This is a genomic window from Microbacterium sp. NPDC064978 (assembly GCF_044543605.1).
In the GTDB taxonomy this organism is placed as follows: Bacteria; Actinomycetota; Actinomycetes; order Actinomycetales; family Microbacteriaceae; genus Microbacterium; species Microbacterium meiriae.
This window is the reverse complement of sequence record NZ_JBITWF010000004.1, coordinates 333,640-442,630: the sequence shown is the minus strand read 5'-3', so window position 1 is coordinate 442,630 and position 108,991 is coordinate 333,640. Positions and strand designations below refer to the sequence as shown.

Here is a 108,991-nt window from a genome sequence, read left to right as displayed (position 1 = left end):
AGACGTACGCGGTGTACTCGCCGCCGTAGGGACCCTCTAGCGGCTCCTCCTCCGGCGCGACGCTCATCGCGTCGGCCAGCGCATCGATGACGAGCTCCCTCTCGTCGAACGGAACGAGGGGACCGCCGTTGACGGCGATCCCGTCCACCGAGATCACCACGGTCTGATCCGCGGGCTCCGGTGCGACGGACGTCTCCGGCGTCGAGGACGCTCCGGCCGGTACCGTCGGGGCCGGATCGACGGGGGAGTTCTCCTGGACGCAGGCGGTCAGGGCCATGGCGAGGAGAAGGACGGTGCCCGCGGTGGCGGCGCTGCGGAGGGACCGGTGCATGGTGCGAGCTTAGAGGCCGGGAGTGGGGGGAGACGGCACGGGCGCCGCCGGGAGTGCCGGCGGCGCCCGTGGAGGGAGGAGGGGGTTACTCGGCGTCCGTCGTCTCGATCATTGCGTGCGCACGGCGGCGACGCAGGGCGAACAGACCGAGGCCCGCCGCGAGCAGCACGACGGCCCCGACGACGAACGGCGTGCTGTCGGCACCGGTCGTCGCGAGGTCGCCGTCGGTCGCGCCACCCGAGTCGCTCTCACCGGGGACGATCGCTCCGCCACCGGCCGCCGCGGTCACGGTCAGGGAGGCCGTCACCTCCGAGCCGTCGGGGAGGATCACGGCGAGGGTGTGCGCACCCGCCGGGGTGCCCGCCGGGATGGTGACGGTGCGCGCGAACGTGCCGTCCGCCGCGGCCGTGACCGTACCGAGCGAGACCGGGTCGGACCGCAGCTCGAGCGCGAGCTCGGCGCCCTCCGCGAAGCCGCTGCCCGACACGGCGAGCGTGCCGCCGGCGGTGACCGAGGACGCGCCCAGCTCGACGGTCGCGGGCTTCTCGGGCTCCGGCTCCTCCGTGACCGGTGGGGTGACGCCGGCCTCGGTCACCCACTTCTCGCCCGCGTCGGACTTGGTCACGGTGAACGTGTCGTAGACCGCGCCGACGGGGAGGTCGGTCGTGGCGTCCGGTTGCTTCTCGGCGAGGTACGACCGGTAGACGAGCTGGTTCTTCGAGACATCGATCACCTGGTAGGTCGTCACGCCCTGACCGCGCAGCACCTGGGTGGCGCCGTTGTTGGTCCAGACGTTCTTCTCCGGGGTCTCCAGGTCGTAATGCTTGGCGCCCGAGTTCGACACGACGTACACCGGCCCCGTGGTGAGTCCGGCGGTGTCTGTGGCGTCCGTGTTCACGTAGCCGCGGGCGTACGTGTGATCGTGACCCATGAGCACGAGATCGATGTCGTTGCGCTGGAAGACGGGCAGCCACTCGGCGCGGAGCACCGGCTCGTCACGACCGGCCGACGCCGAGAACACCGGCTGGTGGAACGTGACGACGTTCCACTTCGACGGGCTGTTCTGCAGCAGCAGGTCGAGCCACGCCGCCTGGAAGCGGGTCCACAGCGTGCCGATCTGCGACGACGGGCATTCCGCGCCCGTGCAGGACGGGAGCCCGGCCGGCGTGAGGAAGGTCGTGTCGCGGGTCGCGTTCAGGGTGATGAAACGGACGCCCTGGTAGTCGGTGTAGTACGCGGTCTCTGCGGCGAACGAGCTCCAGTGGTCGAAGAACGCGCGGTACTGCTGCGCCACCTCTGAGTCGCCCTTCGCCAGGTTCGCGAGTTCCCCGATCGAGCTCGTGGACGGGTTGTTGTGCGGGTACTCGAACGCGGCCTTCCAGGCGGTGAGGAGCTTGTCCCCCGAGTACTCGTGGTTGCCGGGGGCGGCCATGACGTTGGTGCGCACGGCGGAATCCTCCATGCCCTTGAACCAGTTCAGCCACTCGTTCTCGTTGCTGGACGTGTTGATGAGGTCTCCGGCGTGCACGGAGCCGATCGATCGCGGGGCGTGGGCCTCTGCCTGCTTCACGACGCTCGGCCAGGTGGTGTCGAGACCGATCTGGGCGTCGCCGTAGTAGATGAACTGGAAGTCGCTCGCCTTCGGGTCCGCGGTGCGGAACTCGTGCCAGTCGCTCCAGCTGCCGGGGAGGCCGACACGGTAACGGTACGCGGTGGCCGGGGTGAGGTCGGTGACCGTGGCCGAGAAGTGCTTGTTCGGGTTGCCGTTCACCACTCCGGCGTCATAGGCGTCGACCGTCCGGGTGGCCCCACCTGCTGCGGGGCCGATCTCGACCTGACCTGCCGTGTGCGACGCGTCGCCCGCGAGCCAGGAGAACGACTGCGACACCTCCGGCTTCTCGGTCGGGGTGAGGATGACGCGGGTCGGCGGGGCGACGACGGGAGTGCCGGGGTCGGAGGCCTTCACGAGGGTCAGCGACGACATGTCGAAGTAGATGTCGGAGCTCGACGCGCGGTCCTGGAACAGCGACACGGCGATGGTGTTCGTGCCGTCGCGGAGCAGGTCGCCCTCGGCGCTGAACGTGCTGGTCAGGGGGTCGCCGTTGGAGTCTCCGGCGTACTCGACGTTGGCGGTGTCGGTGATGCGGCCGTCGACGTAGCGGGCGACCTCCTCGCCGTTGATCCACACGACGATCGCGTCGTCGAAGGTGACGGTGCTCTGCAGGGCGGCGACCTGCTCGGCGACGCCGGCCTCCAGCTCGAAGGTCGTGCGGAAGAAGTACGTCGGCACCGTCGGTGCCTTCACCCCGTCGAGGTAGTGGTTGAGGAGTGTCTTCGGGGTCTGCGGTCCCACCGGCGCGAGGGCGCCGTTCTTGGCACCGAAGCTGCCCGGTGCGGTCTTCCAGGCGCTGTCGTCGTACGCGGGCAGGGTCCAGTCGCGCAGCGCGGCCGGGGCGGGCGACGGGTCGGAGCCGTCGTCGAGGTAGTGCCAGGGGGTGTCGCCGGTGAGGAGCGAGCCGGTCGGCACTTCCGGGTCGGGCGCGGCGAGGGCCGCGGGGGCGACGACGGCGCCGCCGAGCACGGCGAGCAGCGCGACGGACGTCAGTCCGCGACGCCGCCACCGCAGCGCAGGGGTGGGGGAGGTCATGTCTGTCCTTCGTGGGTGGGTGTCCGTGCTCAGCCGCACGGGGCGCCCCCAGCCCAGCGGAGCCGGATGACCGGGGTCTGACATCAAGACGACGGGGAGGTGAACGCGGGCGCGTCAGGGGGCGGCCGGTACGCTGGAACCCATGCTCAACATGGCCGACGGCCTCGCGCGTCTCGGCGCGCTCGCCGAGAATCCCGTCGTCCGTACCCTCGCGGAGGCCTTCGACGAAGCCGGTTTCGAGCTCGCCGTCGTGGGCGGTCCGGTGCGCGATGCGCTGCTCGGGCGGCAGACGCACGACCTCGACTTCACGACGAGTGCGTCGCCGGATCAGATCCTCGCGATCGTGAAGCCGGTGGCATCCGCGCACTGGGACATCGGTCGGGCCTTCGGGACCATCGGTGCCCGGGTCCGGGGCGAGCAGGTCGAGATCACGACCTATCGGGCGGACAGCTACGACGGCGTGACGCGCAAGCCGACGGTGGAGTTCGGCGACTCGATCGACGGCGACCTCGCCCGCCGCGACTTCACGGTCAACGCGATGGCCCTCCAGGTGCCCGCGGTGAAGCTCGTCGATCCGACCGGCGGGGTCGAGGACCTCGTGGCGGGGGTACTGCGGACGCCGACGGATCCTCGGGTGTCGTTCGGCGACGACCCGCTCCGGATGCTGCGGGCCGCCCGGTTCAGCGCGCAGCTCGGCTTCACGGTGGAGGAGGACACGGAGCGGGCGATCACCGAGCTCCGCGAGACGCTGAAGATCGTGAGCCCCGAGCGCGTGCAGTCCGAGCTCGTGCGCCTCATGCAGACCGACGACCCCGTCCGCGGCATCCGGGTGCTGGTGGAGACCGGGCTCATCGACGAGTTCCTCCCCGAGGTGAGCGCCCTCAAGCTCGAGGTCGACGAGCACCACCATCACAAGGACGTCTACGAGCACTCCCTCACGGTGCTCAGCCAGGCCATCGCGCTCGAGCATGCCCGGAACCCCGGGGCGGCGCCGGACGTGCCGCTGCGGATCGCGGCTCTGCTCCACGACATCGGTAAACCCCGCACGCGCAAGCTCGAGCCGGGCGGTGCGGTGACCTTCCACCACCACGACGTGGTCGGCGCGCGCATGGCCCGCAAGCGGCTGCAGGCGCTGCGCTTCGACACCGCGACCACCGATGCCGTCGCGACCCTGATCGAGCTGCATCTGCGGTTCTTCGGCTATGCGGAGGGGGCGTGGACGGATGCCGCCGTGCGCCGCTACGTCCGCGATGCCGGGGACCTGCTGGAGCGCCTGCACATCCTCACGCGCGCCGACGTCACCACGCGGAACAAGCGCAAGGCCGCCCGGCTCGCCGCCGCCTACGACGACATCGAGTCACGGATCGCGGCGCTCCGGGAGCAGGAGGAGCTCGACGCGATCCGTCCGGAGCTCGACGGCAACCGCATCCAGGAGGTCCTCGGCATCAAGCCGGGCCGGGAGGTCGGCGAGGCGTACCGGTTCCTCCTCGATCTGCGCCTCGACGAGGGTGTGCTGGGCGAGGCCGTCGCGGAGCAGCGACTCCGGGAGTGGTGGGCGTCGCGCGGTTGACTCCTGCCGGCCCACCCCGTTCCGTGCGTCCCGGCCCCTTACGGCCGCACGCAGGGGGCCGGGAGGACCGGAGAGGGGTGGGTCGACCTCAGTTAACGATGGCGGCAGCGTCCGGAGGGAGTGTCAGGGACGTGGAGGAGCGCGTCAGGGCGGCGGTGGCGAGGAGGAGGTCGGCCGTAGCGGGGACACTGAACGTCGCGGGGGCGGGGGAGAGGTTCACGAGCACCGACACTCCACCGCGATCGATGCGGTAGACGCGGTGCTCGGGGCGGCCGTCCGTCTCCCGGACCTCGACCGTCGTGTGCGCGGAGTCCGGGTCGGTGAGCTCCGGTCGCGCTCGCCGCAGTCGTGCCAGGTCGCGGTACAGCGACAGGAGCCGGGAGTGCTCCGGGGCCTCGGCCTCGGCCCAGTCGAGGTGCGAGCGGTGGAAGGTCTCGGGGTCCTGCGGGTCGGGCACCGCATCCGGATCCCATCCCATGCGGGCGAACTCCGCCGTGCGGCCCTCGGCCACGGCGCGTCCGAGCTCGGGTTCGGGGTGGGAGGTGAAGAACTGCCACGGGGTCGTCGCCCCCCACTCCTCGCCCATGAAGAGCATCGGGGTACCCGGCGCCGTCAAGGTGAGCACGGCGGCCACCGCGAGCCGGTCGGGGGAGAGCGTGGCAGAGAGCCGATCCCCGGCGGCGCGGTTGCCGATCTGATCGTGGTCCTGCGCGAAGGTCACCAGCCGCCAGCTCGGCACCTCGGCCGGGATCGAGGCGCCGTGCGGACGGTCGCGGAAGGACGAGAAGGTGCCGTCGTGGAAGAAGCCGCCCTCCGTCACCTTGGCCACCGCGTCGTCTGCGGCGAAGTCGGCGTAGTACCCGGCGGTCTCTCCGGTGAGCGCGACGTGCACGGCGTGGTGCCAGTCGTCGGACCACTGCGCCGTGAGCCCGTAGCCCCCGGCCTCCCGCGGCAGGATGAGCGTCGGGTCGTTGAGATCGGACTCGGCGATGAGCGTCAGCGGTCGGTTCTGCTGCGCGGACAGCGCATCCACCCGTTCGGAGAGCTCCCGCAGCAGGTGGACCGGCCGCCGGTCGTGGAGGGCGTGCACGGCATCGAGCCGGAGTCCGTCGACGTGGAAGTCGCGCAGCCACATCAGGGCGTTGTCGAGGATGTACTCCCGCACGGCGTCCTCGTCGAGGTTCACCGAGTCGCCCCACGTGGTGCTCTCGCCCTCGCGCAGGTACGGGCCGAAGAGGGGGAGGTAGTTGCCGCTCGGGCCGAGGTGATTGTAGACGACGTCCTGCACAACCGCGAGCCCGTGCGCGTGGGCGGCGTCGACGAAGCGCTGATAGGCCGCGGGGCCGCCGTACTCCTCCTGCACCGCGTACCAGAGCACGCCGTCGTATCCCCAGTTCCAGGCGCCGTTGAAGGCGTTGACGGGCAGCAGCTCGACATGGGTGACGCCGAGGTCGACGAGATGCGCCAGGCGGCCGACCGCCGCGTCGAGCGTGCCCTCCGGTGTGAAGGTGCCGAGGTGCAGCTCGTAGATCAGCCCGCCCGCGAGCTGCCGTCCGGTCCAGGAGGCGTCGGTCCACGCGAAGGCGGCGGGGTCGAAGGCCGCCGAGGCCCCGTGCACGCCGTCCGGCTGCCGCCGCGAGCGAGGGTCCGGGCGGAGGTCGTCGCCGTCGTCGAGGACGAAGCCGTAGCGCTCACCGTCCGCGAGGACGAGGTCGGTGGTCCAGCGCCCCTCTGCCCCCGCCGTGAGTGCGCGCTCCTCCACGGTGGTGCCCGCGTCGTCGAGGCGTCGTACCCGCACACGGGTCGCCCGCGGCGCCCACACCTCGATCATCGAGCCAGCTCGATCAGCGCGACCGGGTAGGTGTCGAGGAGTTCCGCCAGTCGCACGGGCCCGGGCGGGATCCGCCGGCCGGTGAGGAGGTCGGTCCCCGGCAGCTCGGGGCGCATCATGACTGTGTCGCCCCAGCCGCCGCGGCGCGCCAGCCCGACCGGCAGGCGCGTGGCCACGGCGGTCGCGCCGCCGCGGTGCACGGCGACCGCGTGTTCCGCGGCCCCGCCCTCGACGACGGCCGGCCGGTAGAAGCGGAACAGCTCCGGGTTGTCCCGCCGCAGCCGCAGTGCCCGCGAGGTCACCAGCAGCTTCGCGGCACCGGAGTCGTCGATCGGGGGGACTACACCGCGGGCGTGGTCCGCGTCGAGCTCCCGCAGCATCCGGGCGCGCAGAGCGAAGTCGACGGGTCGACGATTGTCGGGGTCGACGAGCGAGAGGTCCCACAGCTCGGTGCCCTGGTAGACGTCAGGAACGCCGGGGCCGGTGAGCTGCAGCAGCTTGGCGGAGAGGGAGTTGGAGCGCCCCGCATCGACGATCTCGGCCACGAAACGGTCGAGGATCGGGGCGGCCTCCGCCTCGACGGATCGGGCGATCGCGGCCAGGCCCTCTTCGAACTCCGCATCCGGATGCTGCCAGGTCGTCCCCTCCGCGGCCTCACGCGCGGCCTTGGTGGCGTAGGCGAGCAGCCGGTCGGAGGGCAGCGGCCAGGCGCCGACCGCGGCCTGCCAGATCAGCGCGTCGAGCGGGCCGTGCCCGGTGGTCGCCACGGCGCGCAGCTCGGCCAGCACCTCGGCCCAGCGCTCCGGGATCTCCGAGAGCACCGACAGGCGCGCGCGCACGTCCTCCGAGCGCTTCGTGTCGTGCGTGGAGAGCGTCGTCATCGAGTGCGGCCACGCCGCCAGCCGTGCCCGCTGCGCGTCGTGGAACTCCTCGACCGACAGGGCGGGGATCGACGGGTCGGCGCCGACCTCGGTCAGTGTTCCGAGGCGGGTGAACCGGTAGAACGCGGTGTCCTCCACACCCTTCGCCATCACGGCGCCGCTCACCTGCGGGAATCGCTGCGCGACCTCGAGGCGCGGATCGTTCAGCAGCGGCTCCAGCGCTGTGAATGCGGTCGCGAGGTCGGGGCGTCGGCGACGGGCCTCCGCGAAGGCGGCGCGCAGGTGTTCGCGGCCCTCCGGGAGATAGGAGCGATACACGGGGAAGCAGGCGAGGAGCTCGGCCAGCGCGTCGTCGGCGTGCACGATCCCGTGGGGGAGCGTACGCACCAGTCGGCGCACCTCGGCGGCCAGGAGAGTGTCCGCGATCATCCGCTTCGTGTCGTGGATGAGGTCGTGCCAGGGGAGCGCGTCCGGGAGACCGGTCTCCGCGCGGAGCCTGGCATCCAGCCGGTCCAGCGCCGCGACGCCCTCCGCGTCGACGAACAGGCGGTCGAGCTCGGCCAGCGCGTCGTATCCGGTGGTGCCGTCGGTCCGCCACCAGGCCGGCAGGGCCTCGCCCGGCTCCAGGATCTTCTCGACGAGCGTGTACGCGCGTCCGGTCGCGTCGGCGAGCTGCTCCAGGTAGGCGCCGGGGTCGACGAGGCCGTCCGGGTGATCCACCCGCAGACCGTCCGCGAGGCCCTCCCGGATCCAGCGCAGGATCTCCCGGTGCGACTCGGCGAACACCTCGGGCCGTTCGACCCGGATGCCAGCGAGTTCGGAGACGGCGAAGAACCGGCGGTAGGTGAGGTCGGTGTTCTGGTCCTGCCAGAACCGCAGCTCGTAGTTCTGGGCGCCCAGGAGCGCCGGGAGATCGTCCGCCAGTGCCGCGGTGCCGGGGGCGAGGGGCAGCTCATGCTCGAAGTAGCGCAGAACGCCGTCCGGCGCGTCGGCGGCCGGCGTGGTGTCGACCACGAGCTCGCTGTTCGCGACGACCTCGTCCGGGCTCGCGCCCAGCAGCGGCAGCAGGAGACGCCCGCCGCCCGCTGCCCAGTCGATGTCGAACGCCGCCGCATGACGGGTCTTCCGGCCCAGCCGCAGCACCTCCCACCACCACGGGTTCTGCCGCGGCACGGCCACCCCCACGTGGTTGGGCACGATGTCGACGAGGATGCCGAGGCCTGCCGCCCGTGAGGCCGCCGCGAAGCGGACGAGCCCCTCCGCGCCGCCGCGGTCTGGATCGATGCGGCCGTGGTCCACGACGTCGTAGCCGTGGTTCGAGCCGCGGGTCGCCGCCAGCAACGGTGACAGGTAGGCCCACGAGGCGCCGAGCTCGGCGACGTATCCGGTCACCCCCGCGGCCGCGTCCAGGGGGAAGGCCTCGCTGATCTGCAGGCGATACGTCGAGACCGGTCTGTCGGTCACGAGGCGGCCTGCTCGCTCTGCGCGCGGAGCGAGGCGTCGACGGAGTCGTCGGTGTCGACGGGCTCGCCGTCGATCTCCTGCAGCACGAGCATGGCCTTGCCCTCGAGCGGCACGGTGTCCCGGGCTCGGAGCTTCCGGTCACCGAGTTCGCCGGCGGTGTCCACCGCGACGAGCCATTCCGTGCCGTGGCGGTCGTCCGGAAGCGCCAGATCGACGGGCTCGTCGCCGCTGTTGAAGTAGACGAGGAAGTTCACGTCCTCCACGGGGCGTCCTCGGCGGTCGTTCTCGCGGATGCCGCGGCCGTTCAGGAACATGCCCACGGAGCGCCCGAAGCCCGAGTCCCAGTCCTCCGGCGTCATGCGCGCTCCGTCCGGTCGCAGCCACACGACGTCGGGGATGCGCTCGCCGTCCTCGTCGGCGACCGGGCGTCCGTCGAAGAAGCGGCTGCGACGGAAGGTCGGATGCTCGTGCCGGAGCCGCGCCACCGCCGAGGTGAACTCCACGAGCGGCAGGTCGGCCGCCTCCCAGTCGATCCAGGTGAGCTCGTTGTCCTGCGCGTAGCCGTTGTTGTTGCCGTGCTGCGTGCGGCCGAGCTCGTCGCCGTGGGAGATCATCGGCACGCCCTGCGAGAGCAGCAGCGTCGCGAGGAAGTTCCGCTGCTGACGCGCGCGCCGCCGGTTGATGTCGATGTCGTCGGTCGGCCCCTCCGCGCCCATGTTGTCGGAGCGGTTGTGGGATTCGCCGTCGTTGTTGTCCTCGCCGTTGTCCTCGTTGTGCTTCTCCTTGTAGGAGACGAGGTCGCGCAGGGTGAAGCCGTCGTGCGCGGTGACGAAGTTGATGGAGGCGACAGGGCGCCGGCCGGAGTGCTCGTACAGGTCGGCGGAGCCGGTGAGGCGGGAGGCGAACTCGCCGAGCGCCTGCGGCTCACCGCGCCAGAAGTCGCGCACGGTGTCGCGGTACTTGCCGTTCCACTCCGTCCACTGCGGCGGGAAGTTGCCGACCTGATAGCCGCCGGGTCCGATGTCCCACGGCTCGGCGATGAGCTTCACCTGCGAGACGATCGGGTCCTGCTGCACGAGCTCGAAGAACGCCGCGAGGCGGTCGACGTCGTAGAACTCGCGGGCGAGGGTCGCCGCGAGGTCGAAGCGGAAGCCGTCGACGTGCATCTCGGTCACCCAGTACCGCAGCGAGTCCATGAGCAGCTGCAGGGCGTGCGGGTTGCCCGCGTTCAGGCTGTTGCCCGTGCCGGTGTAGTCCGTGTAGTAGCGCTTGTCCTCTTCGAGCCGGTAGTACGCCTCGTTGTCGATCCCGCGCATGGAGAGCGTCGGCCCGAGGTGGTTGCCCTCAGCGGTGTGGTTGTAGACGACGTCGAGGATGACTTCGATGCCGGCCTCGTGGAGCGCGCGCACCATGGCGCGGAACTCCTGCACCTGCTGGCCGTCCTGGCCGCCGGCGGCATAGGCGTTGTGCGGGGCGAAGAATCCGAGGGTGTTGTAGCCCCAGTAGTTCGACAGGCCCTTGTCCTGCAGCACCGAGTCGTTGACGAATTGATGCACCGGCATCAGCTCCAGGGCCGTGACGCCGAGGCGCTGGAGATGCTCGATGACTGCCGGATGCGCGATGCCGGCGTAGGTGCCGCGCAGCTCCTCCGGGACCTCGGGGTGCCGCTGGGTGAGCCCCTTGACGTGGGCCTCGTAGATGACCGTCTCCGCGTACGGGGTCTTCAGCGGACGGTCGCCGCCCCACTCGAAGAACGGGCTGACGACCACGCCCTTCGCCATCGCGGTCGCGGAGTCGTCGTCGTTGCGGGAGTCGGGGTCGCCGAAGTCGTAGCCGAAGAGGGACTGGCCCCAGTCGATCTCACCGGCCACGGCCTTCGCGTAGGGGTCGAGGAGCAGCTTGTTCGGGTTGAAGCGCTGTCCCTGCGCGGGATCGTACGGACCGTGCACACGGTAGCCATAGCGTTGCCCCGGCTGCACCGTGGGCAGGTAGCCGTGCCAGACGAACGCGTCGACCTCGGTGAGCGGCACTCGTGTCTCCGTGCCGTCCGCGTCGAAGAGGCAGAGTTCCACGCGCTCCGCGCCCTCGCTGAAGAGCGCGAAGTTGGTGCCCTGACCGTCGAAGGTGGCCCCCAGCGGGTACGCGGACCCGGGCCAGACCTCGCCGCTCATCCGGCGAGGGCGTGGTCGCGCGAACCCGCGGCCATGGCACTGACGATGCTGACGGCATGGTCGTAGTCGTACACCTGAGCGATCTCCACAGCCCGAGGATACGGGTGTCCGAGGTAGCAGACATAGAGCGGCGGCACGACCTCGATGTATCCGACGGGAGCGTCGTGCGCGACGACGTACCGGTCGAAGTCGATCCGCTCGCAGGCCGGCTCGGTCGCGGCGGGGTGGGCCGCGTCGGCGCGCTGCGAGGAGCCAGTGCTGGTGGGGGTGTGGACGTTCATGGCGCCTCCTGACTCGTGATGGGACCACGATAGGAACCGGGAACGGATTCGAGAACGGTATTGCCATCCGGGCCTCGACCGGCTACGCACCCGATGACGGCGGGATCACTCCCTGTTGCCCTGACCACTGCCGCGGCCGCTGTTCCGCCCGGTCGATCCTGCTCGTACACTGAGGGCACGCTCTCGACTCCAGAAACGGAGAACGCGTGTCTGCGACGTGGCACGATCCGCGGGAGGCGTCGCCGACGGCGTCTCGCCTCCTCGTCGAGCGTGCGCACGAGGAGCTCATCGCCGGCAATCTCGACGACCACCGCCTCCGCGAGGTGCGGCCACTCGTGCGGGAGTCGTGGGAGCGGTCCTGGCGCCGCCGTGTCGGTCCGGAAGCGCTGCCACCGCTCGACCTGTTCGAGGACGAGCTCGACGCCTATCGTCTGACTCACCCGCTCGCCTCCGCGATGGAGATGATCCGCGCGCTGCTGCTTCCCGGCGACTCCGAGGACTCGGGGGTCGTGATCGCCGTCGGAGATCAGGCAGGGCGCCTGCTGTGGATCGAGGGCGATGCGCAGCTCCGGTCCCTCACCGAGGGCATGGGGTTCGTGGCCGGCGCGAACTGGGCGGAGGACGCCGTCGGCACGAGCGCCCCGGGCACGGCGCTCGCCCTGGAGCGGTCGGTGCAGATCCGTGGGGCCGAGCACTACAACCGCCTGGTGCACCCGTGGTCGTGCAGTGCGGCGCCCGTGCGCGACCCGGAGACGCAGCGGGTCCTCGGCGTGATCGACATCACCGGCGGACCCGAAGTGGTGACCCCGCAGGCGCGACTGCTCGTCGACGCGACGGCGCGGGCGGTCGAGTCGGAGCTCCTCGTGGCGCGGCTGCAGCGACGAGCGGAGCCTCCAGCTCGTCGACTGCCGGGCAGGACCCCGCCGGAACCCCTCGCTCGCGCGCGACTGCAGGTGCTCGGACGCGACCGTGCCCGGTTGGAGACCGCATCGGCACACGAGGAGGCCGTCACCGAACTCAGCGCGCGGCATGCGGCCATCCTCCTGATGCTGGCCGTGCACCGCCAGGGCCTCTCCGCCGACCGGCTCGCGGAGCTCGTCTACGGTCCCGGGGTCTCGCCGGACACGCTGCGGCCGGAGATGGTGCGCCTGCGCAAGGTCCTGGAGCGGGCGGCCCCGGATCTCGTGCCGGAGTCCCGCCCGTATCGCCTTCCGGTGCCGCTGGAGACCGATGCTCAGGACGTGCTGTCCCTCCTGGATCGCGGCGCGCACCGGGTCGCGCTGACGGCCTACCGGGGGCCGGTGCTGCCGGATTCGACCTCGCCCGGCGTCGAGGAGTTCCGCGATTCGGTCCGTGCGGCGCTGCGGGAGGTGATGCTGTCGGGGGCGAGTCTGGACGTGCTGCTCGCCTATGCGGACACCCCCGAGGGGAGCGAGGACGCGGAGGTGCTGCGGCTCGCGCTGGAGATGCTCCCGGCGCGCTCGCCGCGTCGTGCCGGTCTCGTGACGCGGATCGAGCGCCTCGGCTGATTCGAATCGCCCGATTGGTGCCATTTCGGCCGCGGATGCAGCCAGGTGAGCGATTCGAACGGGGCGCAACCGGCTGCAACGTTGCGCACCGGGAGTGCAACGGGGAGCGGCCTAGCGTCGAGGGAACACCGCGGCATCGACTCCGCGGCGCCCCCGTCGAAGGAGACCCCATGACCATCGTCGAAGAAGACGTGTCCCTCGCCTACGCCGCCCCCGGACAGCTCGGAGCGGTCGCGAACTACCGGCCCCGCTACGGTCACTACATCGGCGGCGAGTTCGTCGAGCCCGCCAAGGGCCAGTACTTCGAGAACATCAGTCCCGTCAACGGCAAGCCCTTCACCGAGGTCGGCCGCGGCACCGTCGAGGACATCGACCGCGCCGTCGACGTCGCCTGGAAGGCCTTCGGCGCCTGGGGCAAGACCAGCCCCGCGGAGCGCTCCGTGATCCTGAACCGCATCGCCGACCGGATGGAGCAGCGCCTCGAGGAGATCGCGGTCGCGGAGACGTGGGAGAACGGCAAGCCCGTGCGGGAGACCCTCGCCGCCGACATCCCGCTCGCGATCGACCACTTCCGCTACTTCGCCGGGGTGCTCCGCGCGCAGGAGGGCGGCATCAGCCAGCTCGACGAGAACACCGTCGCGTACCACTTCCATGAGCCGCTCGGCGTGGTCGGGCAGATCATCCCCTGGAACTTCCCGATCCTCATGGCCGTGTGGAAGCTGGCGCCGGCGCTCGCCGCGGGCAACTGCATCGTCATCAAGCCTGCGGAGCAGACCCCCGCGTCGATCCTGTTCCTGTTCGACATCATCGGCGACCTGCTGCCGGCCGGGGTCGTGAACATCGTGAACGGCTTCGGGATCGAGGCCGGCGCGCCGCTCGCGCAGCACAAGCGCATCCGCAAGGTCGCCTTCACCGGCGAGACCACGACCGGCCGCCTCATCATGCAGTACGCCTCGCAGAACCTCATCCCGGTCACCCTGGAGCTCGGCGGCAAGAGCCCGAACGTCTTCTTCGAGGATGTCGCCCGCTCCACGAGCGACCCGTTCTACGACAAGGCGCTCGAAGGTTTCACGATGTTCGCGCTCAACCAGGGCGAGGTCTGCACCTGCCCGTCACGCGCCCTCATCCAGCGCTCGATCTACGACGGCTTCCTCGCCGACGGCCTCGAGCGTGTGGAGAAGGTCGTGCAGGGCAATCCGCTCGACCCTGCGACGATGATCGGCGCGCAGGCCTCGAACGATCAGCTGGAGAAGATCCTCAGCTACATCGACATCGGCAAGCAGGGCGGGGCCCGGCTGCTCACGGGAGGCGAGCGCGCCGACCTCGGCGGCGACCTCAGCGAGGGCTTCTACGTGCAGCCGACCGTGTTCGAGGGGACGAACGACATGCGGATCTTCCAGGAGGAGATCTTCGGTCCGGTGCTCTCGGTCACCTCGTTCGACGACTTCGACGACGCGATCTCGATCGCGAACGACACCCTGTACGGGTTGGGGGCCGGTGTGTGGAGTCGCAGCGGCGACACCGCGTACCGCGCGGGCCGGGCGATCGAGGCTGGTCGCGTGTGGACGAACACCTACCACCAGTACCCGGCGCATGCCGCGTTCGGCGGGTACAAGCAGTCGGGGGTGGGCCGCGAGAACCACAAGATGATGCTCGACCACTACCAGCAGACGAAGAACCTCCTCGTCTCGTACGCGGAGGGCCCGATGGGCTTCTTCTGATCCGCCCGAGCCCGGGTGTCGGGCGGCGCTCGCCGCGCCGTCCGGCACTCGGCATTCCGGAAGGAGTCCCATGGCCAGTCAGACCACGCCCGCCCGCGTCGCGGTGACCGACCCCGCCGCCGCGCTCGTCCGCGAACTCACCGCGAAGCACGGGCCGCTCATGTTCCACCAGTCCGGCGGCTGCTGCGACGGCTCCGCCCCCATGTGCTACCCCGTGGGGATGTTCCTCACCGGTCCCGGCGACGTGCTCCTCGGCACCCTCGACGTCGGGCTCGACGATCCGGTCGAGGTCTACATGTCGGCCTCGCAGTTCGAGTACTGGAAGTTCACGCACCTCACCATCGATGTCGTGCCGGGACGCGGCGCCGGGTTCAGCGTCGAGGGCCCGACGGGGATGCGGTTCCTCATCCGGTCGCGAATGCTCGACCCTGCCGAGCTGGCGGGCCTCGGCCTGGCCTGAGGGCCTTCGAATCGCCCGATGGGTCCCATTTCGGCCGGAGATGCAGCCAATCAAGCGACTCGAACGGGATACGCTGGCCCCATCGTGAACGCACCGCACCGACCCTCCGTCCTCTTCGTCTGCGTCCACAACGCGGGGCGCTCGCAGATGGCCGCCGGCTTCCTCCGGCACCTCGCCGGCGACCGCATCGAGGTGCGCTCCGCCGGGTCGATGCCCGCTGCCGAGATCAACCCCGTCGCAGTGGCGGCGATGGGGGAGCTCGGCATCGAAATCACGGCCGAGCAGCCGAAGGTGCTCACGACCGAGGCCGTGCAGGCGTCGGACGTCGTGATCACGATGGGCTGCGGTGACGCGTGCCCATTCTTCCCCGGCACGCGCTATGAGGACTGGGTGCTCGATGACCCCGCCGGCCAGGGGATCGATGCCGTCCGGCCGATCCGCGACGACATCCGCCGCCGCATCGAGACTCTCGTGGCCGAGCTGCTCTGACCCGCGCTCAGCCCGCCCCGTCGAGCACCTTCAGGGGGAGAGCTTCGGCCTGGAGCTCTCTGGCAGCGACGGCACCCGAGTGCCCTGGACCCGGACTGCGGAGTTCAGGTAGAGAGCTGCCACTGCGAGCGCCACCAGGCCACCGAGCACGGCCAGCACCGGACTCGGTGAAGCGAATGCTCCGAAGGAGGCCATGATCCCTTGGATCAAGAACATTGCGCTGAGGAGGATTCCGCTCCCTCGTGTGCTGGTCATCTTCCACCAGGGGCGTGGGGCGTCCGACTCTCCGGGGCTACGGAACGTTCGTGCCGCCACCACGACGGCCGCCACGATAACCACGGTGGCCCACACGAATCCGAGTTCGAACCTGAGGACCGTGAGCGGTACGACGGTGAGCACGATCCCGACGATGACGACGAGCAGATACCCGACCTTGGCGGTCGGTGTCTTGATGCGCATGAGTAGCACGTTACGCGTTGGTTGACGAATCGGTCAACGAATGTCCTCGCCGACCTCGTCGTCACGCCGACGGAGAGGCCGCGGCGAGCACAGCACTCCGCAGCCAGGAGCGGTAGCGGTCCGGCGACCAGCCGGACTGCACGACGAGCTGCTGGTGGCTCTCCGGCGAGAGCAGGAACGACAGCACGTCGGCGAGGGTGTCGCCGTCGCCGTCCGAGGCGACGATGCCCCGGCGCTGCAGTTCCGCCGCGAACCCCCGGTAGTCCGCCGCCCGGTTCGCGAGGATGCGCTGCAGGGCGGCATCGACGACCGGGTCGGAGAGCGCCGCGCCCAGGAGGACCGTCCAGAGGGCATGCCCGCGCTCGTTCGCGGCGCCGATCTGCGTGATGACGGCGTCCAGGAAGACGTCGTCGGGCAGGGCCGTCAGTCCCGAACCGGCCTCGGTGTCGGCGAGGGTCTCGGCGGCTTCCGAGCCGGAGAAGGTGACCTCGAAGGCGGCGATGAGCAGTTCCGCCTTCGCCGCCGTGGTCTTCACCGTCTCCGCGGACACCCCGGCCTCCTTGGCGATCGCGGAGATCGTCGTCGCCTGGTATCCCTGCGCGGCGAACAGGCGGGCGGCCGCCGCGACGATGCGCGCACGGGTCTCCTCGGCCTGTCGGGTCCGCAGGGCGGAGCGGTAGGGGCGTGCACTCGACGTCATTGACTTTCCTCAAGGGGTGATGAATACTTCAACGGTACAACCAACCCTATCGAGAGAGCCGCCATGTCCCGTTACCTCCTCACCTGCACTCCCGCTCACGGGCACGTGCTCCCGCTGCTGCAGGTCGCCAGGCACCTGGTCGCGGGCGGGCACGAGGTCCTCTTCCTCACGAGCAGCCGCTACGAGGAGCGGGTGACAGCGGCCGGTGCGCTGTTCCGCCCGCTGCCCGCGGAGGCCGACGTCGATCTCGACGACGCGAACGGCGCGTTCCCCGAGCGCGAAGGTCTCACCGGGGCGGCCGCGCTCCGTTTTGATATGAGCACCCTCTTCATCCGCCCGGGTCGGGCTCAGCTCGAGGCCGTGCGCGTCGAGCTGGCGCGGAACCGCATCGACGCGGTCCTCACCGAACCGCTGTTCGTCGGTGCGGCGCTGCTGCAGCGGTTGCCGAAGGCCGAGCGGCCCCCGGTCGTGGTCCTCGGGATCTTCCCGCTCGGCGCTCGCAGCGTCGACACGGCCCCGTTCGGGCTCGGAGTCACGCCGATGTCCGGGCCGTTCGGACGCGTGCGCAACGCCTTCCTGCGTCTGGTGGCGGAGCGCGTGATCTTCGGGGGCGTGCAGAAGGAGGCCGATGCCATGGCGCGCGAGGCCGTCGGCCGCGATCTCGGCGGATTCGTGCTGGACTGGGCGGGCCGCGCCGACGCGTACGTGCAGTTCTCCGTGTCCGCGTTCGAGTACCCGCGCTCTGACCTCCCGGCGTCCGTGCATCTCGCCGGCCCCCTTCCGGCCGCGCCGTCGACCGTGCCACTGCCCGACTGGTGGTCCGACCTGGACGGCCGGCGGCCCGTGATCCATGTCAGTCAGGGCACCATCGCCAACGCCGACTTCGGTCAGCTCGTGCTCCCCACGATCGCCGGGCTCGCGGCAACGGACGCCCTCGTGGTGGTCTCCACCGGCGGTCGTCCTGTCGACGCGCTCCCGGCGGAGCTGCCGGCGAACGTCCGGGTCGCCGAGTACTTGCCCTACGACCGGCTGCTGCCGGAGATCGACGTGTTCGTCACCAACGGCGGCTTCGGCGGGGTGCAGCAGGCCCTGGCCCAGGGCGTCCCGCTGGTGGTCGCGGGTCAGACGGAGGACAAGGTCGAGGTCTCCGCCCGAGTCGGGTGGACCGGCGTGGGCATCAACCTGCGGACGAATGCGCCGAAGCCGGGACAGGTCGCCGCGGCCGTGCACCGGGTGCTGGCCGAGCCGGCGTTCCGCGACCGTGCACGGCAGGTCGGAGAGGCGATGCGCGCTGCGGACGCCTGGCAGACGCTCGACGCGGTCCTGGCGGGGGAGGCCACCCGGGCCGCACCAGACAGCGCGATGCACCGCTGACTGCCGCGCGGGAAAGTGCATTCCCGCGCATGAACGCAACCGGGTGCAACGTCCGCCGGTATACCATCCGGGTATCGCCACGCAGCGTCAGTCCCCAGCTGACCACGGGCGGGACGGTCGAACCGTCAATGCGGAGGGAACGTCGAATTCCTTTCGATCCCGAGGGGGGATGGGGTGGGCGTCGGTTCCCCAGAACGACACCCACCCCCACATCGGACTCGTCGTCAGTTCCAGCGGCTGAGCATCCAGAAGACCGCGAAGCCGATCACCACGAGGATCGGCACCCACGTGCCCGTGCGCTTGAGGCGCCGACCCTGCGGCGCGACCCCCGGCGGTGGGGTGATCATCCCCGCCGGCGGAGCGAACGGGAGAGCGTGGCCCCCGGGCGCCGCCGCGGCAGCGAGGCGGTCGTCGCGCCACCGCGCCCACTGGTCGAGCTTGGTCAGCAACGCGCCCACCGTTCCGAACAGCCAGGCCCACGTCGCCGGATCGAGTGTGGAGGCCCGGCGGGGCGTGTAGAGGAACAGCCAGTCGTCGACGATCTCGACGTCGAGCTGCGCGGCGTTGTCGATGAAGCGCGCCATGATGTCGGGCGTGAAGAGGTAGAGCGCGTCCTGCTCGTAGCCGTCGGGGCAGTAGAGGGTGAAGTGCTGATCGAAGTCGCCCTCGAGCGACAGACGCTGCGCCCGCTGGAACGATGCCGGCAGGTTGGAGCCGAAGCCGTTGTTGCCCTTCGCGTCGAGCACGATGTTCGGCAGGGGCACATCCAGCTTCACGGCGACGTAGCCCCAGCGATACGTCGTCGAGTTCTTCCCGGACTGCACCGTGTACTGGTAGTTGCCGAACTCCACGAACCGCGGGTGGGTTCCGCGGACGAGGTCGGTGGCCAGGCGCGAACGGCCGAGGTGGAAGATCATTCCGGGGAGCGGCGGATCGTCCACGCGGGGCTCGTACGTCATGCCGTTGGCTTGGGCGAACCGGTGCAGGCGGTACCGAGCGGTGCGCGCGTTGCGGACGCCCATCCAGACGAGCACACCCACTCCCGCCGCCACCAGGAGCAGGAGGACGAGCGGGATCGCCGCGGAGGCGGGGGACCCACTGCCCGCTGCCAGCGTCACCACCACGGAGCCGAGGATCGGGAGCAGCACGACTCCGGCGATCGCCACGGCTACGACGGCGATGATCGACGACACCGCCATGCAGGTCGTCCGCCGGGACCGGAGCTCCGCCGTGAAGGCGCGGACGGCGGCCGGGTCGACCGGATCGGTGAGGGGACGCGCGTCGAACGACGCCGACGCCTGCGGAGACGTCATCGGTTGACCTCGTCGGCGTCCCAGGTGAGGTCGGCGCCCTCGCGAAGCGCCTTCGCCTCCAGACGTTCGTCCGTGCAGATCGCGCGGACGAGGTCGGGCGAGCCCGCGACGATCGTGGAGTCGTAGTCGATCTCCGAGACCATCACCCACGTGCGATCCTTCGGCCACAGGATGTTCGGGCTCTGCGCGGAGGGCGGGAAGCCGTGCTCCTCGCCCACCCGGTCGCGCCACGGCACGCCGAGCACCCAGGCCGGATCGATGAAGTCCCTGGCGCCGCCGGAGAACAGCACGTAGTCGCGCCCGGGGAGCTGCAGCCGCGGCCCTTCGGAGATCTCCCGCGAGAGGATGCCGTCCTGCCAGGTGGGCTTCCGGAAGACGTTGTTGAACGGGTCGTGGATGCTCCGGTCGAGCATCGCCTGATGGTTCGGGTCGTCGCTGAACGTGAGGAACGCGCGGGACGGGCCGTCGCCGAAGAACCCGACGAGGGCGCCGAACCCGTCCCAGAGCGCGACGACCCCGTCGTCCGGGGTCGCGGTGTGGGCGGCGAGGTGCCCGGCCAGGATCGACACGAGGTCGTTGTCGAGCGCACCCTCCAGCGGCGCCGTGAACTCGCGGCCGTCCGGAGCGATGCGGGTCCGCCAATCGGCGTCGACGGGAGTCCGCACGATCCGGTGCCACTGCGCCTCTGCGTGCATCGTCGTGCCGAAGGCGGCGGCGGTCTGCGCCCAGCTGACGCGTACCTCGGAATCCGCTGCCGTGGGACTCTCCCGCACGGTGGCGGGATGGAAGACCCGGGCGTACGCGGGGAAGCCGCGGGGGACGACCGCGTGCATGCTGCCCAGACCGTCGTCGAGGGTCTCGCGCAGCCACGCGCCGACGCCGGGGTCTGCGATCCACTCCATGCGACCACGGTACCGGCCGTGTCCGACGACGCGAGCCGCGGCCGTGGATCCCTCATAATCGAGGGGTGACTGCCACCGCGACCCTCCCTTCCCTCGACGGCCGACGCTTCCGCATGGTCTCGTCCACGACCTCCGCCGTCGATCCCGACGCCCCCAGCGTCTTCGAGTACTTCGAACGCGACGGCGCGATCTGGGGCGGCTACGAGGGCGACACGGTCACCTTCGGGAAGTTCGTGGGCACGCGTACCGGCGACACGATCTGGGTCTCGTTCGTCCACGTGCTCAAGGCCGACGGCACCGTCGTCACCGGGGACGGCGAGAGCGAGCTGGAGCTCACCGACGACGGCCGCATCCGTCTGGTCGAGCACTACGAGATGCACGGCCTTCCGCAGCTGAGCGTCGTCGAGGAGATCCCCGCCGCCTGACCTCAGCGCGGCGGGAGTGCATCCCGACCGGGGGAGGCCGGCGTCCACCGGGTCATCCCCAGCGGGACCTCGGTCTGCCGCTCCGGCAGGTCGCCGGGCAGCAGGTAGGGCCGCCGGATCACCTCGTCGAGCACGACGACGCTGACCACGGTCCGCACCTCCGGAAGCTGCGCGATGACCCCCGTCGAGAACTCGTGCACGCCGCTCACGTCGACGGCGCGGATGAGCAGCATCGCGTCGTGCTCCCCGGTCGTGATCGCGCACCATTCCACGTCCGGCATCTCGATGATGCGCTCCCGGAACGAGGCCCAGGCCTGCGGCATCACCGTGACGAAGACGAGCGCTCCGATCGACAGCCCGGCCTTCGCCTGATCCACGCGCGCGCTGAATCCGGTGATGACGCCGTCGTGCACGAGCGACTCGACACGTGTGTAGGCGCTGGCCCGCGAGATGCCGACCTTCTCGGCCAGCGCGGCGATCGAGACGCGACCGTTATCGCGCAGCACATCGAGGATTCTGTACGCCGTCTCATCCAAAGGGGCGGCACTTCGTCCAGATTGCTTCGACGGATCCGCGTCCTTGCTGGACATATTGCTCCTCACATCCGAGGTTCTCGACAATGCGTGCCTGTGTGACGCGCACTTGCTGGACACATCGTCGCATATGATGCGAATCTGATCCCCGGTCGTCCACATCGGTGGCGACCGGACCCGAATGTACTCCTCGCCCTTGGAGGCCCTGATGTCGTCACGCCGTATCACGCCGGTCATCGCGCTCGGAGCCGTCGCGCTCCTGGCGCTCGCAGGTTGCTCGGGAGGGAACTCGGCGAACAACTCCGAGTCGTCCCAGGGCTCCGACTCCCTCGTCATCGACACCGCGTTCTCGATCGAGACGACCGACCCCGGTCACACCTACGACCCGACCGGCAACATGATCGCGAAGGCGCTGTACGAGACCCTCGTCGACTTCGAGGGCTCCGACGTCTCCACTCCGGTCCCTGGCCTGGCGTCGTGGGAGCAGAACGACGAGGCGACCGAGTTCACCTTCACGCTCGACGGCGATCGCGTGTTCTCCGACGGCTCGCCCATCGAGGCGAAGGACGTCGTGTTCTCGCTGCAGCGCATCCAGGGCATGGCAGACGCCAAGCCCAACTTCCTGCTCGGCGGCCTGACGATCGAGGAGGTCGACGACAAGACCATCCGGTTCACCTCGGAGACCCCGCTGCTGCAGCTCCCCGCGATCCTCGCGAACCCGGCGCTCGGCATCGTCAACGCCGACGTCGTCATGGAGAACGGCGGGACCACCGACGGCTCCGACAGCGCCCAGGGCTTCCTCGACGGCGAGTCCGCCGGATCCGGCCCCTTCGTGCTGGACACGCTCGACCTCAGCTCGCAGGTCGTCCTCACCCGCAACGACGAGTACAACGGCGACGAGGAGTCGGCCTACAGCCGCGTCGTCGTGCGCAACGTCTCGGAGAGCGCGACCCAGCTCGCCAACCTCAAGGGCGGCGACTCGATGGTCGCGATGGACCTCAACGGCGACCAGGTCGCGGGCCTCGGCGACGACATCAGCGTCGACTCGGTCCCTTCCGGTCAGACCATCTTCCTGCTGCTCAACCAGGGCGAGGCCGGCGGTGACCTCGCGAACGTGAAGATCGCGGAGGCCATCCGCTACGCGCTCGACTACGACGCGCTGCTCGAGCTCGCGGGCGCGGGTGCCGTGCAGGCGACCGGCGTCATCCCGCCCGGGTTCGAGGGTACCCTCGACAGCGGCGTGGAGCAGGACCTCGACAAGGCGAAGGCCGCTCTGGAGGAGGCCGGCTACACCGGTCAGACCCTCAAGCTCCAGTTCCCGAACGACTACCCGGTCGGCGGCGTGGAGTTCACCCCGCTCGCGGAGCGCATCCAGGCGCAGCTCGAGGACGCCGGCATCGCCGTCGACCTCGCTCCTGCACCGTTCGCGACCGAGCTCGACGCGTACGTCAACGGGACCGAGGGCTTCGGCCTCTGGTTCTGGGGTCCGGACTACGCCGACTCCGCGAACTTCCTGCCCTTCGCGCCCGGTCTGAAGGTCGGCCTCCGCGCCGGCTGGGCGGCCGAGGCGAACCCGGAGATCGCGGGCATCGCCGCCGGTGCGGCCGCGGCGACCGACGCCGAGCAGCGCACCGAGGCCTTCACGGAGTTCGCCGAGGCCATGCAGGCCGAGGGCCCGTTCGTGCCGCTGATCGTCCCCGGTCGCAACATCTCCTCCGCCTCCAGCGTGTCCGGCGCCGTCTACAACTCCGTGTGGGAGATGGACATCGCCGAGATCGCGCCCGCCGGCTGATCGGACGACTCATGACGACAGTGGCCGTGCAGAGGCAGGCGCAGCGGCGCCGCTCGCCTCTCGTCGGATACCTGCTGCGGCGGGCCGGGACCTCCCTGCTCCTGTTGGTGGGCGTGACCATCGTCACGTTCGCGCTCACCAACCTGGTGCCGGGAGACCCGGTCTCGGCCGCGCTCGGCGAGGGCGCGTCGCAGAACCCCGCGACGCGCGAGGCGTTCATCACGGCGAACGGTCTCGACCAGCCACTGTTCGTGCAGTACTTCATCTATATGGGGAACCTGCTCCGCGGGGACCTCGGCACGTCGCTGGTGACCGGACGCCCGGTCACCAGCGACCTCGCCACCGCCGTGCCCGCGACGATCGAGATCGCGATCAGCGCGATCATCGTCAGCCTCGCGGTCAGCATCGTGCTCGGCACGCTCGCGGCCTACCGTCGCGGACTCGTCACCGACCAGGTCATCCGCGTCGTCACGCTCGTCGGGCTCAGCGTCCCGACCTTCTGGCTCGCGCTGGTCAGCTTCTACGTGTTCTTCCTGGAGCTGCGCATCGCGCCGGGCTCCGGACGCATCTCGCCGTCGATCACCCCGCCGCCCCGTGTGACCGGGCTCTACACGGTCGACTACCTCCTCAACGGCGACGCGGTGGGCTTCTTCGACGCCCTCGCGCACCTCGCGCTGCCGGTCATGGTGCTCTCGCTCGTGACCATCGGACTGCTCACCCGCTTCATCCGCACCTCGGTGCTCGAGGTCCTCGGCAGCGACTACGTGCGCGCGGCCCGTGCCAAGGGCCTGCCGGCCATGCGCGTCATCCTCGACTACGTGCTCCGGGGTGCCTCGCTGCCGATCCTGACGGTGGTCGGCGTGGCCTTCGGAGCCCTGCTCTCCGGAACGGTGCTCGTCGAGTCGGTGTTCGCCTGGCCGGGGCTGGGCACGTACGCCTACAACTCCGCCGCCAATCTCGACCTGCCCGGCATCATGGGTGTCGGTCTCGTGGTCGGTGTCATCTACCTCCTCATCAACTTCATCGTGGACCTGCTCTACGGCGTGCTCGACCCGAGAGTGAGGATCGCATGAGCCGCATCGCCGCAGCGACCCCCGCCGGACGCTTCCGCTTCCGCTGGCCGCGCGCCTGGCGCACCCCGCTCGGCATCATCGGCACCGTCATCGCCGGTGCGTGGATCATCGTCGCCTTCACCGCGCAGTGGTGGGTGCCCTACCCGCCGAACGCGCAGGTGCTGCCCCGTCTGCAGGCGCCGGGAATCGACACGATCCTCGGTACCGACGGCAACGGCCGCGACATCTTCTCCCGGTTGATGACCGGCGCGACGGTGAGTCTGCCGCTCGCGCTCATGCTCGTGATCGCCGCCCTCATCATCGGCACCCTCGTCGGCGCGGTCGCCGGGTACTTCGGGCGCGCCGTCGACGAGACGCTCATGCGCATCACGGACCTGTTCATGGCGTTCCCGACCGTGATCCTCGCGATGGTGGTCGCGGCCTCGCTCGGCCCCTCGCTGTTCAACGCCGTCATCGCCGCGATCGTGGTCTCGTGGCCGCAGTACGCCCGCGTCACCCGCAGCATCGTGCTCGGTCTCCGCGGACAGAACTACGTGATCGCGGGCCGCCTGCTCGGACACTCGCCGGTGCGCACCCTGTTCGTCGACATCCTCCCGAACATCGCCGGCCCGGTCCTGGTGCTCGCGACACTCGACATCGGCGCGGCGATCCTGCTGCTCTCCGGCCTCTCCTTCCTCGGCCTGGGGGCGCAGCCGCCGACGGCCGAGTGGGGGTCGATGATCTCCGGTGCGATGCAGAACTTCGACGCCTGGTGGCTCGGAGTCTTCCCCGGTCTCGCGATCCTCACGGTGGTGCTCGCGTTCAACTTCCTCGGAGACGCGATGCGCGACGTGCTCGACCCGACCGCCGAGATCGCCCACGAGAAGCAGGCGGAGCACACGGCTTCCGCGACGGGGGTGCCCGCATGACCGCGCACAGCACGGCGACGCTGAGCATCCGCGACCTCACGATCGACATCGGCCGTCCGCTGGTCAAGGGCGTGTCCCTGGAACTCGAACCGGGGCGCATCCACGGCCTCGCGGGGGAGTCCGGCTCCGGCAAGACGCTCACCTCCCTCGCCGTGCTCGGCCTGCTGCCGCGACAGGCGAAGACCGGCGGCTCGATCCTGCTCGCGGGGGAGGAGCTCGTCGGTCGCAACCGCCGGGGGCTCAACCGCATCCGCGGGAAGCGGATCGCGATGGTCTTCCAGGATCCGTCGGCCTCGCTGCACCCGCAGCTTCCGGTCGGTCGGCAGCTCACCGATCACATGCGCGTGCATCTCGGGCTCAAGGGCGCCGCTGCGCGCGAGCGGGCGGTGGAGCTGCTCCAGACCGTGCAGGTGCCGAATCCGGCCGAGGCGTTGAAGCGGTATCCGCACCAGTTCTCCGGCGGGCAGCGGCAGCGCATCGCGATCGCGTGCGCCCTCGCGTGCGATCCGGAGGTGCTGCTCGCGGACGAGCCGACGACCGCCCTCGACGTGACGGTGCAGGCCGGCATCCTGAAGCTGCTGCGCGACCTCGCGATCGAGCGGAACCTCGCCGTCCTGCTCGTGACCCACGACCTGGGCGTGATGAGCGCGATCGCCGACACGGTCGCCGTCATGAAGGACGGTCGCATCGTGGAGCTCGCCGACCGGGAGACGCTGTTCCGCGCTCCGCAGCACGAGTACACCCGCATGCTGCTCGCGGCCCTGCCGGGATCGCGCATCGATGAGAGCCCGGAGGAGGCCGCGGATGAGTGAGGTCAGCGTCCTCGACGCGCGCGACGTGGTGGTGCGGTATCCGGGCACCCCGCCCGTGATCGCAGTGAACGGCGTCTCGCTGAGTGTCGCGGCGGGAGAGACGGTCGCCCTCGTGGGCGAGTCCGGCAGCGGCAAGTCGAGCCTGGCCCGCGCTGTCGTCGGCATCGAGAAGACCGCCGGCGGGACGGTGTCGTTCCGCGGAGCCCCCGTCGCGCCGCTGGGGATCCGTCGTCGTGACACGGCGCTCACGGGCATCCAGATGGTCTTCCAGGACCCGGCGACCTCGCTGAACCCGCGCCGGCGGATCGGCGACCAGATCTCCGACGGCATCGCGACCGCCCGCGCGCGCGGTGTCGCCGGTTCCACCGTGGAGGAGTGGCTGGAGCGGGTCGGACTGCCCGCTGAGGTGCGCACCCGCTTCCCGCATCAGTTCTCCGGCGGCCAGAAGCAGCGCATCGCGATCGCCCGAGCGCTCGCCGCGCGGCCCTCGCTGCTCGTCGCCGATGAGCCGATCTCCGCGCTCGACGCGTCCACCCAGACGAGTGTCGCGGGGCTCATGCGCGACCTCGTGGCCGAGTCCGGCGCCGGGATGCTCTTCATCTCCCACGACCTCGCCGTCGTGCGCCGCATCGCCGACCGCACGTTCGTGATGTTCGGCGGGAGGGTGCTCGAATCAGGGCCGACCGCTGAACTCTGGGCGGCGCCGCGGCACCCCTACACGCAGGCGCTGCTCGCCGCGATCCCGGAGCCCGACGGCACCGGCCGCATCCCCGATGCCCCCTCCGCCGACGACCGCGCGGTCTGGGCCGAGGTGCCTCCCGTCGCCTACTGACGCCGGATACGGCGAGCTGCCGTCATGCTCCGTCAGGAGACTCGTTCGAGATGCGTCGGGCCCGATCGAGGTCTTCGGCCCGGAGGAGCTTCGACGCCTGAAGGATCTCGACGCCGAGAAGGTGCCCGTCGGCGTCGAAATCGAGGATGATCTCCCCGGCGCCGTGCGGGTTGCGTATCTCCGGTACCTGCGCGGCGGATTCGCCCGCGTGGAGCTCACGTCCGACCGGGAGGTACGCAGCATCCGCTTCGGGGTCATATCTGAGGTGCATCAACGGCCTCCGCTCGTTCCTCCGCCACCGGTCCTGGTGACGGCGAAGGGCCGGAGCATGCACCCCGGCCCTTCGCGTGTCTCGTGCGATCAGAGCGGCGCGACGATGTCCTGCTTCACGTCCCACTCGGTGATCTCGAGCGCGACGTCGACCGACTGCCCCTGGACGGTCGCGGAGCTGGTCGAGGCGAGGTTGACGTAGTCCTCGGTGACCTCGAACACGACCTCGACGGGCGTGCCCGCCTGCTCGACGGTGCCGCTGACGAGGTAGACCTTCTGGCCGAGGCGCTCGCCGGTGCCGGTCACGGTGAAGTCACCCGTGATGGCCTTCGCCGTCTCGGCGGGGTCCATCGCGGTGACGTCCTTCGCGGTGGTGCTGAGGCCCGCGATGATCGGGTCGCTCGACGACGGGTCGGCGGTCTGCCAGTCGCTCGACGGCGACTTCACCCAGACGTCGTCGCCGATCGCGACGATCGAGCCCATCGGGGAGAGCGACTCCAGCGCCTTCTCGGACGGGTTGAAGCGCGTGGTGGACTCCATGCCCATCACGACGGTCTTGGCGGCGTAGCCGGCAGTGTCGGTCATGGCCTCGGCGATGCAGGCGCCGAGGGCAGAGCCGTCGACGGTGGCGCCGTCGGTGAGCTCGGGGCAGTCGGTGGACGGCGCTTCGGCCTCCTGCGACGCGGCCCCGCTCGGCTTCGACTCGGCCGGCTTGTCCGACGCTCCCGCCGAGCATCCGGTGAGCATGACGGCGGCGGCGAGCACGACGCCGACCCCCCACTTGTTGACGCGCATGGCGCCCCCCTCCAGGTCACGTGCCGATGACCGTCACCAGGCACGCCCTCCAGCATGCCAAGGACCGAGCGGATGTGCGGGAGGCGGTTCCGAGGAAACTCCGCTAGACTGTCGAGGTTGTCTGCCTTGCGGCGTCCATTCGGGATTCCACGGGCGGGCACGTGCACACACCCTCCTGCTCCCGGGAAAGCCCCGAGAGCCGTTCTAGTCCGAAGGAGGTGGGTAAGTGACGCACCAGTACGAACTCATGGTCATTCTGACCCCCGAGATCGACGAGCGCCAGGTCGCCCCGACGCTCGACAAGTTCCTGAAGGTCATCACCAACGATGGTGGCTCTATCGAGAACGTCGACATCTGGGGCAAGCGCCGTCTCGCCTACGAGATCCAGAAGAAGACCGAGGGCATCTACGCCGTCGTCAACTTCACCGCGACCAGCGCCGCCACGCAGGAGCTCGACCGTCAGCTCAAGCTGAACGAGCAGATCATGCGCACCAAGGTGCTCCGCGCTGAAGAGGCTCAGGCGATGATCGCTTCCGAGGCCAAGCGCTCCGAAGAGAAGGCTGCCCGCAAGGCCGCCAAGGCTGCGAAGGCCTAAGTCTCATGGCCGGCGAAACCGTCATCACCGTGGTGGGCAACCTCACCGCCGACCCCGAGCTGCGCTACACGCAGAACGGGCTGCCGGTGGCGAACTTCACCATCGCATCGACGCCTCGCAACTTCGACCGTGCCGCGAACGAGTGGAAGGACGGCGAAGCGCTGTTCCTCCGCGCCTCGGTGTGGCGTGAGTTCGCCGAGCACGTGGCGGGCTCGCTCACCAAGGGCATGCGCGTGATCGCGCAGGGTCGTCTGCGCCAGCGTTCCTACCAGGACCGCGAGGGCAACCAGCGCACCGCGATCGAGCTGGAGGTCGACGAGATCGGCCCCTCGCTGCGGTACGCGACCGCGCAGGTCACCCGTGCGGCCTCGGGCGGTGGCGGCGGGGGACAGTCCCGTCCCGCGCAGCAGCAGCAGGTGTCGGAGGAGCCGTGGTCCACACCCGGCTCGTCGACCAGCGCCGACGCCTGGAGCACTCCGGGCAGCTTCGGCGACGACACCCCCTTCTGAAAACACTTCTTCACGGGTGGGTCCCTGAGCTTGTCGAAGGGCCGCACCCCGCTCATCACTAAGGAAAAACTATGGCTGGAAAGTCGAGCGGCGACCGCCGCAAGCCGCGGAAGGGTGGCAAGCCCACCGCTCCCGCGAAGTCCATCCGGGTCGGTGTCATCGATTACAAGGATGTCGCCACCCTTCGCAAGTTCGTCTCGGAGCGCGGCAAGATCCGCGCCCGTCGTATCACCGGTGTCTCGGTGCAGGAGCAGCGTCTGATCGCCACGGCGATCAAGAACGCGCGCGAAATGGCGCTCCTGCCCTACGCTGGCGCCGGCCGGTAAGGGGTATCGAGATGGCAAAGCTGATTCTCACGAACGAGGTCGCCGGGCTCGGTAGCGCCGGTGACGTGGTCGAGGTCAAGAACGGGTACGCCCGCAACTTCCTCATCCCGCAGGGCTTCGCTACGGCGTGGACCCGCGGTGGCGAAAAGCAGGTCGCATCGATCCAGGCCGCGCGTCAGGCACGCGCGATCCACGACCGCGACGAGGCTGTGGCCCTGAAGAACACCCTCGAGGGCACCAAGGTGCGCCTCGCGGTGAAGGCCGGCAAGGAAGGCCGTCTGTTCGGCTCGGTGAAGACCGCCGACGTCGCAGAGGCCGTCACGGCTGCGGGCCTCGGCTCGATCGACAAGCGCAAGGTGCACATCACCTCGCCCATCAAGGCGACCGGTGAGCACGAGGCGACCGTGCGTCTGCACGAGGACGTCACTGCCGTCATCACGCTGCAGGTCGTCGCCGCCAAGTAAGGCACCCGACGGGCCCTGCCTGTCGAACAGAACGCCCCCTGTCCTCCGGGACAGGGGGCGTTTCTGCGTCTGGACGCGGGTCAGGCGGCAGGGGTGCTGCCTGATTCCATCGTCTGGTCGATGAGGTGATGCCTCCGTCGACGCTGCGCGACGAGCGCCCACGCCAACGCCACGATGCCGAGGCCGAACACCGCACCGCCGACGAGGAGCGGGACGTTCAGCGGCTCCTCGCCACGGGCAGCGGCGGCGAGGGTGCACCCGGGAGCGTCCGCGTCGAACACCGAACCGGCCGCGATGCAGTCGTTCAGCACGGTGACCTGACGGGCATAGGCCTGATCGGTGTGGACGCTGATCTTCCCGTCCGCCCCCACCTCGCACGGGTTGTCCTCCGTGCACTTCTCCCCGTCGGTGTTGCTCGAACTGTTCACCCCGACGATGGTCTTCCCGTCGGCGGCGACGAGGGCTGCCCCGGAGGTGCCGTGGTAGGTCTCGCAGTCCTCGCCCTTCGCCAGTCGCAGCGAGTCGTAGAGCTCATACTCGCCTTCGCGCAGGGTGGGGACGACCGTCTCGACGGTGCAGGTGAGGCCCTCATCCGCCTGCAGGGTGACCACGTCTCCGATCTTCGGCGGCGCGGCGGCGATGTCCAGGACGGTGACGCCCTGCGATTCGAGGTCGGCGTAGGAGGCGTCGAGCCGATAGAGCGCGAGATCGGTGCCGGTCATGGTGGCGAACAGCAGCCGCTCGGTCCTCGACGTGGTCAGGAGGTACCCCTTCTCGTCCTTGAACGGGACCGAGGAGTCCGATGATCGGTCGAGCTCGAATGCTCCAGGCTGCGGGATGTCTCGAGACGGATCCACGGCCGGGGTGCAGTGCCCGTTGGTGAGGAGGAGGGCATGGTCCTCGACCGTCGACGCCGCGGCTCTGACGATGGAGGACGCGCAGGGCCCGACGCCCGGGTAGCCGGCGAGGGGGTCATGGGGCACGACGTCATCGGGAATCGACTCGTACGTCGACATGACGGTCCGGATCCAGTCGGCGTGCGCGGTCACGTCGGTGAAGAGGCCGCTGACCTCCGGGTTCTGGTCTTCGCTGCCGGTGAGTATGCCGGCGAGGGCCCACCCTCCGTTCACGCGGACGAGCAGCGGCCCCCCGGAGTCTGCGTTTCCGGTCTTGCCGTCGCCGGCGCACATCTCGCTGGCTCGTTCGATGGTGGGGCAGTCGGCGTTGTCGAGGACTCGCGCGTCGAACTCCTTCAGCATCGTCGGGTAGTGGGATTGTTCGCCCGGACTCGCGTCATTACCCCAACCGAGAAAACGCACCGCCGTGCCTACCTTCGGCCGCGCCGACGCGAGAGGGATCGGCGTCTGCGACACCGGCTCGTCGAAGCGCAACAGCATGAGGTCTTCACCGAACACGGGCTCGGTACCCCCGGGGAGGCGGAAGAACCGGCTCACCGTGGCGACCTCACCGCCTTCCGTCACGTCGGCGGAACCGAACTGGACCGTCCATCCCTTCGGCCTTCCCGTGCTGACGAGGTTGTTCTTGCGGCAGTGCGCGGCGGTGAGGCCCCAGTTCGCGTCGATCAGGGTGACGCCGCAGCCGTTGCCTCCCGGCCCCGGCGTCTTCGGGTAGCCGGGCTTGTAGGCGCCCATGAAGGGGTAGGGCTCCGTCGCGTCGCTGCCGTCGCTGATCGCGAGCGCGGGCGTCGTGCCCGCGAGGACCAGGAGCGAGGCGAGCACGGCGGCGACGAGGTATCTGATGCGTGTCATGCGAAGGACCGTACGGACGGGGATGTTGCAGGACTGTCGCCGGATTCGCATACGCTCTCGCAACATCCGGTGGGGTGGACTGGTGCCATGACCGCAGCGACGACATCGCGCGCGCCCTGGGGCGATGCCGCGAAGGGGCTGCTGATCGTCCTCGTGGTGTTCTGGCACGTCGTGCTGAAGACCTACCTGCAGGTCGACTGGCGGCTCGGCATCCCCCTTCCCGGAGCCTGGGGTCTCGCGAGCGACCTCATCTGGCCGTTCCTCATGCCGCTGTTCCTGTTCCTGTCCGGATACTTCGCCTCCGCAGCGTTGGCTCGACCGTGGGCGGCCGTGCTCCGTCCGCGCGTGGGCCGCTTCCTCTACCTCTATCTCCTCTGGAGCCTCATCCATGCCGCCGCGATGTGGGCGTTCCCCGACTTCCCGACGTTCGTACCGAGGAGTGTCTCCGCGTTCGTGGAGGGGGTGACGATCAGCCCGCCGAACACCTGGTACCTCTACGCCCTCGCGCTGTACTTCGTCGTCGCGAAGGGATTGCAGCGACTGCCGCGCGGCGTCCTGCTGGCGGGTTCCGGAGTCCTCTCGGTGGCGGTGGCCGCCGGGCTGGTCGATGTGGTGAGCAACCGCGGATCGCTCCTCTACAACCTCTTCTTCTTCCTCGGAGGTGCGTACCTCGCACCGCGCATCCGTCGCTTCACCGCTCGTCCGCGACCAGCACTCGCCGGGGCCCTGATCCTCGGGTACCTCGCCGCCTACGCCGTCATGCGCGTGACGGGTACGGAGACCGTTCCCGGGGTGTGGCCGGCGGTGTCCGTCCTCGGGGTGGCGATGGGACTCGCGGTCGCCCCGATCCTCGCGGGCCTCCCTCTGGTCGGGCGGGGCCTGCAGGCGCTCGGCGTCCGGACCCTGCCGATCTACCTCCTGCACATGCCGCTGCTCGCGCTCGCCGACGCCGCGCTCGGGGGAGTGCTGTCCGAGGCGGGGCAGGCGGTGCAGCTGATCGCGGCCGTCCTGCTCCCGGTCGTGCTCACGGCGGCTCTCGTCGCCGCGTGCATCGGCCTCGATCGCCTCACCGCTCGCGATGGACTCGCCTGGCTGTGGGATCTGCCTCGTCGGCGGGCCGCGGTCGACGGCGCGCCTCGCAGAGTCCCCTGGCGGACCCCGGTCGCGATGCTGGCACTGCTGGGGGTCGGCCTCGCCGTCAGCGCGGCAGCGGCGATTCCCGCCCGGCCGGCCGCGACCGCCGACCGCGCCGCCACCAACGAGGGCGAGGTCAGCATCGGCGCCGTCGGCGACATCCTGCTGTACGACGCGTCGCGCGGGATCCCGGTGGATCGCGGACGATCGACCTTCGACGCCGTGCGCCCGTGGTTCACCGAAGACATCGTCACCGGCAACCTCGAGCAGGTGATCGCGGCCGACACCGGCGTCGACAAGTGCGGCGGGAGCGACCACTGCCTCGCGTTCCGCAGCGAGCCGGATGCCGCTGCGGCGCTGCGCGGCTTCGACGTGCTCAATCAGGCGAACAACCACAGTCACGACTTCGGCCGGGAGGGCGTCGACGAGACGAGGGCCGTTCTGCGCGCGGAGGGCATGGACGCCGTCGGGGACCGGAACGAGGTCGTCGTGACGAGGGTGGGGGAGACCACCGTGGCCCTGGTCGGCTTCGCGCCGTACGGGGGATTCAACCGGGTCACCGACCTCCGTCACGTCGGTCAGGTGGTGCGCGCGGCGGCGGAGCAGGCCGATCTCGTCGTCGTCCACGCGCACATGGGCGCCGAGGGACCGGAGGCGGACGCGGTCACCGGGGGGACCGAGCTCAGCTTCGGGGAGAACCGGGGCGATCCGCAGGCGTTCGCGCACGCGGCCGTCGACGCCGGGGCCGATCTGGTGGTCGGGCACGGTCCGCACGTCGTCCGGGGTGCGGAGTTCTACCGTGGCCGGCTCATCGCGTACAGCCTGGGCAACTTCGCGGGAGGGGGCGTCTTCGGGGCCGAGGAGGAGACGCGCTTCGGCGCCTACCTGTCGGTCCGTCTCCGCGCAGACGGAACGTATCTCGGCGGACAGGTCCGCTCGATCGTCTTGGAGGCCGACGGCGGCGCCCCGGCGCCCGATCCGACCGGTCGGGCCGGCGCCCTGATGGACGAGCGCGGCCGACGGGACTTCCCGGGCAGTGCCGCCGTCGTCGACGCCGACGGGTTGATCGCCCCGCCGTGAGGATAGGCTGCTGGCCATGACGGACGACGTTCGCAATGTGCACGAGGCCCTGTCCACCATCCACGAGCACTGGCAGCCGCACCGGCTGACGAGCGTCAACGACTACGACGTCAAGGTCGTGAAGCTGCAGGGCGAGTTCGTCTGGCACACGCATCCCGAGACCGACGAGCTGTTCTTCGTGGTGAGCGGGCGCCTGACGATCCAGCTCCGCGACCGCGACGTCGTCCTGAACCCGAACGACGTGTTCGTCGTTCCTCGGGGGGTCGAGCATTGCCCGAAAGCCGAGGAAGAGGTGCAGGCGATCCTCTTCGAGCCGAAGGGCACGGTCAATACCGGAGACGCAGGCGGCGACATGACGGCGGAGCTCCAGGAGCTCGGCTAACCACCACATCCCGCGCGCTTCGCCGAACGGGCGCACGGATGCCCCGCGGTGGGGGGACCACGGGGCATCCGCCGTTTGCGCGACGGTCACGCTCGGCAGAGGAAGCGCAGCGAGGGCTGCACCGCACGGGCGGACGCTGCCGCGCACCGGCGGGGGCGAGTCTCCTCCCCCGAGGACATCGCCACCGCCGGGGCTCAGCGCCTACGCCGTGCGACGGCGCAGCAGGCCCGCACCTCCCAGCAGCAGGAGAGCGGCGAGGGCCCACAGCCACGGGGCCGAGGCGCCACCGGTCATCGCGAGACCGGTGGCCTCACCCGTCGCGGCGGCACCCGCAGCCCACGGCATGCTGGTCATGTCGGCTCCGGTGCTCGGCGTCGTTCCCGGGTTCGCTCCGGGGTCGGTTCCGGGGTTGGTGCCGGGGTCCGTTCCGGGGTCGGTGCCCGGGTCGGTGCCCGGGTCCGTTCCGGGATCAGTGCCCGGGTCCGTGCCCGGATCGGTGCCCGGGTTCGTGCCGGGATCGGTCACCGTGCTCTCGCCGACGACGGAGATCGCGTTCCCGCCGATCGTGATGGGAAGCGTCACCGGGAGCTCCAGCTGAGTCCCGCCGAGGACGCTGTCGTCGCCGCCGGTGGTGCTCCCTCCGGTCGCGGGTGCGGTCGGGGACGTGGCGCCGCCAGCGGTGCCGGTGACGGTGGCGTCGTCGGTGACGGAGATGGCGTTGCCGGTGACGCCGATGGGGGCGGTCACGGGCGCGACCACCTGGGTGCCGCCGAGGATGCTGTCGTCACCGCCGGTGGTGCTGCCTCCGGTCGCGGGTGCGGTCGGGGCCGTGGCGCCGCCGGTGGTGCCGGTGGCCTCGCTGTCGCCGAGGAGCGAGATGGCGTTGCCGCCGACGGTGACGGGGGCCGTCACCGGGGCGACGACCTGGGTGCCGCTCGCCGTGCCGTCCTCGCCCGAGGTGCTCGACCCGGCCGCGGGCGCAGCCGGTGCCGGGCTGGTGCCGCCGGAGGTGCCGGTGGCCTCGCTGTCACCGAGGAGCGAGATGGCGTTGCCGCCGACGGTGACAGGCGCCGTCACGGGTGCCACGGCCTGCGTGCCCCCGAGGATGCTGTCGTCACCGCCGGTGGTGCTCCCGCCGGCCGCGGGTGCGGTCGGGGCCGCGGTGCCGCCGGAGGTGCCGGTGGCCTCGCTGTCGCCGAGGAGCGAGATGGCGTTGCCGCTCACCGTGACGGGGGCCGTCACCGGGGCGACGACCTGGGTGCCGCTCGCGGTGCCGTCCTCGCCCGAGGTGCTCGACCCGGTCGCCGGGGCCGGCGCCGGTGCTGCGGCGCTCTCTCCCTCAGCGGCCGACTCGGAGTCACCGAGCAGCGAGATGGCGTTGTCGGACACGGTCACCGGGGCGTTGACCGCCACCAGAGCCTGCGTGCCCGAGAGCACGCCATCCAGGCCGTCCGTGTCGAGGGAAAGCACCCCGGCCGCGTCAGGGGCCTGGGGAGCCGCGCTCTGGGGAGGAGCGGCGGCCGGGGTGCTGGTCGTGGAGTCTTCGGTGAGGCTGATCGCGTTGTCCGTCACCGTGACGGGGAGGTTCACGGTCACCACGGCTTGGGTGCCGGATGCGGTGCCCTCCTCGCCGCTCGTCTGCGGAGCGGGGGCGGGCGCCGGTGCGGGAGCCGGAGCAGGGGCGGGAGCCGCGGCCGGAGCCGGCGCGGTGGATGCCGCGTCGCCGAGCACGGAGATCGCGTTGTCGACGACCGTGATTGGGGCGGTGATGGGCGCTACCGCCTGGGTGCCGGAGAGCAAGCCGTCGTCTCCGGATGTCTCGGCCGCATTGGCGGCCGTCGCGCCGAGCAGGGTGATCCCGCCGGCGATGAGCGTGCCCCAGAGGACTCGCTTCGCGTAGGTACGCATGATTGTTCTCCTGACGTGACTGGTCTGTCTGATGGGATGCGCGCGAGGAAGTGCGCGCGCAGCACGGCATCTGTCATCCCGGTGGGATGACGCGACAGTCCGTCAGTCAGGCGAGACGTCGGTGTCGGCGACGGGTGCGCCCGGAAGGGCGTCGTCCCGTGCGCCGGCGGCCCGCTCCCAGGCACGGAGCGGGGTCGCGCCGATCTCGCTGAGGCGAGCGGGGGCGCTGGTGGAACCTCCGGCCGAGGCGGCGGAGGAAGAGGCGGGGGCGGCCGGGGCGCCCGCGGGGGCACCGAACGGCACCGGAGCGGTGTCACCGGCACCGGCGTCCGAGGAGTCGGGCGCGGAGACCGGGCCTGCGAAGGAAGCCACGGTACGGAGCGCAGAGTCCTGGCCCGTGCTCGGCGAGGCCGACGGTGCGGGCGCAGCCTCGGGAAGCGCGGGGATGTCGTCGCGCACAGGGGGGACGCCCGCGGGGACGGAGCCCTCCGGGGTCTGCGGTGAAGCCGGCTCTTGTGGCGTGAGCACCTCGACGACCGGCGGAACGGTCTCGTCGACGACGCCGCCGATCAGACCGGTCGTGCCGTCGACGACACCGACGACGTTCTCGACCAGGTCGATGGCGCCGGAGTCGACGACGATGCTGCCGACCAGCGGAAGGCCGCCGACGAGGTCGAGCACGGGCGCGGTGATCTGCGAGACCGGTGCAGAGCCGAGCACGTCGGTGACGGGCTCGACGACCGTCTCGGTGGTCTCGGCGACCGCCGCCAGCACGGGAGCCGCAGTGTCTCCGACGACCGGGACCTGCGTCACCGTCTCGGTCACCGTCTCGACGACGGCGGGAGCGGTCTCCTGCACGGGAGCGACGGTGTGAGTCACGACCGGAGCGACGACCTCGTGCACCACGGGCGCGACGACCTCCTGGACCACAGGCGTCGCCACCTGGTTCACCACCGGAGCCACGACGTTGTTCACGACCGGCTTCGTCACGGCGGTGACCGTCTCCGACACGACGGAGGTGAGGCCGTCGAGCGGACCCTTCGGCTCCTCGGCCGCATGCGCGGAGCCCCCACTGGTGAGGACGGTCAGGGCCGCCCAGGCGAGCACGCCGACGCCACCCCAGAGGACGGCGTGGGGTACGCCGCGTCGGGTGGTCCGAGCGTCCACGTGGTCCTCCCCCTCCGAAGGTCTACGGGTGTGTCGATGGGAGGCACAATACTCGCGGACCCCCTCTCTGTCCAGGGGCGTTTACATCCGATTCGTCTCGTGTCAGATCGTGACGCGCCCGGCGGATTTCCGGCTTGACTTTCCCCAGGTTCTACACATGCCCCCTCCGGAGGGGAAACCTTCAACGCGCAATTTAAACTCGTTTTCATCCACAGGCTGGGGAAACGATTTATGCCTGGTCGGCTGGCAGAAAAAACTTCGCTTTTCACACCGTCCACCGGGTTATCCACACCCGTTCTGCACAGACACTCCGAGATTGTCCGCACGCTGTCCACATAGTTATCCACAGGCCGTGTTGCACCGTGTGGAGACCGCTCATAGCGTGGTCGAGCGACCGAATGTCGGGGGCACCTGCTTGTCTGGGGATGGCCGCCGCGCGGCCGCGGTCCCCCGCACCGGCATCCGCGGATGCGAGCGCGGGGCCCGCCTCAGAACCGTCGCATCGAAGGGAACACAGTGTCGATCGCCGACATCTCCGCGGAGCGCCTGGGAGGGCAGCGTCCGCCCGAGCGCACCCCTCCGCACGACCTCCTCGCCGAGCAGAGCGCCCTGGGCGGCATGCTCCTGTCGAAGGACGCCGTCGCCGATGTGATCGAGACGCTCAAGGGCGCCGACTTCTACATCCCGAAGCACGAGCTCATCTTCGAGGCCATCCTCTCCCTCTACTCCCACGGTGAGCCGACCGACGTCGTCGCCGTCACCGACGAGCTCATCAAGACCGGTGAGCTGAACAAGGCGGGCGGCGCGGACTACCTGCACACCCTTACGTCGATCGTCCCGACCGCGGCCAACGCCGGCTACTACGCGGGCATCGTCTCCGAGCGAGCGATCCTCCGCCGCCTCGTCGACGCCGGGACGCGCATCGTCCAGCTCGGCTACGACGGCCAGGGCGACGCGACCGACATCGTCAACAACGCGCAGGCGGAGATCTACTCGGTCACCGGCTCGGAGACGGCCGAGGACTACGTACCGCTCACCGTCGCGGTCGATGCCGCCGTCGAGGAGATCGAGGCGGCCAACGGCCGCGATGGTTCCATGACCGGCATCCCCACCGGCTTCCGCGAGCTCGACGAGCTCACCAACGGCCTGCACGGCGGCCAGATGATCGTCGTCGCCGCGCGACCCGCGATGGGTAAGTCCACGCTCGCCCTCGACTTCGCCCGTGCGGCCTCGATCGGGCACGACTTCCCCTCGATCTTCTTCTCGCTCGAGATGGGCAAGAGCGAGATCGCGATGCGTCTGCTCAGCGCCGAGGGGGCGATCCCGCTGCAGAACATGCGCAAGGGAACGCTCGACCCGCGGGACTGGACGACGGTCGCCGCCACCCGCGGCCGCATCAACGACGCCCCGCTCTACATCGACGACAGCCCGAACATGACGCTCGTCGAGATCCGGGCGAAGTGCCGGCGGCTGAAGCAGCGGGCCGGTCTGCGGATGGTCATCATCGACTATCTCCAGCTCATGACATCCGGCAAGCGCGTCGAGTCCCGTCAGCAGGAGGTCTCGGAGTTCTCCCGAAGCCTCAAGCTCATCGCCAAGGAGCTGCAGGTGCCGGTCATCGCGCTGTCGCAGCTGAACCGTGGTCCCGAGCAGCGACAGGACAAGAAGCCCGCCATCAGCGACCTGCGAGAGTCCGGATCGATCGAGCAGGACGCCGACATGGTCATCCTCTTGCACCGCGACTCGGTCTACGACAAGGACGTCCGTCCCGGCGAGGCCGACCTCATCGTGGCCAAGCACCGTAACGGTCCGACCGCGACCATCACGGTCGCCTTCCAGGGGCACTACTCTCGGTTCGCCGACATGGCGCCGGGCGGCGACTTCACCTGAGCCGCGGCATCAGCGTCCCACGTCGGACGCCGACTCCTCACGGAGGCTGAGCCGGACGTGGCAGGAGTGGGACGTCGTGAACGGGATCACGCGTTCGATCTCCACGGGGCCGCCCGCTCTCGCCAGCACCGACTTCATGAGTTCCTCGTGCACCCGGCAGACCACGGTCTGGTCATCGGTCAGCAGCGTGTGGAAGCGGCAGGGGGAGAGGTCGACGGTCATCGCCTTCTCGTCGATGTCCGGCTGTAGGCCCACGTCGTCGAGGTGGTGGAACAGCGCATCGAGCTGATGCGTCGCGGCCTCCGGGAGCCCGGATCGCGTCGCCGGGAGCACCGCGCGCATGAGGTCGCCGTGACGGATCGCCTCCTGGACCCGCCGCTCCTCGATCTCATTCGGCTCGCTCGGCAACACGGGGGAGAAGCGCAGCCTCGGCCGTCCGCGTCGACCGGTGTGCTCGACCTCGGACCGGGCGAGGCCCTCGCCCTCGAGCACGCGAAGGTGGTCGCGCAGGGTGTTCACGTGGAGGCCCATCCGGAGGGAGAGCTCGGCGAGCCCGATTCCGGGAGAGTCCATCACAGCGGCGAGAACCCGCAGCCGACTGCTCTGCATGAGCCCGCGGTAGGCGTCGGTAGGACGTGGCATGTTACCCATTATCCCCCGGATGCCGGATGAGGGGTCGATTTCCACGGCCAGGCCTGGCGACGGCGGCGACCGGTCCGGTTACCCTGAGGCCATGACGGGTGGACGCACGGTGACCGCGCTGCGCCTGCTCCTGCCCGCATTCCTGCTCGGGGCGATCGTCGCGATCTCATTCCTGGAGGCGCCGTTGAAGTTCCTGGCTCCCGGAATCACGATCCCGCTGGGGCTCGGCATCGGTCGCCTCGTCTTCACCGCCCTCAATGTCCTCGCGGGAGCGGTGCTCCTCGTGCTGACCGCGGTCAGCATCCGCGCCAGGGCCGGACGTCCCTCGGCGCTGCTGCTCGGCGGGCTGTGGCTGGTGTTCCTCGTCGAGGTGATCGTCATCCGCCCGATCCTCAACCGGCGCAGCGATCTCGTCATCGCGGGGCAGGAGGCTCCGGGAACCGACGGCGCGCACTACGCCTACATCGTCGCGGACGTGACGATGGTGGTGCTGCTCGTTGCCCTTCTCGTGGTCACGGTGCGCGCTGTGCTGCCGCCGCGAGCGTCCTTCCCGACGACCGACGTCTAGGACGCGTCGGACGGTGTGGACTCCAGGATCCGCCGCGCGCTGTCGCGAGCGGTGACGAACGGTTCGGCGAAGGTCCCCATGCCGACGGTGACGATGGCCCCTTCATAGAGGAGCATGAGCGTCTCCGCGAGACGTTCCGGATCGCGGAAGCCCGCCTCATCGCAGAGCTCTGCGAACACCGCGAGCAGCCACTCCTTCTCGCGACGGGCCTCGGCGAGCACCAGCGGGGCATCCCCGGGGCCGTCGATCTCGGCACGCGCGTTGATGGCGCTGCATCCCTTGGTGCTGTTGTCGGGCACCCAGGCTAGGGCTGCGTCGAAGATCGCGAGCACACGGGCAGGCCCCGGCTCCGGCACCCGCGCGAGGTGGGCCGCGACGTGATCGCGCCAGCGGGCGTCCCGGTGCTGCAGGTACGACACGACGAGCGCTTCCTTCGATCCGAAGCGGTCGTACAGCGTCTTCTTCGTGACGCCGGCGGCCGCGGCGATGGTGTCGACTCCGATGGCGTGGATGCCGCGCTCGTAGAAGAGGTCGGAGGCGGCGTCGAGCACGCGGCGCGCCCCGGGGGTCAGCGGCGGGAGCTCCGGCACGGTTGTCGACATGCGGCGAGTATACCAACCTGTATAGTGACGGGATGAGTAAACAGATCGGTATACTCTCCCGGGTCGTGACCGTGGGTGCGGCGGTGGCCTTCGTCCTCACGTGGAGCTCGGGATTCCTCATCCCCGCGGTCGCCACCGCGGACGTCGACCCGCTGACGCTCCTGGTCTGGCGGTTCACGCCGCTCGCCGTCGTGCTGGTGATCCTCGTCGCGGTGTCCGGTGCGGCGAGGGGGATGACCGGTCGCGAACTCGGCGTCCAGGCGCTCATCGGATCGCTCGCCCAGTTCGGATACTGCGCCGCTGTATACGCCGCCGTCGCCGCAGGCATCGCCACCGGCACCGTCGCGCTGATCGATGCCGTCCAGCCGCTGCTCGTCGCCGTGCTGGTCGGTCCGGTGCTGGGCCTCCGCGTACGCGGCGCTCAGGTCGCGGGGCTGGTGATCGGGGCGGTGGGGGTGCTGCTCGTCGTCCAGTCGCAGTTCGGCGCCGGCCGCGCGCCGCTCGTCGCCTACCTGCTTCCGGCGACGGCGATGGTCTGCCTCGTGATCGGCACGCTGGTGCAGCGGCGGACGGCCGTGCGCACGGGGGTGCTGCTGACCCTGACCATCCACGTGAGCGTGACCGCCGTGCTGCTCCTCGTCATCGGCGCGCTCGCCGGGGCACTCGTGCCGCCGGCTCGACCGTCGTTCTGGATCGCCGTGGTCCTGACCGCGGTCTTCCCTACGCTCGGCGCCTACGGACTGTACTGGTGGCTGCTGCGCCGGGTCGGCATCACCGCGCTGCAGGCCCTGCTCTTCCTCGTCGCCCCGGCGACCGCGATCGGCGGGGCGCTGCTGCTCGGCGAGCCCCTCACCGCGATCACGCTCGGCGGGTTCGCGCTGTGCGGGGCCGGGGTGACCGCCGTGCTCGTGAGCGAGGCGCGGAACCGGGGCGCGGAGGTGGAGGGAGGCTCCGCGATGCAGGGTCAGGGCCGGACGCGGACCGCCCGGCCCTCGAAGGTCACCACATCGCCGTCGCGGAGCTGACGCCCGCGGCGCCGGTCCACCTCGCCGTTCACGGTGACGTAGCCGTCGATGATGACCTCTTTCGCGTCGCCGCCCGAGTCCAGCAGTCCCGCGAACTTGAGGAACTGGCCGAGGCGGATGACCTCGCCGCCGATGGAGACCTCGTCGATCGGATCGGAGTTCGTCATCCTTGCATGCTAGCCGTCAGGGCCGCGGTCACTCGTCGACGTCGGTGCCGACGACCGCGAACGAGGCGTCGAAGGAGATGTCGATCGAGCGGTTGTCCGTCGTGAGGACGGAGGCGTCGTAGGGGCTCACGTCGTCGGATTCCACATCGAGGTCGGTGATCATCCCCTCGGCCTCGGCGAGGGCGGCGTCGACGAGCGTGCGGATGGTCTCCTCGTCCAGCGTGAGAGTCGGTCCCTTGTCGTCGTCGTCTGCGGCGTCGGTCGACACCACGGTCGCGGTGAGGTCGTCGTCCACGCGCACCTCGGTCTCGTCCCCGGCGGACGTGGTCAGCTGCACTTCCCACGTTCCGTCGCGCTTCGCGTCGATCGAGGTGACCTCGCCCTCGGCGGCGTCCTGGGCGGCGGCGGCGATCGCGAGGAGCTCGTCGACGTCGTCGGTGCCGATGCCGGTGACAGGGCCGCGGTCGCCCCGGTCTCCGCTCGGGCGGGCATCCTCGTCGCCGCGGTGGTCTCCGCGCGGGCCGTGGTCGTGCCGGGGTCCCTCCACGGCGGGGCGGTCGTCGTCGTCACCGAACTCGTCGCCGATCGCGGCACCTACCGCGACGCCTCCGCCGGCGAGCAGTACCGCGGCCGCGATCCCGCCACCGATCAGGAGCGCGCGCTTGCGTCCGGGCGTGGCGGGGGTTGCGGCGGCCGGTGCCTCCGGGGCAGCGGCAGGGCCGGAGGTCGGTGCGACCGGGACCGTCGGGGCGTCGGCGGTGGTGCCGGGGCCGGCGGGGGAGTCCTGTCCGGCGTGCTGGTTCTGGCCCGCGCTCGGGACCGCGGGTGCCGCGTTCTGACCCGCGGTGTCGTTCTCGTCCGGCGTGGGGTTCTGGTCGAAAGCAGGAGTCTTGTCGTTCATGTCTCGATGGTCTCCCGACGCCGCTGAAGCCACCCTGAAGCCTCCTGAAGCCCCGTTCAGGAACCGATATCCCGGGCACGATTTCGGAGCTCGGCGACGACACGCCGTCCGGGGGGAGGTCATGGCCGGGGTGTCGTGGGCGATCTCCGCAGCTGTGCCCGGGGGCGGGGTCAGGAGAGAGGGCCGGCCGAGGGGAGGGTGACGGTGAAGCGGGCGCCGCCCCACCGGGAGGCGTCCACCGCGATCGCGCCGTGGGCGGCGGTGGCGATGCCCCGGGCGATCGCGAGACCGAGCCCGCTGCCTCCCGCGTCGCGACTGCGGGCCTCGTCGAGCCGGACGAAGCGCTCGAAGATGCGGTCCCGCTCCTCCGGCGGGATTCCGGAGCCGTCGTCTTCGACCGTGAGGACGACGTGCTGCGGCCGTGGCTCCACCCCGATCGCCACGCGGCCGTTGCTGTGCCGGGCGGCGTTGTCCGCGAGGTTCCGCAGCAGCTGGCCGAGCAGGCGGGGATCGCCGGCAGTGCGGGCCGCGCGTATGCCGGACCCGTCGACGTCGAGCCCGGCGGCCCGCAGCCGACGCACCTCCGCGAGGGCCAGGTCGTCCAGGTCGACCGGTTCGGTGCTCCCGGTGACACCCTCGTCGAGGCGGGCGAGGAGCAGCAGCGACTCCACGATGCCCTGCAGCCGCAGCCCCTCCTCGGCCACCACCTCGGCGAGCTCGTCGATGCTCGTCACCTCCGGGTGCGCCTGGGCGAGCTCCGCGTGTTGACGGATCGTCGCCAGGGGAGACCGCAGTTCGTGCGAGGCGTCGGAGACGAAGCGGCGCTGCGCGGTCGCCGCCGCGTCGAGCCGGTCGAGCATCCCGTTCATCGTCACGGCGAGGGAGTGGATCTCGTCCGCGGTGTCGGGAACCGGCACCCGGTGATCGAGGCGCTCGGCGGTGATGCCCTCGACCTCCTGGCGGATGCGGGTGACCGGCCGCAGCGCACGCCCCGTGACGAGCCAGGTGGTGACGGCCACGAGCAGCAGCAGCGCGGGGACGGCGATCACGAGCAGCGTCGCCACGGTGGCCAGGGTCTCCGCGTCCTCCTCCATCGGCACCGCAAGCACGAGGGTCTGGTCGCCCTCCACGTCGTCGGACACCACGAGCATGGGTTCCCCGTCGATGCGGACCACCTGCGGATCGTCGTCCACGGGCAGCGGGGTGGCGCCGAGCGCATCGGCGGCCTCCTCGCTGGACGCCCGCACCGATCCCTCGCGTCCGAGCAGCTGCACGAGGTCGTCGTCGAGCTGGTCGGGGCCGCGTCGGCCCGGACCGTCGAACCGGCTGACGAGCTCCTCCAGCCGCTGCTCCGCCGCGCGTTCGGTGCTGCCGTGGATGCTCGCGCTCAGCACCCCGTAGAAGGAGAAGGCACCGAGGAGCAGCGCGACCGCGACGACCAGGGTGGCACCCAGGGTCGTCCGGCCGCGGACCGACCGCCAGAGCCGCCTAGCCACCGTTCGCCGCCAGCCGGTAGCCCGCACCGCGGATGGTCTCGATCGCCTCGCGCCCGAACGGCTTGTCGACCTTGCGGCGGAGGTGGCCGACGTAGACCTCGACGATGTTCGGGTCGCCGTCGAAGTCGTCGTCCCAGACGCCGGCCAGCAGGTCGCGCTTCGACAGCACCTGCCCCCGGTGCCGCATCAGGTGCTCGAGCACAGCGAACTCGCGCGCCGTCAGGGTGATCGGGGCCTCGCCGCGCCAGACGTGGTGTCCCGCGGGATCCAGTCGCAGGTCGCCGGCCTCGAGGATCGTCGGTCGCGCCACGGCGCCGCGCCGCACGAGTGCCCGGAGTCGGGCCACGAGGATCGCGAACGAGAAGGGCTTGGTGACGTAGTCGTCGGCGCCGCTCTCCAGCGCCTCCACCTGATCCCACTCGCCGTCCTTGGCGGTGAGCATCAGCACGGGGGTCCAGTTCTCCTCGGCGCGCAGGGCCTCGCAGACCTTCCACCCGCTCATGCCGGGCATCATCAGGTCGAGCACGATGGCGTCGTACCGGGTCTCGCGGGCCCGCCACAGGCCGTCGACGCCGTTGTGGGCGACGTCGACCGCGAAGCCCTCCGCCTCGAGTCCGCGGCGCACGCCCTCGGCCAGACGCACCTCGTCGTCCACCACCAGGATCCGCATCCCCCCAGTGTGGCGGGTCGACGCTGAATCGGGGCTGAAGCCGTCGGACCGCTTTCGAATCGCGCAACTGGTTCCATCTGCGGCTCAGATACAGCCAGTTGCGCGATTCGAAGAGGGACTCAATCGACGGCGGACGAGAGGTGTGCCTGCAGGTCGCGGATCACCTCGCCGAGGGGGCCGGAGGAGAGGAGCCCGGGGCCGAGCGGGCCGGCGGGGTCGGTGCCCAGGGGCGGGAGGGTGCGCAGGGCCGCAGCGGCCTCGGGGGAGAGGTGCGCGAGTTGCCAGCGCACCTCTGCGACGCGGACGTCGGGGGCGTCCGGGTGTGCCAGCTCGACAGCTCGCGCGGCGTAGGCGGCTGCCCCGAGAGCATGCGCACCCATGTGCGCGACCCCGGCGGCCTGTGCCGCGGAGCGGGCGGCCGCGGTGCCGGCAGGTGTCACGGCGCTGCGGGCAGCCCTGCCCGCGACGAAGCGACGACGGATCTCGCCCGCAGCCGTGAGCTCGCCACGGGCGAAGGCGCGCGTCCTGGCGATGGCATCACGCGCACGGACGTCGTCCGGGGCCTCCCTCTCGAACAGCGGGAGCACGCGCTCGGCGCAGTCGGCCGCCCACACCGCGACGATGCGACGGTCGGACTCGGTCATGCCCTGAGGAGTCGACACGGGACTCATCTCGCCCGTCGTCCGGTGCGCGCACGTGCCGCCTCGTGCGCCTCGCGGAGGAGGGCGAGCGCGGCACCCTCCGTCGCCTCTGCGGGGTCGATCACGCACACCCAGCCGGCGGTGCCGTACAACGGGTGCGGTCGGAAGACGTCGACCGCCGTCGGGTCGGTGTCGCCGCCCGTGAGAGACCCCGCCGCGCTGATCGACTCCGCGCGCTCGCGTCCGACGTGGATGTTCACCCGGAAGCGCCCTGGAGCGTCCAGCGCGGAGGACGTGTCGTCGGGATAGTCCTTCGTGATGATCGTCCCGTACGGCTGCGTGCGCTCCGGCATCCGGCCGTCGGGCGCGTGGTAGAAGTACGCGTCTCCCCATGACAGTTCGGGGAAGTCGCTACCTGCCTCCGGGGCGACGACGAGCACACCGTCGAACGAGCGGACCTCTGCGATGATCTCCTGCATATCCATCCTTCAATGCTGAGGCTGATGTGCTTATGTGGACTCAAGGGCCGGAAAGACGAGGAAGCGCGGTGCAGAACCCTCAAGAGCAGGTGATGACGACGGCGGCGCTCGGACGGCTGGTCGACTACTCGACGCAGCAGGTGCGCGACCTCGAGCGCCTCGGTGTCCTCCCCGCCGCCGAGCGCGGTGCGAACGGGTACCGGCGGTATCGGATGTCGCATGCCCTGGCGCTGCGCGCCTATCGCGCGTTGGCGACGGCGCTCGGTCCGGTGCCCGCGCGTCGACTGATGCCCGCTCTCATCGGCGGATCGGTCGAGCATGCGGCGGAGCGGATCGATGACCTGCACGCGGATCTCGCCCTCGAACGCTCACGGGTGCGCGCGGCCCTGCGCGGACTCGAGGACGCGGTGGCGGAGGCCGACGATCCGTTCATCGAGGACGATGCGATGGCCATCGGCGAACTCGCCCAGGCGCTCGGCGTCCGTTCCTCCGCACTTCGGCACTGGGAGCGAGAAGGGCTCGTGCGCCCCCTTCGTCGCGCGGGATCGGTCCGCTCCTATGACTCCCTCGCGATCACCGAGGCGCGGATCGCCGCCGCCCTGCGCTCGGGCGGCTACGGCATCCCCGCGGTATCCCGGATCATCGACGAGGTGCGAGCGCATGGTGACACCGAAGACGTGCAGCGCATCCTCGCGGAGCGGCTGGCTGACCTCACGCGCCGTAGCGTGGCGCTTCTCGCGGCGGCAGGTCACCTGCACGCCCTGCTCACGGAACGCCTCGCGGAGGAGGGATCCTCGCTCACGCCCCCGCCGGGATCTGCGCCAGGACCTCGGGGATCAGCGGATTCTCGTCGAGGGGGTCGGTGATGACCGCGGCGACCGCCTCGAACGGCAGCACCGGGTAGCGCGAGGCGGCGCCGATCTTCTCGTCGCTCGCGAGCACGATCGTCGCGGCACATCGGGAGGCGATCGCCCGCTTGGTGACGGCATCGTCGAGCTCGCCCGTCGTGAGGCCGTGACGCGGGTCGACACCCGTGACCCCGACGAAGAACACGTCGGCAGCGAGGTGCTGGATCGCCTCCATCGCGAGTCCCCCTCCGGCGACGAGAGAGTGCCGGGCGAGCTCGCCGCCGATCATGATCACGCGCGCATCCGAGTGCTCGGCGACGGCCAGGGCGACGGCGGGACTCGGGGTGATGACCGTGACGCCGGTGCCAGAGGGCAGCAGTCGCGCCATCGCGAGCGTGGTGGTTCCGGCATCCAGCACGATCGTCGATCCGGGGCGGATGGTCGTGACGGCCTGGCGGGCGACCCGCTCCTTGCTCTCGGTCGCCAGGTCGTGGCGCTCGCGCACCGGGCGATCGGCCGCGGCGATGGGCAGCGCGCCGCCGTACACGCGCTGGAGCCTGCCCTCCTCGGCGAGCTCGCGGAGGTCGCGGCGGATGGCGTCTTCCGATACTCCGAGGTCATCGGCCGCAGCCTTCGCCACGACCCGTCCCTCGCGGGCGAGCACGGCGAGCAGGTGGTCTTTGCGCTGAGCAGCGAACATACGTTTCCTCACGAAATTGCACGTTTATGCATGATTCAGACTACAGTCATCTCCATGATGAAGCCACTCCTGATCCTGATCGCCGGCCCCTACCGTTCCGGCACCAACGGCGACCCCACCCTGATCGCCCGCAATCTCGCGCGTCTGGAGGAGGCGTCCGGTCCGATCTTCCGCCTCGGCCACGTGCCGATGATCGGGGAATGGGCCGCTCTGCCCATCCTCCGCACCCTCGACGCGGCCGAAGTGGAGACCGGCGACGTGATGTACGAGACCGCGCACCGCCTCCTCCAGCACTGCGATGCGGTGCTGCGCCTTCCGGGGGCTTCGACGGGCGCGGACCAGGATGTCGCCATCGCCCACGAGCGCGGACTGCCTGTCTACCGGTCGCTGGAGGAGATCCCGGCCGCCGCGACTCCGTAGGCTGGAGGCATGACCAAGAACATCTGGACCGTCCTCGGCGTCATCCTCGCCGTCGTGATCGCGTGGTGGATCGTCAGCGCGCTGTTCTCGGTGCTCTGGTTCATCGCGAAGCTCGCCATCGTCGCGGTCGTCGCCGTGGTGGTCTTCCTCGTGCTGCGGAGCCTCTTCACCCGCGACGCCGACTGATCGGCCTTCGAATCGCCCACTTTGCGCCAAACGACCGGATTTGCAGCACAGCGGGCGATTCGAACGGGGTCAGAGGCGGTACTGGGCGGCGCGGTGCGTGGGCTGGACCCGGTCGCCGCGGCCGTGCAGCTTGTGGCGGAGCGTGCCGGGCACGTACTCCTCGGGGTACGCGCCGCGCTCGCGCAGCACCGGGATGACGTGCTCGATGACGTCCTGCCAGGTGCCGGGAGTGACGGCGTACGCGAGATTGAAGCCGTCGATGTCGGTCTCCTCGACCCACGACTGCAGCTCGTCGGCGATCTCGACCCCGGAGCCGACGATCGTCGGGCCGAGCCCGCCGATCGCGTTGTGGCGGCCGAAGTCACCCACCGTCCACTCGCGACCGAGGTCGGCCTCCTCCTTCAGGTGCTGCAGCACCGACTGGATCGCGTTCGACTCGACGTTCCCCACCGGCTCGTCCTCGGCGTACTGCGACAGGTCGACGCCCATCCACCCCGACATGAAGGTGAGCGCGCCCTCCGGGCTCGCGTAGGAGAGGTACTCGGCGTGCTTCGCGGCCGCCTCCTCGCTCGTCGCGGCGGTGATGACAGTGAGCAGGGTGTAGATCCGGGCGTCGTACCGGTCGCGCCCCGCCGCCTCGAGAGCGTCGCGGATGCGCTTCACGGTGCCGGCGAGCACCTCCTTCGACGGCGCCGCGACGAAGATGGCCTCGGCGTTCTCCGCCGCGAACCGCACCCCGCGCGGGCTGGCGCCGGCCTGGTAGATCACCGGAGTGCGCTGCGGTGACGGCTCCGAGATGTGGATGCCGGGCACGGAGAAGTGCTTCCCCTCGTGCCGGATCGGGTGCACCTTCGACGGGTCTGTGAAGATGCCGCGCTCGCGGTCCTCCACCACCGCGTCGTCCTCCCACGACCCCTCCCAGAGCTTGTAGAGCACCTCGACGTACTCGTCCGCGTGGTCGTAGCGGTCGTCGTGCGCGAGCTGGTCCTCCTGGCCCATGTTCCGGGCGGCGCTGGGCAGATAGCCGGTCACGACGTTCCAGCCGACGCGGCCCTGGGTGAGGTGATCGAGCGTGCTGAGTCGTCGAGCGAACGGGTAGGGGTGCTCGAACGCGGTGCCGGCCGTGACGCCGAAGCCGAGATGCTCGGTCACCGCGGCCATCGCGCTGACCAGGAGGATCGGGTCGTTCACCGGCACCTGGGCGCCGTTGCGGATGGCGGCCTCGTTCGTGCCGCCGTAGACATCGTAGGTGCCCAGGACGTCGGCGATGAAGATGCCGTCGAAGGTCGCGCTTTCCAGCAGCTTCGCCAGGTCGGTCCAGTACGAGATCGTGTTGTACTGGCGCGACCGGTCGTCGGGATGCCGCCACAGGCCGGACGACTGATGGGCGACGCAGTTCATGTCGAAGGCGTTGAAACGGATCTGCCGGGTCATGCCCCCATGAAACGGGACCGGGCGGCATCGGGGCGAGCGACGGCGACACGCACCGAAACAATCGCGACGCCGGTCAGGCCTCGTCGTCCGGACGGCGGGGGCTCGGGTCGGGCGGGAGGATCTCGATCGGACGGGCAGCCTGCCGTTGCGCCCGCCACCAGATCACGAACCCGATCGCGGTGAAGACGCCGTAGAACACGTACATGAGGCCGGTCGCGTAGTAGCCGGAGCTGAACAGCAGCGGCACCCCCACCACGTCCACGGCGATCCAGATGAGCCAGAACTCGGTCCAGCCCTTGGCCATGCCGTACGTCGCGAGCAGTGACCCGACGAAGGTCCAGGCGTCGGCCCAGACCGGTTCCCACGAACCGAGGGCGCGGAACAGGGGGGTGAGCGCCACGGTTCCGACGACGAGGACCACGACCAGACCGACGCGGGCACCGGTCGGCGCCCACCGCGGCACGATGCGACCGCCGTCGGCATTCCGCCAGCGGATCCAGCCGTAGATCGCGACGGCGATGAACATGATCTGCCGCCCGGCCTGACCGAGGAGATGCGGGAGCGACGGGTCGGGGCTCAGCGCGGAACCGAGGAACACCGTCAGCAGCAGGACGTTGCCGACGATGCCGACCGGCCACGCCCAGACCTTGCGCCGCATGCCCCCGAGGGCGCTCGCGAGTCCGAACGCGTTCCCGACGACCTCACGCACCAGGAGGGTCTGGCCTCCCGGCAGCACCCAGGACGAGGAGAAGGCGTCGACGAGCCACTGCAGGAAGCCCATCGCTAGAGCGCCGCGTCGGGGGTGGGGCGGTCGTCGAGCACGAGCTGCAGCATGCTGAGGTCGAGCCAGCGGCCGAACTTCGCACCGACCTGCGGCATGCGGCCCACCTCCCGGAACCCGAGGCGCTCGTGCAGGGCGATGGAGGCGGTGTTGCCGCTCTCCACCCCGCCGATCATCACGTGCATCCCGGCTGCCCGAGCCCGGGCGATGAGCTCAGTCATGAGGAGCGTGCCGATGCCGCGCCCGCGCTGATCGCCGCGCACGTAGACGGAGTGCTCGACGGTCAGGCGGTAGCCGCTGTGCGGGCGCCACTGGGCGTAGGACGCATAGCCCACGACCCCGCTGTCGTCGGCGGCGACGATCACGGGGTAGCCGCGCGCGGTCCGGTCGGCGAGCCAGGCTTCCCGGTCGGCGCGATCCACCGCCTCCTCGTTCCAGATCGCGGTCGTGTGCACGACGGCGTGGTTGTGGATCTCGGTGATCGTGTCGAGGTCGGCGCTCTCGGCGGCCCTGAGGTGCACGGCGGTCATCGTCAGACGTGGATGTCGGCGGGGGAGGCCTCGCCCTCGTGGAAGCTCGGCTTCTTGCCGAAGACCTTCGCGATGCCGAGGACGGCGCCGACGATCACGAGACCCCAGATGAGACCGGCGATGGCGGAGATGATGGTGTCGACCACCCAGACCACGAAGCCGCCGAGGGGCTCCAGCGCGTGCTCGACCGCATGGAGCACGTCGGCCGGCGCGTGCAGCCCGACCTCGCCGAGGTTGATGAGGACGAGGTGCCCGCCGACCCAGAGCATCGCGACGGTGCCGAGCACGCTGATGAAGCGGAAGACCGCGGGCATCGACCGGACGATACGCGTGCCGGTGTGCCGCACGCGCTGCACGGGGTTCTTCGCCATCTTCAGGCCGATGTCGTCGATCTTCACCAGGAGCGCCACGGCGCCGTACACCGCGACGGTCATGACCAGCGCGATCACCGCGAGGATCGCCAGGGTGGACCAGATGCCGAGTCCCTTGTCGAGGCTGGCGAGGGAGATGAGCATGATCTCGGTCGAGAGGATGAGGTCGGTGCGGACGGCGCCGAGCACGAGCTTCCTCTCGTCGCGGGCGCCCTCGTCCGCGTGGCCGTGCTGCACCCCGAACCACTCGAGCACCTTCTCCGCCCCCTCGAAGCACAGGTACGAGCCGCCGAGGATCAGCAGATAGGGCAGTACCCATGGCGCGAAGGCGGTGAGCAGCAGTGCGATGGGGATGATGATGACGAACTTGTTCACCAGAGACCCGAGGGCGATCTTGCCGACCACGGGGAGTTCGCGGGCCGGCGTGATGCCCTGCACGTACTGCGGCGTCACGGCGGCGTCGTCGATGACGACTCCCGCAGCCTTCGCCGACGCCTTCATCGCGGCGCTCAGGATGTCGTCGACGACGGCGAGCAGTCCAACGGACATGGCAGTTCCCCTCGGGTGGTGTGTGGTGCGGAGGCAACTCTATCGAGTGGGAAAACTCCCAGCCCGCTCCCAGCCCCGCGGGACCAAAACCCGGGGTTCCCTGGTTCTCCTCTATGACGCCGCAGCCAGCGGCGTCGGACAAGGAGCCACTCATGTCGAACGACTACGGCAGGACCCCCGAGGCCGTCAGCGGTCTCACGCACCTGCAGTACGAGGTCACGCAGCAGGACGCCACCGAGCCGCCCTTCCGCAACGCCTACTGGAACACGCACGACGACGGCATCTACGTCGACGTCGTCTCCGGCCAGCCGCTGTTCTCCTCGCGGGACAAGTACGACAGCGGCACCGGCTGGCCGAGCTTCACGCGCCCGATCGACGCCGACGCCGTGACCACGAAGACCGACCGCACGCTGTGGATGACCCGCACCGAGGCGCGGTCCTCCGGAGCCGACAGCCACCTGGGACACGTCTTCGACGACGGGCCCCGCGCCGAGGGCGGCCTCCGCTACTGCATGAACTCGGCGGCCCTCCGCTTCATCCCGGCGGAGGATCTCGAGAAGGAGGGGTACGGTCGCTACAGCCCCCTCTTCACCACCGACACCTCTGAGGAGCAGTCATGACCGACACCGGAACCATCACCCGCACTCCCGGGACCGAGACGGCCGTCCTCGCGGGCGGCTGCTTCTGGGGCATGGAAGACCTCATCCGCCGCCAGCCCGGCGTGATCGACACCCGCGTGGGCTACACCGGCGGGGAGAACGACCACGCGACCTACCGCAACCACCCCGGTCACGCGGAGGCCGTGGAGATCGTGTTCGACCCGAGTGCGACCACCTATCGCGACATCCTGGCGTTCTTCTTCCAGATCCACGACCCGTCGACGTTGAACCGGCAGGGCAACGACATCGGGTCGAGCTACCGGTCGGCGATCTTCCCGCTCACCCCCGAGCAGGAGCAGGTCGCCCGCGACACGATCGCCGATGTCGACGCCTCCGGCCTGTGGCCGGCGAAGGCCGTCACGACGATCGAGCCCGCCGGTCCGTTCTGGGAGGCCGAGCCCGAGCACCAGGACTACCTGATCAAGTACCCGAACGGCTACACGTGTCACTTCCCCCGCGCCGGCTGGGTCCTCCCGAAGCGCGAGGACGCCACCGCCTGATCCCGAGACCCCGCTCTCGCGCCGAGACCCCCTCCTGCGCACGCGTGCGGGAGGGGGTTTCGGCGCGAAGACGGGGTCTCGGCGGGCTCAGGACTCGGCGAAGAACGCGAGCGCGGCCTCCTTGAAGTCGCGGGAGCCGGGGGCGTTGAAGTGGTGGCGGTTCGGGAGCTCGACGAAGCGGGCATCGGGAGCCGCCGCGGCCAGTGCCCGGGAGCCCTCGATGATCGCGTCCTTCGATCCCGTCGCGAACAGCAGCGGCACGACCGGGGCGTCCGCGGGATCGGGGTCGATCGTGCCGGAGCCCCGCAGCCCCTCGGCCAGCGCGACGAGCGCACGCAGGTCGTTCCCGGGCACCCGCTCGGTCAGCGCGATGTAGTTCTGCGTCGTGCGGTCCTCCACCGAGGTGCCGTCCGCGATGTACGCGCGCACCTGGTCGAGGTCGAGACGCGCGAGGGGGATGCCGTCGGGAACACCGCCCAGGACCGCCCGGCCGATCCGATGCGGGAGCGCACGGGCCACTTCCCAGCCCACCCGGGCGCCGAGGGAGTAGCCGAGGTAGAACGCGTCGTCGACGAGGTACGTGTCCATGACGGTCTCGACGTCGGTCACGAGGTTCCGGATCGCGTAGGCGTCGGACTCATGCGGCTTGTCGCTCTGCCCGTGGCCGCGCTGGTCGAGTGCGAGCACGCGGTACCCGGCCCTGGTCAGCTCGCGCACCCAGCCCGTCAGCACCCAGTTGTCGCGGGCGCCGGAGGCGAAGCCATGCACGGTCACCACGACGGGGGCGTCGAGCTCCCCCCACGTGTACGTCGCCAGTCGTGTGCCGTCCGCCGCGTAGACGTGCTGCGGGTCGGGCATCTCGGTGAGGTCGGAGAGGGGAACAGCCACCCCTCCATCTTGGCCCTGACGTCGACGCCGAGACCCCGGTTACACGCCGAAACCCCCTCCCCGCGGTGTCGCGGGGAGAGGGTTTCGAGGAGAACCCGGGGTTTCGGGTCAGACGCGGTCGCGGAGAGCGGCGCCGAGCTCGGCGTCGACGTTCGTCCAGTACTGGAAGAAGCGCTCGCGGATGGCGTCGACCGTGATCGAACGGCCCTGACCGGTCAGCACCTCCAGGAAGCGGGCGCGCTGCGGGCCGTCGAAGACCTCGCGGTACAGCGTGCCGGCCTGACCGAAGTCGTCGTCCTCGGCGTGCAGCGTCGCGGCGGAGCGGGTGAGCTCGCCGTCCGCCGACCAGTTCACCTCGATGCCCTTCGCCGGGTCGGCCACGGGGCCGCCGGGGGTCCCGAAGGAGTTCGGCTGGTAGGTGCGGTGCGCGGCGTCGTTGTACTGGTACCGCATCGAGCCCTCGTGCTGGTAGTTGCGGGTCTCGGCGGCGTGCGGCTGGTTCACCGGCAGCTGGTTGTAGTTCGCGCCGATGCGGTGCCGCTGGGCATCCGGGTAGGCGAACATCCGGCCCATGAGCATCTTGTCGGGGGAGATGCCGGTACCGGGCACCTGGTTCCCCGGCGCGAAGCCGGCCTGCTCGATCTGCGCGAAGAAGTTCTCCGGGTTGCGGTTCAGGGTCAGCGTGCCGACCTTGATGCGCGGGTAGTCCTTCTTCGAGATCGTCTTGGTGAGGTCGAACGGGTTGAAGCGGTAGTCCTTCGCCTCGTCGTACGGCATGATCTGCACGTACAGGTCCCACTTCGGGAAGTCGCCGCCGTCGATCGACTGGAACAGGTCGCGACGGTAGTGGTCCGCGTCGGAACCGGCCAGCTGCTCGGCCTCCTCCGGGCTCATCGCCTCGACGCCCTGGTGGGAGATGAAGTGGTACTTGACCCAGAACACCTCGCCCTCGGCGTTGATCCAGGAGTAGGTGTGCGAGCCGTAGCCGTTCATGTGACGCCAGCTGCGGGGGAGTCCGCGCTCGCCCATGAGGTAGGTGACCTGGTGCGCGCTCTCGGGCGAGAGGGTCCAGAAGTCCCACTGCATGTCCGCGTCGCGCAGACCGGAGTCGCCGAGGCGCTTCTGCGAGTGGATGAAGTCCGGGAACTTGATGGCGTCGCGGAGGAAGAACGTCGGGGTGTTGTTGCCGACGATGTCGAGGTTGCCCTCGGTCGTGTAGAAGCGCAGCGAGAACCCGCGCACGTCGCGCCAGGTGTCGGGCGAGCCCTGCTCACCGGCGACGGAGGAGAAGCGGAGGAGGGTCTCCGAGGTGGCGCCCGGCTGGAACACGGCCGCCCGGGTGTACTTCGAGACGTCCTCGGTGACGACGAACTCGCCGAACGCGCCGCCGCCCTTAGCGTGCGGGTTGCGCTCCGGCACGCGCTCGCGGTTGAAGGAGGCGAGCTTCTCGACCAGGTAGTGGTCGTGCAGCGCGGTGGGCCCGTCGGGGCCCACGGTCAGCGAATGGGTGTCGCTCGCGATCGGCGCTCCGGCCTGCGTCGTCGTGGCCGGACGGCCCGCGTCGGTGGGGTTGGTCATGGTCTTCTCCTTCTCCGCGCGGACATGCCGAACGGACCCTCGGGGAGGGGATCGGTGGATGCGCCTACGCGGCGTTCTGGCAGCTGGGGCAGAGGCCCCAGAAGGTGACTTCAGCTGTCTGCACGGTGAAGCCCCCCGTCGAGGACGGGGTGAGACACGGCGCCTCGCCGACGACGCAGTCCACGTCGCCGACCGCACCGCAGGAGGTGCAGACGATGTGGTGGTGGTTGTCGTCGATGCGCCGTTCGTACAGCGCCGCGGATCCTGCCGGTTCGATCCGGCGGATGAGGCCCGCCGTCGTCAGGTCCGCGAGGATGTTGTGCACCGACTGGATCGACGTGGTCGGAAGCACGTCGGACACGGCGCGGTAGACCCGCTCCGCATCCGTGTGGGCCATGGAGCCGAGAGCCTCGAGGACGGCGACGCGGCCCGCAGTCGCACGCAGCCCGGCGTCGCGCAACGCCGAGTCGAGTTCCGTCTCCATGCCTCCGACTCTACACGTGTTTTGAGTGATTCAAAAGAGCATGCCGGGATGCCGGGCGCGTCGCGGCCTTCAGACGAAGCGGACCGTCTGCTGGAGACGGGTGCGGACATCGAACAGCTCGTTGCCGCCGATTGCCCGCGCCCCGGGGACGCCCTGCCGCAGCACCATCGCCAGCGCGCTGCGTCGGACCACCACGACCGGGACGCCGCGACTGCTGCCGAGCGGCGTGACGGCCTGGGCGAGGTCGTCGTCGGGGAGCACCACGATCGCGCCGCCGAACTTCACCTTCGCGGCCTTCGCCACCGCGCGCATCCGGGCGAGAGCCGCCGTGACCGGGGCGCGGGTGCCGAGGCTCGGACCGGTGATCTCACCGCGGCGGAAGCCCACGACCCCGCCGAAGTCCTCGGACATGATGCCGTAGAGGCCGGAGGGACTGAGCACGACGTGGTCGAGCTTGTCCTCCGGGGTCTGCCCGGCGGCGACGTCGTGCCAGACCGTGAAGCCCATGCCGAGGTCGGAGACCGTGCGGGCCGTGGCCTCCTCCGCGAGCGCATCGGCGAGCAGCCGCCGGAGTTCGCGCGGGGCGGCACGGACCAGAGCCGGGGCATACGGATCGGGGACCTCGACCCCGTGGCCCGCCCACTCGCGGATGAGGGAGAGGTAGCGCTCTCGCCGCCAGCCCCCGGGGTGTCCGTAGGAGCGGGCGCGCGGCCGGGTGTCGGTGCGCACGGTCTGGGGGCGCCAGCCGCTCCACTCGCCGCCGTCGTCGGTCAGGCCCGCGCGGCGGTCGTACGCGGCACGGTCCTCCGCAGTACCGATGAGCTCCCAGGCGCGCTGGACCTGGATGAACACGGCCGCGTCGCCGCCGGTGTCGGGGTGGGTCTGCCGCAGCCGCAGCCGATACGCCCGCCGGAGCTCGGCGTCGTCGACGGCCGGATCCACGCCGAGGACCTCGTACGGCGAGGCCGAGAGCGGACTGTCGAACATCGCTCTCCTTCCGCGACCGCGGCGTCCAGGATATCCGGCGGACGGTGTGCGGCCGCCGGGAGCCTCAGTCCGCGACGTCGATGATCCGCTCGATCCCGGCCACCGGGGCGACGGCGCCCCCGGACGCGGCGGCGAGGTCGGCGGTCAGACGCGGCAGCGCGGCGGCGGGCACCCACAGTTCGAGGTGCGCGGAGGCCCCGTAAGTCGGAGTGCCGAGCGTGGCCCCGTGCGACGCCGCCCAGTCGCGGAGCAGGTTGTCGTAGCGGCCGGCGTCGGCGTGCGGGACCTCGACGGTCGCCTGGGTGAGCGCCTCGCGACGGACGAGTGAAGCGCGATCGAGCGTCTCGGACACGGCGGTGGAGTAGGCGCGGATGAGGCCGCCCGCCCCGAGCTTCACCCCGCCGAAGTACCGGGTCACCACCGCCACGACGTCCGTGAGGCCGCGACGCCGCAGGACCTCGAGCATCGGGACGCCGGCCGTGCCGGAGGGCTCGCCGTCATCCGAGGACCGCGCCTGATCCCCGTGCAGGCCGGTCACCATCGCGGTGCAGTTGTGGTTCGCGTCCCAGGCGCGCTTCCGGATCGTCGCGATGACGCCTTCGGCTTCGGCCACCGAAGACACCGGTGCGACGTGCGTGAGGAAGCGCGACTTCCGGATGACGAGCTCGTGGTCGACGGCCGCCGCGATCGTCGCCGGGAACGGGTGCGGTGTCGACATCGGCCCCACGATACCTCCGTTCGAGTCGCCTGATTGGTCCCAAATCCGGGCCGGATGCCGCCAATCGGGCGATTCGAACCGGCTCGACCGAACGATGGAGGCGGACTGTGGCCCGGCGGACGAGAATGTCAGCATGCCGACCGGAGACACCGCCGAGCCCGACCTCCCCGGAGGGCGGACGGGAGCACGCACGCGCTCCTGGGGGCGCCTGGTCACGTCGCTGCGCATCGGGCAGGCCGTCATCACGGTCGTGCTCACCGTCGTCGGCGTCGTGCGCTCCCTCGCCGACGGGATCCCGGTGCCGTGGCTGCTCGCGACCGCCCTCGCCTTCCTCGGCTGGTACGGCGGCGGACTCCTGCTCTCCTCCCGCACGGACGACCGCGCGCTCGCCGCCGGCTGGCTGCTGGGGCTCACGGCCATCTGGCTGGGGGCGGTGGCGCTGTCGCCGGAATTCGTCTGGCTCGCGTTCTCGCTGTGGTTGCTCGCCGGCTTCCTGTTGCGGCTGCGATGGGCCGTACCGCTGAGCCTCCTCGTCCTCGCCGTCGTGATCGTCGCGCCGCTGCTGCACACCGGAACGACCACCTACGCGAACGTCATCGGACCGCTCGTGGGCGGCATTTTCGCCCTCGGGATCTCCCGCGGCTACCTGGAACTGGTCCGCGACGGGCGCGAGCGGCGGCGGCTCATCGCCTCCCTCGTCGCGACGCAGCAGGAGATGGCGGCCCTCCAGGACGAGCTCGCCCGGACCCAGCGTGAGTCAGGCGCCGCCGCCGAGCGCACCAGGGTGTCCCGCGACATCCACGACACGGTCGCCCAGAGCCTGTCGTCCATCGTCCTGCTGGCGCGGTCGGCGGCCGAGCACGAGGACGGTCGGGAGCAGGCGCTCGGGCAGATCGGGGCGCTCGCCGCGGAAGGGCTCGCCGACGCCCGCCGCATCGTGGACGACCTCATGCCCGCCGAGCTCGACGGTTCCGCGTTGAGCGACGCCCTCGCCCGGATGCTCGAGCGCCTGACCGCCGAGACCGGGATCGCGGCCACCCTCCACGCCGACGAGGAACTGCCCGCTCTCGGCCTGGACGCGGAGGTCGCCCTGCTGCGGACGGCGCAGTCCGCACTCGCCAACGTGCGCAGCCATGCCGCCGCGACCCGGGTGGTGGTGACGCTCGCGGACGCCGGCGACGCCGTGCGGCTGGACGTGGTCGACGACGGCCGCGGCTTCGATCCGTCCCGCCTCGAGTCGGCAGGGCCCGGCGGCGGCTACGGCCTGCGGGCGATGCGCGCCCGACTGCGTGAGCTCGGCGGCGGGCTCGACGTGGAGAGCGCCCCCGGCGACGGCACCGCGCTCTCCGCCCACCTGCCGCTCCGAGGACGGTCGTGACCCCGGTGCGCATCCTCCTCGTCGACGATCACCCGATCGTGCGGGCCGGCGTGCGTTCGCTTTTCGACCGCCGCGACGACGCCGAGGTCGTGGGCGAGGCGGCGTCGGGGGAGGAGGCGGTCGTGCTCGCCCGGCACCTCCGTCCCGACGTCGTGCTTTGCGATCTGCGTCTGGGGGCGGGGATGGACGGCGTGCAGACGACGGCGGCGCTCCGGGCGCTCGACCCGGCGCCAGCGGTGCTCATCCTCACCACGTTCGACCGCGACGCCCAGATCCTCGGCGCGATCGAGGCGGGGGCGGCGGGGTATCTGCTCAAGGACATCGACCCGGAGGACATCGTCCGTGCCGTGCGACAGGCCGCAGCGGGCGGGCAGGCGCTGACGCCGGAGCTCACGGCGCGCGTCGGCCGCGCCCTCCGTGCCCCGCGGGTGCAGCTCACGGGGCGCGAACTCGACGTGCTGCGGCTGCTCGACACCGGGGCCTCCAACCGGGAGATCGCGAAGGCGCTGTTCGTCACGGAGGCGACGGTGAAGACTCACCTCGTCCACGTCTTCGAGAAGCTCGGGGCCGACAGCCGCGCGAAGGCGGTCGCGATCGCCAGGGAGTCCGGTCTGCTCTGACGCCCGCGGTCTCCACCGTTCGATGGATCCGCGGCGACGGCTCCCCGGCGAGGCTGGAGGCAGACAGAAAGGACTCCCATGCGCAGGCTCTTCACCGCCGCGTTCGCCTCCATGCTGGTGGGCGTCGCCTCCGGACTCTTCTACCGCGAGTTCACCAAGATCAACGGCTTCCCCGAGGGGGCGCCGACGCAGCTCGGACTCGTGCACACGCATCTGCTCGTGCTGGGCTTCGTCGTCTTCCTCGTGGTGATGCTCTTGGAGAAGGCATTCGCGCTCTCCGAGAGCCGCCTGTTCGGCTGGTTCTTCTGGACCTACACCGCCGGTCTCGTGCTGACCTCCGCGATGCTCGTCTGGCACGGTTGCCTCACGGTGCTCGGGCAGGACTCCACGAAGATGATCGCCGGTATCGCGGGCGTCGGGCACATGCTGCTCGCCGCCGGCATGGTGCTGCTGTTCCTCGCGCTCCGCCCTCGTGTCTTCGCGCCGAAGGTCGCGGCCACCGGGCCCGCGACCCTCGAGTCGGTGGCCTGACGCCTCAGTCGGCCGGGATCGTGTCGTCGCGCAGGTAGGCGATGTGCGCGGCGTGACGCTCCAGGTGGTGCGGCGACTTCCGGACGAACAGCCACGCCACGATGAGGATCGCGAACCAGATCGGCGTCACGAGCAGCGCGATCAGGGTGTCCGGCTGGGTGGTCAGCGCCCAGAGGATGAACAGGAAGAACGCGAGCACGACGAACACCATGAACACGCCGCCCGGCATCTTGAACGCCGAGGTCGCCGCCTTCTCCGGACGCCGGCGCCGGTACACGAGGTAGCTGCAGAGGAAGATCGTCCACACGAACATGAAGCACACGGCCGACACGGTGGTGACCATCTCGAACGCCGTGCCGATGTCCTTGCCCGCGTAGAGCAGCACGACGCCGGACAGCAGCAGGATGCAGGACAGGAACAGCGCGTTCTGCGGCACGCGGCGCTTGGAGAGCCGGCCGAAGAACCGGGGGGCGTCGCCGTCCTGCGCCAGGCCGAACACCATGCGCGACGTGGAGTAGATGCCGGAGTTCGCGCTGGACATCGCCGAGGTGAGCACCACGAGGTTGACGACGGTGGCGGCGATGCCGAGTCCGGCGAGGGCGAACATCGCGATGAAGGGGCTCTCGCCGGCGACGTACTCGGTCCACGGCGTGACGGCCATGAGGATGATGAGCGCGCCCACGTAGAACAGCAGGACCCGGATCGGGATGGCGTTGATGGCCTTCGGGAGGTTGCGCTCCGGGTCCTTGGTCTCCGCGGCGGCGGTGCCGACGAGCTCGATCCCGACGAACGCGAACACCGCGATCTGGAAGCCGGCGACGAATCCGAGGAAGCCGTGCGGGAACATCCCGCCGTGCTCCCACAGGTTCGAGAAGCTCGCGGTGCCGGCGTCGTGGGAGAAGCCGGTGAGGATCATGACGAGACCGGTGACGATGAGCGCCACGATCGCGACGATCTTGATGAGTGCGAACCAGAACTCCATCTCGCCGAAGGCGGCGACGGTGGGCAGGTTGAGCGCCAGGAGGATCACGACCACGAGGAGACCCGGGATCCACAGTGGGACGCCGGGGATCAGGGCGTCGGTGTACCCGGCGATCGCGATCACGTCGGCCACGCCCGTGACCACCCAGCAGAACCAGTACGTCCAGCCCGTGAAGAAGCCCGCCCAGGGGCCGAGGAGGTCGCTCGCGAAGTCGCTGAACGACTTGTACTTGAGGTTCGACAGCAGCAGCTCGCCCATCGCCCGCATGACGAAGAACAGCATGAACCCGATGATCATGTAGACGAAGATCACGGAGGGACCGGCGACCGAGATCGTCTTGCCGCTGCCCATGAACAGGCCCGTGCCGATCGCCCCGCCGATCGCGAGCAGCTGGATGTGCCGATTGCTGAGCGCGCGCCGCAGGTGCTCCTCGCCTCCGGCTCCGGTCTGCCCCTGGCGGATGGCCCCCGTGTCTTGCTTCGTCACGCTCTTCTCCTCCGGTCGTCGTCGACTGATGCAGAGTAACCACCGGGATGTGCCAGGCCGAAATCGACGGGCGTGGACCGGCATTTCGGCATTCGCGTGTTCCCTTCGCCCGAAACGATTCGATAAACTGAGCGCACCCCCGATCCATCCCTCCTTCCCTGCGAGCCCCTTCCTTCATGGCCACCACCCTCACCACGGGCCGTCCGTGGCGCGTCATCCTCGCCTTCTCGATCCCGCTCCTGCTCGGCAATGTCGTGCAGCAGCTCTATCAGTTCGCCGACGCGATCGTCGTCGGACGACACCTCGGCGTCCAGTCGCTCGCCGCCGTCGGCGCGACGGGCAGCCTGCTCTTCCTCCTCCTCGGCTTCGCCTGGGGTCTGACGAGCGGTTTCGCGATCCCCATCGCACAGGCCTTCGGTGCGCGCGACGACGCCGCCGTGCGTCGCTCGGTCGCGACGGGTGTGCTCCTCAGCGGCATCACGAGCGTGGTCCTCACGGTGGTCGCGCCGCTCATCGCGGGGCCGATCCTGACGCTTCTGCAGACGCCGCCCGAGCTCATGGCCGAGGCGACGGTGTTCACGCAGATCAGCTTCCTCGGCGCGGGCGCGACGATGTTCTTCAACTACCTCTCCGCCATCATCCGCGCCATCGGCGACTCGAAGACCCCGCTGGTGTTCCTCACGGTCTCCTGCGCGCTCAACGTCGGCCTCGTCGTGCTCATGGTCGGTCCGCTGGAGTGGGGCGTCGCCGGGGCCGCGCTCGCGACCGTCGTCGCACAGGCCGTCTCGGTGATCCTGTGCCTGGAGTTCGTGCGCCGGCGGCTGCCCATGCTGCACCTGCGTCGTTCGGACTGGCGCATCTCCCGCACGGACATCGCCGACCACCTGCGCCTCGGTCTGCCCATGGGCTTCCAGGCCTCGATCATCGCGATCGGGACCCTCACGGTGCAGGTCGCCCTCAACACCCTCGGCGCCGACGCGGTGGCGGCTTACACGACGGCGTCCCGCGTGGACAGCCTGGCGGTCGCCCTGCTCTCCTCGCTCGGGCTCGCCGTGTCGATGTACGCGGCGCAGAACCACGGCGGCCGCCGCCCCGACCGCATCCGGCGCGGCGTGGTCGAGGCCACCTGGATGGCGGTCGCCGCGGCGATCGTCCTCGGCGGGCTGCTCATCGCGTTCGGCGCGCCGATGGTCCGGCTGTTCGTCGGCGACGGTTCGGACGACGTCGTCGCAATGGCGCACCGCATGCTCATCATCAACGGCTGCGGCTACTGGGCGCTCGGCATGCTCTTCGTGCTCCGCGGCGCACTCCAGGGGCTCGGCCACACGCTGGTGCCGACCGTCACCGGCGTGATCGAGCTCGTGATGCGCGTCGTCGCCGCAGTGGTCCTCGGCGCGATGATCGGGTTCGACGGCGTGGCCCTCAGCAACCCGCTCGCCTGGGTGGGCGCGATCGTGCTCCTCGTGCCGGCCTACGTCAAGGCGCATCGCGCGCTGGCGACCCAGCCCGTGGCCCCGACCGAGGCCACCGAGACCTCCGCGATCGCGATCGTCGGCCCCACCGACGGCTCGATGGTGGTCGACGCGGTCGTCACCCGCCCGGTCCGCGTCGTGCGCCCGCGCCGGCTGCGGTGGCCGGTCCGGCGCTGATCCGCGATATCCACCGGAAGGATGACCCGGATCGGACTTGAGACGGATGGCCTTCCGGAGAGACACTTCTAATGTCGAAGGTGCGGAGGGGTTCCGCCGGACGGGGGGTCGTCATGACGACATTGGGAGTGGCCAGAGATCTGGCCGCCATTCTGGTACCGATCGGATACGTGGGTGCGGCGCTCGCCGCGGTCTGCGCGATCGTGGCCGCGATCGCGATCATCCGCGGAGCCGGGGGGCTCGCGGGAGGCGCGGTCGGACTGTGGATCGTGTGCGCGCTGATGAGCTTCACCGCGAGCTTCGCGAATCAGTGGCTTCCGCTGATCGCGGCGGGCGCGTCGCTCGGGGGCATGCTCGTGATCGGCGGGATCGTGCGCGCGATGCTCACGGCGGGCGGCTTCGAGTCGCGACGCCGGGCCGCGCGCGTGAAGCCGGCGCCGGCGACCACGACGACGGCCACGCTCAAGACCGGCTCGACCGCGACGCCCACGGCGCCGGTCGCCGTCGTCTCCTAGCGCTCAGCGGTAGTCGCGGTCGCGGTGCTGCCGCGCCTCGTCGCCCGCGGCCACGCGGGCGCTCTCGCGTGCCCGCAGCTCGACGCGGCGGATTTTCCCGGAGATGGTCTTCGGAAGCTCGGGCACGAACTCGATGATCCGCACCCACAGGTGCGAGGACAGCCGTTCGTGCGCGTAGCCGAACACGGCGCGCGCGGCGGCGGCCTCGTCCGCGCCCGCGTCCGGTGTCAGGCACACGTACGCCTTCGGCACCGCGAGGCGCGTCGGGTCGGGGCTGGGGATGACGGCCGCTTCGACGACGAGGTCGTGCTCCAGCAGCACGGACTCGAGCTCGAACGGCGAGATCTTGTAGTCGGAGGCCTTGAACACGTCGTCGGAGCGTCCGATGTAGGTCAGGTAGCCGTCGGCGTCGCGCACGGCGATGTCCCCGGTGTGGTGGAAGCCCCCGGCCCGCGACTCCGCGGTCTTCTCCGGATCGTCGTAGTACCCCGCCATGAGGCCGAGCGGCGGCTGCGCGAGGTCGAGCGCGATCTCGCCCTCGTCCTCCACGACCTCGCCCGTCGACGGGTCGAGCAGCACGACCGGGTAGCCGGGCAGCGGACGGCCCATCGACCCGACCTTGACCGTCTGGCCAGGGGAGTTGCCGATACAGGCCGTCATCTCGGTCTGACCGAAGCCGTCGCGGATCGTGCCGCCCCACGCCTCGCGCACCCGGTCGATGACCTCGGGGTTCAGCGGCTCGCCGGCGCCGACGAGCTCCCGCGGGTGCGCGAGCCGGGAGAGGTCGGCCTGGATGAGCATGCGCCAGACCGTGGGCGGGGCGCAGAAGGTCGAGACGTGGTGGGTGTCCATGACCTCCATGAGCGTGTTCGCGTCGAAGCGGTCGTAGTTGTAGACGAACACCGTCGCCTCGGCCAGGAAGGGGGAGTAGAAGCTCGACCAGGCGTGCTTGGCCCACCCCGGGGAGGAGATGTTGAGGTGCACGTCGTCCGGGCGCACCCCGAGCCACCACATCGTGGAGAGGTGGCCGACGGGGTACGAGACGTGGGTGTGCTGGACGAGCTTCGGGCGATTCGTCGTGCCGGAGGTGAAGTACAGCAGGGCCGTGTCGCCGGCCGGCGTCGGGCCGTCCGGGACGAACGCCGTCGTGGTGGCATCGGCGTCCGTGAACCGCTTCCAGTCCGCAGGCAGCGATGCGCCGACGCCGATGCGCAGGACTGCGGGGTCGATCCCTTCGACGCGGTCGGCCAGGGCGCCGAGGGTGACGACGGCGCCGGCGCGGCCGTGCTCGATGCGGTACGCGAGGTCGGAGGCTGACAGCAGCGTCGAGGTCGGGATCGACACCGCGCCCAACTTCGTGATCGCGAGCATCACCTCCCACAGCTCGATCGTGTTGTTGAGCATGACGATCACGTGGTCGCCCCGGCTGATGCCGAGGCTGCGGAGCCAGGCGGCCACCTGATCGGAGCGCGCGGAGAGCTCCCCGTACGTCCAGGACCGGAGGCTGAGGTCGGCCTCGACGATCTGCACGGCCGGACGATCGGGGTTCTCGCCGGCGATGACGTCGAACCACTCGAGCGCGAAGTTGAAGGCGGTCAGGTCGGGCCAGGCGAACTCGCGGCGCGCGGCGTCGTAGTCCGTGGCGTGCGTGAAGAGAAGGTCCCTCATCCCGCGGATCGCTTCGGTGGCGGGGGTGGCACGACGGCTCATGGTGCTCCTTTGCAACGGCGTCCCTCCATCCTGCCCCTTCGTTCAGCGGGGGAGGAAACCCGTGCCGTCGCGGAGCTCGAACACGAGCTGGGTCTCGGTGCCGCGGACGATGGGGTGCACGGTGATGTGCTCGAGCACGATGTCGCGCAGGGCGGTCGCATCCTGCACGGCCACGTGCACGAGGAAGTCGTCCACCCCGGCGACATGGAACACCTGGAGCACCCGGGGGATCGCGACGAGCGCGTCGAAGAGTGCCGTGACCTTGGGGCCGGTGTGGTGAGCGAGCCGGACCTTGATGATCGCCTGCAGCGGGTAGCCGAGAGTGGACCCGTCGAGGCGGACGCGCGTATCGCGGATCACTCCCCGGTCTCGGAGCGCGCGGATGCGGTGTGCGCATGTGGACTCCGCGAGCCCGAGGCGGTGGGCCAGAGCCTTGTTGGTCACGGCCGCATCGCGGCTCAGGGCGGCGAGCAGCTCCAGGTCGATCTCGTCGAGTTGCGCTTTCGCCAACGTGCCCTCCTCGGTACGACCGGATGTTGCACAGAATAGCGAGAATCCTGGCTTCGGCGAGCTGTTCTGTCGAAGATCAGCGAGAACGTCGTGATTCGGTCACCGTGGAGGGATGACCGCACCGCTGCATCCCGACACCGTCGCCGTACATAGCGGCCGAGCCGACCTCGAGGCGCTCGGGGTCCACGCCCTGCCGATCGACCTCTCCACGACCAACCCGCTGCCGGACGTCGAGCGCGGCGGGGACTCGTACGAGGCGATGGCCACGGGGGGTCGTCCGCCGCAGGACGGCAGCATGGTCTACGCCCGCCTCTGGAACCCGACGGTCGCGCGCTTCGAGGACGCCCTCGCCGAGCTGGAGCACGCTGAAGCCGCCGTCGCCTTCGGCTCCGGGATGGCGGCCATGACCGCCGTGATCCTCGCGCACACCGGTGCCACGGGGGCGCGGCACGTCGTCGCGGTGCGTCCGCTCTACGGAGGGACCGACCACCTGCTGGGGTCGGGTCTGCTCGGTGTGGAGACGACGTACTGCCGTCCCGACGAGGTCGCCGCCGCACTGCGCGCCGACACCGGACTCGTCGTCGTGGAGACGCCGGCGAACCCGACCCTCGAGGTCGCGGACATCGCCGAGGTCGTGCGGCAGGCGGGGAGCGTGCCGGTGGTCGTCGACAACACGTTCGCGACCCCCGTGCTGCAGAACCCGATCGACCACGGCGCGGCGATGTCGTTGCACAGCGCCACCAAATACCTCGGCGGCCACGGTGATGTCATCGCCGGCGTCGTCGCCTGTGACGAGAGGACCGCGGAGGCGCTGCGTCGCGTGCGTGCGGTGACCGGGGGGCTCCTGCACCCGCTCGGCGCGTACCTGCTGCACCGCGGTCTCACGACCCTGCCGGTCCGCGTGCGGCACCAGCAGGAGAGTGCTCGTCGCATCGTGCAGTGGCTGGTCGATCGACCCGAGGTCGCCGAGGTCTTCTATCCGGGGCTCGACGGGGATCCGCGGGGCATCCTGGAACGGCAGCTCCGCGGGCCGGGGGCGATGATCGCCCTGCGGCTGCGAGGCGGTTATGCGGCGGCCGCGGCGGTGGCCGGGGCGACCCGCCTCTTCACGCATGCGGTGTCACTGGGCGGCGTGGACTCCCTCATCCAGCATCCTGCCGCGCTCACGCACCGCCCGGTCCCCGCGGAGGCGCGTCCCGCCGCCGACGTCCTTCGCCTGTCCATCGGCCTCGAGAACGTCGACGATCTCCTCGCCGACCTCGCGAACGCCTTCGCCACTCTCGCCGACCCACCCCTTTCCGTGCCACCCACCCCGGAAAGTGCGTCACATATGGGGGTGGCTCGCACATAAGGGGCCGGGTCGGCGATTGTGTGAGGACGACAAGAAACTGAGTCTCGACTGAGGTGGGACTTGGTACCTGACGGCAAAACCGGGGGGTCGCGGAGAGGGCGGGCCTACAGTCGCGGGTGGCAACGACGCCACTGACCTCGGGAGTCCTCAATGACGAGTGAAAAGACCCACGCGCACGGCCTCGGCATGCGCATCGCCGTGATCGTCCTCAGTCTTCTGCTGGCGGCGATGGTGCTGCTGTTCTTCGCCACGATGAGCAAGGTCTCCGCTGGGGCCGCCGAGCTCGCGGACGGCACGACCACCGCGCGGGGCGGATCCGCGGACCTCGCCGCCGGTGCCTCCGACCTCGCCGCGGGAGCCGACGACCTGGCCGCGGGCACGCAGGATCTCGCGGCAGGCACGGCGACGGCGCAGCAGGGCTCCGAGAAGCTGAGCGACGGGGCGACGACGGCCGCCGCGGGCGCCACGACGCTCGCCGAGGGCGCCGGAACCCTCGCGGCGGGAGCCGCCACCGCTCTCGACGGTGCAGGACGAGTGAGCGGCGGAGCGCAGACGGCGCTCGCCGGGTCGCAGGAGCTCGCGGCGAAGATGGCGGCGGCGGATGCCGGGGCCCGAGAGCTCGTCGCGGGAGCGACCACGCTCGCCGCGGGCGTCGACGGCGCGCACCGGTACGCGAACGGCGTGCTCGAGGGCGCGACGACTCTGAGCACCACGCTGCGCGCCGGAGTGAGCGCCGACGTGCAGAAGCTCGCCCATCCGGACACGCAGACGCTGCTGACGGGCGTCGCCACGAGCGCTCCCGGCAATGCGCGGACGCTCGCCGCCGGTCTGCAAGGTCTCCTCGCCGCACACCCTGATGACGTGCAGCTCCAGCAGCTCGCGACGCTCGCCGCCGGTGTCGAGAAGCAGGTCGGCGCGCTGGCCGCCCCCGCCGCGGCTGCTCCGGGCCTCGCACAGGGACTCATCGGCGCCGCCGACGGCTCCGCTCGCGTCACGGCAGGCGTCGGCGCGCTCATCAACGGGGACCCCTCGAAGGGCTGGCCGGGGACGGTGGTGCTGGTCTCCCCGAAGGGCGCTCCCGCCCTGGTGGCCGGAGCGCAGACGCTGCAGGACGGCACCTCCCGGCTCGCGGCGGGCGCGGCGGATCTCTCGTCCGGGCTGCAGACCCTCTCGACCGGGGCGTCGTCGCTGTACTCCGGCACCGCGGAGCTCAGCGCAGGCGCGGCGCGGCTCGACGACGGTGCCGGGTCTCTGGCCACGGGCGTCGGCGCGCTGCAGTCGGGTGCCGGTGACCTCCGATCCGGGATGAGCGAACTCCGCACCGGCGCCGACGCGGTGGCCGAGGGCTCCGGGGCCCTTGCGAGCGGAGGCGCGAGGCTCGACGCCGGTGCCGCCGACCTCGCGGCCGGCAACGGACGTATCGCCGACGGTTCGGGCACCCTCGCGACGGCCACGGCGGGCGCCGCGCCCTCTCTGCTCCCGTGGATCCTCGGGATCGGTCTCGTCGGCCTGATCGCGATCGGGTTCTGGATCGGCCACCGCGTCACCCACCGCTGATCGTCGACCCACCCCCTTCCGCGCGACCCACCCCCGTAAGTGACGCACTTTCGGGGGTGGGTCGACCGCAAGGGGGTGGGTCGGCGAGCGCGGGTCAGCGCTTCGGGAGGGGGATCGTGCCGGTGGCGATGCGCTCGGTGGGCATGCGGTCGCGATCGTAGGTGATCTCGTCGTAACCGTGCGGGGTCGGCAGGCCGTCCTCACCGATGCTGACGAACACGATCTCGTCGATGGTGAGGATGCGCTTGCGGGTGATCATGTTGCGCGCGACGGCCCGCATCGTGAGCGACGTCGTACCGAAGCGCGTGGCCTGCAGCCCGATCTCGATGAGGTCGCCCTGCACCGCCGATGCCTCGAACGTGATGGCGGAGATGTGCCGGGTGACGACGCGGTAGTTGCCGAGCTGCACGATCGCGTAGATCGCCGCCTCCTCGTCGATCCACTTCAGCAGGCTCCCGCCGAACAGCGTGCCGTTCGCGTTGAGGTCTTCCGGGCGCACCCACTTGCGGGTGCGGAAGTTCAGGCCGTCCTCGGACTGCCATGCCGGTGCTTTCTGTTTCGCCATGCCCCGAGGCTAGGCGGCTCGTGCGTCGGCGGTGTTACGCCGGGTTTTCGGACGGGTGCACGCGCCGCCGCTCACAGCGGATCTGCTCCGGGCGGATTCGCGCCCGCGGTCATGACCGGAGCCGGATGCTGGGGACATGAGCGAAGACACCCCTCTCCCGCAGTTCGGCCCCGAGGCCCGGCGCGCCCTGTTCCACGAACGGGTGCTCGTCCTCGACGGCGCCCTCGACGACGACAACGGCACCCTCCTGATGACCCAGCTCCTCGGCCTCGCCGCGGAGGACCCGACGACCGACATCGCCCTCTGGATCCACTCGCCGGGCGGCTCCGTGCCGTCGATGCTGGCGATCCGCGACCTCATGCACCTCATCCCCAACGACGTTTCCACCCTCGCCCTCGGCCTCGCCTGCAGCGCGGGACAGTTCCTGCTCTCCGCGGGGACGAAGGGCAAGCGGCGCGCTCTCCCGCACGCCCGGATCCTCATGCACCAGGGCTCGGCGGGGATCGGCGGATCGGCGGTGGAGATCGAGGCGCAGGCCGACGACCTCCGGCACATGCGCGACACCGTCCTCGGCCTCATCGCCGACGACACCGGTCAGCCCCTCGCGCGGATCTTCGAGGACTCCCTCCACGATCGCTGGTACACCGCGGCCGAGGCGCAGGGCTACGGGTTCATCGACGAGATCGTGCGGTCCGCGGCGGAGATCATGCCCCGCCGTCGTGCGCGGGTGGGACTGGGGGCGGACGTATGAGCAGCTACACGATCCCCCACGTCATCGCGCAGCACCCGCGGGGTGAGCGGGTGATGGACGTCTACTCGCATCTGCTCGCCGAGCGCGTCATCTACCTCGGAACCGGCATCGACGCGGGAGTCGCTAACGCCCTCATCGCGCAGCTCCTGCACCTCGACGCGGACAGCCCGGAGACCGCCGTGCAGTTCTACATCAACAGCGAGGGTGGGGATCCCGGTGCCGCGCTGGCGATCTACGACACCATGCAGCACATCCGCCCGCGGATCGCGACGACCTGCGTCGGGCAGGCCATCGGTCCGGCGGCGCTGCTCGTCGCGGCGGGGGCGCCGGGGGAGCGAGCGGCCCTCGCCCACGCGCGCATCGTGCTGCATCAGCCGGCCGGGCAGTCACGCGGAGCCATCCCGGACCTCATCCTCGCGGCCGACGAGGTCGTGCGGGTGCGGGCCGACATGGAGTCGATCCTGGCCCGGCACAGCGGTCGCGCGCTCGCGGAGCTCCGCGTCGACACCGACCGGGACCGGGTCTTCACCGCCGCCGCCGCTCTCGAGTACGGCCTCATCGACACCGTGCTCGGTCCCCGTGATCCGGATGCACGATGAGGTGACGGGTGCACGACGGATTCCCGAGATCCGTCGTGCACCCGGACTCCGGTCGTGCAGGTGAAAGGGGTCAGGCGGCCAGAGCGAAGGCGCCGCGGGAGGCCGACACCGCAGCCGCGGCGGGGGTGGCCTGACGAAGCTCCTCGGCGACCGCGCTCGTGAGCTCCACGAGGGAGGAGTCCAGGGCCCCGGCGATCGCGGCGATCATCTCGCTGGACGGCTCCTTCCGGCCGCGCTCAACCTCGGAGAGGTACTGCGGCGAGACCCCGGCCTTCTCCGCGGTCTCGCTGAGTGTCTCCCCGCGGTCATGGCGTCGCCGTCGCAGCTGATCGCCGAGCATCTCGCGCCACAGCGGTTCGGGTCCGTTGGACGGCGGACGGACGGGATGCGGGGCGCGGGGGAACGGGACGATGTCGGCCATGCCTCACGATAAGCCGCCGCCCGCGGGGCGATCGAGACGTTCTGCTCAGAGCAGAACGCGGCTCAGAGCGCGGCCGTGACGCCCGGCAGCAGCGCCCCCAGGATGTCCTGCAGCCGCTGCCGATCCTCCGCGGACAGCGGGTCGAGGATGAGCTCGCGGATCTGGGCCACGTGGACCGGTGCGGCCGCGCGGAGCATGTCCCGTCCGGCCGGGGTCAGCGTCGCGGAGAGGGTGCGCTTGTCCGTGCTGCACGAGGTCCGTTCCACCCACCCGCGCTCCTCCAGCGAGTCCAGGGCGTGGCTCAGGCGCGACCGGCTGAGTCCGGCGATCCGCGCGAGCTCGGTCATGGTGACGGCGTCCTCACCCTGGCCCGCGAGGGTGACGAGGATCGCGTAGCGGGCGTGGTTCAGGCCCACCTCGTCCTTCAGCGCCCGGTCGAGGACCTGCGGCAGCAGTTGGACGAACCGGATGATCGGCAGCCACGTCGCGAGTTCGTCGTCGTCGAGCCGCCGCGGGTGCCGCGCCTCGCTCATGTCGTGCTCCTCGGAGGTCACGCCGCGGTCAGGTCGATCGTGTGGGCCGTGTGGTCGCGCTTCGCCTGGAGGTAGCGCGAGTTGGCTGCGGAGAGGTGCACCTCGGTGCGGACGCGCTCGGTGACCTGGATTCCGAGCCCGTCGAGCTGCGCGGCCTTGTCGGGGTTGTTGCTGAGCAGGCGGATGCGGTCCACGCCCAGCGCTCGCAGCATCTGGGCCGCCACGGTGTAGTCCCGCTCGTCCTCGCCGCGGCCGAGGGCCACGTTCGCCTCGTAGGTGTCGAGCCCGGCGTCCTGCAGCGCGTAGGCGTCGAGCTTGGCGTAGAGCCCGATGCCGCGGCCCTCCTGCCGCAGGTAGAGGAGGAAGCCGCCCTCCGCGGCGATCCGCTCCACGGCCTCCCGCAGCTGCGGTCCGCAGTCGCAGCGCTCCGAGCCGAACACGTCACCGGTGAGGCACTCGCTGTGCGGGCGGACGAGGGGCGCGACCCCGCCGTCGGCGGCGCGATCGAGGGCAGCCTGCCAGTCGCCCAGGCCGAGCAGCAGGTGCTCGCGGCCGTCCACGAGTCCGTCGAAGGTCACGACGTCGGCCGTCGTGCCGAAGCCGTCCGCGAAGCGCAGGGGCACCCGCACGCGGGTGCGCTCCGCAGCGACCGTTGAAGTTTCAATCATGTGAGGAGAAACGCCGGAGACGCCTGGCTATTCCCGCAACCGTCCGGAGGCGATGACCGTGTCCGTCCGTGACGGAGGCAGACGGGGAGCGCCGTGCACTCGGTAGCCTCGCACCATGAGTCACTTCGTCAGCGCGACCGAGCTCCATGACCTCCTCCTGAACGGCGCCCCGATCCGGGTCATCGACGTGCGCTGGCGCCTCGACCGCCCCGAGGCGGGCCCGGGCGACTACCGCTCCGGCCACATCCCCGGCGCGGTGTTCGCGTCGTTGGATCAGGAGCTCTCCACACCCGGGGCACCGACCGAGGGCCGCCATCCGCTCCCCTCAACGGAGACCCTGCAGGCGGCGGCCCGGCGATGGGGTGTGCGGCAGGGAGACACGGTCGTCGCCTGCGACGACACCAAGGGACTCGCGGCGGCCAGGGCGTGGTGGCTGCTGCGGCAGGCAGGGGTCGACGTCCGGGTGCTCGACGGCGGGCTGCGCGCGTGGACCGCGGCCGGATACGACCTGGCGACCGACGACGTCGTGCCGGAGACCGGCGATGTCGTCCTCGCGGATCCGGGCCAGGACGCTCTCTCGATCGATGAGGCGGCGGCGTTCCCGGAGACCGGGGTGCTGCTCGACGTCCGCGCCCCGGAGCGCTACCGCGGCGAGACCGAGCCGCTCGACCCGATCGCCGGGCACATCCCCGGCGCCCGGAACCTCCCCACCACGCGGCACCTCGACGACAACGGGCACATCCGCGACCGTGACACGGTGCTGGCGACGCTCGCCGAGGTCGGGGTCACCCCGGAGACGCCGGTGGCGGCCTACTGCGGGTCGGGAGTCACGGCGGCGCACACGGCTCTGGTGCTCCACGAGGTCGGCATCCCGGCGAAGGTCTTCCCCGGCTCCTGGAGCCAGTGGTCGAACACCCCGGGGCGGCCGGTCGCGACGGGGGATCAGCCGGGCTGATCGCCTCCGCGAGGACCGTACCCCCAGCGCAGACCGAGGGCGCCGGGGCCGAACGCCCGACGGACCTGATGCACCGACGTGCCCCGAGGTCGGGGGAGCGCGGTGACGACGGTGCCTCCGGCGGTCTCGACGAGCTCGTCGCACCAGTCCGGGACGGCATCCGGGTGGAAGCGCGTCCACACCAGGACCTCCCTGGCCTGGCGGGACAGGGCGTGTCCGGTCTCGCGATCCGACGGGTGGCCCGGCTCGTACTGCACCGACCACTCGAGCACCGCGGTGTCCGGGGCTGCGAGCGGGACGTCGAGTTCGATCAGCGCACCGTGCGCCTCGCCGTTCGGGTGGGAGTAGCGCGCGGTGACCCGTCCGCCGGCCACGGCCGTGAGCCGCGGCGGAGGCCCGGGCACGCCGGGGGTGAGGTCGAGGACGGGGATGGCGGTGATCACGCCGCTCGTCGACTGCACGATGCTGCGGGTGAGGCAGGAGGACACCTCGCCGTCGGCGTCGACGTCCGTGACGGAATGGACGGTGAGCTCCCGCGACGGGTCCGGGTACGTGGCGCCGAGGGCGGCGTAGACCTCGCGGACGGCCCGTTCCATGTCGACCTGCTCCAGCGGGAACCCCTGCGGTCCCAGGGGTCCTGTGCGGTGCGGACGGAGGAGACGGCTCAACGCCCCGGATTCGAGGCACAGCAGGTCCTCGATGTCGGCGAGGGCGGCGAGGGACTGCGGTCCTTCCGGGCGACGGGCCCCCGAGCGCCAGTAGCTCAGCGTGGCCATCGAGACGCGGTTGCCCCGGTCGCGGAGCTGCCGCTGCAACCACGACAGCGTCACCGGTCTCGCATTGATCGCATCGCGCAGTGCCGCGGCGAACGCGTCCGGCGTCGCCGCTCTCCTCTCGCCGTCCCCAAAACCCATCACAGCCCCCGCCCGGTATGTGAAGAACACACCTCTACAGTGAGCATAAGACCGCACGCGCGCACCTCAGGGGACCAGGTGGGCATGTGGGTCACGGGGCTGCGATGTCGCGGGGAGGGTGCCCGACCCGGCGACAGCGGCCCGACGCAGTGATGCCCCCCTTGCTGCGTATGTCGTGAAGCCCGGCAATCGATCTGGGGAGATCCGCCGGGCTTCACGAGCATCCCCGGGCGCGTGCGGCTCGCGGCCCCGCGTAGACTGGGGGGAAACCCCGGAGGATCTGGCCGTTATGTCTGCCCCTGCTCGCGCGTTCACCATGCGCCACGTGCAATTGCTGCGCGCGTTGTTCGCGGCCGTCGCCGCCCTGATGATCACCTTCTCCTCGGATCACTCCGCCGCGGTCGGTCTCGCCGTCTTCAGCGGCTTCGCGCTGGTCACCGCCCTCGTGCACATCCTCGCGGCCTGGCTCGTCCTCCCCACGGGGTCGCGCTGGGCGGCGATCCTCCTCGCGGTCGTCAGCGTCATCGCGGGTATGGCGAGCGGTGTGCCCGCGTGGCGCACGGACGACATGTTCTTCATCGTCCTCATCACCTGGGGTGTGCTCAGCGGTGGCCTCGAGCTGCTCGCCGGCATCCGGGCCCGCCGCGCCGGGGGAGCGCTCGCCACCGACGCGATCACCGTCGGGGCTCTCGGCCTGCTCCTCGCCGTCGTCCTGCTGCTGATCCCCTCGGGCTTCGTCCAGGAGTACACGATCGAGAAGGCGGGCACGTTCCAGCTGTCCGGCATCATCCTCGGCGTGGGGATGTTCGGAGGGTATGCGGCCATCGTCGCCGTCTTCCTCGGCATCGCCGGCCTCACCCCGAAGCGTGCGGACGCCGATGACGTCGCTCCCGCCCCCGAGAACGATGCGGCTCCTGTGGAGCACGGAGGAGAGCGATGAGCGACGACAAGCCCACCCGACGGGACATCCTGCGTCCCCTCCACCTGCTCGGCATCGCCCTGGGCTGCGGCGTGTTCGCCATGGTGGTCACTCTCGTCTCCACCGGCGCGTTCACCCTCCGCGTGAACACGGCCATCGCGAACGGCACCTACGAGGGTCTCACCCCCGTGGCGTTGAGCCTCGTCGTGGGTGGCGGCGCCTTCATCGCGACGCTCCTGATCCTCGCGATGCTGATGCTCGCGATCGACCCCGCCGACGTCACCAAGACCATCGACCGTCCCGTGCTCTACGACGCGGAGGACGACGGCAAGGGTGACGGCACCACCGACGAGCCGGGACGCCCCGCCTCGACCTGATCCGTCATACGGGCGGAATATCGGTGAGGTCCTTCCGCTTGTCCCTGGAGTGACTGCCTCCGTCGACCGCGCCTCCATCGGACTCCGGTCGGAGCGCGGACCCATCCTCGGCGCGCTCATGCTCGCCACCGGCCTCATCGCGATCGACGCGACCATCCTCGCGACCGCTGTCCCGAGCATCGTGCGCGACCTCGGCAGCTATCAGCAGTTCCCGTGGCTGTTCTCCGTGTACCTCCTGGCGCAGGCCGTCAGCGTGCCCATCTACTCCCGCTTCGCGGACACGGTGGGCCGCAAGCCGATCATCCTGCTCGGCATCGCCCTGTTCCTGCTCGGATCGATCCTCTGCGGGTTCGCCTGGAGCATGCCGGCGCTGATCGTGTTCCGCATCATCCAGGGCATCGGCGCCGGTGCCGTCGCGCCGATGTCGATGACCATCGTCGGCGACATCTACACGGTCGCCGAACGCGCCAAGGTCCAGGGATACGTCGCGAGCGTCTGGGCCATCTCCTCGGTCGTGGGCCCGGCGCTCGGCGGGATCTTCGCGCAGCTCGACGCCTGGCGATGGATCTTCTGGATCAACGTCCCGCTGTGTCTGATCGCCGGGTGGATGCTGCTGCGCACCTACCGGGAGCAGAAGCAGACGCAGAAGCACAGCATCGACTACGGCGGAGCGGTGCTGCTCACGATCGGGCTCACGGCGCTCATCCTCGGCATGCTGGAAGGTGGGAACGCATGGGCCTGGCTGTCGGTGCCGAGTGCCCTCTGCTTCGGTATCGGGGTGGTCGCGTTGGTGGCCTTCGGATTCGTCGAGCGCCGGGTCGCGGAGCCGATCGTCGATCTGCGCCTCGTCACACGTCGGCTCATCCTCACGACGACCATCGTGTCGCTCGGCATCGGGGCGTTGATGCTCGGGGTGACGAGCTTCGCCCCCGCCTACCTCGAGGGGTCCATCGGCATCGCTCCGCTGCTGTCAGGTCTCGCGGTGGCTGCTCTGACCCTCGGCTGGCCGCTCGCCGCCGCGAACGCCGGCCGGCTGTACCTGCGCATCGGCTTCCGCCGCACCACCCTGATCGGCATGAGCATCACCACGGTCGCCGCCGTCGCGCTCGCCGCCGTCGCCTCCTGGCCGAACCCGTTCGTCGTCGCCGGCATCGCGTTCCTCCTCGGCTTCGGGCTCGGGTGGAGTGCCGCGCCGACCCTCATCGCCGCTCAGGCGTCGGTCGGCTGGGGCGAGCGCGGAGCGGTGACCGGGATGAACGCGTTCGCACGGTCCGCGGGAAGCGCCGTGGGGGTGGCGGTGTTCGGGGCGATCTCCAACGCCGTCATCGCGCAGGGCGCGGGACCCGACGACCCCGACACGATCATCCACGCGTCGGTGTGGGTGTTCGTCGCGGTCGCCGTGACCGCCGTGCTCACCCTGATCGCCGCCGCGTTCATGCCGAAGGACAGCGTCGAGGAGCACGCCGGGGAGTCCGGCTCCTAGCTCCCCGGGCTCAGCGGGCGAGGCGCTCCGCGATACCGGTGTAGGTCGCGGGGGTCAGCGCGAGCAGCCGCTGCTTGGCCGCGTCGCCGATCTCCAGGCCCTGCACGAACTCGGCGAGGTCGTCGGCGCCCACCCGGTGTCCGCGCGTGAGCTCCTTGAGGAGCGCATACGGGTCCTGGATGCTCGACCGGCCAGCGACGACCTCGGCACGGATCACCGTCTGGATCGCCTCGGCCAGCACCTCCCAGTTCACGTCGAGGTCGGCGAGCAACACGTCGCGCGACAGCGAGATCGCGTTCAGGCCGCGGCGCAGGTTGTCGAGCGCGAGCAGCGAGTGCCCGAATGCGACGCCGATGTTGCGCTGCGTGGTGGAGTCGGTGAGGTCGCGCTGCAGGCGGCTCGTGACGAGGGTCTGGCCGAGCGAGGCGAGCAGAGCGCCCGAGATCTCCAGGTTGGCCTCGGCGTTCTCGAAGCGGATCGGGTTGATCTTGTGCGGCATCGTCGACGAGCCGGTGGCCCCGGCGACCGGGATCTGCGCGAAGTAGCCGAGCGAGATGTAGGTCCAGATGTCCGTCGCCAGGTTGTGCAGGATACCGCCGGCGTGACGCACGCGGTCGTACAGCTCCACCTGCCAGTCGTGCGACTCGATCTGCGTCGTCAGCGGGTTGAACCCGAGACCGAGCCCTTCGATGTACTCGCGGGCGATGGTCGGCCAGTCGGCGTCCGGGTCGGCCGCGAGGTGAGCGGACCAGGTGCCGGTCGCTCCGGAGAACTTCGCGAGGTACTCGGAGCCGGCGATCTGGCTGCGCACGCGCTCGAGGCGCCAGGCGAAGACCGCGAGTTCCTTGCCCATGGTCGAGGGCGTGGCGGGCTGCCCGTGCGTGCGGGAGAGCATGGCGGCGTCGGCGTGCTCGACGGCGAGCTCCCGCAGCTTCGCGATCACGGTGTCGAGAGCCGGGAGCCAGACCTCCTCGACGGCGCGCTTGACGGTGAGCGCGTAGGACGCGGAGTTGATGTCCTCGCTCGTCGCCGCGAAGTGCGTCAGCTCGGCGATGTGGTCGAGGCCGAGCGTGGCGAGCCGGTCGCGCACGAGGTACTCGATGGCCTTCACGTCGTGCTGCGTGACGGCCTCCTTCTCGGCGAGCCAGTCGATCTCGGCCTGCCCGAAGTCGCGGTAGAGCGCGCGCAGGCGCTCCTTGTCGTCGCCCGACAGGGGGCTCGTCTCGAACAGCGAGCGGTCGGTGAGGGCGATCAGCCATTCCACCTCCACCTCGACCCTGGCGCGGTTGAGTCCGGCCTCGGAGAGGAAGTCGGCGAGCCCGGTGACGGCGCCGCGATAGCGGCCGTCGAGGGGGCTGAGGGGCTGCGGCGGGAGCGAAGGCTGGAAAGTCAGGGGAATCCTCCTGATCAGGCCCCGAAGGTTCGGGGCGTGCGGGGCAGGCGCAGGGCGGGTTCGAGCTGGCGGAACAAGCCGCGAGTCGCCGTCTCGATCATACCGAGCACCGAATCGAACATCTCCGGGCCCGCGTAGTAGGGGTCGGGGACATCGTGGGTCGAGGCGTCGGGATCGAAGGCGAGGAGGAGGGTCACCTTGCCGTCCTCGTCCTCGTCTCTGGCCCATTCGCGGAGGATGCGCTCGTGCGTGCGGTCCAGGGCCACCACGAGGTCGTTCTCGGCGAAGGACGCGGCGGTGAACTGGCGGGCGCGGTGCAGCGAGCCGTCGTAGCCGCGACGGGCGAGCGCATCGATGGTGCGGTGATCGGCGCGCTCCCCGAGATGCCAGTCCCCGGTGCCCGCGCTGCGGGAGACGATCCGGGAACCGAGACCCTGCCGTTCCGCGAGGTCCCGGAACACGGCCTCCGCCATGGGGGAGCGGCAGATGTTGCCGGTGCAGACGAAGATCACGCGGAAGGGATCTCGGGCTGTCACGGATCCATTCTGCCGGTCGATGCGGTTCCTGCACAGCGCCGCCCGGATCGCGACCCGCCTTCGACTCTCCTGCACCGTGGTGTGTGGGCGACGACTGTCCACGGTCCGTGCCCGTGTGAGGCGCATCCGGAGCCGGGGAACGAAGGGCGGGGAAAGGGTGGATCCATGTCGTCCTTCCCTCTCACCGCCCTCTCTCCCGGTGTCGACCCCGCGCTGCGCGCCGCAGTGCTGTCAGAGCTGGATGCGGCCGGGGAGCGACTCGACGAGGCGGCGTCCGTGCTGACGGTCCTGCGTGATGCGTGCTCCTGGGAATCCGAGGGGGTCGAGGCGCTGCGGATGGCGCTCTGGCGGCTGTCCGAGGACGCGGCGCCGGTGCGCGCCATGATGCAGCAGTGCCGCAGGGAGGCGGAAGCGGCATGAGCGGGCTCAGCATCGACCACGGCGGCGCGATCGCCGTGGACACCGCGCAGCTTCGCGACCTCGCGGTACGGGTGCGGGGCGTCATCCCGGTGTTGGCGGAGGTGGCCGATGCCGTGGCGCGCGCCGAGGCGCTGCTCGCCACGGCGGCGTGGACGGAGCTGGCCCCCGCGGCCTGGTCGCTGCGGTCCGTGGCGACGTCGCTGGACGGGCTGACGGCCCGCGTCGAGAAGACGGCCGCCGACCTCGTCCTGATGGCGGAGGCGTACGAGGTCGTCGAGCTGCGCGCGCAGGCGGAGGCGCTGGCGCACACCGACGCGGCCGCCGCCGCCGCGGTGGAGGCGCGCCTGGCGCGGCTCCTCGCCTCGGACGGGAGTGTGGGAACGCTCGCGGACACTCTGGAGCGGACCGCGGATGCCCGGCGGTTCCGCGGCCTCGACGACCAGTACGACGCCGCCGGTCTGCTCCCACCGGTCTTCCTGGGCGGTGCGTTCGTAGGCGTGACGTCGGGACTCGGGCGCGTCCGACCGGGAATGGCACTCGGCGCGACGGCCGATCCGGTACGCGTCTCCGTGGCCTCCCGCTCGCGGCCGACCGGCGCGCCGACCGGACTGGCGAGTGCGCTCCGCCGCCTGCCCTCCGCCTCCGGGGCGCAGGTGGCGATCGAGAAGTACACGATGCCCGGTGAGGCGCCGCGATACGTCGCCTACCTCGCCGGTAGCCGCTCGATGTCGCTCCGCACGGCCGGCGGGACGGAACCGTGGGACATGAAGTCGAACATCGAGCTCTACACCGGGGGCCGGTCCGCGTCGTATCAGGCGACCCTCGACGCCCTGGCCGCGGCCGGTGCGAGACCCGGGGATCGGGTGGATGTGGTCGCGCACTCGCAGGGTGGGATGATCGCGGCGCACCTGGCGATGGAGAGCCCGTTCGCGGTCACGACTCAGATCACCGCCGGAAGCCCCGTGGAGCCGACGCTCTCCGCCGATCACACCCTGGTGCAGCTTCGGCACACCGACGACGTGGTGTCCGCGCTCGCCGCGGGAGGGGCGAGGGAGGGCACAGGCTCGGCCGACAGCTTCACCGCGAGTCGGGTGGGCGACCCCGACGCCGGTCGCCAGGACCTCGCGCTCGAGACTCATGCGCTGGAGAACTACATCGAGACGGCGGCGATGGTGGATGCCTCCGCCGACCCGCGGGCGGAGGCTCTCGACGCCTACTGGGCGGACCTGGACCGCGCCGTCACCGTCGACCGCACCGAGTACCGCGCGGAGCGTGTGCTCCCCGATCCGTGAGCCGCACGCGGCGTCGGCAGACGTCGGTGGACGGGTCAGTCGCGGCGGGAGCGCTTGTTCTGCGGGCGCAGGATGAAGCCGAAGATGCCGTTGATGATCGAGATGATCAGGGCGGCGAGAACACCCCACCAGAACGACTCGACCGTCAGGCCCCATCCGAAGCTGCTGGTGATCCAGGCGGTCAGCCAGAGCAGGAAGCCGTTGATGAGGAAGCCGATGAGGCCGAACGTGATGATGTACAGCGGGAAGGCGACGATCTTCACGACCGTGCCGATGATGGTGTTCACCAGCGCGAAAAGGGCTCCCACCGCGAGGAGCGTCAGGACGAGCTGCAGCGTCTCGCCCGGCGGGAAGGCGCGCACCGTGACCTGGAGCACGGGGATGAGCGTGACGACCCAGATGGCGAACGCGTTGACGACGACCCGGATGATGAAGCGCATGATGTGTTCAGTCTCCCACGCGGGGCTCGCGGTGTCAGCCGCGGTCGTCCACCGGACGGATGTGGGCGGCGAGGACCTGGGAGATCTCCCCGAGATCCATCCGGCTCTGCGCGACATCGATCACGAACTCGAAGGCTTCGTCGTTCGTAAAGGTGAGGTCGTAGCCGTTCAGCCGGATAAAGATGAAGGTGAGATAGAGCGCCGTGCGCTTGTTCCCGTCGAACAGTGCGTGATTCTGGGCGACGGAGCTCATCAGGGCGGCCGCCTTCTCCGCGAAGGTCGGATACGCATCGACGCCGAACATCCCGGCGGCAGGTCGCGCCAGAGCGGAGAAGAGCAGTCCCTCGTCGCGCACATGCAGGCCGAGCTTCGCGATCAGCGCGAGGGCCTGCTCGGGCTCGATGTACTCGGTGGCCATCGATCAGGCGTCCTCGAGGCGCGTGATGGCGTCGCCGTAGCGTTCGGTCACCTCGTCCGCGAGCGCCAGAACTCGATCGGTCTTGGACTCGCTGTTCGCGAACCGGGTGGCCGCCTCGATGATCACGGCGTGCTTGGAGACGTGCCGGGCTCGTGCGATGTCTTCGAGCCGTGCATCGAGTTCCGCAGGGAGTCGCACCGTCATAGCCATACCAGAATGGTATCACCGCACCCTCGGCCTCGAAAGGGTGGCGGGACACACGTCCTAGACTCGACGCGTGACCGAGCCGACCCTGCCCCGCATCCGTCCCGCCATCGCCTCCCTCGCGCCGTACCGCCAGGGCAAGCAGGCCGGTCCCGAGGCCTTCAAGCTCTCCAGCAACGAGAATCCGTTCGATCCGCTGCCCTCGGTCGTCGAGGCGCTGCAGCACACGACGCCGATCAACCGCTATCCCGACGCCACGGCCGGCCGCCTGCGTGCGCGGCTCGGAGCCCGCTACGGGGTCGAGCCCGAGCAGGTCCACGTCGCCTCCGGCAGCGTCGCGATCCTGCATCAGCTCGTGCTCGCCACCGCGTCGGTCGGCGAGGAGGTCGTCTACGCCTGGCGGTCGTTCGAGGCGTACCCGAGCCTGCCGCTCGTCGCCGGGGCGACCGGGGTGCAGGTGCCGCTGACCGCCGACTCCCGCCACGACCTCGACGCGATGGCCGACGCCGTGACCGACCGCACGCGCGCGATCATCGTCTGCACGCCGAACAACCCGACCGGCCCGATCATCACCTCCGCCGAGTTCGCTGCGTTCGTGGATCGCGTGCCCTCTGACGTGCTCATCATCCTCGACGAGGCCTACGCGGAGTTCGTCACCGCCCCCGACGCCGTCGACGGCCTGGCCGAGCGCGTCTTCGAGGCGCACCCGAACGTGGTCGTCCTCCGCACGTTCTCCAAGGCCTACGGTCTGGCCGGGCTCCGGGTCGGCTATGCGATCGGCCACGAGAAGGTGCTCGACGCGGCGCGCACGACCGGCATCCCGCTGTCGGTGACATCCGCGGCCGAGAACGCCGCCATCGCGAGCCTCGACGCCGAAGCCGAGCTCCTCGAGCGCGTCGCCGTGATCGTCGAACGCCGCGCCCGTCTCGTCGAGGGGCTCCGCGCGCAGGGCTGGGAGGTGCCGGACGCCCAGGGCAACTTCGTCTGGCTGCCGACCGGCGCGCGTACGGACGAGGTCGCGGCGGCGTTCGTCGACGCCGACCTGATCGTGCGCCCTTTCTCCGGCGACGGCATCCGGATCTCCGTCGGCGAGGAGGCGGCCGTCACCCGTGTGCTGGAGGTCGCCGCAACCCTCCGCTGAGCGCGACGCCGCCCGGCGAACCGCGGAATCTCGGGGTTCCGGGGAGATACGAGGGCGTCCTAGGTATGCGTGACCCGGCATGCCGACGCGGGTAGCGTGGGGGCCGTGAGCACCTCTGAGACCCCCCTCGTGCGCGTCCTGGACGAGACCGGAAAGGTCGCCCCGACGCCGGCCGCGGAGCAGTACCTGCCGCTCATCGAGGCCATCCCCGACGACGAGCTCGCGCAGTTCTACCGCGACATGGTGGGCATCCGCGCGATCGACACCCAGGCCACCAACCTGCAGCGCCAGGGCCAGCTCGCCCTGTGGCCGCCGAGCCGCGGACAGGAGGCGGCGCAGGTCGGCTCCGGTCGGGCCGCCCGCGCGCAGGACACGATCTTCCCCTCGTACCGCGAGCACGCCGTCACCCGGATCCGCGGCGTGGACCCGGTCGACATCATCAAGCTCATGCGCGGCGTCTCCCACGGTGGCTGGGACCCGACCGATCCGAAGAACGGCAACACCCGCCTCTACACGCTCGTGCTCGGCTCCCAGGTGCTGCACGCCGCCGGCTATGCCATGGGTCTCACGTTCGACGGGCGCACCGGCACCGGCGACCCCGAGCGCGACGAGGCGGTCGTCGTGTACTACGGCGACGGGGCCTCCAGTCAGGGCGACGTGCACGAGGCGATGGTGTTCGCGGCCAGCTACCAGGCCCCGACGCTGTTCTTCCTGCAGAACAACCACTGGGCCATCTCGGTCCCCGTCACCACGCAGTCCCGGGTGCCGCTCGTGCAGCGCAGCGCCGGGTACGGCATCCCCAGCGTCCGCGTGGACGGCAACGACGTCCTCGCCAGCTACGCGGTGTCCCGCGTGGCCCTCGACGAGGCGCGCGGCGGCGGCGGCCCTCGCGCCATCGAGGCCGTGACCTACCGGCTCGGCGCGCACACGACCAGCGACGACCCCACGAAGTACCGCGGCGACGACGAGGAGCTCGCGTGGGCCGGGCGCGACCCGATCGTCCGGATGCGCGCGTTCCTGGAGAACCGCGGCGCCGAGGAGGGCTTCTTCGCCGAGGTCGACGCCGAGGCCGCCGACGCCGCGGAAGACCTCCGCGCCCGCACCGTGCAGCTCGGCCCGCCCCGCGCCGACCTCATGTTCGACCACGTGTACAGCGAGCCGCATCCGCTGATCGAGGAGCAGAAAGCCTGGCGCGCCCGCTACGAGGCGTCGTTCGAAGGAGAGGGCCAGTGACCCGGGAGACCATGCCGCTCGGCAAGGCGCTGAACGCCGGTATGCGCAAGGCGATGGAGGACGACCCGAAAGTCCTCCTCATGGGCGAGGACATCGGCAAGCTCGGCGGCGTGTTCCGTATCACCGAGCACCTGCAGCGCGACTTCGGGGAGCAGCGCGTGCTGGACACCCCGCTCGCGGAGTCGGCCCTGGTCGGCACCGCGATCGGCCTCGCGATGGCCGGGTTCCGTCCCGTCGTCGAGATCCAGTTCGACGGCTTCGTCTTCCCCGCGTTCGACCAGATCACCACCCAGCTCGCCAAGCTCACCAACCGGCACGAGGGGTCGCTGCGGCTGCCCGTCGTGATCCGCATCCCGTACGGCGGGCACATCGGGGCGGTCGAGCACCACCAGGAGAGCCCGGAGGCGTACTTCACGCACACCCCCGGTCTGCGCGTGGTGTCGCCGTCCACCGCGAACGACGCCTACTGGATGATCCAGGAGGCCATCGCCTCGGACGACCCGGTGATCTTCCTGGAGCCGAAGAGCCGGTACTGGCCGAAGGGCGAGGTCGAGCTCGACGCTCCCGCCGTCCCGCTGCACTCCTCGCGGGTGGTGCGGACCGGGACGGACGTGACCCTCGTCGGACACGGCGCCATGGTGACGACGCTGCTCCAGGCCGCCGCCCTCGCCGAGTCCGAGGGCACGAGCTGCGAGGTCGTCGACGTGCGCTCGCTGTCGCCGGTGGACTACGAGCCGATCCTCGGGTCGGTACGCAAGACGGGCCGCATGGTCTACGCGCAGGAGGCCCCGGCATTCACGAGCCTCGGCAGCGAGATCGCCGCGACCGTCATGGAGCGCGCGTTCTACGCCCTCGAGGCTCCGGTGCTGCGCGTCTCCGGCTACGACACCCCGTTCCCGCCCGCGAAGCTCGAGGGCGCCTACCTGCCGGACGCCGACCGCATCCTCGAAGCCGTCGACCGTTCCCTGGCCTACTGACACCGACGTTCCATGTTCACAACTCAGGACAACCGCCCCCTTCACCCGTCCAGCGCGGGCGCAGGGGCGCGCACCGGTTCGAGTCTCCTGAGTTATGAACGCGGCCCACGAAAGGACTCCGCATGAGCACGCAGAACTTCCCCCTCCCGGACGTCGGCGAAGGGCTGACCGAGGCCGAGATCGTCGCGTGGAAGGTGGCGCCGGGTGACCGGGTCGCCATCAACGACGTCATCTGCGAGATCGAGACCGCGAAGTCCCTGGTCGAGCTGCCCTCCCCGCACGCGGGCGTGGTCGGCGAGCTGCTCGTCGACGAGGGGGCGACGGTCGAGGTCGGCACCCCGATCATCACCTTCGTGACCGACCCTGCGGCGGGCTCGGGGAACGGTTCGGTGGCGCCCGGCACCGTCGCGACGGCGGAGGCGCCCGCGCCCGAGGAGGGCGGCGGGTCGGTGCTCGTCGGCTACGGCTCCGGAAGCGGCGCGACCTCGCGGCGCAAGCGCCCGGCCGAGCGCCCCGTGCGGTCGTCGGTCGGCGTGATCGCGAAGCCGCCGATCCGCAAGCTCGCCCGCGACCTCGGCGTCGACCTCACGAGCGTGACGCCCACGGGTGCCGACGGCGAGGTCACCCGCGACGACGTGATGAAGCACGCGTCCCAGGCCAGCGTGTTCCGCAACATCGAGACCCCGGAGTGGGGGAGCGTGCGCGAGGAGACGGTGCCCGCGCCGCAGGCCCCGTCCGGCCTGGCTCGCGGCCTCGCACCGGTGCGCCCGTCGGCGGCCGGCGACGACCGCACCGAGTCCATCCCGGTGAAGGGCGTGCGCAAGGCGACGTCGTCGGCGATGGTGCAGAGCGCGTACTCCGCCCCGCACGTGACGGTGTGGAAGGAGATCGACGCCACCCGCACGATGGAACTCGTCAAGCGCCTCAAGGCCTCGCCGGACTACGCCGACATCAAGGTCTCACCGCTGCTCATCATGGCCCGCGCGGTGATCTGGGCGGTGCGCCGGACGCCGATGGTCAACGCGGCCTGGATCGACACCGAGGCCGGTGCCGAGATCGCCGTGCGCCACTACGTGAACCTCGGCATCGCCGCCGCCACGCCCCGCGGTCTGCTCGTGCCGAACATCAAGGACGCGCAGGACCTCAGCATGAAGGATCTCGCCCGCGCCCTGAACCGGCTCACGCTCACAGCACGCGAGGGCAAGACCCCGCCGGCCGACCAGCAGAACGGCACGATCACCATCACGAACATCGGCGTGTTCGGGATGGACGCGGGCACTCCGATCATCAACCCGGGCGAGGCCGGCATCGTCGCCATGGGCACGATCAGCCAGAAGCCCTGGGTCGTCGACGGCGAGGTGCGCCCGCGCTGGGTGACCACGGTCGCCGGCTCGTTCGACCACCGCGTGATCGACGGCGACGGCATGAGCCGGTTCATCGCCGACGTCGCCTCCATCCTCGAGGAGCCCGCGCTCCTGGTGGACTGAGCAGGCCACGGTTCGGCGCGGCCCGAACGATCGGGTGGCGAGAATGGACGGATGAGAACCACGCGGAGCGTCGACCTGCCGGTGTTGTACTTCGGGACTCCTGTCGCGCTGATCACCACCGTCAACCCCGACGGGTCGTCGAACATCAGCCCGATCTCGTCCGCATGGGCGCTGGGGACGCGGTACATGCTCGGGCTCGGTGCCGAAGGGCAGGCGGCCGCGAACATCGGACGGGTCAGGGACCTCGTCATCAACCTCCCCTCCGCCGACCTCGTGCACGCCGTGGAGGCGATCGCGCCGACCACCGGTCGCTCGCCGGTTCCTGCCGATAAGGTTCCCGCATACCGGCATGAGCCGGACAAATGGAGTCTCGGGGGCTTCACCCCTGTGCCGTCGGAGGCGGTGATCCCGTTCCGGATCGCGGAATGCCCGGTGCAGATCGAAGCGCGCGTGGCCCAGATCATCCCGATCGACGGCGGCGACGCGCTGGCGGTCGAAGCCGAGGTCCTGCAGGTCCACGTGCACGAGGACATCTTGAAGGCGCACGGACCTGACCGCATCGACACGGACAAGTGGGACCCTCTGTCCTACGCCTTCCGCCATTACTTCGCCCAGGGGCCTCGGGTCGGCTCCAACTTCCGCGCGCCGCTCCTCGACGACCCCGTCGTGGCGTGATCGTCGATCCCTCGTCCGTGTCCCAGCTGGGACACGCGCTCAGCAGCCCGACCCGGGTGCAGATGTGTCTGGCGCTCCTCGACGGCCGGGCATGGACGGCCGGCGAGCTCGCGCGTGCCGCCGGGGTGTCGAGGTCGACGGCGTCGGAGCATCTGACGACGCTCCTCGACGTCCGGCTCGTCGCGCTCCGCCGACAGGGGCGGCACTCCTATGTCACGCTCGCGTCCCCCGATGCCGCGCACATCATCGAGGCCGCGACGGCGCACGCCGGGAAGGCGGCCCCGGTCTCGAGCCTCCGTTCGGCGACGGCGCGAGACGGCATGGCCCTGGCCCGCACCTGCTACGACCACCTCGCCGGTCGCCTGGGGGTCGCCCTCTTCGACGCCCTCGTCGAGCGGGGGCACCTCACGCCGGACCTGACGGTGACCGCGACGGGGCGCGACCTGTTCGAGAGCATCGCGGGGCCGGACGCGTTGGTGCCGTCGTCTCGTCGTCCTCTTGTACGGAGCTGCCTCGACTGGACGGAACGGCGCTCGCATCTCTCGGGTCACCTCGGCGCCGTCCTCCTCCGCGCCGCGCGCGACCGAGGCTGGATCCACCCTCAGCAGACCTCGCGTGCCGTGATGGTCTCTCCCGCCGGCGCGGCCGCCTTCCACACTCTCTTCGGTATTCCGCCGACACTGTCCTGACCGCGATCGGCATCCGCGTCCCACGACACAGGCGTTCGCGCGGGAACAGGCTCTGGAATGGGGGAGAGCCTGAACTGCCGCGTTCGCCTGAGTTCGCGCGGGGGCCTGTTGCCGCGACAGGCACCCCGACACAGGCGTTCGCGCGGGAACAGGCTGCCAGGGGCGGGAGAGCCTGAACTCGCGCGCTTGCCTGTTCTCGCGAGAGAGGGCGGGTCGCGAGGGGAGGGGGCGGCTGACGCAAGAGGGGGGTCAGGCGGTGAGACGCTGTTCCGCGAGGCGGGGGACGGCACGCTCCCTGGCAGCCCTCCGGGCGGTCGCGATCGCGCCGGCCGACACGACCTCCGCGCCGAGTGTGGAGGCGAGGATCTCGGGTGCGGGCAGGTGCAGCTCGTCCGGGAGGATCCGGCGGGCGGCGGCCAGCACAGGCTCGATGCTCTCCGCCACGGCCCCGCAGATGATCACGCGCGCGGGGTCGTACATGCTGCCGAGCACCCCGACGACGCGGGCGAGAGTGGCCCCCACGCGCTCGGCGACGCGGAGGGCGTCGGCGTCTCCGGAGGCGGCGAGGGTCAGCACCAGCCGCGGATCGACCGGCCCGTCCGCCACGAGCCGTCCGAGGATTCCGTCTGCGGCAGCGCCCCCGTCCTCGACGGCGCTCCGAGCCTGTTCCTCCACGGCGTGACGGAGGCCCACCGCCGAGCCGACACCGATGATGTGATCGAACACCACGCCCTCGCCGACGCCGCCGTGGGCGCCATGCAGCACGTGCCCGTCGACGACGACGCCGCCGCCGAAGCGCTCACTGGCGAGCAGGGCCACGTAGTCGCGGCAGTCGACGGCCACCCCGAGCGTCCCCTCGGCGATCGCGGCGAGCTGGGCGTCGTTCTTCACCTCGACCACCGGGGCCCAGTCGCGCAGGGCCTCCGCGAGCCCGGGGTTCGTGCGCTCCCAGAAGCCGTCGGGGTGCGGGGGCGAGATGCCGTCGCGGTTGACGGGGGCGGCGACGCCGGCGCACACCGCGAGCACGCGCTCCGCGGGCACCCCGGCCTCGTCGCGCGCGGCGGTGAGGTGCCGCAGGATCGTCGCCCGGCGGTCCTCGACGCTCTGCGCGGGGTCGACCTCCACGCGATGATGGACGAGCGTGCGATCGAGCAGATCCGCGGCGGTGACGGCGAGATGGGTGTCGCCGGCGTCGATGCCCATCACCACGCCGAGGTCTGCCGCGAGTGCGAAGCGGCGCGCGGGGCGCCCGGAGCGGTATTCGCCGATGGCGCGGGCGTTGGGCAGCTCGCGCAGCACCTCCGCGGTGACGAGGGTGTCGATCGCGTCGATGGTGGTCGAGCGTGTGAGGGAGGTGCCGGCCATGGCCTCGGTGGCGGTGAACTCGCCGGCCGTCCAGGCGAAGTCGAGCACCGCGCTCACGCTCGCGCGGCCGGTGCCGAGTCCCGTCGAGACCTCTGTCACTCCCCTTGACCTTCCTGTCGCCCAGATGAGACAGTACCTCTAGACGGACTAAATTCGCTCACTAGATTTATTCCGCGGATCTACGAAAGGACGACGGTGTCTGCCACACGATCACGGGCGGTGCGCTGGACCGCCGGAGCGCTCGGCCTCGTGCTGACCGGCGCGGCGCTCACGAGCTGTGCCGCCGGCGGGGGAGCGGAGACCATCCGCTTCACGTTCAGCAAGCGCGAGGCCATCCCGTTCATGACGGAGCTCGTCGCGGAGTACAACGCGTCGCAGGACGACGTCCGGGTGGAGATCGACACCTCCGGCGTCGACGTCGTCTCGGCGAGCTTCGTCCGCGGGAACCCGCCCGACATCATGCTCGCCAACTACAACTACGAGGTCGCCCGGTTCGTGCAGCGGTGCGCGCTCACCGACCTCTCCGACACGGAGGCCGCCGCCGGCATCCGTGAGGACCTGCAGCCATTGATGGACCAGTACGGCTCCTGCGAGGGGCGCACCAGCGCCCTGCCGTACTCGGTCATGGCCGCCTCGGTCATCTACAACACGCAGATCTTCGCGGAGCAGGGCCTCGAGGTGCCGCAGACCTGGGACGAGCTCCTCGCCGTCAGCGACAGCCTCCGCGAGGCCGGGATCGACCCGTTCTACGCCACGTTCAAGGACGACTGGACCGTCGCGCAGGGCTGGTACGACTACGCGGCCGGTGGCTCGCTGGACGTGCTGGCTTTCTTCGACGCGCTCGCCGCCGAGGGCACAGAGGTGGGCCCGGACTCGGAGGTCTCCTTCGAGAAGGACTTCGCGGAACCGATGGACCGGATGATGGTGCTCGCGAACGAGTACACGAACGAGGATGCGGCGAGCCGGGCGTACGGAGACGGCAACCTCGCCTTCGCGAAGGGGGAGGCCGCGATGTACCTCCAGGGGCCGTGGGCTTTCAGCGAGATCGCCAAGACCGACCCCGACCTCGACCTCGGCACCTTCCCGCTGCCCATGACCGACGATCCGGGCGACCTCGCCGTCCGGGTGAACATGGACCTCGCGGTCATGATCCCCGAGGAGTCGCAGCACCAGGAGGCCGCGCGCGACTTCCTGGAGTACCTCTACCTCCCGGAGAACATCGAGGAGTACAACGCGTCGCAGCTCGGGTTCACCCCGACGACGGACGCGGCACCGCCGGACGACCCGCGTATCGAGGGCATGATCGAGTACTACGACGAGGGGCGGATCTACCAGGGCCCCTCGGTCCTCGTCCCGAAGACCCTGCCGATGAACAACTACGCGCAGGCCATGGTGCTCGGCGCCGACCCCTCCTCCATCCTCCGCACCATGGACGCGGACTGGGCCCGCATCGCCTTCCGCGCCCCGATCCCGAGTTCCGAGGATTCCGCATCGGGCGAGACAGAGGAGTCCGCGCCATGAGCACCAGCACGACCGCCATCGTCACCGGCGAGCAGCGGAAGATCCGCCGCCACACGCGCCGCGTCGAGCCGATCTACTACCTGTTCCTGCTGCCGACCCTGGTGATCTTCACGCTCGCGATCACGGTCCCCGGCGTCATCGGCATCTTCTTCAGCTTCACCGACTCGATCGGCATCGGCGAATGGAGCTTCAACGGGCTGACGAACTACATCGCGCTGTTCAGCGACCCGGCGATCCTGCAGAGCTATCTCTTCACCTTCGGGTTCTCGATCGCGACAGTGATCGTCGTCAACGTCATCGCGTTCCTGCTGGCGGTCGGCCTCACCTCCCGCATCCGGTTCAAGACGGGGCTGCGGACGATCTTCGTGATCCCGATGGTGATCTCGGGCATCATCATCGCCTACGTCTTCAACTTCCTGTTCTCGAACTCGATCCCCGCGGCGGGCGCGGCCACCGGCATCCCGTGGCTGGAGACGAGCCTGCTCGCCAACCCCGACCTCGCCTGGGTCGCGATCGTGATCGTCACCGCCTGGCAGGCGGTCCCCGGCACGCTCCTCATCTACATCGCCGGACTCCTGTCGGTGCCGGGCGAGGTGTACGAGGCGGCGAGCATCGACGGCGCCAGCCGCACGCAGCAGCTGACCCGCATCACGATCCCCCTCGTCGCCGGATACGTCGTCATCAACGTGATCCTCGGCTTCAAGGGCTTCCTCAACGCCTACGACATCATCGTCGGCCTCACCAACGGCGGTCCCGGCACCGCCACCCGCAGCGTCGCGATGACGATCATCGCGGGCTTCAACGGCGGCGACTACGCCTACCAGATGGCCAACGCCACGATCTTCTTCATCGTGGCCGTGCTCATCTCCGTCCTCCAGCTCTCGCTGACCCGCGGAAGGAACACGTTCTGATGTCGACGGAGACCCTCACCACCATCCCCGCGGACGGACGCCGGAAGCGGCAGAAGATGGAGCGCGTCAACTGGTCGGGCACCATCATCCTGATCCTGTGCACGGCGACGATCCTCATCCCGCTGTACGTGACGATCTCGATGGCGTTCAAGACCACCGGGCAGGCGGTCGACGGCAACGCGTTCTCGCTGCCGGCGCCGTTCAGCATCGACGGCTTCGTGCAAGCATGGACGCTGACGAAGTTCCCGGTCGGCGCCGCGATCTCGCTGCTCGTCACGGCAGGGACGGTCATCGCGACGATCGTCCTCGCGGCCTTCGCGTCGTACGCGATCGTGCGCAACTGGGACCGCCGGCTGTTCCGGTACTCCTTCTTCTACCTGCTGGCGGCGATGTTCATCCCGTTCCCCGTCGTGGCACTTCCGCAGATCCAGCTCACCGGACGCGTCGGCCTCGACAACCCGTTCGGCGTGATCATCCTCGCCACGATGTTCCAGCTCAGCTTCAGTGTGCTGCTGTTCACGGCCTTCCTGCGCTCGATCCCGATCGAGCTGGAGGAGAGCGCGCGGATCGACGGCGCCACGACCTGGCAGACGTTCTGGCGGCTCATCTTCCCGCTGCTCGCGCCGATGAGCGCCACGGTCGGCATCTTCGCCTTCCTCTACGCCTGGAACGACTTCATGATGCCGTCGCTGATCATCTCCGACCCGGCGCTGCAGACGCTCCCGGTGCGGCAGAACCTCTTCCAGAACCAGTTCAGCAACAACTACAACGTCGCCTTCGCCTCGTACCTGATGGCCATGGCGCCCGCGATCGTCGCCTATCTCTTCACTCAGCGCTGGGTGATGGAGGGTGTCACGCAGGGTGCCGTCAAGGGCTGACCCGACCCCGCAAGAAACAAGGAGAACCTCTTCTTCATGACCGATTCGCTGCTCACCGCGACCCGCGAAGACGACAAGACCGCGACCTGGTGGCGTCAGGCCGCCGTGTACCAGATCTATCCGCGGAGCTTCGCGGACGCCGACGGCGACGGCCTCGGCGACATCCCCGGCATCGTGTCGCGCGCCGACTACCTCGCCGAGCTCGGCATCGACGCGGTGTGGCTGAGCCCGTTCTACCCGTCGGAGCTCGCCGACGGCGGGTACGACGTGGCGGACTACCGGGACGTCGACCCCCGCCTCGGTACCCTCGACGACTTCGACGCCATGGTCGAGGCGCTGCACGCGCGGGGCATCCGCGTGGTCGTCGACATCGTCCCCAACCACACCTCCGACCAGCACGCCTGGTTCCAGGAGGCGCTGGCTGCCGGCCGCGGCTCGGCCGCCCGGGAGCGCTACATCTTCCGCGAGGGCACCGGTCCCGACGGCGCGGAACCGCCCACCGACTGGGTCTCGGTCTTCGGCGGCAGCGCCTGGGAGCGCGTCGCGGACGGCCAGTGGTACCTGCACAACTTCGCCGTCGAGCAGCCCGACCTCAACTGGGACCACCCCGAGGTGCGCGAGGACTTCCTCACGACGCTCCGCTTCTGGTCGGACCGCGGCGTGGACGGGTTCCGCATCGATGTGGCCCACATGCTGACGAAGGACCTCACCGAGCCGCTGCCGTCGCGTGCCGAGCTCGACGCGATGGACCGCACCTCCGGCACGCACCCGATGATCGACCGCGACGACGTGCACGAGATCTACGCCCAGTGGCGCGCGGTCTTCAACGAGTACGACCCGCCGCGCACCGCGGTCGCGGAGGCATGGGTGGAGACCCCGGAGCGCCGAGCGAAGTACGCCTCCGCAGAAGGGCTCGGACAGGCGTTCAACTTCGACCTGCTCGTCGCCGACTTCGACGCGGCGGACTTCCAGCGCATCATCGCCGACAACCTCGCCCAGGCGCAGGCCGCCGGATCCTCGACGACCTGGGTGCTCTCGAACCACGACGTGACCCGGCACGCCACCCGCTACGGCCTGCCGCCGCTGCGCGGACGTGCGGTCAAGCAGGGAACCGAGTGGGTGCGCGCGGGCGGCCCGGAGGAGGGACTCGATCGGGAAGGCGGTCTGCGTAAGGCGCACGCCGCGACGCTGCTGCTGCTCGGCCTGCCCGGCAGCGCCTACCTCTATCAGGGCGAGGAGCTCGGCCTGCACGAGGTCGCGGACATCACCCCCGACCAGCGCCAGGACCCCGGGTTCTTCCGCGGCGCGGACTTCGACGGCCTCGGGCGCGACGGCTGCCGCGTGCCGCTGCCGTGGACGGCGTCCGGCAGCTCATACGGCTTCGGCGCGGCCGGCGCGCACCTGCCGCAGCCTGCCTGGTTCGCGGAGTACGCGGTCGAGGTGGAGGACGCCGATCCCGGCTCGACCCTCAACCTGTACCGCGAGGCGCTGCGTCTCCGGCGACTGCTGCAGACCGGGGAGACGCTCGAGTGGGTCGACACGGGTCGGGAGGACGTGCTGCGGTTCCGCCGCCCGAACGGGTGGGAGGTCGTGACGAACTTCGGCACCGCTCCGTTCGATCTGGGCGCCGCGGCCGACGATGCCGTGCTGTCGACCGTGCCCCTCGAGGGCTTCGTGCTGCCTGGCGAGGCCACGGCGTGGATCGCCCCGGGGGCGCTCGCGAACTGACTGTAGAGTCGGGGCGAGGACGCCGGTTTGATAATGGTTCTCATTAGCGTTTAGAGTGGGAGTCATGAAGAAGCCCGTCCTCGCCCTCACCCTCGCCTCCGTCGCCGCCCTCACGCTGGCCGGATGCTCGACCACCCCGGGCGCGGCAGAGGACGACGGCGCGGTGACGGTCGTCGCGAGCACCAACGTCTACGGCGACATCGCCGCGCAGGTCGGCGGGGACCGCGTCGACGTCACCTCGATCATCGACTCGGTCACCCAGGACCCGCACTCCTACGAGGCGAGTGCCCGCGACCGTCTCACGCTGCAGAAGGCCGATCTCGTGGTGGAGAACGGCGGCGGCTACGACGCGTTCATCGACAGCCTCCTGCAGGATGCGCAGGACCCGCACGTCGTCACCGCGGTGGAGTTCTCGCACGACTACCCGGGCAACGAGGGTCACGACGAGGGCGAGGACCACGATCACGGCGACGACGAGGCCGCGACCGAGGAGCCGCACGATCACGAGCACGCCGAGGGCGAGGACGAGCACGCCGGCCACGACCACATCGAGGGCTTCAACGAGCACGTCTGGTTCGACCCGCACACGATGATCCACGTCGTCGAGGCGATCGCCGACGAGCTCACCGAGATCGACCCCGACGGCGCCGACACATTCCGCACGAACGCGGACGAGCTCGTCGCGGAGCTGGAGGGCTTCGAGGGCGACCTCGAGGCGATCAAGGCGGACGCCGCCGGTGCGACAGTGTTCATGACCGAGCCGTTGCCCGGATACCTGGCCACGGCCGCCGGGCTCACCGACGTCACCCCCGAGGGCTTCGCGGAGTCGGTGGAGGAGGGCAGTGACGTCGCGCCCGCCGTGCTGCTCGAGGCGCTGCAGGTCGTCGGGTCCGGCGATGTGACCGCCGTGCTCACCAACGCCCAGACCGGCGGCGCGGAGACGGAGCGCGTCGAGAAGGCCGCGGAGGACGCCGGGGTGCCCGTGGTCGCGTTCACGGAGCTGCTCGAGGACGGATCGTCGTACTCTGAGTGGATGAGTGACGCGATCCAGAGCCTCGCCGCCGCCGTCCAGTCGTGAGCGGAGCCCGTTCACAGGCGCAGCGACCCGCGGGGGAGACCGGCCCGGTCCTCGAGATCGCCGACGGCGCCCTGCAGCGGGGCGACCGCGAGCTCTGGTCGGGACTCGACCTCTCGGTGCAGCCCGGGGAGTTCATCGCCGTGCTCGGCCCATCGGGATCCGGGAAGACGACGCTCCTCCGCAGCATCCTGGGACTCCAGCCCCTCTCGCGCGGGAGCATCCGCGTGGCCGGCGAGCCCGTGCACCGCGGGAACGCCCGCATCGGCTACATCCCTCAGCAGCGCTCGCTCGCTCCCGACACGAGCATGCGCGCCCGTGATCTCGTCGCCCTCGGCGTGCAGGGCAGCCGCTTCGGCTTCCCGGTCCCGCACCGTGGCGACCGGGCGAAGGTCGACGCCCTGCTGGCCGCTGTCGGGGCGACCTCGTACGCGGACCGCCGGGTGGGCCTCCTCTCCGGCGGAGAGCAGCAGCGCCTCCGCGTCGGGCAGGCGCTGGCCGACGAACCCGCGCTGCTCCTCTGCGACGAGCCGCTGTCGAACCTCGACCTCGCCAACCAGGTCGCCGTCACCGACATCATCGATCGGCAGCGTCGGGAGCGCGGAGCCGCCGTGCTCTTCGTCACGCACGACGTCAACCCGATCCTGAACCGCGTCGACCGCATCCTCTACATCGCCGGCGGCCGGTTCCTCCTCGGGACCCCGGAGGAGGTGCTGCAGACCCGGGTGCTGACGGATCTCTACGGCACCCCGGTGTTCGTGCTCCGCGCCGGTGACCGGCTCGTCGTGGTCGGCGTCCCCGATGCGGAGCCGCACCACGACCATGACCACGAGCACGGGGGCGCCGCATGACCGTCGCGTCCGCTCTCGTCCCCATGGTCGGCTGGGACGACATCTTCTCCTTCCAGGACTATGGCGAGCTCGTCGCCCTGCTCGCGAACTCGATCATCGCGGGCGCCGTGCTCGGGCTCGTCGGCGGTCTCATCGGGGTGTTCGTCATGCAGCGCGATCTCGCGTTCGCGGTACACGGGGTGAGCGAGCTCTCCTTCGCGGGAGCGGCGGCGGCGCTGCTGTTCGGCGGCAGCGTCGTGCTCGGTTCACTCGGCGGAGCCCTCGTGGCGGCGATCCTCATCGGGGTCCTCGGCGCCAAGGCCAGGGACCGCAACTCGATCGTCGGCGTGCTCATGCCGTTCGGCCTCGGTCTCGGCATCCTGTTCCTGTCGCTGTACGACGGCCGCAGCGCCAACCGGTTCAGCCTCCTCACGGGGCAGATAGTGTCGGTCTCGAGTCCCGACCTCGGCTGGCTCGTCGGCATCAGCCTCGTGGTGCTGCTCGGCCTGCTCGTGATGTGGAATCCGCTGCGCTTCGACTCGCTCGATCCGGAGTCGGCGGCAGCCCGCGGAGTGCCCACCCGCACCGTGAGCCTGCTGTTCATGGTGCTTCTGGGACTCATCGTCGCGGTGAGCGTGCACATCATCGGCGCGCTGCTGGTGATGGCGCTCCTGGTGACGCCCGCTGCCGCAGCCATGCGGATCACGGCGGGCCCGGTCGCGGTGCCGGTGCTGGCGGCGCTGTTCGGGTTCGTCTCGGCCGTCGGCGGCATCCTCCTCGCGCTCGCCGGCACCCTGCCCGTCAGCCCCTACATCACGACCCTGTCCTTCACGATCTACGTCGTGTGCTGGATCGTGCAGCGCGTCCGTTCCCGGGTCACCCGCGTCTGACCCCTTTTCGAGTCGCGCACTTCGCTCCATTTCGGTCGCAGATGCCGCCAATCGGGCGACTCGAATCCGCGGTGGGGGCGCTCCCAGCCCTCGCCGATCCCGGCGGCCTAGAATCGATGGCATGGCTCAGCGGAACACCTGGCAGCGCGAACGCGTGCGCGAAGCGCTCGCCGACGCGCGCGGTTTCGTGAGCGCACAGAGCCTGCACGCGACGCTCCGCGACGACAACACGGGGATCGGCCTGGCCACCGTATACCGCGCCCTCGCCGGACTCGCGGCGGCCGGAGATGCCGACTCGCTGCAGAGCCCCGAGGGGGAGGCGCTCTACCGGGCGTGCACCACCCAGGGCCACCACCACCACCTCATCTGCCGGTCCTGCGGCCTCACGGTCGAGATCGAGGCGAAGGACGTGGAGCAGTGGGCGCACCGCACGGCCGCCCTGCACGGCTTCACCGAGGCCGCGCACGTGGTCGACATCTTCGGACTGTGCACCCCCTGCGCGAACAAGCGCGACGCCGAGAGGACTGCGACAGCGTGACCGCCCCGGCACGAACGGCCACCCGTCCGGGCCACACGCACCGTCGAGCGCCCTCGCCGCGCTCGACGTGGATCGCCGTCGGCGTCGGCGCCGTGATCGTCGCGGCGCTGTTCCTCATCGACGCCTTCCTCCCCACTCTCTTCCCCGCCTCGCTGCCCACCCGCGCGCAGGACGGTCTGACACTCGCTCTCAGCGTGCTGATCGAGGCGCTGCCGTTCGTGGTGCTCGGCGTGCTGCTGTCGATCGTCGTGCAGGTCTGGCTCCCGGCGGACGTCATCCACCGCTGGCTCCCGCGCCGCGCCTGGGCCCGCCGCGCCGTGCTCTCCCTGCTCGGCATGCTCATCCCGGTCTGCGAGTGCGGGAACGTCCCGTTCGCCCGCGGACTCATGATGCGCGGACTGGCCCCCGCGGAAGCGCTGACCTTCCTCATCGCGGCGCCGATCGTGAACCCGATCGTGATCCTCACGACGCACGCCGCATTCGGATGGGACGGCGGCATCCTCGTCGCCCGCCTCGTCGGTGGCTACCTCATCGCGAACCTCATCGGCTGGATCTACAGCCGCCACCCCTCGCCGGAGTCGCTGCTCACCCAGCGCTTCGTCGACACGTGCGAGCGCGTGACCCACGAGCCGGGAACTCCCGTGCGCCGCAGCCTCACGCAGTTCCTCGTGGAGCTGCGGGCCGTGATGCCGGCGCTCGTGATCGGCTCCGCGCTGGCGGGGGCCGTGCAGGTGCTCATCCCGCGCGACGTCCTGCTCACGATCGGCGCCAACCCCGTGCTGTCCATCGTCGCGATGATGCTGCTCGCGATCGTCGTGGCGATCTGCTCCAATGTCGACGCCTTCTTCGCGCTGTCGTTCGCGTCGACCTTCTCCTCGGGGGCCCTCGTGGCGTTCCTGCTGGTCGGGCCGCTCGTCGACATCAAGATGCTGGCGCTGATGCGCACGACCTTCACCACCCGGACGCTCGTCGGGATCACCGCTGTCGTGCTGGCGTCGGCCTTCGCGATCGGGATCGGGGTGAACGTCCTTGCCTGAGCTCTCCGTCCGCTCGCGCGCCCTCGTGACCCGGTGGCTGGGGATCGGTCTGGCCTCCGTCGTCGCCGTCGTCACCCTCGGCCTCGCGGTGACCGACCGCCTCAGCCTCTACATCAGCCCGGAGTCGGTGTGGTTCGCATCGGCTGCCGCCGTGGTCACTCTCGCCGGAGCCGTCTGGTCGTGCACGCTGCCCCTGGGCGCGGAGGAGGATCACGGGCACGACCACGGTCCCTCCTCCGCCCGATCTGCGGAGTCGGAGCACTCCTCCGCTGAGGAGAGCGAGCGCCCCTCCGTCCCATCGCGCCGGAGCCTCGCGGGAGTCGGTGCTCTGGCCGGCGGTGTGGTGGCGACGGGGGTCGTCGTCTCCGCACTCGTCCTGCCTCCCGCCTCGCTCTCGGTCGAGCTCGCGATGTCGCGCGCCGGGGAGGAGACCGCACTGTTCGCCGGCGCCGACACGGTCGCCCTCGGGGTCGCGGACACGTCGACGTTCGGCGTGGGCGACTGGGCGAGCGTCTTCGCCGCCGCGACGAACACCACGGCCTATGACGGGGCCGACGTCACGTTGCAGGGCTTCGTCACGCCGGGCGACGGCGACGGCGTCAACCTCACCCGGCTCGTGATCACCCACTGCGTCATCGACGCCCAGACGGCGGCGCTGCCGGTGAGCGTCGACGCGGACGCGTACAAGACCGGACAATGGGTCGAGATCACCGGGACCGTCCGTGCGGATGAGAACGGCTCCCTGCACATCGAGCCGACCGATGTCGTGGCGATCGACGAGCCGAAGGACCCGTATGAGTACTGACGACGAGCGGCCGGAGCCGCCCGCCGTCCCGCGGACCCGCGCCGAGCTGCGCGCTGCCAGGGAAGCGGAGGAGCACGCCGCCGAGGAGCAGACGGCCGCGGAGCGCGCGGCCACCGAGCAGGCTGAAGCGGAGCAGGTCGCGGCGGAACGTGCGGCCGTGGAGCGGATGGCCGCCGAGGTCGCCGCCGAGCATGCCGCCGTCGATCGCGAAGCTGCGGCGGAGCGTGAAGCGGCAGAGCGCGCTGCTGCGGAGCGTGAGGCCGCAGAGCGCGAGGCGGCGGAGCGTGAGGCGGCGGAGCGTGAGGCGGCGGAGCGCGCTGCTCCCGATGCGGCCGCCGGTGTCCCCGCGATCCCGCAGGCGCCCGAGCCGGTGTTCACCCCCGCGGGGCCGGCGTCCACCCCCGCGGCGAGCAGCGAACCGGGAGATGCATCGGATCCGGGCTGGACGCCGACCACCGACCTCCCCGCCGACGACGATGCGCCTCCGCCCGCGCCGTGGTCCCGCCGCCGCTTCCTCGTCACGATCGGTGCCGTGGTCGGAGTGCTCGTGCTCGTCGGCACCGGACTCGGAATCGTCAGCCTGCTCCAGGGCCCCCGGGTGACCGATGTGCAGGTCGACGCCGCCCAGGCCATCGAATCCTCAGGGAGCCGCGTCATCCTCACGGCGAATCAGCCGCTCTCCGCCATCGACCCCGAGCAGGTCACGGTCGAGCCGTCCGTGCCGTTCACGGTCGATGCCGCCGGTCGGGGGGTCGGCGTGCGCTTCACGGTACCCCTCGACGACGACACGACCTACACGGTGACCGTCTCCGACGTGACGGGTGCGGGAGGAGGACCGGCCGCCGATCTGACGACATCCTTCGAGACCCCGGCGTCGTCGATCTTCCTCCTGCGCCGCGACCCCGACGGCGACGACATCATCTTCCGCACCGACCTGAGCGGCGAGAACGCGCAGCCGGTGTTCTCCCACCCGCGGATCGACGACTTCCGGGCCACGTCCACGCAGCTCGTGGCCGCGGTCGAGGATGACGACCAGTCGCGGCTGCTCGTGATGGACAGGGACGGCTCCGACCAGCGCGAGCTCCCCCTCCCCGGCGAAGGCTACGTGGGCGCGATCCAGGTGTCCGAACGGGGCAACCTCGTCGGCTACAGCTACTCCGATCGCGAGCTCAGCGACACCGAGGGGCGCGCGAGCGTGCTCGTCACCCAGTCGCTGAGCGGCGACGACGAGCCCCGCATCATCGAGGTCGGGGACAAGCAGGTGAGCGTCTTCGTGTGGCAGTTCGTGCCGGACAGCGCCGCCGTCCTGTTCATCGACTTCGACGGAGCGCTGTCCCTCGTGGACCAGTCGGCCGACACCGGCGTGCAGTCCCTCGGTCTCGCCACGACGATCCAGGGCATCTCCCGCGGCACCTACACCGCGATCGTCGAGCGACTGGACGGATCGGTGGTGGAGCTCGACCTGGCGGACGGATCGGAGGAGCCGCTCGCCGCGTCGGAGCCGGACTACGGCACCGCGACCTCCATCACGCCGTTCCCCGGTGGAACGCTGCGCCACGTCGTCGCCAGGGACGAGGGCGGCCTCCCGGTAGGACAGGCCGTCATCCGCGTCGACGACTCCGGCGCGGCCACGCCGCTGGTCGAGGTGAGTTCGGCCGACTCGATCCTCCAGGCCTGTGCGTCGCCGAGCGGGCAGTACGCCGCGGTGGTGATCGCGCCGGACATGGCGGACAACGCCTACGACGGGATGCTGCTGCCGCTGCCGGAGAAGCTCGAGACGCACCTCATCGACATGAAGACCGGGGACGAGATCGTCGCACTGACCGGTTTCGACGCGTCCTGGTGCCAGACGGCGCCGCGGTTCTGACATGACGGGGCCCCTGGCGCTGCGGCGCGCGACCCGCGACGACGTGATGCGCTCCGCCGTGGAGGTCGCGCCGACCCTCCTCGGCGCGGAGCTGCGGACCGTGGTCGTCGAGGACGGTCGCCCGGTGGAGGTGCGCGTGCGGATCACCGAGGTGGAGGCCTATCACGGGCAGGGCACCGGAGCGCTGGCGGACCCGGGGTCCCACGCCCGCATGGGCCGCACCGCCCGGAACGCCACGATGTGGGGCGAGCCGGGCCGTCTCTACGTGTACCTGAGTCACGGCATCCACTCCTGCGTCAACGTGGCCTGCGGTCCCGAGGGGCAGGGTGACGGGGTGCTGCTGCGCGCGGGGGAGATCGTGACCGGGGTGGAGGAGGCGGCCCGGCGACGGCGTGCGGTCCTCCCGCTCGGCCGCACCGCTCGGCGGGACCTCGCGCGTGGGCCCGGACGGCTCGGACAGGCCGCGGGACTGCGGCACTCCCTGCACGACGGCATCGACGCCATCACCGGCGAGGAGCGGAACGACGCCAGGGCGGAGTTGTGGCTCGGCCCTCCCGTGGTCGACGTGGCCCAGGGCCCGCGGGTGGGGGTGGCGGGCATCGCCGGCACGGACGCGTTCCCTTGGCGTTTCTGGATCCCCGGCGACCCCACGGTGTCCGCGTTCCGGTGGGGTCGGGGTGCCGCCGACGCTTCGAGTCGCGCGAATGGCGGCGTTTCGGGCTGAGATGGGACCATTCAGGCGATTCGAACCGCCGCTCGGAGCCGTGCTAGACTGACTCTTCGTCTGCGCACGCTCCTGTGCGCAGTTCGTGTGCTCCCCCTTCTTCCGCCGAGAGATCGGCATGCGGGGCGGCGTGCAGACAAGGGATCTTGGGTGAGGCCGTCCGGTCTCACGGTAATGAAGGAGTCATCATCATGGCAGCAGTGTGCCAGGTGACCGGAGCTGTTCCCGGCTTCGGTCACAACGTCTCGCACTCGCACCGCCGGACGAAGCGTCGCTTCGACCCGAACGTGCAGAAGAAGACCTATTTCGTGCCCTCGCTCGGTCGTAAGATCACGCTCAACGTGTCCGCCAAGGGCATCAAGGTGATCGACGTGCGCGGCATCGAGAACGTCGTCAAGGACCTCCAGGCGAAGGGTGTGAAGCTCTAATGGCCAAAAAGGCTCAGGACGTCCGTCCGATCATCAAGCTGCGTTCGACGGCGGGTACGGGTTACACGTACGTGACCAAGAAGAACCGCCGCAACACCCCCGACCGCCTCGTGCTCAAGAAGTACGACCCGGTCATCCGTCAGCACGTCGAATTCCGAGAGGAGCGTTGATCCATGGCTAAGAAGAGCAAGATCGCGCGCAACGAGCAGCGCAAGGTCATCGTCGAGCGCTACGCCGAGCGTCGTGCCGAGCTGAAGAAGACCCTGGTCGACCCGAACGCCACCGACGAGGCCCGCGAGGCCGCCCGCGTCGGCCTGCAGAAGCTGCCGCGCAACGCGTCGCCGGCTCGCGTGCGTTCGCGCGACGTCATCGACGGCCGCCCCCGTGGTGTCCTCACGAAGTTCGGCATCTCGCGTGTCCGCTTCCGTGACATGGCGCACCGTGGCGAGCTGCCCGGCGTGACCAAGTCGAGCTGGTAAGCACCCAGCGAGAAGGGGCGGGGATCTTCGGATCCTCGCCCCTTTTGCATGCCCGGGAACGCAGGCGATCACGCCGGATCAGGCGCGTATGCCAGGGAGTGCCTGATGCCGCGCGGCGGCCTGAACCCGCGAGCGGGCGCCCGAAAACGTGTGACGCGAGTGGCCAATGTGACGCGACACGCCGGGAAATCGGTCGAAACCCGCGAAATGACGCGGAAATCCGGGTGGCCGTTGGTACATTCGAGGCGGTCACACGACCAACGGGGAGCACCCGCTCCTCGCACCCACACACGATGCGACGGTCCTTCGTCGCTGGAGGATGACATGGCTGACAAGTCCATCACCAAGACCGAGCTCGTCGCGAGCATCGCTTCCGCCACCGGCCAGAGCCAGGCCACCGTCTCCGGTGTCCTCGACTCGCTGTTCGCCACGGTCTCCGACGCCGTCGCCAAGGGCAGCAAGGTCTCCATCCCGGGCTGGATCTCGTTCGAGCAGGTCGACACGGCCGCCCGCACGGGTCGCAACCCGCAGACCGGCGCCGAGATCAAGATCCCGGCCGGCAAGCGCGTCAAGGTGACCGCCGGCTCCAAGCTCAAGGCTGCCGTCAAGTAAGACCGCACCCGTTCGAAGGCCGCCCCCGCTTCGGGGGCGGCCTTCGTGCGTTCTCCCTGCTGCGCGCGCCTAGGCTGGAGGGGTGAGTTCCCGCACCGAGACGCCGCGCCCGACGTCGGCGTACCGTCTCGCCGGCATCGTGATCCTCCTCGTCGCAGCCGGAGCCGCTCTGGTCTGGGCGCTCCTGGTCGGGGGAGGGGCGAACCCGCCGCTGCTGCAGGACCCAGGGCCGGTGGTGCTGTGGGGCACTCCCCTGGCGAAGCTCGTGATGAACATCGCCGGCGCCGTCATGCTCGGCTCCCTCGTTCTGGCGCTCTTCGGACTGCGGGCGGGGGAGCGCACCTTCGACACGGCCCTGAACACCGCGTCCATCGGCGCCGCCGTCTTCACCGTCTCCGCCGGGCTCGCCGGGTTCTTCTCCTTCATGGCCGCCTTCAACCCGCAGCTCAGCATCGAGCGCGAGTTCGGTTCGCAGCTCGGGCGCTTCCTGCTCGAGCTCCCGCTGGGGCAGTCGTGGCTGATCACGACGATCCTGGGCGCCGTCATCACGGTGCTCGCGTTCGCCTGGCGCACCTGGACACCCACGCTGCTCACCGCCCTGCTGGCCGCGGTGTCTTTCCTGCCGCTGGCGACCCAGGGGCACGCGGGGGACCTCGACGGACACAACATGGCCGTCAACTCGATCCTCCTGCACACCATCGGCGCGGCGGCGTGGCTCGGCGGGCTGCTCCTTCTCGTGCTGTTGCGCGGGCAGCACGGGCTCGACCTCCCCCGGCTCGTCGGCCGCTACTCGTCCCTGGCGATCGCGGCCTTCGCGGTCGTCGCCTTCTCCGGCTTCACGCGGTCGATCGTGGCCGTCGGGAGCTGGGAGGCCGTGTGGACGACCCCCTACGGCCTCATCGTCGTCGTCAAGGCCGTCCTGCTCGTCGGCATGGGACTGCTCGGCGCCTGGTACCGCACGCGGCTGATCCCGAAGCTGAACGGCGCCCGCGCCTCCCGGTGGTTCTGGGCTCTGGTCCTCGGCGAGGTGGCGCTCATGGGCCTCGCCTCCGGCGCGGCGGCCGCGCTCGCTCGCACGCCCCCGCCGACCGGGGAGGTCGCCGCGTTCGCGCAGACCCCCGCGCAGATCCTCACCGGCTCGCTGCTGCCGCCGGAGCTCACTCTGGAGCGCTGGTTCACGGCCTGGGACATCGACGTGCTGTGGCTCGTCGCGGCGGGCTTCGGACTCTTCTTCTATCTCGCAGGCGTGCGCCGGCTCCGGCTGCGCGGCGATCGCTGGCCGATCCACCGCACCGTCTTCTGGGTGCTCGGCCTGCTCCTGCTCGTATGGGTGACCGGCGGACCCATCAACGCGTACCAGGAGTACCTCTTCAGCGTGCACATGCTGGGGCACATGATGCTCTCGATGGCGATCCCGCTGCTCCTCGTCTCCGGCGCGCCGATCACCCTCGCGCTGCGCGCCATCCACAAGCGCGACGACGGCACCCGGGGCGGCCGCGAATGGATCATGTGGGCCGTCCACTCGCCGTTCGCGAGGGTCGTGACGCATCCGATCGTGGCGGCGGCGATCTTCATCCTCTCCCTCTGGGCGTTCTACTTCACCGACCTGGTGCGCTGGTCGATGTTCGAGCACCTCGGGCACGAGTGGATGGTCGCCCACTTCCTGATCTCGGGGTACCTCTTCGTGATGAGTCTGATCGGCGCCGACCCGGTGCCGTATCGCCTGCCGTACCCCGGCCGGCTCATCACCCTCATCGCCGTGATGGCCATGCACGCGTTCTTCGGCATGGCGATCATGATGCAGGAGGGGCTCATGGTCGCCGACTGGTTCGGTGCGATGGGCCGCGACTGGGGCGCCGACCCGATGACCGACCAGTACGTGGGCGGTGGCATCGCGTGGTCGATCGGGGAGATCCCGACGCTCATCCTCGCGATCACCGTCGCCATCCAGTGGAGCCGGAGCGACACCAAGCTCCAGCGTCGTCGCGACCGGCATGCCGATCGCACCGGCGATGCCGAGCTGGAGGAGTACAACGCGCGGCTCGCCGACCTCGCGGCCCGGGATCAGCGCGCGGCGGAGCGCCAGGGCCGCTGACCGGGCACCGGTCTCACTTCACGGGATCGTCCGGGGAGCCGACGCGGATCGATGCCGAGCCGTCCGGGAGGATGGCGATGGAGCCGTTGACCCGGAAGGGCACGTCTTCGGAGACCGGCTCCACGGAGCCGTCGAAGAGCGACTGGATCTCGACCTCGACGTGCGCCACGGCGTCGGTGGCCGGGATCTGCCAGTGACCGTCGTCGGACGGCGCGACCATGATCTCGGGCTGCTGGGCGATGGACCACTTCGGCGGCGCGGCGATCCTGTTCTCGACGCGCAGGCCGAACGGGCACGCGGTGGGCTGCAGCACCTCCTGCGTGGTGCACGCGGTGAGGAACTCCTCGACGCGCTCCTGGACCACGTCGACGAACTCCTCCGTCGGCTCGGTCTGCACGTCGAGAGGGGTCACGGCGAGTGGCTCGTCGGCGAGCACGCCGTGCCCGGTGGACTCCGCGATCGCGGTGTCGACCGTCACGGAGTAGAGCCCGGGGGTGAAGACGAGCAGCGGGAGAGGCTCCAGGGGCAACGCCGCGGGCCCGGCGGCGGAGACCTGGCGGCGGTCGACCTCGAACCCGTTCACGGAGAACCGGTCGGCTCCGCGCACCGTGAGCTCGACGACGGCGAGCGGGCTGGTCGTGAACCGCCAGTTCGGTGTGACGCCGGCCCAGCCGTCCTGCGCGACGTGGAACGTGGTGGTGCCGGAGTGGCCGCCGGCGCGGTAGCTGACGGTCACCGCGGTGCCGTCGCCGGAGCGCTCCTCGGATTCGACCTCGACGTCGCTGAGCGGACCGAGGGCGGAGCGGCGCAGCATCGCCTCGGACGCGGCGGGGTCGATCCCGGCGTCATCGAGGGTCTCCCGGTCGATCGCGACACCGGGAACGCGGAGGGCATCGGCGGCTCGCCCCTCGGACAGCAGGTCGAGATAGCGGACCACGAACGCCGACGGGCCGTAGAACTGCCGGTAGAGCGTCGCGCCACCCGCGCCGATCGCGGCCAGCAGGAGGACGCCGATGAGGCCCAGGATCGCCAGATCGGCGCCCAGGCGCGACCGCCGGGGCGCGCGCGTCCCGGCCCGCTCCATGCCGGTCAGTCTAGGAGGACGTCCTGGGGGGACGCCGAGCGTCGGCGGCCCCGTCCCGGACGGGGCACGTAGCATGGGGGAGCGCCCCGTGTCCGCCCCGTCAGCCCTGTGAGAACCGTGTCCCTTCCCGCCCTGTCCGAGGAGCAGCAGGAGCTGTTCCGGCTCATCGAGGACACCAGCGAGCACGTGTTCATCACGGGACGCGCCGGCACCGGGAAGTCCACGCTGCTGCAGCACTTCGCCTGGAACACGAAGAAGCAGATCGCGATCTGCGCTCCGACGGGCGTCGCAGCGTTGAACGTGGAGGGGCAGACGATCCATTCCCTGTTCCGCCTCCCGATCGGCCTCATCGGGGACGGCGACATCGATCAGAACGATGCGACCCGACGCATCCTCAACGCGATCGAGACCCTCGTCATCGATGAGATCTCCATGGTCAACGCCGACCTCATGGACGCCATCGATCGGTCGTTGCGGCAGGCGAGAGGGCGGCGGGGAGAGCCCTTCGGCGGTGTGCAGGTCGTCATGTTCGGCGACCCCTATCAGCTCGCTCCGGTCCCGCCCCGGGGCGATGAGGCTCGGTACGTGAAGGATCACTACCGGTCGTTCTGGTTCTTCGACGCGAAGGTGTGGGCGGGCCCGTCGACAGGCCCTTCGACAGGCTCAGGGACTCAAGAGACCCAGGGGGCGCTGTTCGAGGTCGACACACGGGCGGAGCTGCACGTGCGGGAGCTCGTGCAGATCCACCGCCAGTCGGACGACGGCTTCAAGTCCATGCTCAACGCCGTCCGCTATGGACGGGTGACGGCGGAGATCGCCGGGATCCTCAACGCTCAGGGCGCGCGCACCCCGCCGGAGCCCGAGCCCGGCGAGGTGCCGATGATCACCCTCGCCACCCGCAACGACATCGTGAACAGCATCAACAGCCGGCATCTCGCCGCGCTGCCCGGCAAGGAGCAGACCGCGCGGGCGGAGGTCAACGGCGACTTCGGCCGCGGCGAGGCCTCTCTCCCCGCCGAATCCGAGCTCAAGCTCAAGGTGGGGGCGCAGGTGATGTTCCTGCGCAACGACACTGCGATGACCGGAGAGCCGCCGCGCTGGGTCAACGGCACCATCGGGACGGTGACCCGCATCCTCGGCGGGACCGTGCGGGTGGAGATCGACGGCGAGGAGGTCGACGTCGAGCCGGCCGTCTGGGAGCGGTTCCGGTACGCCTACGACCCCAACACGAAGAAGCTCTCCCGGGACGTCGTCGCCGAGTTCACGCAGTTCCCGCTGCGGCTCGCGTGGGCCGTGACGATCCACAAGTCCCAGGGCAAGACCTACGATCGCGCCGTGATCGACCTGGGCTCCGGGGCCTTCGCGCCGGGGCAGACCTACGTCGCGCTGAGCCGGCTCACGTCGCTGGACGGGCTGTACCTCTCCCGTCCGCTGCGGCCGAGCGACATCCGCGTGGATGAGGACGTGCGCCGGTTCATGCGCGACGCGTGGCTGGCGGCCTCGACGCCGGAGCTGCCGAGGACCTGAGGTCGCTGCCGGGTCAGGCGGCGGCGCGGGCGCGGTCCAGGTCTTCGAAGAGCTCGGTGTTGAAGCGGTACGCCAGCAGCACCTCGTCGATGACGCGCTCGCGCTCCGCCTCGTCCCACGGAGCGGCGTCGAGCTGTTCGCGATAGACGTCCTTGAAGGCGGAGGGGTCGGCGATGTCGTCGAACAGGTAGAAGCCGATGCCGTTGGTCTCGAAGCCGAAGCGCCGCGCCATCACGCGCCCGATGAAGATGCCGCCGGAGAGATCGCCGAGGTACCGGGTGTAGTGGTGCGCCACGAACCCGCCCGCCCACGTCGCGCCCACCTGACGGATGCGGTCGACGTAGCGCTGCGTGGTGGGCAGGGGTGCGATCCGCTCGCGCCACTCGGGGCCGAGGAGGAAGGCGAGATCGGCTTCGAGCGCGGGGAGGCGCGTGAGCTTGTCGCTGAGGAACACGGAGGCCACCGGGTCCTGACGCATCCGCTCTCCCGCGCCTTCGAGGGCGTCGTAGATGAAGTAGTGCTGCGCGACCAGGGCGATGTAGTCCTCGCGCGACCCTTCGCCCTTGAGCAGATCGGACATGAAGCCGGCGGTCTCGCTGCGGGAGTG

The 108,991-nt window shown here is 70.5% G+C and carries 115 protein-coding genes (2 of these 115 running past the window's edge); 65 read left to right on the top strand and 50 right to left on the bottom strand.

The window, feature by feature from the left end:
• Window positions 1–331 carry the 5' portion of a hypothetical protein gene (locus tag ACIGJI_RS15140; RefSeq protein ID WP_292796804.1) on the bottom strand. The gene continues 323 nt to the left of window position 1, outside the view, so only the first 331 of its 654 coding nucleotides appear in the window; its start codon is at window positions 329–331; the stop codon falls past the left edge of the window.
• A gap of 85 nt (window positions 332–416) precedes the next feature.
• Window positions 417–2,978, bottom strand: a complete 2,562-nt coding sequence (locus ACIGJI_RS15135; RefSeq protein WP_363446061.1) for a metallophosphoesterase family protein — start codon at window positions 2,976–2,978, stop codon at window positions 417–419.
• 142 nt (window positions 2,979–3,120) lie between these two features.
• Between ACIGJI_RS15135 and ACIGJI_RS15130 the strand changes: the two genes are divergently transcribed.
• A complete protein-coding gene (locus ACIGJI_RS15130; RefSeq protein ID WP_363446063.1) occupies window positions 3,121–4,548 on the top strand; it encodes a CCA tRNA nucleotidyltransferase in 1,428 nt (475 codons plus the stop codon).
• Window positions 4,549–4,636: 88 nt separating this feature from the next.
• Here ACIGJI_RS15130 and treZ read toward each other — a convergent pair whose 3' ends face one another.
• The 4 genes from treZ to ACIGJI_RS15110 are packed head-to-tail and all read right to left on the bottom strand — an operon-like array spanning window position 4,637 to window position 11,176.
• Entirely contained in the window at window positions 4,637–6,379 is a 1,743-nt protein-coding gene (gene treZ / locus ACIGJI_RS15125; protein WP_363446065.1) for a malto-oligosyltrehalose trehalohydrolase, read from the bottom strand.
• Entirely contained in the window at window positions 6,376–8,724 is a 2,349-nt protein-coding gene (gene treY / locus ACIGJI_RS15120) for a malto-oligosyltrehalose synthase (RefSeq protein ID WP_363446067.1), read from the bottom strand. The genes treZ and treY overlap by 4 nt, the downstream gene beginning before the upstream one ends.
• Window positions 8,721–10,895, bottom strand: coding sequence for a glycogen debranching protein GlgX (gene glgX, locus ACIGJI_RS15115; protein WP_363446069.1), 2,175 nt, complete (start codon window positions 10,893–10,895; stop codon window positions 8,721–8,723). The genes treY and glgX overlap by 4 nt, the downstream gene beginning before the upstream one ends.
• A complete protein-coding gene (locus ACIGJI_RS15110; protein WP_060922071.1) occupies window positions 10,892–11,176 on the bottom strand; it encodes a hypothetical protein in 285 nt (94 codons plus the stop codon). The genes glgX and ACIGJI_RS15110 overlap by 4 nt, the downstream gene beginning before the upstream one ends.
• A 206-nt stretch (window positions 11,177–11,382) precedes the next feature.
• Between ACIGJI_RS15110 and ACIGJI_RS15105 the strand changes: the two genes are divergently transcribed.
• From ACIGJI_RS15105 to ACIGJI_RS15090, 4 genes are all read left to right on the top strand, one after another.
• Entirely contained in the window at window positions 11,383–12,705 is a 1,323-nt protein-coding gene (locus ACIGJI_RS15105) for a GAF domain-containing protein (RefSeq protein WP_259953759.1), read from the top strand.
• Between the two features lie 170 nt (window positions 12,706–12,875).
• The gene (locus ACIGJI_RS15100) at window positions 12,876–14,426 is read left to right on the top strand and encodes an aldehyde dehydrogenase family protein (protein ID WP_363446071.1); all 1,551 of its coding nucleotides are present in this window, start codon (window positions 12,876–12,878) and stop codon (window positions 14,424–14,426) included.
• A 70-nt stretch (window positions 14,427–14,496) separates the two neighbouring features.
• On the top strand, window positions 14,497–14,886 hold the full coding sequence (locus ACIGJI_RS15095; RefSeq protein ID WP_363446073.1) for a DUF779 domain-containing protein: 390 nt from the start codon (window positions 14,497–14,499) through the stop codon (window positions 14,884–14,886).
• An 84-nt stretch (window positions 14,887–14,970) separates the two neighbouring features.
• Window positions 14,971–15,375, top strand: coding sequence for an arsenate reductase ArsC (locus ACIGJI_RS15090; protein ID WP_363446075.1), 405 nt, complete (start codon window positions 14,971–14,973; stop codon window positions 15,373–15,375).
• 30 nt (window positions 15,376–15,405) lie between these two features.
• Here ACIGJI_RS15090 and ACIGJI_RS15085 read toward each other — a convergent pair whose 3' ends face one another.
• The gene (locus ACIGJI_RS15085; RefSeq protein WP_363446077.1) at window positions 15,406–15,834 is read right to left on the bottom strand and encodes a hypothetical protein; all 429 of its coding nucleotides are present in this window, start codon (window positions 15,832–15,834) and stop codon (window positions 15,406–15,408) included.
• Window positions 15,835–15,895: 61 nt separating this feature from the next.
• Window positions 15,896–16,534: a TetR family transcriptional regulator gene (locus ACIGJI_RS15080; RefSeq protein ID WP_363446079.1), complete on the bottom strand. Its 639-nt coding sequence runs from the start codon at window positions 16,532–16,534 to the stop codon at window positions 15,896–15,898.
• A gap of 63 nt (window positions 16,535–16,597) precedes the next feature.
• Between ACIGJI_RS15080 and ACIGJI_RS15075 the strand changes: the two genes are divergently transcribed.
• Window positions 16,598–17,908: a glycosyltransferase gene (locus ACIGJI_RS15075; RefSeq protein ID WP_363446081.1), complete on the top strand. Its 1,311-nt coding sequence runs from the start codon at window positions 16,598–16,600 to the stop codon at window positions 17,906–17,908.
• A 224-nt stretch (window positions 17,909–18,132) separates the two neighbouring features.
• Here the strand turns inward: ACIGJI_RS15075 and ACIGJI_RS15070 are convergent, their stop codons facing one another.
• Both ACIGJI_RS15070 and ACIGJI_RS15065 read right to left on the bottom strand, forming a co-directional pair.
• On the bottom strand, window positions 18,133–19,221 hold the full coding sequence (locus ACIGJI_RS15070; RefSeq protein ID WP_363446083.1) for a hypothetical protein: 1,089 nt from the start codon (window positions 19,219–19,221) through the stop codon (window positions 18,133–18,135).
• A complete protein-coding gene (locus tag ACIGJI_RS15065; protein WP_363446085.1) occupies window positions 19,218–20,123 on the bottom strand; it encodes a hypothetical protein in 906 nt (301 codons plus the stop codon). Before ACIGJI_RS15065 ends, ACIGJI_RS15070 begins: the two co-directional genes overlap by 4 nt.
• A gap of 65 nt (window positions 20,124–20,188) precedes the next feature.
• Here ACIGJI_RS15065 and ACIGJI_RS15060 point away from each other — a divergent pair, with 65 nt between their 5' ends.
• Window positions 20,189–20,548 (top strand): hypothetical protein, encoded by a 360-nt coding sequence (locus ACIGJI_RS15060; protein ID WP_231729533.1) that lies wholly within the window; start codon window positions 20,189–20,191, stop codon window positions 20,546–20,548.
• A 2-nt stretch (window positions 20,549–20,550) separates the two neighbouring features.
• Here ACIGJI_RS15060 and ACIGJI_RS15055 read toward each other — a convergent pair whose 3' ends face one another.
• Entirely contained in the window at window positions 20,551–21,138 is a 588-nt protein-coding gene (locus ACIGJI_RS15055) for an Lrp/AsnC family transcriptional regulator (RefSeq protein WP_234024180.1), read from the bottom strand.
• A gap of 151 nt (window positions 21,139–21,289) precedes the next feature.
• On the opposite strand from ACIGJI_RS15055, the gene ACIGJI_RS15050 reads away from it, so the two are divergent.
• From ACIGJI_RS15050 to ACIGJI_RS15030, 5 genes are read left to right on the top strand one after another with little or no spacing between them, the layout of a single operon-like run.
• On the top strand, window positions 21,290–22,873 hold the full coding sequence (locus ACIGJI_RS15050; RefSeq protein WP_363446087.1) for an ABC transporter substrate-binding protein: 1,584 nt from the start codon (window positions 21,290–21,292) through the stop codon (window positions 22,871–22,873).
• Window positions 22,874–22,884: 11 nt separating this feature from the next.
• A complete protein-coding gene (locus tag ACIGJI_RS15045) occupies window positions 22,885–23,946 on the top strand; it encodes an ABC transporter permease (protein ID WP_187662750.1) in 1,062 nt (353 codons plus the stop codon).
• On the top strand, window positions 23,943–24,854 hold the full coding sequence (locus tag ACIGJI_RS15040) for an ABC transporter permease (protein ID WP_187662749.1): 912 nt from the start codon (window positions 23,943–23,945) through the stop codon (window positions 24,852–24,854). The genes ACIGJI_RS15045 and ACIGJI_RS15040 overlap by 4 nt, the downstream gene beginning before the upstream one ends.
• Window positions 24,851–25,666 (top strand): ABC transporter ATP-binding protein, encoded by an 816-nt coding sequence (locus tag ACIGJI_RS15035; protein ID WP_187662748.1) that lies wholly within the window; start codon window positions 24,851–24,853, stop codon window positions 25,664–25,666. The genes ACIGJI_RS15040 and ACIGJI_RS15035 overlap by 4 nt, the downstream gene beginning before the upstream one ends.
• Complete coding sequence (locus tag ACIGJI_RS15030) at window positions 25,659–26,498, top strand: ABC transporter ATP-binding protein (protein WP_363446089.1); 840 nt, start codon at window positions 25,659–25,661, stop codon at window positions 26,496–26,498. Before ACIGJI_RS15035 ends, ACIGJI_RS15030 begins: the two co-directional genes overlap by 8 nt.
• 22 nt (window positions 26,499–26,520) lie before the next feature.
• On the opposite strand, the gene ACIGJI_RS15025 is transcribed toward ACIGJI_RS15030, so the two are convergent.
• Together ACIGJI_RS15025 and ACIGJI_RS15020 are read right to left on the bottom strand one after the other, a co-directional pair.
• The gene (locus tag ACIGJI_RS15025) at window positions 26,521–26,769 is read right to left on the bottom strand and encodes a DUF2283 domain-containing protein (RefSeq protein WP_363446091.1); all 249 of its coding nucleotides are present in this window, start codon (window positions 26,767–26,769) and stop codon (window positions 26,521–26,523) included.
• Window positions 26,770–26,858: 89 nt separating this feature from the next.
• Window positions 26,859–27,563 (bottom strand): hypothetical protein, encoded by a 705-nt coding sequence (locus ACIGJI_RS15020; RefSeq protein WP_315636742.1) that lies wholly within the window; start codon window positions 27,561–27,563, stop codon window positions 26,859–26,861.
• A 226-nt stretch (window positions 27,564–27,789) separates the two neighbouring features.
• Here ACIGJI_RS15020 and rpsF point away from each other — a divergent pair, with 226 nt between their 5' ends.
• The 4 genes from rpsF (at window position 27,790) to rplI (ending at window position 29,457) form a co-directional block, all read left to right on the top strand.
• On the top strand, window positions 27,790–28,158 hold the full coding sequence (rpsF, locus tag ACIGJI_RS15015; protein WP_021201450.1) for a 30S ribosomal protein S6: 369 nt from the start codon (window positions 27,790–27,792) through the stop codon (window positions 28,156–28,158).
• A gap of 5 nt (window positions 28,159–28,163) precedes the next feature.
• Window positions 28,164–28,667, top strand: a complete 504-nt coding sequence (locus tag ACIGJI_RS15010) for a single-stranded DNA-binding protein (RefSeq protein WP_025102815.1) — start codon at window positions 28,164–28,166, stop codon at window positions 28,665–28,667.
• A 71-nt stretch (window positions 28,668–28,738) separates the two neighbouring features.
• Window positions 28,739–28,993: a 30S ribosomal protein S18 gene (gene rpsR, locus ACIGJI_RS15005; protein ID WP_017829850.1), complete on the top strand. Its 255-nt coding sequence runs from the start codon at window positions 28,739–28,741 to the stop codon at window positions 28,991–28,993.
• An 11-nt stretch (window positions 28,994–29,004) separates the two neighbouring features.
• Window positions 29,005–29,457, top strand: a complete 453-nt coding sequence (rplI, locus tag ACIGJI_RS15000; protein WP_187662744.1) for a 50S ribosomal protein L9 — start codon at window positions 29,005–29,007, stop codon at window positions 29,455–29,457.
• Window positions 29,458–29,537: 80 nt separating this feature from the next.
• Here the strand turns inward: rplI and ACIGJI_RS14995 are convergent, their stop codons facing one another.
• A complete protein-coding gene (locus ACIGJI_RS14995) occupies window positions 29,538–31,226 on the bottom strand; it encodes a trypsin-like serine protease (RefSeq protein WP_363446093.1) in 1,689 nt (562 codons plus the stop codon).
• An 87-nt stretch (window positions 31,227–31,313) separates the two neighbouring features.
• Between ACIGJI_RS14995 and ACIGJI_RS14990 the strand changes: the two genes are divergently transcribed.
• Entirely contained in the window at window positions 31,314–33,440 is a 2,127-nt protein-coding gene (locus ACIGJI_RS14990) for a CapA family protein (protein WP_363446095.1), read from the top strand.
• A gap of 16 nt (window positions 33,441–33,456) precedes the next feature.
• Entirely contained in the window at window positions 33,457–33,822 is a 366-nt protein-coding gene (locus ACIGJI_RS14985) for a cupin domain-containing protein (protein WP_062637798.1), read from the top strand.
• Between the two features lie 201 nt (window positions 33,823–34,023).
• Here ACIGJI_RS14985 and ACIGJI_RS14980 read toward each other — a convergent pair whose 3' ends face one another.
• The gene (locus ACIGJI_RS14980) at window positions 34,024–35,730 is read right to left on the bottom strand and encodes a hypothetical protein (protein ID WP_363446097.1); all 1,707 of its coding nucleotides are present in this window, start codon (window positions 35,728–35,730) and stop codon (window positions 34,024–34,026) included.
• Between the two features lie 102 nt (window positions 35,731–35,832).
• Window positions 35,833–36,897 (bottom strand): hypothetical protein, encoded by a 1,065-nt coding sequence (locus tag ACIGJI_RS14975; protein ID WP_363446099.1) that lies wholly within the window; start codon window positions 36,895–36,897, stop codon window positions 35,833–35,835.
• Window positions 36,898–37,413: 516 nt separating this feature from the next.
• Here ACIGJI_RS14975 and dnaB point away from each other — a divergent pair.
• The gene (gene dnaB / locus ACIGJI_RS14970) at window positions 37,414–38,787 is read left to right on the top strand and encodes a replicative DNA helicase (RefSeq protein ID WP_187662739.1); all 1,374 of its coding nucleotides are present in this window, start codon (window positions 37,414–37,416) and stop codon (window positions 38,785–38,787) included.
• A 9-nt stretch (window positions 38,788–38,796) separates the two neighbouring features.
• Here the strand turns inward: dnaB and ACIGJI_RS14965 are convergent, their stop codons facing one another.
• Complete coding sequence (locus ACIGJI_RS14965) at window positions 38,797–39,429, bottom strand: transcriptional regulator (RefSeq protein ID WP_363446101.1); 633 nt, start codon at window positions 39,427–39,429, stop codon at window positions 38,797–38,799.
• A 91-nt stretch (window positions 39,430–39,520) separates the two neighbouring features.
• On the opposite strand from ACIGJI_RS14965, the gene ACIGJI_RS14960 reads away from it, so the two are divergent.
• Window positions 39,521–39,997 carry a hypothetical protein gene (locus ACIGJI_RS14960; RefSeq protein WP_363446103.1) on the top strand — a complete coding sequence of 159 codons (477 nt, stop codon included), beginning with the start codon at window positions 39,521–39,523 and terminating at the stop codon, window positions 39,995–39,997.
• Here ACIGJI_RS14960 and ACIGJI_RS14955 read toward each other — a convergent pair.
• Complete coding sequence (locus tag ACIGJI_RS14955) at window positions 39,994–40,599, bottom strand: TetR/AcrR family transcriptional regulator (RefSeq protein ID WP_363446105.1); 606 nt, start codon at window positions 40,597–40,599, stop codon at window positions 39,994–39,996. The two genes, ACIGJI_RS14960 and ACIGJI_RS14955, sit on opposite strands and share 4 nt — an antisense overlap.
• A gap of 32 nt (window positions 40,600–40,631) precedes the next feature.
• Here ACIGJI_RS14955 and ACIGJI_RS14950 point away from each other — a divergent pair, with 32 nt between their 5' ends.
• Window positions 40,632–41,624, top strand: coding sequence for a DMT family transporter (locus tag ACIGJI_RS14950; RefSeq protein ID WP_363446107.1), 993 nt, complete (start codon window positions 40,632–40,634; stop codon window positions 41,622–41,624).
• Here ACIGJI_RS14950 and ACIGJI_RS14945 read toward each other — a convergent pair.
• The 6 genes from ACIGJI_RS14945 to ACIGJI_RS14920 form a co-directional block, all read right to left on the bottom strand.
• Window positions 41,564–41,791 carry an RNA-binding S4 domain-containing protein gene (locus ACIGJI_RS14945; RefSeq protein WP_025102805.1) on the bottom strand — a complete coding sequence of 76 codons (228 nt, stop codon included), beginning with the start codon at window positions 41,789–41,791 and terminating at the stop codon, window positions 41,564–41,566. The genes ACIGJI_RS14950 and ACIGJI_RS14945 overlap by 61 nt on opposite strands.
• A gap of 28 nt (window positions 41,792–41,819) precedes the next feature.
• The gene (locus tag ACIGJI_RS14940; RefSeq protein ID WP_363446110.1) at window positions 41,820–42,692 is read right to left on the bottom strand and encodes a hypothetical protein; all 873 of its coding nucleotides are present in this window, start codon (window positions 42,690–42,692) and stop codon (window positions 41,820–41,822) included.
• Window positions 42,693–42,862: 170 nt separating this feature from the next.
• Window positions 42,863–44,188 carry an ATP-binding protein gene (locus ACIGJI_RS14935; RefSeq protein WP_363446112.1) on the bottom strand — a complete coding sequence of 442 codons (1,326 nt, stop codon included), beginning with the start codon at window positions 44,186–44,188 and terminating at the stop codon, window positions 42,863–42,865.
• The gene (locus tag ACIGJI_RS14930) at window positions 44,181–44,858 is read right to left on the bottom strand and encodes a response regulator transcription factor (RefSeq protein ID WP_187662732.1); all 678 of its coding nucleotides are present in this window, start codon (window positions 44,856–44,858) and stop codon (window positions 44,181–44,183) included. Before ACIGJI_RS14930 ends, ACIGJI_RS14935 begins: the two co-directional genes overlap by 8 nt.
• Before the next feature lie 119 nt (window positions 44,859–44,977).
• A complete protein-coding gene (locus tag ACIGJI_RS14925; RefSeq protein ID WP_363446114.1) occupies window positions 44,978–45,502 on the bottom strand; it encodes a putative immunity protein in 525 nt (174 codons plus the stop codon).
• 23 nt (window positions 45,503–45,525) lie between these two features.
• A complete protein-coding gene (locus tag ACIGJI_RS14920; protein WP_363446116.1) occupies window positions 45,526–45,978 on the bottom strand; it encodes a DUF6194 family protein in 453 nt (150 codons plus the stop codon).
• 68 nt (window positions 45,979–46,046) lie between these two features.
• On the opposite strand from ACIGJI_RS14920, the gene ACIGJI_RS14915 reads away from it, so the two are divergent.
• A complete protein-coding gene (locus ACIGJI_RS14915; protein ID WP_363446118.1) occupies window positions 46,047–46,844 on the top strand; it encodes a MerR family transcriptional regulator in 798 nt (265 codons plus the stop codon).
• Here ACIGJI_RS14915 and ACIGJI_RS14910 read toward each other — a convergent pair.
• The gene (locus ACIGJI_RS14910) at window positions 46,777–47,526 is read right to left on the bottom strand and encodes a DeoR/GlpR family DNA-binding transcription regulator (protein ID WP_280567692.1); all 750 of its coding nucleotides are present in this window, start codon (window positions 47,524–47,526) and stop codon (window positions 46,777–46,779) included. The genes ACIGJI_RS14915 and ACIGJI_RS14910 overlap by 68 nt on opposite strands.
• A gap of 54 nt (window positions 47,527–47,580) precedes the next feature.
• Between ACIGJI_RS14910 and ACIGJI_RS14905 the strand changes: the two genes are divergently transcribed.
• Together ACIGJI_RS14905 and ACIGJI_RS14900 are read left to right on the top strand one after the other, a co-directional pair.
• Entirely contained in the window at window positions 47,581–47,946 is a 366-nt protein-coding gene (locus tag ACIGJI_RS14905) for a DUF4406 domain-containing protein (RefSeq protein ID WP_259952669.1), read from the top strand.
• A gap of 9 nt (window positions 47,947–47,955) precedes the next feature.
• The gene (locus ACIGJI_RS14900; RefSeq protein ID WP_025102796.1) at window positions 47,956–48,132 is read left to right on the top strand and encodes a hypothetical protein; all 177 of its coding nucleotides are present in this window, start codon (window positions 47,956–47,958) and stop codon (window positions 48,130–48,132) included.
• A 69-nt stretch (window positions 48,133–48,201) separates the two neighbouring features.
• Here ACIGJI_RS14900 and ACIGJI_RS14895 read toward each other — a convergent pair whose 3' ends face one another.
• The 4 genes from ACIGJI_RS14895 to ACIGJI_RS14880 form a co-directional block, all read right to left on the bottom strand.
• Window positions 48,202–49,566 carry an LLM class flavin-dependent oxidoreductase gene (locus ACIGJI_RS14895; protein ID WP_280567700.1) on the bottom strand — a complete coding sequence of 455 codons (1,365 nt, stop codon included), beginning with the start codon at window positions 49,564–49,566 and terminating at the stop codon, window positions 48,202–48,204.
• Window positions 49,567–49,639: 73 nt separating this feature from the next.
• Window positions 49,640–50,347: a nicotinamide riboside transporter PnuC gene (gene pnuC / locus ACIGJI_RS14890; RefSeq protein ID WP_187662726.1), complete on the bottom strand. Its 708-nt coding sequence runs from the start codon at window positions 50,345–50,347 to the stop codon at window positions 49,640–49,642.
• Between the two features lie 2 nt (window positions 50,348–50,349).
• On the bottom strand, window positions 50,350–50,877 hold the full coding sequence (locus ACIGJI_RS14885; RefSeq protein WP_363446121.1) for an N-acetyltransferase family protein: 528 nt from the start codon (window positions 50,875–50,877) through the stop codon (window positions 50,350–50,352).
• 2 nt (window positions 50,878–50,879) lie between these two features.
• Window positions 50,880–51,797, bottom strand: coding sequence for a DUF808 domain-containing protein (locus ACIGJI_RS14880; RefSeq protein WP_187662724.1), 918 nt, complete (start codon window positions 51,795–51,797; stop codon window positions 50,880–50,882).
• A gap of 152 nt (window positions 51,798–51,949) precedes the next feature.
• Here ACIGJI_RS14880 and msrB point away from each other — a divergent pair, with 152 nt between their 5' ends.
• Both msrB and msrA read left to right on the top strand, forming a co-directional pair.
• Window positions 51,950–52,417 carry a peptide-methionine (R)-S-oxide reductase MsrB gene (gene msrB, locus ACIGJI_RS14875; protein WP_312674531.1) on the top strand — a complete coding sequence of 156 codons (468 nt, stop codon included), beginning with the start codon at window positions 51,950–51,952 and terminating at the stop codon, window positions 52,415–52,417.
• A complete protein-coding gene (gene msrA, locus ACIGJI_RS14870; protein WP_268776906.1) occupies window positions 52,414–52,956 on the top strand; it encodes a peptide-methionine (S)-S-oxide reductase MsrA in 543 nt (180 codons plus the stop codon). Before msrB ends, msrA begins: the two co-directional genes overlap by 4 nt.
• 87 nt (window positions 52,957–53,043) lie before the next feature.
• Here msrA and ACIGJI_RS14865 read toward each other — a convergent pair whose 3' ends face one another.
• The 5 genes from ACIGJI_RS14865 to ACIGJI_RS14845 form a co-directional block, all read right to left on the bottom strand.
• Window positions 53,044–53,844 (bottom strand): alpha/beta fold hydrolase, encoded by an 801-nt coding sequence (locus ACIGJI_RS14865; RefSeq protein ID WP_363446124.1) that lies wholly within the window; start codon window positions 53,842–53,844, stop codon window positions 53,044–53,046.
• A 108-nt stretch (window positions 53,845–53,952) separates the two neighbouring features.
• On the bottom strand, window positions 53,953–55,422 hold the full coding sequence (locus ACIGJI_RS14860) for a catalase (RefSeq protein ID WP_366244319.1): 1,470 nt from the start codon (window positions 55,420–55,422) through the stop codon (window positions 53,953–53,955).
• Window positions 55,423–55,486: 64 nt separating this feature from the next.
• The gene (locus tag ACIGJI_RS14855; protein WP_187662721.1) at window positions 55,487–55,906 is read right to left on the bottom strand and encodes a Fur family transcriptional regulator; all 420 of its coding nucleotides are present in this window, start codon (window positions 55,904–55,906) and stop codon (window positions 55,487–55,489) included.
• A 69-nt stretch (window positions 55,907–55,975) separates the two neighbouring features.
• Entirely contained in the window at window positions 55,976–56,893 is a 918-nt protein-coding gene (locus ACIGJI_RS14850) for a DnaJ domain-containing protein (protein WP_187662720.1), read from the bottom strand.
• A gap of 64 nt (window positions 56,894–56,957) precedes the next feature.
• Window positions 56,958–57,611 (bottom strand): YigZ family protein, encoded by a 654-nt coding sequence (locus ACIGJI_RS14845; protein WP_363446128.1) that lies wholly within the window; start codon window positions 57,609–57,611, stop codon window positions 56,958–56,960.
• Window positions 57,612–57,744: 133 nt separating this feature from the next.
• Between ACIGJI_RS14845 and ACIGJI_RS14840 the strand changes: the two genes are divergently transcribed.
• The 3 genes from ACIGJI_RS14840 to ACIGJI_RS14830 all read left to right on the top strand — a co-directional run bounded on the left by ACIGJI_RS14840 (window position 57,745) and on the right by ACIGJI_RS14830 (window position 60,140).
• Window positions 57,745–58,989, top strand: a complete 1,245-nt coding sequence (locus ACIGJI_RS14840; RefSeq protein WP_363446130.1) for a sensor histidine kinase — start codon at window positions 57,745–57,747, stop codon at window positions 58,987–58,989.
• A complete protein-coding gene (locus ACIGJI_RS14835) occupies window positions 58,986–59,609 on the top strand; it encodes a response regulator transcription factor (protein ID WP_280567726.1) in 624 nt (207 codons plus the stop codon). Before ACIGJI_RS14840 ends, ACIGJI_RS14835 begins: the two co-directional genes overlap by 4 nt.
• Before the next feature lie 78 nt (window positions 59,610–59,687).
• The gene (locus ACIGJI_RS14830; protein WP_187662717.1) at window positions 59,688–60,140 is read left to right on the top strand and encodes a DUF2871 domain-containing protein; all 453 of its coding nucleotides are present in this window, start codon (window positions 59,688–59,690) and stop codon (window positions 60,138–60,140) included.
• 4 nt (window positions 60,141–60,144) lie between these two features.
• Here ACIGJI_RS14830 and cycA read toward each other — a convergent pair whose 3' ends face one another.
• The gene (cycA, locus tag ACIGJI_RS14825; RefSeq protein WP_259952645.1) at window positions 60,145–61,608 is read right to left on the bottom strand and encodes a D-serine/D-alanine/glycine transporter; all 1,464 of its coding nucleotides are present in this window, start codon (window positions 61,606–61,608) and stop codon (window positions 60,145–60,147) included.
• 176 nt (window positions 61,609–61,784) lie between these two features.
• Here cycA and ACIGJI_RS14820 point away from each other — a divergent pair, with 176 nt between their 5' ends.
• Together ACIGJI_RS14820 and ACIGJI_RS14815 are read left to right on the top strand one after the other, a co-directional pair.
• The gene (locus tag ACIGJI_RS14820) at window positions 61,785–63,257 is read left to right on the top strand and encodes an MATE family efflux transporter (protein ID WP_259952644.1); all 1,473 of its coding nucleotides are present in this window, start codon (window positions 61,785–61,787) and stop codon (window positions 63,255–63,257) included.
• Window positions 63,258–63,370: 113 nt separating this feature from the next.
• On the top strand, window positions 63,371–63,772 hold the full coding sequence (locus ACIGJI_RS14815; protein WP_187662715.1) for a hypothetical protein: 402 nt from the start codon (window positions 63,371–63,373) through the stop codon (window positions 63,770–63,772).
• Window positions 63,773–63,775: 3 nt separating this feature from the next.
• Here ACIGJI_RS14815 and ACIGJI_RS14810 read toward each other — a convergent pair whose 3' ends face one another.
• Window positions 63,776–65,482, bottom strand: a complete 1,707-nt coding sequence (locus ACIGJI_RS14810; RefSeq protein ID WP_363446134.1) for an AMP-binding protein — start codon at window positions 65,480–65,482, stop codon at window positions 63,776–63,778.
• 42 nt (window positions 65,483–65,524) lie between these two features.
• Window positions 65,525–65,992 carry an Lrp/AsnC family transcriptional regulator gene (locus ACIGJI_RS14805; RefSeq protein ID WP_363446136.1) on the bottom strand — a complete coding sequence of 156 codons (468 nt, stop codon included), beginning with the start codon at window positions 65,990–65,992 and terminating at the stop codon, window positions 65,525–65,527.
• A 112-nt stretch (window positions 65,993–66,104) separates the two neighbouring features.
• On the opposite strand from ACIGJI_RS14805, the gene ACIGJI_RS14800 reads away from it, so the two are divergent.
• Window positions 66,105–67,343 (top strand): PLP-dependent aspartate aminotransferase family protein, encoded by a 1,239-nt coding sequence (locus ACIGJI_RS14800; RefSeq protein WP_363446138.1) that lies wholly within the window; start codon window positions 66,105–66,107, stop codon window positions 67,341–67,343.
• Between the two features lie 150 nt (window positions 67,344–67,493).
• Window positions 67,494–68,900: a hypothetical protein gene (locus ACIGJI_RS14795; RefSeq protein WP_363446140.1), complete on the top strand. Its 1,407-nt coding sequence runs from the start codon at window positions 67,494–67,496 to the stop codon at window positions 68,898–68,900.
• Between the two features lie 94 nt (window positions 68,901–68,994).
• On the opposite strand, the gene ACIGJI_RS14790 is transcribed toward ACIGJI_RS14795, so the two are convergent.
• The gene (locus ACIGJI_RS14790) at window positions 68,995–69,465 is read right to left on the bottom strand and encodes an acyl-CoA thioesterase (protein ID WP_081811533.1); all 471 of its coding nucleotides are present in this window, start codon (window positions 69,463–69,465) and stop codon (window positions 68,995–68,997) included.
• 136 nt (window positions 69,466–69,601) lie between these two features.
• Here ACIGJI_RS14790 and ACIGJI_RS14785 point away from each other — a divergent pair, with 136 nt between their 5' ends.
• Together ACIGJI_RS14785 and ACIGJI_RS14780 are read left to right on the top strand one after the other, a co-directional pair.
• On the top strand, window positions 69,602–70,216 hold the full coding sequence (locus tag ACIGJI_RS14785) for a ClpP family protease (protein ID WP_187662710.1): 615 nt from the start codon (window positions 69,602–69,604) through the stop codon (window positions 70,214–70,216).
• Window positions 70,213–70,815 carry a ClpP family protease gene (locus ACIGJI_RS14780; protein WP_187662709.1) on the top strand — a complete coding sequence of 201 codons (603 nt, stop codon included), beginning with the start codon at window positions 70,213–70,215 and terminating at the stop codon, window positions 70,813–70,815. Before ACIGJI_RS14785 ends, ACIGJI_RS14780 begins: the two co-directional genes overlap by 4 nt.
• Before the next feature lie 70 nt (window positions 70,816–70,885).
• On the opposite strand, the gene ACIGJI_RS14775 is transcribed toward ACIGJI_RS14780, so the two are convergent.
• The 3 genes from ACIGJI_RS14775 to ribA all read right to left on the bottom strand — a co-directional run bounded on the left by ACIGJI_RS14775 (window position 70,886) and on the right by ribA (window position 72,437).
• Entirely contained in the window at window positions 70,886–71,236 is a 351-nt protein-coding gene (locus tag ACIGJI_RS14775) for a helix-turn-helix transcriptional regulator (protein ID WP_363446142.1), read from the bottom strand.
• Between the two features lie 62 nt (window positions 71,237–71,298).
• Window positions 71,299–71,769, bottom strand: a complete 471-nt coding sequence (locus ACIGJI_RS14770) for a MarR family winged helix-turn-helix transcriptional regulator (RefSeq protein WP_280569893.1) — start codon at window positions 71,767–71,769, stop codon at window positions 71,299–71,301.
• Between the two features lie 17 nt (window positions 71,770–71,786).
• The gene (ribA, locus tag ACIGJI_RS14765) at window positions 71,787–72,437 is read right to left on the bottom strand and encodes a GTP cyclohydrolase II (protein WP_187662706.1); all 651 of its coding nucleotides are present in this window, start codon (window positions 72,435–72,437) and stop codon (window positions 71,787–71,789) included.
• 115 nt (window positions 72,438–72,552) lie between these two features.
• On the opposite strand from ribA, the gene ACIGJI_RS14760 reads away from it, so the two are divergent.
• Window positions 72,553–73,392, top strand: a complete 840-nt coding sequence (locus ACIGJI_RS14760; protein WP_363446144.1) for a sulfurtransferase — start codon at window positions 72,553–72,555, stop codon at window positions 73,390–73,392.
• Here the strand turns inward: ACIGJI_RS14760 and ACIGJI_RS14755 are convergent.
• Window positions 73,380–74,306: a hypothetical protein gene (locus ACIGJI_RS14755; RefSeq protein ID WP_268776915.1), complete on the bottom strand. Its 927-nt coding sequence runs from the start codon at window positions 74,304–74,306 to the stop codon at window positions 73,380–73,382. The two genes, ACIGJI_RS14760 and ACIGJI_RS14755, sit on opposite strands and share 13 nt — an antisense overlap.
• Window positions 74,307–74,595: 289 nt before the next feature.
• Here ACIGJI_RS14755 and ACIGJI_RS14750 point away from each other — a divergent pair, with 289 nt between their 5' ends.
• From ACIGJI_RS14750 to ACIGJI_RS14740, 3 genes are read left to right on the top strand one after another with little or no spacing between them, the layout of a single operon-like run.
• Window positions 74,596–75,246, top strand: coding sequence for an acyl-CoA synthetase (locus tag ACIGJI_RS14750; RefSeq protein WP_259952631.1), 651 nt, complete (start codon window positions 74,596–74,598; stop codon window positions 75,244–75,246).
• Complete coding sequence (locus ACIGJI_RS14745) at window positions 75,243–75,602, top strand: hypothetical protein (protein WP_187662702.1); 360 nt, start codon at window positions 75,243–75,245, stop codon at window positions 75,600–75,602. Before ACIGJI_RS14750 ends, ACIGJI_RS14745 begins: the two co-directional genes overlap by 4 nt.
• 49 nt (window positions 75,603–75,651) lie before the next feature.
• Window positions 75,652–77,085, top strand: a complete 1,434-nt coding sequence (locus tag ACIGJI_RS14740; protein WP_268776916.1) for an MFS transporter — start codon at window positions 75,652–75,654, stop codon at window positions 77,083–77,085.
• 10 nt (window positions 77,086–77,095) lie between these two features.
• Here the strand turns inward: ACIGJI_RS14740 and purB are convergent, their stop codons facing one another.
• Both purB and ACIGJI_RS14730 read right to left on the bottom strand, forming a co-directional pair.
• Entirely contained in the window at window positions 77,096–78,478 is a 1,383-nt protein-coding gene (purB, locus tag ACIGJI_RS14735; RefSeq protein ID WP_259952724.1) for an adenylosuccinate lyase, read from the bottom strand.
• A gap of 14 nt (window positions 78,479–78,492) precedes the next feature.
• Entirely contained in the window at window positions 78,493–79,014 is a 522-nt protein-coding gene (locus ACIGJI_RS14730; RefSeq protein WP_187662700.1) for a low molecular weight protein-tyrosine-phosphatase, read from the bottom strand.
• Between the two features lie 165 nt (window positions 79,015–79,179).
• Between ACIGJI_RS14730 and ACIGJI_RS14725 the strand changes: the two genes are divergently transcribed.
• Together ACIGJI_RS14725 and ACIGJI_RS14720 are read left to right on the top strand one after the other, a co-directional pair.
• Window positions 79,180–79,434, top strand: a complete 255-nt coding sequence (locus ACIGJI_RS14725; RefSeq protein ID WP_292798010.1) for a hypothetical protein — start codon at window positions 79,180–79,182, stop codon at window positions 79,432–79,434.
• Complete coding sequence (locus tag ACIGJI_RS14720; protein ID WP_363446147.1) at window positions 79,431–80,726, top strand: hypothetical protein; 1,296 nt, start codon at window positions 79,431–79,433, stop codon at window positions 80,724–80,726. The genes ACIGJI_RS14725 and ACIGJI_RS14720 overlap by 4 nt, the downstream gene beginning before the upstream one ends.
• Before the next feature lie 35 nt (window positions 80,727–80,761).
• Here ACIGJI_RS14720 and ACIGJI_RS14715 read toward each other — a convergent pair whose 3' ends face one another.
• The 3 genes from ACIGJI_RS14715 to ACIGJI_RS14705 are packed head-to-tail and all read right to left on the bottom strand — an operon-like array spanning window position 80,762 to window position 81,794.
• Complete coding sequence (locus ACIGJI_RS14715; protein ID WP_187662697.1) at window positions 80,762–81,166, bottom strand: phage holin family protein; 405 nt, start codon at window positions 81,164–81,166, stop codon at window positions 80,762–80,764.
• Window positions 81,167–81,200: 34 nt separating this feature from the next.
• Window positions 81,201–81,584 carry a type II toxin-antitoxin system death-on-curing family toxin gene (locus ACIGJI_RS14710; RefSeq protein ID WP_280569130.1) on the bottom strand — a complete coding sequence of 128 codons (384 nt, stop codon included), beginning with the start codon at window positions 81,582–81,584 and terminating at the stop codon, window positions 81,201–81,203.
• A gap of 3 nt (window positions 81,585–81,587) precedes the next feature.
• Window positions 81,588–81,794 (bottom strand): ribbon-helix-helix protein, CopG family, encoded by a 207-nt coding sequence (locus tag ACIGJI_RS14705; protein ID WP_101847995.1) that lies wholly within the window; start codon window positions 81,792–81,794, stop codon window positions 81,588–81,590.
• Window positions 81,795–81,861: 67 nt separating this feature from the next.
• Here ACIGJI_RS14705 and ACIGJI_RS14700 point away from each other — a divergent pair, with 67 nt between their 5' ends.
• From ACIGJI_RS14700 to ACIGJI_RS14675, 6 genes are all read left to right on the top strand, one after another.
• Window positions 81,862–82,929: a histidinol-phosphate transaminase gene (locus ACIGJI_RS14700; RefSeq protein WP_363446149.1), complete on the top strand. Its 1,068-nt coding sequence runs from the start codon at window positions 81,862–81,864 to the stop codon at window positions 82,927–82,929.
• A 105-nt stretch (window positions 82,930–83,034) separates the two neighbouring features.
• Window positions 83,035–84,162 (top strand): thiamine pyrophosphate-dependent dehydrogenase E1 component subunit alpha, encoded by a 1,128-nt coding sequence (locus ACIGJI_RS14695; protein ID WP_232089125.1) that lies wholly within the window; start codon window positions 83,035–83,037, stop codon window positions 84,160–84,162.
• Window positions 84,163–84,173: 11 nt separating this feature from the next.
• Window positions 84,174–85,139, top strand: a complete 966-nt coding sequence (locus tag ACIGJI_RS14690; protein ID WP_363446534.1) for an alpha-ketoacid dehydrogenase subunit beta — start codon at window positions 84,174–84,176, stop codon at window positions 85,137–85,139.
• Between the two features lie 122 nt (window positions 85,140–85,261).
• A complete protein-coding gene (locus ACIGJI_RS14685; RefSeq protein ID WP_268776921.1) occupies window positions 85,262–86,626 on the top strand; it encodes a dihydrolipoamide acetyltransferase family protein in 1,365 nt (454 codons plus the stop codon).
• Window positions 86,627–86,677: 51 nt separating this feature from the next.
• Entirely contained in the window at window positions 86,678–87,301 is a 624-nt protein-coding gene (locus ACIGJI_RS14680; RefSeq protein ID WP_363446151.1) for a flavin reductase family protein, read from the top strand.
• 17 nt (window positions 87,302–87,318) lie between these two features.
• Entirely contained in the window at window positions 87,319–87,990 is a 672-nt protein-coding gene (locus tag ACIGJI_RS14675; RefSeq protein WP_363446153.1) for a metalloregulator ArsR/SmtB family transcription factor, read from the top strand.
• Window positions 87,991–88,239: 249 nt separating this feature from the next.
• On the opposite strand, the gene ACIGJI_RS14670 is transcribed toward ACIGJI_RS14675, so the two are convergent.
• On the bottom strand, window positions 88,240–89,454 hold the full coding sequence (locus tag ACIGJI_RS14670; protein WP_363446155.1) for an ROK family protein: 1,215 nt from the start codon (window positions 89,452–89,454) through the stop codon (window positions 88,240–88,242).
• A 96-nt stretch (window positions 89,455–89,550) separates the two neighbouring features.
• Here ACIGJI_RS14670 and ACIGJI_RS14665 point away from each other — a divergent pair, with 96 nt between their 5' ends.
• The 17 genes from ACIGJI_RS14665 (at window position 89,551) to ACIGJI_RS14585 (ending at window position 105,773) form a co-directional block, all read left to right on the top strand.
• A complete protein-coding gene (locus ACIGJI_RS14665; RefSeq protein ID WP_259952563.1) occupies window positions 89,551–90,876 on the top strand; it encodes an ABC transporter substrate-binding protein in 1,326 nt (441 codons plus the stop codon).
• Complete coding sequence (locus tag ACIGJI_RS14660; RefSeq protein WP_101848001.1) at window positions 90,873–91,787, top strand: carbohydrate ABC transporter permease; 915 nt, start codon at window positions 90,873–90,875, stop codon at window positions 91,785–91,787. Before ACIGJI_RS14665 ends, ACIGJI_RS14660 begins: the two co-directional genes overlap by 4 nt.
• The gene (locus tag ACIGJI_RS14655; protein ID WP_085605188.1) at window positions 91,787–92,665 is read left to right on the top strand and encodes a carbohydrate ABC transporter permease; all 879 of its coding nucleotides are present in this window, start codon (window positions 91,787–91,789) and stop codon (window positions 92,663–92,665) included. The genes ACIGJI_RS14660 and ACIGJI_RS14655 overlap by 1 nt, the downstream gene beginning before the upstream one ends.
• A 36-nt stretch (window positions 92,666–92,701) precedes the next feature.
• Complete coding sequence (locus tag ACIGJI_RS14650; protein ID WP_363446157.1) at window positions 92,702–94,393, top strand: glycoside hydrolase family 13 protein; 1,692 nt, start codon at window positions 92,702–92,704, stop codon at window positions 94,391–94,393.
• Between the two features lie 64 nt (window positions 94,394–94,457).
• Window positions 94,458–95,471 carry a metal ABC transporter solute-binding protein, Zn/Mn family gene (locus ACIGJI_RS14645; protein WP_280569157.1) on the top strand — a complete coding sequence of 338 codons (1,014 nt, stop codon included), beginning with the start codon at window positions 94,458–94,460 and terminating at the stop codon, window positions 95,469–95,471.
• A complete protein-coding gene (locus ACIGJI_RS14640) occupies window positions 95,468–96,319 on the top strand; it encodes a metal ABC transporter ATP-binding protein (RefSeq protein ID WP_396667037.1) in 852 nt (283 codons plus the stop codon). The genes ACIGJI_RS14645 and ACIGJI_RS14640 overlap by 4 nt, the downstream gene beginning before the upstream one ends.
• Window positions 96,316–97,188 carry a metal ABC transporter permease gene (locus tag ACIGJI_RS14635; RefSeq protein WP_370428264.1) on the top strand — a complete coding sequence of 291 codons (873 nt, stop codon included), beginning with the start codon at window positions 96,316–96,318 and terminating at the stop codon, window positions 97,186–97,188. The genes ACIGJI_RS14640 and ACIGJI_RS14635 overlap by 4 nt, the downstream gene beginning before the upstream one ends.
• Window positions 97,189–97,309: 121 nt before the next feature.
• Window positions 97,310–97,726, top strand: a complete 417-nt coding sequence (locus ACIGJI_RS14630) for a Fur family transcriptional regulator (protein WP_187662687.1) — start codon at window positions 97,310–97,312, stop codon at window positions 97,724–97,726.
• Window positions 97,723–98,763, top strand: a complete 1,041-nt coding sequence (locus tag ACIGJI_RS14625) for a permease (RefSeq protein ID WP_363446160.1) — start codon at window positions 97,723–97,725, stop codon at window positions 98,761–98,763. Before ACIGJI_RS14630 ends, ACIGJI_RS14625 begins: the two co-directional genes overlap by 4 nt.
• Window positions 98,756–99,568 (top strand): TIGR03943 family putative permease subunit, encoded by an 813-nt coding sequence (locus tag ACIGJI_RS14620; RefSeq protein WP_363446162.1) that lies wholly within the window; start codon window positions 98,756–98,758, stop codon window positions 99,566–99,568. Before ACIGJI_RS14625 ends, ACIGJI_RS14620 begins: the two co-directional genes overlap by 8 nt.
• A complete protein-coding gene (locus ACIGJI_RS14615; RefSeq protein WP_363446164.1) occupies window positions 99,558–101,435 on the top strand; it encodes an Ig-like domain-containing protein in 1,878 nt (625 codons plus the stop codon). The genes ACIGJI_RS14620 and ACIGJI_RS14615 overlap by 11 nt, the downstream gene beginning before the upstream one ends.
• Before the next feature lies 1 nt (window position 101,436).
• Window positions 101,437–102,159 (top strand): DNA-3-methyladenine glycosylase, encoded by a 723-nt coding sequence (locus tag ACIGJI_RS14610; RefSeq protein ID WP_363446166.1) that lies wholly within the window; start codon window positions 101,437–101,439, stop codon window positions 102,157–102,159.
• 191 nt (window positions 102,160–102,350) lie between these two features.
• Complete coding sequence (gene rpmB / locus ACIGJI_RS14605) at window positions 102,351–102,587, top strand: 50S ribosomal protein L28 (RefSeq protein WP_017203559.1); 237 nt, start codon at window positions 102,351–102,353, stop codon at window positions 102,585–102,587.
• Entirely contained in the window at window positions 102,587–102,757 is a 171-nt protein-coding gene (rpmG, locus tag ACIGJI_RS14600) for a 50S ribosomal protein L33 (RefSeq protein ID WP_017203558.1), read from the top strand. The genes rpmB and rpmG overlap by 1 nt, the downstream gene beginning before the upstream one ends.
• 3 nt (window positions 102,758–102,760) lie before the next feature.
• Window positions 102,761–103,066: a 30S ribosomal protein S14 gene (rpsN, locus tag ACIGJI_RS14595; RefSeq protein WP_017829734.1), complete on the top strand. Its 306-nt coding sequence runs from the start codon at window positions 102,761–102,763 to the stop codon at window positions 103,064–103,066.
• 324 nt (window positions 103,067–103,390) lie between these two features.
• The gene (locus ACIGJI_RS14590; RefSeq protein WP_017203554.1) at window positions 103,391–103,678 is read left to right on the top strand and encodes an HU family DNA-binding protein; all 288 of its coding nucleotides are present in this window, start codon (window positions 103,391–103,393) and stop codon (window positions 103,676–103,678) included.
• Window positions 103,679–103,760: 82 nt separating this feature from the next.
• Window positions 103,761–105,773 (top strand): cytochrome c oxidase assembly protein, encoded by a 2,013-nt coding sequence (locus ACIGJI_RS14585; RefSeq protein ID WP_363446168.1) that lies wholly within the window; start codon window positions 103,761–103,763, stop codon window positions 105,771–105,773.
• Window positions 105,774–105,786: 13 nt separating this feature from the next.
• On the opposite strand, the gene ACIGJI_RS14580 is transcribed toward ACIGJI_RS14585, so the two are convergent.
• Window positions 105,787–106,857, bottom strand: coding sequence for a hypothetical protein (locus ACIGJI_RS14580; protein ID WP_363446170.1), 1,071 nt, complete (start codon window positions 106,855–106,857; stop codon window positions 105,787–105,789).
• Window positions 106,858–106,974: 117 nt separating this feature from the next.
• Here ACIGJI_RS14580 and ACIGJI_RS14575 point away from each other — a divergent pair, with 117 nt between their 5' ends.
• Window positions 106,975–108,384, top strand: coding sequence for an AAA family ATPase (locus ACIGJI_RS14575; protein ID WP_363446171.1), 1,410 nt, complete (start codon window positions 106,975–106,977; stop codon window positions 108,382–108,384).
• Window positions 108,385–108,397: 13 nt separating this feature from the next.
• Here ACIGJI_RS14575 and ACIGJI_RS14570 read toward each other — a convergent pair whose 3' ends face one another.
• Window positions 108,398–108,991 carry the 3' portion of a heme oxygenase (biliverdin-producing) gene (locus ACIGJI_RS14570; protein WP_060922936.1) on the bottom strand. It continues 54 nt past the right edge of the window, so only the last 594 of its 648 coding nucleotides appear in the window; its start codon lies off the right edge, out of view; the stop codon is at window positions 108,398–108,400.

What these genes read in the sequence shown, in the direction of transcription:
- ACIGJI_RS15135 (WP_363446061.1), bottom strand. Translation starts at nt 2,978, where the DNA reads ATGACCTCCCCCACCCCTGCGCTGCGGTGGCGGCGTCGCGGACTGACG.
- ACIGJI_RS15130 (WP_363446063.1), top strand. Translation starts at nt 3,121, where the DNA reads ATGCTCAACATGGCCGACGGCCTCGCGCGTCTCGGCGCGCTCGCCGAG.
- treZ (WP_363446065.1), bottom strand. Translation starts at nt 6,379, where the DNA reads ATGATCGAGGTGTGGGCGCCGCGGGCGACCCGTGTGCGGGTACGACGC.
- glgX (WP_363446069.1), bottom strand. Translation starts at nt 10,895, where the DNA reads ATGAGCGGCGAGGTCTGGCCCGGGTCCGCGTACCCGCTGGGGGCCACC.
- ACIGJI_RS15110 (WP_060922071.1), bottom strand. Translation starts at nt 11,176, where the DNA reads ATGAACGTCCACACCCCCACCAGCACTGGCTCCTCGCAGCGCGCCGAC.
- ACIGJI_RS15100 (WP_363446071.1), top strand. Translation starts at nt 12,876, where the DNA reads ATGACCATCGTCGAAGAAGACGTGTCCCTCGCCTACGCCGCCCCCGGA.
- ACIGJI_RS15095 (WP_363446073.1), top strand. Translation starts at nt 14,497, where the DNA reads ATGGCCAGTCAGACCACGCCCGCCCGCGTCGCGGTGACCGACCCCGCC.
- ACIGJI_RS15085 (WP_363446077.1), bottom strand. Translation starts at nt 15,834, where the DNA reads ATGCGCATCAAGACACCGACCGCCAAGGTCGGGTATCTGCTCGTCGTC.
- ACIGJI_RS15080 (WP_363446079.1), bottom strand. Translation starts at nt 16,534, where the DNA reads ATGACGTCGAGTGCACGCCCCTACCGCTCCGCCCTGCGGACCCGACAG.
- ACIGJI_RS15075 (WP_363446081.1), top strand. Translation starts at nt 16,598, where the DNA reads ATGTCCCGTTACCTCCTCACCTGCACTCCCGCTCACGGGCACGTGCTC.
- ACIGJI_RS15070 (WP_363446083.1), bottom strand. Translation starts at nt 19,221, where the DNA reads ATGACGTCTCCGCAGGCGTCGGCGTCGTTCGACGCGCGTCCCCTCACC.
- ACIGJI_RS15065 (WP_363446085.1), bottom strand. Translation starts at nt 20,123, where the DNA reads ATGGAGTGGATCGCAGACCCCGGCGTCGGCGCGTGGCTGCGCGAGACC.
- ACIGJI_RS15055 (WP_234024180.1), bottom strand. Translation starts at nt 21,138, where the DNA reads ATGTCCAGCAAGGACGCGGATCCGTCGAAGCAATCTGGACGAAGTGCC.
- ACIGJI_RS15050 (WP_363446087.1), top strand. Translation starts at nt 21,290, where the DNA reads ATGTCGTCACGCCGTATCACGCCGGTCATCGCGCTCGGAGCCGTCGCG.
- ACIGJI_RS15045 (WP_187662750.1), top strand. Translation starts at nt 22,885, where the DNA reads ATGACGACAGTGGCCGTGCAGAGGCAGGCGCAGCGGCGCCGCTCGCCT.
- ACIGJI_RS15040 (WP_187662749.1), top strand. Translation starts at nt 23,943, where the DNA reads ATGAGCCGCATCGCCGCAGCGACCCCCGCCGGACGCTTCCGCTTCCGC.
- ACIGJI_RS15035 (WP_187662748.1), top strand. Translation starts at nt 24,851, where the DNA reads ATGACCGCGCACAGCACGGCGACGCTGAGCATCCGCGACCTCACGATC.
- ACIGJI_RS15030 (WP_363446089.1), top strand. Translation starts at nt 25,659, where the DNA reads ATGAGTGAGGTCAGCGTCCTCGACGCGCGCGACGTGGTGGTGCGGTAT.
- ACIGJI_RS15025 (WP_363446091.1), bottom strand. Translation starts at nt 26,769, where the DNA reads ATGCACCTCAGATATGACCCCGAAGCGGATGCTGCGTACCTCCCGGTC.
- ACIGJI_RS15020 (WP_315636742.1), bottom strand. Translation starts at nt 27,563, where the DNA reads ATGCGCGTCAACAAGTGGGGGGTCGGCGTCGTGCTCGCCGCCGCCGTC.
- ACIGJI_RS15010 (WP_025102815.1), top strand. Translation starts at nt 28,164, where the DNA reads ATGGCCGGCGAAACCGTCATCACCGTGGTGGGCAACCTCACCGCCGAC.
- rpsR (WP_017829850.1), top strand. Translation starts at nt 28,739, where the DNA reads ATGGCTGGAAAGTCGAGCGGCGACCGCCGCAAGCCGCGGAAGGGTGGC.
- rplI (WP_187662744.1), top strand. Translation starts at nt 29,005, where the DNA reads ATGGCAAAGCTGATTCTCACGAACGAGGTCGCCGGGCTCGGTAGCGCC.
- ACIGJI_RS14995 (WP_363446093.1), bottom strand. Translation starts at nt 31,226, where the DNA reads ATGACACGCATCAGATACCTCGTCGCCGCCGTGCTCGCCTCGCTCCTG.
- ACIGJI_RS14990 (WP_363446095.1), top strand. Translation starts at nt 31,314, where the DNA reads ATGACCGCAGCGACGACATCGCGCGCGCCCTGGGGCGATGCCGCGAAG.
- ACIGJI_RS14985 (WP_062637798.1), top strand. Translation starts at nt 33,457, where the DNA reads ATGACGGACGACGTTCGCAATGTGCACGAGGCCCTGTCCACCATCCAC.
- ACIGJI_RS14980 (WP_363446097.1), bottom strand. Translation starts at nt 35,730, where the DNA reads ATGCGTACCTACGCGAAGCGAGTCCTCTGGGGCACGCTCATCGCCGGC.
- ACIGJI_RS14965 (WP_363446101.1), bottom strand. Translation starts at nt 39,429, where the DNA reads ATGCCACGTCCTACCGACGCCTACCGCGGGCTCATGCAGAGCAGTCGG.
- ACIGJI_RS14960 (WP_363446103.1), top strand. Translation starts at nt 39,521, where the DNA reads ATGACGGGTGGACGCACGGTGACCGCGCTGCGCCTGCTCCTGCCCGCA.
- ACIGJI_RS14955 (WP_363446105.1), bottom strand. Translation starts at nt 40,599, where the DNA reads ATGTCGACAACCGTGCCGGAGCTCCCGCCGCTGACCCCCGGGGCGCGC.
- ACIGJI_RS14950 (WP_363446107.1), top strand. Translation starts at nt 40,632, where the DNA reads ATGAGTAAACAGATCGGTATACTCTCCCGGGTCGTGACCGTGGGTGCG.
- ACIGJI_RS14945 (WP_025102805.1), bottom strand. Translation starts at nt 41,791, where the DNA reads ATGACGAACTCCGATCCGATCGACGAGGTCTCCATCGGCGGCGAGGTC.
- ACIGJI_RS14940 (WP_363446110.1), bottom strand. Translation starts at nt 42,692, where the DNA reads ATGAACGACAAGACTCCTGCTTTCGACCAGAACCCCACGCCGGACGAG.
- ACIGJI_RS14930 (WP_187662732.1), bottom strand. Translation starts at nt 44,858, where the DNA reads ATGCGGATCCTGGTGGTGGACGACGAGGTGCGTCTGGCCGAGGGCGTG.
- ACIGJI_RS14925 (WP_363446114.1), bottom strand. Translation starts at nt 45,502, where the DNA reads ATGACCGAGTCCGACCGTCGCATCGTCGCGGTGTGGGCGGCCGACTGC.
- ACIGJI_RS14920 (WP_363446116.1), bottom strand. Translation starts at nt 45,978, where the DNA reads ATGCAGGAGATCATCGCAGAGGTCCGCTCGTTCGACGGTGTGCTCGTC.
- ACIGJI_RS14910 (WP_280567692.1), bottom strand. Translation starts at nt 47,526, where the DNA reads ATGTTCGCTGCTCAGCGCAAAGACCACCTGCTCGCCGTGCTCGCCCGC.
- ACIGJI_RS14905 (WP_259952669.1), top strand. Translation starts at nt 47,581, where the DNA reads ATGATGAAGCCACTCCTGATCCTGATCGCCGGCCCCTACCGTTCCGGC.
- ACIGJI_RS14900 (WP_025102796.1), top strand. Translation starts at nt 47,956, where the DNA reads ATGACCAAGAACATCTGGACCGTCCTCGGCGTCATCCTCGCCGTCGTG.
- ACIGJI_RS14895 (WP_280567700.1), bottom strand. Translation starts at nt 49,566, where the DNA reads ATGACCCGGCAGATCCGTTTCAACGCCTTCGACATGAACTGCGTCGCC.
- pnuC (WP_187662726.1), bottom strand. Translation starts at nt 50,347, where the DNA reads ATGGGCTTCCTGCAGTGGCTCGTCGACGCCTTCTCCTCGTCCTGGGTG.
- ACIGJI_RS14885 (WP_363446121.1), bottom strand. Translation starts at nt 50,877, where the DNA reads ATGACCGCCGTGCACCTCAGGGCCGCCGAGAGCGCCGACCTCGACACG.
- ACIGJI_RS14880 (WP_187662724.1), bottom strand. Translation starts at nt 51,797, where the DNA reads ATGTCCGTTGGACTGCTCGCCGTCGTCGACGACATCCTGAGCGCCGCG.
- msrB (WP_312674531.1), top strand. Translation starts at nt 51,950, where the DNA reads ATGTCGAACGACTACGGCAGGACCCCCGAGGCCGTCAGCGGTCTCACG.
- msrA (WP_268776906.1), top strand. Translation starts at nt 52,414, where the DNA reads ATGACCGACACCGGAACCATCACCCGCACTCCCGGGACCGAGACGGCC.
- ACIGJI_RS14860 (WP_366244319.1), bottom strand. Translation starts at nt 55,422, where the DNA reads ATGACCAACCCCACCGACGCGGGCCGTCCGGCCACGACGACGCAGGCC.
- ACIGJI_RS14855 (WP_187662721.1), bottom strand. Translation starts at nt 55,906, where the DNA reads ATGGAGACGGAACTCGACTCGGCGTTGCGCGACGCCGGGCTGCGTGCG.
- ACIGJI_RS14850 (WP_187662720.1), bottom strand. Translation starts at nt 56,893, where the DNA reads ATGTTCGACAGTCCGCTCTCGGCCTCGCCGTACGAGGTCCTCGGCGTG.
- ACIGJI_RS14845 (WP_363446128.1), bottom strand. Translation starts at nt 57,611, where the DNA reads ATGTCGACACCGCACCCGTTCCCGGCGACGATCGCGGCGGCCGTCGAC.
- ACIGJI_RS14840 (WP_363446130.1), top strand. Translation starts at nt 57,745, where the DNA reads ATGCCGACCGGAGACACCGCCGAGCCCGACCTCCCCGGAGGGCGGACG.
- ACIGJI_RS14830 (WP_187662717.1), top strand. Translation starts at nt 59,688, where the DNA reads ATGCGCAGGCTCTTCACCGCCGCGTTCGCCTCCATGCTGGTGGGCGTC.
- ACIGJI_RS14820 (WP_259952644.1), top strand. Translation starts at nt 61,785, where the DNA reads ATGGCCACCACCCTCACCACGGGCCGTCCGTGGCGCGTCATCCTCGCC.
- ACIGJI_RS14815 (WP_187662715.1), top strand. Translation starts at nt 63,371, where the DNA reads ATGACGACATTGGGAGTGGCCAGAGATCTGGCCGCCATTCTGGTACCG.
- ACIGJI_RS14810 (WP_363446134.1), bottom strand. Translation starts at nt 65,482, where the DNA reads ATGAGCCGTCGTGCCACCCCCGCCACCGAAGCGATCCGCGGGATGAGG.
- ACIGJI_RS14800 (WP_363446138.1), top strand. Translation starts at nt 66,105, where the DNA reads ATGACCGCACCGCTGCATCCCGACACCGTCGCCGTACATAGCGGCCGA.
- ACIGJI_RS14795 (WP_363446140.1), top strand. Translation starts at nt 67,494, where the DNA reads ATGACGAGTGAAAAGACCCACGCGCACGGCCTCGGCATGCGCATCGCC.
- ACIGJI_RS14790 (WP_081811533.1), bottom strand. Translation starts at nt 69,465, where the DNA reads ATGGCGAAACAGAAAGCACCGGCATGGCAGTCCGAGGACGGCCTGAAC.
- ACIGJI_RS14785 (WP_187662710.1), top strand. Translation starts at nt 69,602, where the DNA reads ATGAGCGAAGACACCCCTCTCCCGCAGTTCGGCCCCGAGGCCCGGCGC.
- ACIGJI_RS14780 (WP_187662709.1), top strand. Translation starts at nt 70,213, where the DNA reads ATGAGCAGCTACACGATCCCCCACGTCATCGCGCAGCACCCGCGGGGT.
- ACIGJI_RS14775 (WP_363446142.1), bottom strand. Translation starts at nt 71,236, where the DNA reads ATGGCCGACATCGTCCCGTTCCCCCGCGCCCCGCATCCCGTCCGTCCG.
- ACIGJI_RS14770 (WP_280569893.1), bottom strand. Translation starts at nt 71,769, where the DNA reads ATGAGCGAGGCGCGGCACCCGCGGCGGCTCGACGACGACGAACTCGCG.
- ribA (WP_187662706.1), bottom strand. Translation starts at nt 72,437, where the DNA reads ATGATTGAAACTTCAACGGTCGCTGCGGAGCGCACCCGCGTGCGGGTG.
- ACIGJI_RS14760 (WP_363446144.1), top strand. Translation starts at nt 72,553, where the DNA reads ATGAGTCACTTCGTCAGCGCGACCGAGCTCCATGACCTCCTCCTGAAC.
- ACIGJI_RS14755 (WP_268776915.1), bottom strand. Translation starts at nt 74,306, where the DNA reads ATGGGTTTTGGGGACGGCGAGAGGAGAGCGGCGACGCCGGACGCGTTC.
- ACIGJI_RS14750 (WP_259952631.1), top strand. Translation starts at nt 74,596, where the DNA reads ATGTCTGCCCCTGCTCGCGCGTTCACCATGCGCCACGTGCAATTGCTG.
- ACIGJI_RS14745 (WP_187662702.1), top strand. Translation starts at nt 75,243, where the DNA reads ATGAGCGACGACAAGCCCACCCGACGGGACATCCTGCGTCCCCTCCAC.
- ACIGJI_RS14725 (WP_292798010.1), top strand. Translation starts at nt 79,180, where the DNA reads ATGTCGTCCTTCCCTCTCACCGCCCTCTCTCCCGGTGTCGACCCCGCG.
- ACIGJI_RS14720 (WP_363446147.1), top strand. Translation starts at nt 79,431, where the DNA reads ATGAGCGGGCTCAGCATCGACCACGGCGGCGCGATCGCCGTGGACACC.
- ACIGJI_RS14715 (WP_187662697.1), bottom strand. Translation starts at nt 81,166, where the DNA reads ATGCGCTTCATCATCCGGGTCGTCGTCAACGCGTTCGCCATCTGGGTC.
- ACIGJI_RS14710 (WP_280569130.1), bottom strand. Translation starts at nt 81,584, where the DNA reads ATGGCCACCGAGTACATCGAGCCCGAGCAGGCCCTCGCGCTGATCGCG.
- ACIGJI_RS14705 (WP_101847995.1), bottom strand. Translation starts at nt 81,794, where the DNA reads ATGGCTATGACGGTGCGACTCCCTGCGGAACTCGATGCACGGCTCGAA.
- ACIGJI_RS14690 (WP_363446534.1), top strand. Translation starts at nt 84,174, where the DNA reads ATGCCGCTCGGCAAGGCGCTGAACGCCGGTATGCGCAAGGCGATGGAG.
- ACIGJI_RS14685 (WP_268776921.1), top strand. Translation starts at nt 85,262, where the DNA reads ATGAGCACGCAGAACTTCCCCCTCCCGGACGTCGGCGAAGGGCTGACC.
- ACIGJI_RS14680 (WP_363446151.1), top strand. Translation starts at nt 86,678, where the DNA reads ATGAGAACCACGCGGAGCGTCGACCTGCCGGTGTTGTACTTCGGGACT.
- ACIGJI_RS14660 (WP_101848001.1), top strand. Translation starts at nt 90,873, where the DNA reads ATGAGCACCAGCACGACCGCCATCGTCACCGGCGAGCAGCGGAAGATC.
- ACIGJI_RS14655 (WP_085605188.1), top strand. Translation starts at nt 91,787, where the DNA reads ATGTCGACGGAGACCCTCACCACCATCCCCGCGGACGGACGCCGGAAG.
- ACIGJI_RS14650 (WP_363446157.1), top strand. Translation starts at nt 92,702, where the DNA reads ATGACCGATTCGCTGCTCACCGCGACCCGCGAAGACGACAAGACCGCG.
- ACIGJI_RS14645 (WP_280569157.1), top strand. Translation starts at nt 94,458, where the DNA reads ATGAAGAAGCCCGTCCTCGCCCTCACCCTCGCCTCCGTCGCCGCCCTC.
- ACIGJI_RS14635 (WP_370428264.1), top strand. Translation starts at nt 96,316, where the DNA reads ATGACCGTCGCGTCCGCTCTCGTCCCCATGGTCGGCTGGGACGACATC.
- ACIGJI_RS14630 (WP_187662687.1), top strand. Translation starts at nt 97,310, where the DNA reads ATGGCTCAGCGGAACACCTGGCAGCGCGAACGCGTGCGCGAAGCGCTC.
- ACIGJI_RS14615 (WP_363446164.1), top strand. Translation starts at nt 99,558, where the DNA reads ATGAGTACTGACGACGAGCGGCCGGAGCCGCCCGCCGTCCCGCGGACC.
- ACIGJI_RS14610 (WP_363446166.1), top strand. Translation starts at nt 101,437, where the DNA reads ATGACGGGGCCCCTGGCGCTGCGGCGCGCGACCCGCGACGACGTGATG.
- rpmB (WP_017203559.1), top strand. Translation starts at nt 102,351, where the DNA reads ATGGCAGCAGTGTGCCAGGTGACCGGAGCTGTTCCCGGCTTCGGTCAC.
- rpmG (WP_017203558.1), top strand. Translation starts at nt 102,587, where the DNA reads ATGGCCAAAAAGGCTCAGGACGTCCGTCCGATCATCAAGCTGCGTTCG.
- rpsN (WP_017829734.1), top strand. Translation starts at nt 102,761, where the DNA reads ATGGCTAAGAAGAGCAAGATCGCGCGCAACGAGCAGCGCAAGGTCATC.
- ACIGJI_RS14590 (WP_017203554.1), top strand. Translation starts at nt 103,391, where the DNA reads ATGGCTGACAAGTCCATCACCAAGACCGAGCTCGTCGCGAGCATCGCT.
- ACIGJI_RS14580 (WP_363446170.1), bottom strand. Translation starts at nt 106,857, where the DNA reads ATGGAGCGGGCCGGGACGCGCGCGCCCCGGCGGTCGCGCCTGGGCGCC.